The following is a 115,343-nucleotide window of genomic DNA, read 5'->3' as shown; positions in this document are numbered from 1 at the left end:
CCTTATCTTTCACTTTATATGAACAAGACCGAGTGCATCTTTGAAAATTTGAACTTTTAGCGGTTGGGTTTGAACCTGTAGAATGCGTTTACTGGGATTGATGCTTGGATGAGAATTACAATAAATTAACTGCAGGAAATCCATCAATTCTACTTGCGCATCTGCGGGAACCTTTGCCATAAAGCCTGCCTTTGCAAGCTCCAATTCTGCGTTCATGGACATTGAACATCTCTCCTTTTTCGTTAAATTGCTACTTGCCTTTTGCTTGAATTTACAGCCTAAAATAAAACAAAAGATACCGAGTGGTATCTTTTGTTTTATGGCCACAGCATATTCATTACTGCAATGCGGAATTGTTGAAACCTTTGACGATGAGCCATATCGCTAATGTCATTTCATATGCGGCTACTGGAACCGCTAATATGGCTCCCCAAGCTGAAAGTTGCGTTATTGTTCCGAACATTTCTAACAAGGCTGCGATAAAAATGAGTGTTGCACCGCTTAGACCCATGTAGGAAATAAAGCGGGGAACGAGTCTGGATTTGTAGAGTAAATAACTGCACATCATCGTATTGATGCCTAACATGAAATTCGGCCCGAGTAAAAAGGTCCAATCATGAATGGCTATGAGAAGTGTACCTGAAGGTTCGAAAAAAGATTTATCAGGAGTGGCTAACGCCACGAATTCTTGACTCAAGGTCAAAAGTGATAATACGCTGATTATTCCAATCGTAATAATGACCGCCTCGAGAAACCTGAAGCAAACGTACCCAAGGGCCATACTTTCATTTTGCTTTCTTAATAGCGGAAAAAGTGTAATCGCAGTGCCAATCGCTGAAACAACGAGCATCAACTCGAAAATCGCTCCTAGGATTACCTGATTAGCATGTTCAGCACCAGAAGTCAGGTAATTAGGATCATTTAGAACTGGATTGTACAGGATAAGTCCTACGATTGACGTAACCGCTGCAAGTATAAATAGAATGCCCACAATGGTTGCTCTCTTCTTATTGGAATTCATTTGTTGAGCTCCTTTTTAGGTATTAGACATACGTCTTCTTCATCCAATCTGTGATGCCAAGTCCCTCTGATTCATATAACTCCTCGAAATCGGCAACTCTAAGAATTGAACCGTTCTTGATCGCTATAAAGCTATCTAGCAGTGATTCAATTTCTGAGATTTCATGGCTCGTCATAATGAGCGTTTGAGATTCCAAGTCAACATAAGAAATCATCCCTTTTACAATCGAATCTCGTACCATCGGGTCAAGACCTGATAAGGGCTCATCCAACAAAAGGTACGGCACTTCTCTCGCCAAAGTAAGTATGATTTTTAACCTTCCACGATTTCCTTTCGAAAGATTTTTAATTTTCATCTGAGGTTCCAGCTGCATGAATGTCATGATTTCTTCGGCTTTTGCCATGTTAAAATCCTTATATTGTGATGCCTGGAAATCCATCGCTTCTCTGATTGTGAATATCGAATAATATGAACCCATCTCCGATAAATAAGAAACGACTGTGCTTGTTTTTCGGTTGGCCCTCTCTCCGTTTACGATTACCTTCCCAACCGAGGGAAGCGCTAATCCGGAAATAAGCTTCAATAGTGTTGACTTTCCACTTCCGTTCTCACCAACAATACCTACGATTCTACCAATTGGCAGTGCAAGTGAAATGTTATGGAGGACGGATTGCTTGTTATATGTTTTGGAAACATTCGTCAACTGAATCATTTTACTCATCTCCTTTGTCCAATCTAGTTAAGTGCTCCTGTAGCCCTGAAATTATTTCATTTGAGCTAAATCCCATTTCCTGCATGACCTGGATAAATGATAGGATCTGTTCATTTTTCAAACTTTCACGCTGTTGGTCCAAACGATCCTCGCGTTCTGTCACGAACGTACCTTGGCCTCTTCTCGTATCCAGAATTCCCTCACGCTCCAATTCACTGTACGTACGCTGAATGGTGTTTGGATTCACACTGTACTTGAGTCCCATATCACGCACGGAAGGCAGTTTCTCACCTGCTTTCAATTCGTTACTAACAATTTGTCGTTTGATACGATCTGCTAGTTGTAGATAAATTGGTTTTGAAGCATTAAATTCTTCCATAGCTACACCTCAACTTTATTGTCAAACATCCACGCGCTCAGTATGAACAATCCAATGATAATCAAGAAGGTATACAGGTATTCTCCTGCATATGTTTTTATGGGATCTATTGAAAATGTAGGAAAAGAATAGCTGATGCGTCCCCATTGTGTAGCTAAACTATATGGTTTAGTGGATTCGATTAGGGCATTCATCCAATTAGGTATAATAACTGCCCCAATTATAACGATCCAGCTCCATCGCCCGATTTTTAATTTAAGGAATTGAAAAAGGGTCCAAAGCAATATTACCCATACGCCGACGATGATCGATATCAATACGATATGAAGAAATATGAGTAAACCTGATATCTTAGTATCTGACCAATAGGCTTCAATTAAGTCGAATTTGGGAAGGATAAGCAGTCCAGACATGAAGTATAACATTAAGAGTGATATAACCAACATGAACAGCGCATTCACAATTTTACTTAACAATAATGCCGAAGCAGGCCGAGGATTATGGAGCCAGAGATGAAGCTGTTGAGACTCTGCTTTCAAACTGATCCATACCATTATCGGTATATAAACAATATGAAAAACTACAGCAGCTACTAAAGGTAAAAAAATGAGCAAGGTATCTTCTGCTAGTTCCCCCAAATAGAATGTCAACATCACAATGAATAAATTAATAACAAGTCCTACGAAAAATACGGTTCTTGTTAATTTGAAATCTTTTACAAATAAAGCCATCCATGACTTCATCCACATATCTCCTCCTTAGGGATATACAACCATTTATAAATTGTATTAATGTTATAGTACACTAATTCAGCAGAACATGTAAATAGACAATATAAATTTAATTTTTCGTTTATATTCTGTTTAAAAATGTCAGTTACAATTCCCTTATACTTAGTTATTTAGGAGGAATTACAGTGGCTCATGGACACAGAAATGAAATAGAACGGAACCATGGTGATTGGGCTGTTGAAGCGCGCGGACTGGTCAAATCTTTTGGCGAAAATCGCGCGGTGGACGGCATCAATTTGAACGTGAAAGCGGGGACGATATACGGCGTGCTAGGTCCAAATGGCGCAGGCAAGACCACTACGATCAATATGTTGGCGACCTTACTTAGGCCGGATGCAGGATCAGCGAAAATCTTCGGGCACGATGTGGTGAAGGAATCGCAAATCGTTCGTCAATTAATCGGAGTTACAGGTCAATACGCATCCGTCGATGAGTCGCTCAGTGCGACTGAGAACTTGATGATCTTCTCGCGGTTGCTCGGACTAGGACGTAAAGAGGCGCGCCAAAAGACATCAGACTTGCTTGAGGAATTTGGTCTGACGGAAGCCGCAAAGCGCCCTTTGAAAAACTTCTCTGGCGGTATGCGTCGCCGGTTAGATCTAGCGGCAAGCCTGATCGCACAGCCCCCACTCATCTTTCTGGATGAACCGACGACTGGGTTAGACCCGCGAACGCGTGCACAGATGTGGGACACAATACGTCGGTTGGTGAACACAGGGTCTACCATATTGTTAACAACACAATATCTCGAAGAGGCAGATCAATTGGCAGACCGTGTTGCGGTCATCGATCGTGGGCGAGTCGTTGCTGAAGGTACCGTTGATGAATTGAAAGCGTCGGTCGGTACATCGTCATTGCAACTCATTGTCCAAGATCCACAGGACATCGGGCAAGCCTCTCGTATCGTTACACAAGTGCTCAAGGTTCAATCTGCCGTATCAGGTGGAAAGATTACGGCTCCGATGGCGAATGCCGACCGTGTCACCGACCTGCTTATCTCCCTACGCGAGGCGGGTATTCACTTGGCAGAGATGAGCGTGCAGAAACCGACCTTAGACGAGGTATTTCTAACCATAACAGGTCAAGGTATTAAGGTTCAGGCGCCATCGACATCCGATTCATCGAACAACGTACAGGAGGCACGAGTATGAGTACATCCATTAAACCAGTTGCCGATCGCCAACTGAGAAATCGCACTAGTTTCCGTCAGTCGGTTCGCAACTCACTGACCATGGCCTATCGGGGATTGCTGAAAATTCGCCGAACACCTGAACAGTTGTTCGATGTTACACTTCAACCCATCATTTTCACCCTGATGTTTACTTATATATTTGGCGGAGCTATCTCTGGTGATGTGGTGAGTTATTTGCCTGTCATTATTCCCGGCATCCTCGTTCAGACCGTGATAACTACCTCTATTGTCACAGGAGTGCAACTGCGAGAGGACATGGATAAAGGTGTGTTCGACCGATTTAAGTCACTGCCTATCGCACGAATAGCGCCATTGGCTGGAGCTTTGTTGGCTGATACCATAAGGTATACCATTGCTACAGTGCTTACTTTTACTATGGGCTTTATCATGGGCTATCGACCTGAGGGTGGCTTGGATCACGTCGCCATCGCTGCACTGCTTGTTATTTTCTGCTCATGGGCAATCAGCTGGATCTTTGCCTTCTTCGGCGTAATCGCCCGCACAGCTTCAAGCGTACAAGGGATATCCATGATTGTATTGTTCCCGCTAACGTTTCTTTCCAATGCGTTCGTGCCGGTTGATACGATGCCAAATTGGCTCCAGTGGTTTGTTAAAATCAATCCGATCTCCCACCTCGTGTCTGCCGTCCGAGAACTTGCCAATCATGGAACTGTAGGCTGGGATCTCACCATCTCGCTGATCGGTGCTATTATCATCGTTGCGATCTTTGCTCCAATCACGGTCATTGCCTATATGCGCCGGACGTAACAGATCGCTTTATCAATTCAAACAAGCCGCTTAATTAGGCGGCTTGTTGCATGTCTATGTACGTGCTCTATTATTTTACCCGAATGATCACTTTCCCCTTATGCTGTCCTTCTCCAAAATATCGTAGAGCTTCAGCAACCTCGCTGAGCGGATAATGGCTATCAATTACAGGTGCTAGTTTACCTGACGTTATAAGTTCAACCAAATAAGTCTGATCATTTGCATGAGGTTTGTGTATGAGGATCCCCATGTTTTTATTTCCTGTCAGCGATATCAAGGGTCCTAAGATCATGACTTGGAATATCCGTAACATGGAGCCTCCCACCATGACATATTGCCCATTTGGCTGTAACGCACGCTTGCATGCCATCATTGGTCGCGTTCCAACCATATCAAGAATCAAGTCATAACGTTGACCATTGGTCGTGAAATCAACTTGGGTATAGTCGATGACCTCATTAGCACCAAGTGATCGCAGCATATCCAATTTCTCCGTGCTGTCCACGGCAGTCACTTCTGCCCCATATAACTTGGCAAGCTGTATCGCAAATGTACCCACGCCGCCACCTGCACCATTAATTAATACCTGTTGTCTTTCACGAATCCGTCCTTTATCGCGTAATCCTTGCAAGGCGAGAACTGCTGCTTGTGGTACTGCCGCCGCTTCCTCAAAGGTTATCCTTGGTGGTTTGAGTGATAATGCCTTTTCATTCGCACATACAGATTCCGCAAATCCGCCCCACCCACAGCCAGAAATGTCACCGAAAACCTCATCACCAGGCTGAAAATGCTTTACGTCCCTGCCAACCGCTTCAACGCGCCCAGCAATATCTGCTCCGAGTATGTTGTATTTAGGTTTAAACAAGCCCCCGAGGCGCACCAAGAAAGGTATACCTCTAAGAAGATCCCAGTCCCATGAATTTATGGATGCCGCATGAATGTTAATCAATACTTCATCATTTTTGGGGATGGGTTTTGCTAATTCGTTGACTTTAAGAACGTCAGGAGTTCCATATTTGTTGTAAGTGATGGCTTTGATGAAACTTCCTCCTCAACATTTATTGGTATAAGGTATTTACTTCAAGCCACTAAACCTTCTTTTTCAGCATGACTGATTCAACTTGCCCATCTTTGGAAGTCGCATTGACATACAATTGATAATCACCTGCTTGGTAAAATAACGTCCAAAAACCATCAACGCCATCGATTTGGCTGGTTGGGTTTCCAAGAGCTTTTTTGATTTCGGCCAGTGTGTAGGGCACCGAATCTCCAAGAACTCGAATGGCCTCAACAAGGTGATTATTCGGTCCAAAATACATGTGGTAATTATACCAACGTTGAAATTGCACCTGCCTAGAACCGATTTCATGAGGTTGCCCCCATTTCGCAATGACTTCCTCTTGAGTGGCACCAATGCCAAATTCAATTCCTCGCACTTTTCCCATTGAAGCGAGTTCCATAAATTTGCCGTCAAGTACAATCTTATTTTTCAAATGAGCGATCGAACTTTCATCACCTGGCACAGGCTCTTTTCCATCAATCAGTGGGAAATTGGAATAGGTATTCTGAAAAATAACTCCTCTGATCGTAGGAACCTGTATTTCCAGCAACAAATAATCATTCAATCTTGTCTTCTCGCTATTCGCGGCATATTGATACGACTGATATGAAATATATACCTCTCCAGCAGATAAAATTACATCTTCTAACTCCACCGAATCAGAAAACGACGAGGACGACTTCATCATCACATAGGTTCGATCACCGAACACTCGGTATTCCTTTTTCCAATCGGGAAGCTTTAATAAGGCTTCAGCCCATTCCTTCACTTCAACGGGTGCTTGAGCTAGAGATACGTTTCTATAGATTTCAGAAATTTGATTGCCTTGCGGCATATAGTTCAGAAAACCACTTACAAGCCATATCCCATCATGCGAATAATCTTTTCTCATATAGACCATGTAAGCCTGTTGATCACTGGTTGTGATGAGCAAGGAGCGAGGATTTACCGGTTTTCCGATCGTTTGAAATGTAGCGATTTCCTTGTTTAGACGTGATTTAGCAAAATGTTTTAGAACATGGCTATAATCCTTATTTTCAGGATTGGCCTGCATTTCCTTCAGTTGATCTTCCGTGTATTCGAACCCTTCATTACTATCGTGAACCCGTGACAACATTCGAAGTAATGTATCCCTATCCTTCAAATTCAAGCTTTGCTCCTCAATATTGAGAGTAGCTTTGTTTTCCTGGTTGAAGGTCGGACTTGGCACCATGGTCGAGTTTACCTCTGACTGTGTTTGGTGACTCGTCATTGAGTAACCCCCACCGACTCCTACAAGCAACGCACAAATCATCATGATGACATATTTGATCGGCATACGGTTTCCCTCCTTTATTCCATTAACTCTATCCATATCCATTAGACGTGGAAGCGGTTGGAATGTTCTGTGAGAATCCGTATTTTTGGGAAAAATTTCTAAATTAGGTTGCGCTGTTTCCCGCAGATTGCTGCCGCTTCTGAATGGCATGCATGCCCATGACCACTGCTATAAGTTCGTAACTATCCAATTCCTCAGAATGATTGTTCAATAGAAAAGCACCTGCGGAAAACCAGCCACTCACTTGTTCGAACCGGGCAACAAGAGCACCGGATTCATCCGAAATCTCATATTCTTTAGAAAATACTGGAGAAATGATCTCGTAGCTCCCTCTGCCATCGGTTTCATACGTGAATTTCTTAGTAAAAAAAGCTAATCTGCTTCTCAAAACACCGAACTCTTCACCGTCCACGCCAGCTACTACCCATTTACCTGAGAAAAAAGGAAAGCTTCCTTTGTACAACAACTGGCCATTCGCTCCATACACATCGAGTGCAGAGCCAAACGTACTTCTCAAATCAATTTGACCAACATTTTCACCCTGTTCGTTCAGAATCTCCGTTTCACCGGCACTAAAGAAACGATCCCGAAAGTATAAATTCATTATACTTGCCTCCTCTTGTATGATTACGAAAGTGAAGTTAAAAGAGCCATGAGGTGTCCATATGTCAAAAAAATAAATGGTTATTTTATCCAAATGAATTTAGATGCCTACTCGAATATACTATGCTTTGCATGGCGTATATACAAACTTTTATTTGGCGATCAGTTTGCTGAATTTCGAAGAAATCGCTGTGAGCCACCTGTACCAAAGAGAGATTTCTTTTTGGTATTTTAATGCAAAAAAACAAGGCTATCTCTTAGGTCTATTTAGACCTATTGAGACAGCCTCATCAAAGCAAAGCATAGTGCATTACCAATTCATTTCAATGCGAATGATATCTTCCTTCTCAAGTTCAACCCCTAATAGAACTTCCATTAATTCTAAATCGCTGATTGCCTTGATACCATGTTTGGACCCTGCTGGAATTTGCAAAACATCGCCCGCCTCAAGCCTGTACTGTTTATCATCCATTACAATCTCCGCGCTGCCCGACAAAATAGTCAAGCTTTCTTGCCGATTGAGGTGCTGGTGATAACTCGTATAGTGTCCCTGAGAGAGCTTCAATTTCTTGAGCATGCCATCTATCCCATTAGTATCCCTCCAATAATGTATGATTTGGTAGGATCCCCATTTCTTCTCGACATACATTGGAACCTGAGACGCTCCTGAAAGCCTTTCCTTGATTAGATTGGCTTTCTCCTTGTTTGCAATTAGAATACCGTCAGGGCTAGCTGCAACGATAATTTCTGGAACGCCAATCACCTCAATCGGATAAGGAAGTTCGTTAATCAGATGGGTATTCACAGAATCGTCCGATATTCGACCTGAACCGATTACTTTTTCCTCAAAATGAGAAGTGAGCGCCTCCCAGCTTCCTAGATCTTTCCATAATCCTGCGTACGTCATTACAACAGCAAGACTTGTGAGCTCAACTACTTCTCGATCAAAACTTTCATTTGGTAGTTGTTCGTATTTTGCTAACCATGCCTCCACTTGGGTTGGATGCCCCTTGTCCGTCAAATACGTCAGCATGAACCTTAAGGGGAATGCGAATATACCGCAGTTCCACAACGCGTGTTGTGCAATTAATTGATTAGCTGCTTGCTCACTAGGCTTCTCAATGAAATGGCGAATGAATGCAAAATCGTTATTCTCCTCGGGAAGAACAGGAACGATATAGCCGAATTGATCAGAGGGCATCGTAGGTTTGGTGCCGAGGAGAGCAAGATCCGCGTTAGAACGTGAAAGGACCTCCGGAAAGCGATGAAGTAACTGGAAGAATGCGGAATCCACATAAGTGTCCACAGGAAGAATACAAATTGTTTCATTCGGATCCACTTGCAGCTTATCATGCAGATAACTGACAGCCAAAGCGACTGCTGCAAATGTTCCTCTTTTATAAGGTTCACCTAGGATTGGGATGTGCTCGCCGACATAGTTACGCGTGATCTCTATTTGGCTGTGATGCGTAACGATTGAAGTGGAATGAAGCAACCCCACCTCATCTAATTGTCTGCAGATCCGCCCAATCATGGATTCACTAATCCCGTCATCGGATTTCAAAAGTTTAAGAAACACTTTGGAGCGAATCTCGTTGGAAATGGGCCATAGCCTTTTCCCCGATCCCCCGCATAATAGTACGATATGCAAGCCCAATACTCCTTCCCTGGGGAACATCACCCTACAACCTTATTTCTTAGATCGAATTGTTTGTTCAACCGCATGCTTCATTAACGCTCCTGCCCGTCCCCAGGTTAAATGAGCAATATCCTTCCTGCCTTGGCTTCCTTTTCGTTTGCAAAGCTCGGGATTTTCGTACGCTTTCCTCATGATCCTTCTCAAACTAAGCAGATCTGGTTCCGCCCACAGTTGTCCCTTCTCTGCAAACAGATAGCTGAATGATCTCGAAATGGCATGTTGACTGTTCATGCTAACTGCAGGATTCTTCAATTGATAAGGGATAAGAAACGAGTTATTGTGCGTTAGGAAATCCATTTGCCCGCCCCAAGCTGTTGTGATGACCGGAATACCGCTCGCTAACGCTTCTAAAAAAGGGAGTCCAACTCCCTCGCCACGCGTGGGTAGGACGAAGGCATCACCAAGTGTATATAGACCTTTCAATTGGCGTTCACTGAGTCGGCGGCCGATCACGACAACGGGGGCGGTATCTTTGTGAATGCCTAATCTCTTTTTGTATTGCGCTATTTTTTGATGAATCCAACGCTCATTCTCATAGGGCGCATATCCGTTCGTTTTGATCACAAGAATGACGTTATCTTGGGAGGAAAATTCTTCCCAATAGGCTCTTAGTAAACCTTCTGGGTTTTTGCGGTGTTGGAAGCCGAACACGGACACGAAAGTAAACTTGCCTGCTGCACGCGGCAAAAACAACTTCTTATTGTTCGGATGATATGCTTTGGTGCTAACCCCATGAGGAACGATATAAATGGGCACTTTTACACCGCTATTCTGTAGAGCCCGCTTATTATGTTTTGTGGGTACACAAATTCCATCAAATTTGTTCATATGGGAAAGCCATTTATGGGGCGTTTTACTTGTTTCCCAAACGGTATTCAATATAATGCGATGATGCAGACTTCGTTCGATCTTCCATTTAATATGAGTAGGAACATGGTGATAAATAAGAACCTTTTTACCTTTCGCAAGATTAAACCTTTTACTTGAATCGCCTAATCTCACTGCGACGCCGGTACGCGCTAGGGAACCTGCATACGCTCGACTCGCACGGCCAAGACCGCTTGCTTTATGAACAGGTCCCTTCCAGACCACAACATAGGGCTTCATTTGGACACCAACTTGATGGACTTCACATATCCCTTTCGTTTGTGTAGAGAAATGGACCGATATGACTTTGCCAAGGAGATCAGCCTTGAAGGTGACAACTGGGATTTGCTCAAGTGTAAGCTCTTATTCAACGCAGGCTTCAAGATCATTTTGTTAGCCGCGGATGCATAAAGGAAATTGCCATACGTTTCAAATTCGGAAAAAGCAAACTGCTTGGATCTATTCATACTTTTCATTATCGCAGAGTACCAGCTTCTGTTATGTTTGGTTTCAATCGCTTGTTTCAACTGCTTTACTTTTGATTTCTCAAACAGCATGTAATGGGTAACGAAAGACAAACGAGCTGAGCGACTTCTTCCCATCAATTTTCGATAGGTTTTGAAATATTCGCCTTGACTCCAGTCCCGACAGTAAAACACCGTCTTGTTGCCCACTTTGAAGACATGAGGTCGAATGAGTACGGTATCCGCATCAATGACCATATAGTACTTGGACGAGCACAACGTATCACCGTTCAGCTTGAGTAACTGCTGATAGAGCCATCCGGTCCGATCCCATGTTTTGGATTGATAGTGGATGTCCTTCTTCGTGATTGGCAGAACGGTATCTTCATGAACGAATCGACATCCCTTTCTGGAACAAAGATCAAGAATTCGTTGTTTCCAAGGAGCAACAATAATGATTTCGCCTATGGGGTGTTTCACATGTTTCCTTACTGCGTCAATAACAAGGGGGAGAGTACCTAGATCTTTCTCAATAGCTGGAATTAGCACATCAATTTGGGGTGTCTTGCTAAGCTGCTCTTTAATTTGCATGAACATTCGCTCATCTCCATTATTCAAACGTATGGATTATCATATGTCGGAAGAAGGAAATGGAATGGGTTTCAAGGGGGTGAAAAGCACAGAATAGTAAAAGTCAGGATTATGATTTTTTAATTTCACATGAGTATGAAAAATAGCCGCCAAGGATTAATCCCTGACAGCTAATCATATAAGTATTTCTTATTCCAAAAGCCCGCCTAACTCGGAAGCTTTAAGCTCTGCATTCGTTTTAGTACCAGGCGCTAAGCCAAGTCTTTGTGTCATTTGCTGACTAATGTTGCCAAGCCGTTGCGTGTGCTCTGTTGCCGATTGAATGATGGTCCGATTTGACTGTTCAAATAGATCCAACGCCGCAAACAGATCCGTCATCCCCCGTTCAATGGATTCCATTTGTAACCATGGCTTGCCGAGTAATTCGTTCGTCTTCTGAGTCGTTTCTTTCAGCAAACGCGAGTTGTCCTCAAACATTTTATTAAGCGTCGAGTTCGCCGAATTAACAGCTTCTATCGTTTGTACTTGATCTTCAATGGCCATGGAGATCATCGCGGATACAGTAAGTAGATTCTGCGTTTTATCGATCGTCGCATCAACCGCATCAATAAGTTTATCATTGTTGTCGTTGATAATGTCTGTCCCCGCAATTGCTTGTTGGTAGAGAATGACCATTTCCTGAAATGACTGAATACGCGTTACCACTTTCCGGAGACCTCGCTCCAGATGGGTTTTACGGTTTTCATTTTCGGGCTTGGCAATTTCAATTTCAAAAAGCTGCTTCAAGTTCTCCCCCATAGCAATACGCATTTGAAGATTGTAGACAGACTCTATCGAATTTCTCTTCAACGTTTTCATATAAGCCATGTTTTCTTCCAGTGTTTCCTTCCCATTTCGGAGGGACTGCACAATGGCATTCACGTTGGTCTTCACAGACTGATACTTATACATATAATTTTTCAAAGGCGTCTTTTTCATCATCTTTTCAAAAAAGCCAAGCTGCTTGCTCTTACTCAACGAATCAATTTCGCCGCGAAGCTTCAAAATGTTATTTTGCACCTCTGAGCGTTTACCCGACATCAATTCATTTACTGGACGCTCCAGCATTGCTAAAGATTGTCCGGCCTGTTCCATTGTTTTGGACCCCATACGCCCGATCGAATCCATTAAGGTTTCTAATTCCATCGTATCCGTGGTAGCTACTTTCTCGAGCAGTTGTTTCGCTTCCTGTTCGACTTTCTGCAAATCTGTAGACTTCAATTGCACCAATTGGGTTGTCAATTTCCGTTCCTCCTTTAGTCTGTTGAACGATAACGCTGTTGGATCAGTTCCATACGTGTCTGCAATTCGATTAAATCTTTTTGTTCAATGGTTTCTACATAATCGGACAGTTTAGAGTTGATATCCCGAATCCCTGTAAGAAGAAGCCGACGATTTAGTCGTTTCGCTTCCCCACCTAATTTTAGAAATGGGTTAATTGCGCCATTCAGGTCCTTAAAAATTAATCGTTGTATGTTATGATTCATGTTTGCATCATTCAATTCTTTCAGTTGCGGAATTAATCGGCCAACCCTTGAAAGTAAGCTCAGCGTCTTTTCAACAATTTCATCATCTAACGTGTTTTTCTGTCCCTCAGAGATCATTGTCTCTTCAATTACATGGATATATTCAGAAATAGGCTCCCAGAAAGGATCACTTTCAGCTTTTCGTTCAATTTCCATTTCAGAATTGGAACTCCCTCTAGGAGGTAAATTGGGGGCAGACTCACTAATAGGACTTGTAATGCTTGTCCCTTTCAAGGCACTTGAAGATCGACTTAGTAGAAGAATACTTCCTATCGATAACGTAGTTGGTACTAATAAATTAATTGACTCTGGTAAAAATCCAGCCGTTATGAGACTTACGACATATCCTGCAATTGAGATGCCTGCAGCGACTTTGAATTGCTTTTGCATGATATATTCACACCCCTGTTCCATCTTATTACCATTAAAATCATATATCTGACATCGATTGATGTCAATTTATAACAGAAAAACGATGAAATATGGAGTGAAGCGTCGTACCCTGTCAAAGATGTCCCCAGGATGCAGTAAGTCATGCGATAACCTGTATATTTTCGCAAAAGTCTGCAACCATCTGCAAAAATGAAATAACGTTTCAACACATGACTCCTTTCCTACTCAGTGTTCGATGACGACTTTCGTAACCATCTTCTCTGGTCCAATCTCATAACCAGCAAACCATATTTTGACATGGTTCCCGACTTTGATATCGGAGAAGTCTGCCTCTTGGCCATCCATCCACACCTGCGTGACTTGGATCAGCTTATGTTTTACCCCATCGATCTCAAGGGTACGCACAACGTTCACGCCTTCGCCCGTTTGGTCTAATCCGGTTACTGTCCCATTGATATCACCAAGGCCGTTGTCTTCAGCTAATATGTCTAGTCGCAGCCCTGTTGTTTGACCAGGGTAACTGGTTAACATCAACCCTGCACTCCACACTTTGACGGAAGAGCCAATTACGATATCCTTCGTTTGGAGTTTCTTCCCCTTAAACGTGATGGACGCATCGTCTGCCATGGCATACCACGCCGCATCCGGCATTTTCTTCTCTTTATCTAAAAATCTTTCCTTTGAGACGACCAGGAACCTTCCCTTATCGTCGATTGCTGTGATTATCCCAGTTACGCCTGATTGTTCATCAATCGTAAATACCGTTATGTTCAGCGGAAACTCACCTCCAAGCGCCATATAGATCGCTTGTTTAAGCATAGATTCCTCATCGCCTGACAGTGACTTCGCAGGATCATCGGTTCGACGGACTTCAAGAAAACCTTCTTTTTCATTACTAGAGGAGGACTGGAATATGACATGATGGCTTTTAAAAATAGCGCCTAATGTGGAAAGCTTATTCACATATCGCTCTAGATCCTTTTTAGGTACAGATTTAATCTGCCCTGATGTCCCAAGCTGATTAAACCCTTCATTTTTATCATCCGGAATTAGCACTCCACAAGCTGCAATCAATGAAGTAAAAATAAACGTACAAACGAGCATACGAAACAAATGCATCGTGTTCTTCATGGACTTTGCCTTCCTCTCGTTACCACGAATATGATCTTCGAAATTAGTTGTATGAATTAGACGGCCACTATCTTTGAAAAGTTTCTGTTTCTTCTAAACTGCTTTTAGAACAAAAGGCTGCACGCGGCAGCCTTCTGTATTGTTGCAATTGACTATCTCCGTAACTCAAGATCAAGTACTACTCATTTAACTGGCGCATCGCACCTAAGACCAGATTATATCCATCAGGGTCTTGTATGTAGGCATTTTTAAATTCCCATTTTCCATGCACACCAGTAAAAGGCTCAATTGCAATAATGCCATCCTTACTTCGCACTTCTTCAACTAATATGTCCAGGTCACTCCAAATCACATGAATAAAAGAATCCCAACCATAATCAAGACCTTCCCAATCTCACTTGAATTGTCTGCCCGAATCTTGCTCTTTGTACTTTAGAAACCTCCGAAACTTGCTCATTCATTATTATTAGTCTCCTTTCGATTTCAGTGATGTACAACTGGTAAAGCAACTTATTTATACAAGCATTAACCGGCTAGGACTAGAAAAGATAAGTAAAGTATAAAATAGATTGGAAATTTTTTCTATATAACTATTTGGTTATATAATGGATGATCTGATTAAATTAACCTGCCCCTTTTTATGAGTAACAAGAAAGCCCACCATATCCTTGGCGGGCTTTCCATAATTGAATGTATTAGTACCTATCAACCTAAGACCCTTGAATAACGCTGCGAATGAAAGCGACTTCCTCCGCATTCAATGGGTTTCCAGCTCCTTGTGCATTGGACTCCACCTGTTTATCATTCTTGAATCCCGGAATCACGCAAGCGTTCGGAGATTGCGCAAGTGCGAATTGAATCGCCACTCGTACCAAATCTTGAACTTCCATGCCGAAACGTTTTTTGATTGGTACAAGTCGTTGGCGGATTTCCAGCAGGCGCTCCTTGGTAAATCCTGAATTGGAAGCACGAACATCGCCTTCACCAAACTTCGGCGGATGCTCTGGATCGAATTTATCGAGCAGCAAGCCCTGCGCAAGCGGCCCAAATAGCACGATGCCTAGATTCTGCTCATCTGCCCATTCAAACAAATTGGTATCCGGTTGATCAAACTGATTGCCGAATGCATTATAGTGGAATTGCAAAACATCTGGACGTGTAACTGGACAGACTCGTTTAAAGTCACCGTAGCTATAGCCAGATTGTCCGATGACACGCACTTTGCCTTCCTTCTGTAATTGACGCATCATTTCGGCCGCTTCCTCCAAATAAAGATCATTTGGACCGAAATTCGTGTTATGAAAATAATGAAGATCCAAATAATCGGTGCCCAAATTCATTAAAGATTGCTCCAATTGATGACGGATATGAATCGGTTGCATGGCATTAGGAGCTGTCCCTCGGAACCAACCGACTTTGGAGGCGATGACGACTTTATCTCGCGGAACTTCTTTCAGAAACCGTCCGATTACGCGCTCTGAATGGCCGTCTCCATAGACATCCGCTGTATCGAAATGATTGATACCCAGCTCAAATGCGCGTTTCAACCCTGAAATAGAAGCATTGTCGTCATTTCCTGACCAGCCCACTGCCTCACCGTCTCGCCATGAAGGCCCACCAATCGCCCAGCAGCCTAAACTTACTTCACTTACCTCAAGACCTGAACGACCAAGTACACGATATTTCACAGTATCTACTCCCTCTGGGTTCAATTCATACTTTCAAATGAAATATAACCAAAAATCATACTACTTGGAAGTACGCACTTTATTTTTACCTACTTCCCTTTAAGTAACTACATTGTAATAAATAACTCGTTTTTCATAACCATAACAGCTTGCCCTGTTACTTTTTGCATCAGTACATCATCTAGTGGTTCAGAAGTTAATCATACTGCAGCTGGGTTACCATTGAAGACTTTATCCGTAAAAGCATCAACCACATTGATTTTCAAAGCCAACATATTCCCCTCTTATGTAGGACTATTTATTTGTTCGAGTGTTCTGCTGGTGAAAAAAAGACCAAGGTAGTGAGATCTTCCGTTATATCATAGAATCGATGTTCTTTGTTTGCTTCAACGAACAGGAGATCCCCTTTACTTATTTCAATATTTGTATCTCCATTTTGAAACGAAGCTTTTCCTTCAATTATCAAATAAATCTCATCTTCTGTATGTGGCTTTTGATGGTCCTGTTCATCTTTATTTAGTTTATAGAGTCCCACACTCATTGAAGAAGCCTTGAAAAATTCATAATATGGTATGTTTTCAAATTCCTTTAATTGGTTTAGATAATTATGTAAATCATTCAACTTAAAATTCAAAAGATATCCCCCTCTCTTACTATTATTTCATGTTAGTATCCATAATTTTTTTATTTAATGATGCTATAAAATGAGATACAATCAAAGGTGCAAATTGGGTTTAATTGAACTTTCCCGCCATTCTGTTAAAAAAGGTATTCCTATTTCCATTTATTACACATATAAATCATGCACTTTTGGGGCTGATATATGTTTTAATTAAATAGTTATCTTAATTCGGGATGAAAAGGAGCGAAACAAAGTGGAAATTAAATCGTTTTTATTACCCAAGGACAAAGTATCTTACTTGACGACTACCGCTTCTATGCGAGAAGCGATAGACCGGCTGGAAGCCTGCCATTATACAGCGATTCCGATTATCGATGAGGATGGGAAGTACGTCGGCACCTTATCCGAAGGAGATTTGTTATGGAAACTGAAGTACACTCCCGACCTTACATTCGTTAACATGGACGAGATTTCTGTAACTGGTATCAAAAAACGGATTTTTAACGAATGCGTCGCTATCGATGCGCACATGGAAGATATGCTAGCGCTCGCTGCCGACCAGAACTTCGTTCCTGTTGTTGATAATGAACGCGTCTTCCTCGGCATCATTCGACGCAAGGACATTATTGCATATTATACGAGAAATATTACGGATTAAACGGTAATGCGCATTCAAGCGGGTTAGGAATAGGGCTCAGTTGCCCCATTCCTTCCGCTTTTCTTACTTTATAAGCTCCCAATAAATTCATCGTTCCTACTTCTTTTACCAACCCTCATGAAAGAATGCACGCGAAAAGTTTGCAGGAAACTAATTTTTGCCAAAATTCAACATGCCCCCTTAAATCCGCGAACTTACATGAATACTATACAGACGTGTATGCCACCTCCAAGCCAAACTGTACTACAATCAAAGGAGGAAATGAATTTATGTTCAAACAGTTCGATAAACTATATGGGATTGACCTAGGTACATCAAACACAGTTATTTTCGAAAAGGGAAAAGGTATTGTGCTAAACGAACCATCCGTTGTCGCATTTAATCAAAATACGGGTGAGTTACTGGCCGCAGGTTCTGAAGCGCAAGCGATGATTGGCCGAGCCCCTGCCCATGTGGATATCACGTACCCCTTAATAAATGGTGTTATCGCTAATTTTGACAAGACAAGCATCATGTTGAAATATTTTATTAAAAAAATCCAAGGTAGAACCTCTTTTCTACGAAGTTCGCAGATCTACATCACGGTGCCTTGCGGTATTACGAATGTACAAAAGCGGGCGATTGAAGAAACAATCGTCCACAAGGGGGCCAAAAAAGCGATAGTCGTCGAGGAACCTATAGCGGCAGCACTCGGTGCGGGACTCATGCTCGACGAACCTATCGGTCACCTAGTACTCGATATCGGTGGAGGGACTTGCCAAGTAGCCGTTTTGTCGCTTGGAGGCATTGTCGCCAGTCATACGATCAATCGGGCAGGGTTGTCGATTGATCGTGACATTATGGATTATGTTAAACGACAATATAACATGGAAATCGGGGAACGAACCGCCGAAGACATTAAAAAACAAATTGGGACTGCCAGCGCTTTAACGGATGAACGTACGCTTAATATCCGGGGACGCGATTTGGTTAATGGATTGCCGCGATCGATACAGCTGGTCTCGAGTGAAATTTACACAGTGGTCAATGATTTCTTAGGAACATTGATCGAAGCTATTCGGGCAACCTTAGAACTTTGTCCCCCCGAGCTTGCAGGCGACGTAATGGAACAAGGGATCTTGTTGTGCGGAGGCGGCGCGTTATTGGAAGGGATCGATGAACGGATCCGCACCGAGACTGGGGTTGCCGTACATATCGCGGAACATCCGCTTGAATGTACCGCACTGGGTACGGGCATGATGCTAGGTGTCTATAGATCTAAGAGCAGGCCCATGACACAGGAGGATAAGATGCAAGAAGAAACAGCTGTTAGAACTTAAAAAAGCACAATAACAAAAAAAACATATTCCTCTCACTCCAAAGCTCTTATAATTAATAAGCATCAACCTTATTTATCTAAACAGTCCAGATTTTTTCTTCGTTCATGGGAATGAATGGATTAGTATTTTGGTGATTATACTGAAGTGACGAGGAGTGTTTTGTACTATGTATGAACAAAAAACGAAAGCAACGGACAGCAGTGTCCTTGCGTTTATTGAAAATGTCGAAAGTCTTAAGAAACGTGAAGATGCCTATACATTGTTAGATATTTTTACGGAAACGAGTGGTTATGAAGCGAAAATGTGGGGACCGAGTATTATTGGTTTTGGCTCCTATCATTATAAATATGATTCTGGTCACGAGGGTGATGCACCGCTAGTTGGTTTTTCACCTCGCAAAGCCAAAATCAGCCTGTATTTTGCGACAGGTGACTCAACACGTGATGAGTTATTGAAGGACTTTGGCACCCATACAGCAGGTAAAGGGTGTGTATACATCAATAAAGTAGCAGCTATCGATGTTGATGTATTAAAAGCATTAATCACGCAATCTGTCACATTGCTGAAGGATCGTTATCCAACTAAGGAAAACTGAAAACCAGCAAGCATCCCGGATGCTTGCTGGTTTCTTTTTCGAATATGCATGCTTCTACTTTGCTTGAATGTAACCTTCTGCTTTCAACAATTCAGCAATCAATACAGCTCCACCCGCTGCGCCGCGTAATGTATTATGCGATAAACCTACGAATTTGTAATCAAATAGTGAATCCTCGCGCAATCTCCCCACCGAAACGCCCATACCGCGCTCAATGTCACGATCAAGATTGGTTTGCGGTCTGTTCTCTTCTTCAAAATAAGTGATGAACTGTTTTGGTGCGCTAGGCAGACCAAGCTCCTGCGGACGTCCTTTGAAATTCAACCAGCGCTGAAGAATCTCTTCTTTTGATGGTTTGTTCTCAAATGATGCGAATACCGTAGCCAAATGTCCGTCCGTTACGGGAACGCGAATACACTGTGTTGCAATGACAGGTGAACTCGCTTTAATAATTTGATCATTTACAATGCTACCCCAGATGCGGAGTGGCTCCTGCTCGCTTTTTTCTTCCTCGCCGCCAATATATGGAATCACATTATCTAACATTTCAGGCCAATCGGTAAAGTTTTTGCCTGCGCCGGAAATCGCTTGATACGTCGATGCAATTACTTTTGTTGGTTTGTAATCTAACAATGCATGAAGTGCAGGCACATAGCTTTGGATTGAACAGTTAGGCTTAACTGCAATAAATCCGGTCGACGTGCCAAGACGTTTTCTCTGTGCTGCAATGACATCAATATGCCCTGGATTCACTTCAGGAATAACCATCGGAATGTCAGGCGTCCAGCGGTGAGCGGAGTTATTAGAAATGACAGGTGTGCCCGTTTTTGCGTAGGCTTCCTCCAACGCTTTAATTTCTTCTTTTTTCATATCTACCGCACAGAAAATAAAATCAACCCCAGAGGCAACTTCCTCCACTTGCGAAGCATCCTGAACGATGATATTTTTCACGGACTCAGGCATTGGGCCAGCCAATTTCCATCTGCCTTGCACAGCTTCTTCATATGTTTTACCTGCAGAACTGCTGCTTGCCGCGATAGCTGTTACCTTAAACCAAGGATGCTGATCCAGTAAATCAACAAAACGCTGGCCAACCATGCCAGTTCCTCCAACAATACCAACTTTCAATTTCTCAGCCATTTAAAATTCAAATCCTTTCAACATAGTATGATTAATGGAAACTCCTACATATAATTCTGACAGTCCGATATGGTGTAACTTTTGTTTCACATGCGTGTAATAAATAAAAAAATCCCACCCCCAAGACATCAGTCAGTCTTAGGGACGAGATCTATATTCTCGTGGTACCACCCAGTTTCGCTACTATGTCGCCATAGTACAGCCTCTTCAAGTACGGCATTTCTTCGAAATGCGTATACTTTAGCTCTGTAACAGGAGCTCCTGTCACTCCATCCCCTACTCAATTAGGTTCCGAAGTGCTGCTCTGAGGCTTTTTTCAATAAACAACTCTTTACTCCTTTTCAGCTGACGGAGCTCTCTGTGAAAGATTTCATTTATTTACTCTTCTCTTCAACGCATTTGTTATTGCGATTATATTATCAAATAACTGCGGGAACGTAAACAATAATTTTTGAAAATTTGTTAATTGGGCTTGTTTGACCTTCCTCTTTACTCAATTGGCATGAAAATATTAGTTAATGGGTTGGTTGTGGCCATTTTACGAGCCGTCTGAATCCATGAATTCATAGCACTACCAAATTACCCTTCCTCGACATCGGCAACTAACTCACTTGCAACCTCCAGCATCTTGGGAATGACAGCTTCATGTGTGCCCGAAACGTAAATATCCCCCTGGTAATGCCTGAAAGGGATCTGGAAATCACCATAACTCCACATGAAAAAATCACCCTCAATAGACATGCTGGTAGCGCCTGTCACTGTAAATACGGACGTGTAGGTAAAATCAGGTTTCGCCCTAAAATATTGTTTGCACTCTTCCAAAGAAATGGTTTGTGCCGATGGATCGTTTTGTTGATAGGCCCTCGTAATGCGATAACGTTGACTCATTGAACTTCCTCCATATTAAATGTTTTGTATGCCTTCAAATTTGACAGAAAACGACATAAATCGGGGTGCAACCTTCGAATAGTCTTATGATAGGCCAAATGACGAAGAATGCCAACGAGATAAATGGAGCGTGGATGACTAATGGGTAAATGGAAATCAGGTACAGTTGGTTTCGTATGCGGCGCCTTGTTTTTCTCAGGGCTTTCCTACGCGGCGAACGATCCGGTCGGTATCGACGTGTATTTTCGTAAGTTGCAGTACTATTTCGATGGGGAAAAAAAGCAGCCACCCCAAGATCTACAAGGGTTTATTTACAAGGATACTACGTATGTGCCGCTTCGTTTTCTGACAGAATCATTAGGAAAACCGGTAGGTTGGGATAATGCGACAAGCTCTATTTTTGTAGGAGACAAGCCCCAACAGATGCCAGTTCCATCCGAAGAGGAAGAGAATGTAACACCTGCATCGTCAGCTTTGCAAGTTTTTCCAAAGGATAATCCTTGGAATACCGACATTTCTAACTTTCCAGTTCACCAGAACTCGCAACAGTTTATCGAGGCTATTGGCTTTAATACCAGCCTACATGCTGATTTCGGTACCGAGTGGCAAGGAGCCCCCATAGGGATTCCTTACGCGATCGTAAGCGGCAACCAACCGAAAGTAAACGTAACGTTTACAGACTACGGCGATGAAAGTGATCCAGGCCCCTATCCGATACCAGAGAATGCACCGATTGAAGGCGGTCCGGATAGTGATGGTGATCGTCATGTGATCGTTGTCGATAAAGACAATCACATGCTGTACGAATTGTACAACGCACACGCTACCTCTGAAGGCTGGAAAGCTTCAAATGGCGCCAAGTGGGATTTGAATTCAAATGCGTTGAGGACCAAATATTGGACATCCGCTGACGCAGCCGGCTTACCTATCTTCCCTGGACTGGTCCGTTTCGAAGAAGCGAGATCAGGTGAAATCAACCACGCGCTGCGTTTCACCGTACGAAAGACACAACGTGGATTCGTAGCTCCAGCTACTCATTTTGCCTCGAATAGTACGGATCCGAATCTTCCACCGATGGGACTTCGGCTGCGGCTGCGTGACGATTTTGACATATCCAGTTACTCTGCCACCAATCAAGCGATCCTTCGTGCGATGAAAAAATACGGCATGATCGTCGCAGACAACGGCAGTGATCTCTACGTGAGCGGAGCGCCGGATCCGAAATGGGACGACGATGATTTACATAAACTTGGTAAACTGAAAGGCAGCGATTTCGAAGTCGTGGATACCGGTCCGATTGAAAAATAACGGAGCTATGTCAGAAAGCTTTTTAACTGCTCTATGCTTTTATTAGCTCTCAGATTGAGTGACTTTTTGTCCTTCAAGTTGGAGGATTTCAAATCATGTCCTGGATCTAAAATCAACGGATTTAATATAACATCATCGAGAATTCGCTTTGTCGTTTGCAAGGTTTCGTACAGTACTTCTTTTGGAATGACTCCCTTTACACAGGTAAGAATAGTAATAATCGATTCGGCATACATGAGTTTAACCAAACTATCTGCGCTCTTAATATGCTTTGAAGCGAAACTCACGACATTCGTTAACACACGAACATCTTTAAAGTCTCTGGCTATGGGGGCCAAACTGTTAAGTGCTTCCCAATCTAGAATGGAAAGTTCACTGGTATAGCGATCTATCATTTCTTGAACCCATTGCATTTCAGTATCCTTAGCCACCTCATAGGTCTTATATTCATTGTAAGCCCCTTCTCGATGCATCAGAAGCGTGCTGCCTCGATACAGGGTAAATAGTTCCTTCGCTCTTTGTTGTTCAGACTCCATACATGAACCGCCCCGACATTTCATTGCAAATTTTGTGAAGATCTCAAATTATAGTACCATATTCGAGATCTTCACAGCCATTCGGATAGTTTGCTGTGGCAAACTGTCCTTTTACCATTCTATACAACATGAACGCACCATAGCCAAGCATGCCGCCAAACGTATTGAGAATAAGATCATCCACATCAAAGCTTCCCATCGTAAGCTGCACTTCATAGAATCAAGGTCATAATGACGCCATCCATATTATTTCCTGTCAAGTAATAGGAACGATTTGCTGGCACTTGAATCGTCTTCGTTTGCGAAATTGAATAATAAAAAATCTCGTACTTCTTCCCATTAACACTAGTCGAAATAGTCTTCTGTTGCTTCAAGTAATCTAAATATTGCTCCAACGTTAAATTCTTCTGCTGCATAATCACACTATGCGGTAAACCCACATAGCGAAAATGCCAGGGTTCGTACTGGATGCCCGTGATGGACGTTTTGTCCTTGGGGTAGCGTAAAACAAACCCGTAGTTGGACGCGTTCTTGATTAACCAACTACCTTCTGGTGCTTGACTTATCTCACCTTGTGTAGAGCCAATATCTAGGGCTAAACCTAGGTTATGTTCACTGTGACCAGCCGGTAATGCATAATCTGAACCCATTTCTTTATAAAGCTGACTTTGCTCTTTACTGTCTCGGTATCCACTGTTAATCATAAAATGTCGAACTCCAGCTTTTTCAGCGGCCCCGATCATCACTGTAAATGGTTGTACCACACTTTGAGATAAGCGAATTGTATTATCCAGTAGCCCAAATCCTTTTACCAATTCTTTATGTTGAAAAAGATTGACCACATCCGATTGGCTTCCTCCTTGATGAACCGGATAGTCCTTATTAATTAAGACAAGATTTCCTTAGTAAATCTGATCTTTGGTCACATTTATCGCCAAACTCTTTCCTGGGGAAGTCACCTCATAAGCTATATCGTCTTCTTTCCCTACATCATTTTGAACGACATCTGAATGCTGCTGAATAGCCTCATAGCCAAGCAGCGTTAGTATGACAAGCCAAAAAAACCACTTCTTCATCCTCTGTTTCCTCCTAACCCTTACTTGCATTTAGGATAAAGAAAACTTTTAAAAAAAGAAGTGGGACAAATATAATATTTTTCTTAAATTTTTTTCAGATCGGTAATCTAACTTCGAAAAGTGTACGGATCACATTACTTTGCACGGTAATCGTTCCCTTGTGTTGCTCCACAATATTCTTCGCGATGAATAAGCCAAGTCCTGTACTCCCGCCTTGATGCGTTCGAGCTTGGTCACCCGTATAAAACATTTCAAAGAGATGAGGCTCCTGTATGAAAACAACTTGTTGTTCTTTTGTTTACAATTCATTCCTATTATAACCGATTCAGAAAAAAACAGCTCTGCCTGGACGAAGTAAAAAAAAGCTGCAAGTGGCAGCTTTTTCGGGAAAATTCTTAAGCCTAACAGAGTCTTACATTATTTGCGGCTACATTATTTTTAAAAAGGAGTATAAGATAGACTGGCGCTAAACGAGAGTTGGGTAATATCAGCTGCTGAGGGATTAGACGCTACATTCGTCCTTATACGAATACCAATACGATCACCCGCAACCACACCTAATGATCCGAGATTTATATTGGTTGCTGTATAGAAAGTACTGGCAGTAACCGTATTACCAGGACCTCCAAAAGTAAGTGAGCTAGTCAGCGGAGTTGTCACGTAAAGTGAAGCAAGATGACTAATCCCATTATTAGGAGATGATGGTGCTTTGAAAACTGTAAAATCATATACAAGAGGTGTCACATTTATAAAAGCCACTGAAGCAACCAATAAATCTGCGCTTATTTGTAAATTTTGAACGGTTCCCGCAAAGGGAATAGGGAATGCAAAACCACCTGCTTCTGGTGGCATAGTTGATTCTCCAGAACCATTAATAACTTCAACCGTGCGATTACCAAAACCCATTAAAATTGGAGCAGCTGATACGACTGTAGCACCACTGAGGATGATACCCGTTGAAAATGGAATTAATCCTCCAGCACCCGCTGGTCCTGTAGCTCCGGTTACTCCCGTAGCTCCCGTTGATCCTGTTGCACCCGCTGATCCGGTTAATCCGGTTGGCCCTGCTGCACCTGCTGTCCCCGTTGCACCCGCTGGACCTGTTGGTCCGGTTGGTCCTGCCGCACCTGCTGTCCCCGTTGCACCCGCTGGACCTGTTGGTCCGGTTGGTCCTGCCGCACCTGCTGTCCCCGTTGCTCCCGCTGGACCTGTTGGTCCGGTTGCTCCCTCTGGTCCTGTTGGTCCCGGTGGACCACCCGCTGGTCCGGTTGCTCCCGTTGATCCCGTAACTCCTGTAGCTCCTGTTGCTCCTTCTCCCGTAGCTCCTGTTGCACCCGCTGATCCTGTTGGTCCGGTTGGCCCTGCTGCACCCACTGTCCCCGTTGCACCCGCTGGACCTGTTGGTCCGGTTGCTCCTGCCGTACCTGCTGTCCCCGTTGCTCCCTCTGGTCCTGTTGGTCCAGGTGGACCACCCGCTGGTCCTGTTGCTCCTGTTGGTCCTGCCGCACCCGCTGTTCCCGTTGCTCCCGTTGATCCTGTAGCTCCTGCACCTGTAGCTCCTGTTGCACCCGCTGCACCCGCTGTTCCTGCAGGTCCCATAGGTCCCATAGGTCCTACTGGTCCTGCTGTTCCTGTTGTTCCTCTTGGTCCCATAGGTCCCATAGGTCCTTCTGGTCCCTGTTGTCCCTCTGCCCCTTGGTGACCTCGCGGACCTTCTGGCCCTTCTGGCCCTTGGTGACCTCGCGGTCCTTCTGCTCCTTCAGGCCCTTTGTGACCTCGCGGTCCTTCTGGCCCTTCTTTCCCTTTATGACCTCTCGGTCCCTCTGGTCCCGTTGCTCCCGTAGCTCCTGCTGGTCCAGTTGCTCCTACAGCTCCAGTTGCTCCTACAGCTCCAGTTGGTCCTGATGGTCCGGTTGCTCCCGCTGCACCTGCAGGCCCCGGTGTCCCCGCAGGGCCTTGAGGCCCTCTTGGTCCTTCTGGTCCTGGAGGTCCTGGGGGACAATTACTTTTCCCCATACTATTCTCATCTCCCTATTTTCAAACGTATTTCATCATATTAAAAGCCTAAATAGATAGACACAGTAAATGCCTAACAATTTAATAAAAGTGGAAAATAAAGCTAAAAATTGAACAAAACTTAGTTCTATTATGTGATTGTCCCATACCAAAATGACCGCGCTAGCATTATTTATTAAGATGGATTGATGGCCAGGGAGTGATAAAAATGGACAAGCGCCCTTTAATAGGTATTATGGTAACTAATAGGAATAGTAGAAAAAGAATTTTGGATATTTGTCAACGTTATCAAAATCAAAACCTGAGTCTTTACACTTTCACTCCAGCAGATATACGTTGGAAAAAACAACGTATTATTGGACTTAGCCTGAAAAACGGCAAATGGATACAACGATTGTTCCCTTTCCCTCGTGTCGTCTATAATCGTTGTTTCAACAAAGAAGCAATTACCATTCAACACCTGGAGAAAATAATAGGAAAGCATAAGTGTTTCAATACTATTAATCATTTTAATAAATGGGATCTCTACAACCAACTACAACAATCAAATCTTTCGCAAATTGTACCCGACTCATTCCAATATAATGAAGTTAAAATATCAGAACTATTAGACAAACATAAACTTCTCTTTATTAAGCCTATTTATGGATCTAAAGGGGCGTCTGTCTATCGAATTGAACGTATGGATAATGAAGATATTCACATTTCCTTGCACAGCTTAGCTCCAAGAGTTATTTGCAGGGAAAATGAAAACATTCAGGAAAAGTTAGATGAACTTCTCGGACTTAAGGAATACTTTGTCCAGCAAGGAATTCGTATGCGTCAACTCGATCGTCAATATTTTGATATCCGGGTCCTTGTTCAAAAGGGTCTTCTTGGTGAATGGATGATTTCCACTATCACTTGTAGAGTGGCATACGAGGGTTACTTTAACACGAGTATGTGTGAACACGTTTATGATGTAGCAGAAATTCTCCCGCGACTATTTTCGCCTGAAAAAACGAACGAAATCCTACAATCTCTGAATGATGTAAGTGTTATGGCCGCACATGAAGCAGAAACTCTTATGGGTTCATTGGGAGAACTGAGTGTGGATTTTGTATTAGACGAAGAAAGTAAGCTATGGATTATTGAGTTAAATGGAAAGCCCCAAAAAACGATATACAAGGATCTTAAGGGTTTTAAACATAAAAATCTGATTTATCGTAGACCCATGGAGTATGCTTATTATCTTTCTCAATCATAAAAAAACCGATCGCATCGAATTAAGCTCGACGAGATCGGTTTCATTAAGTTAAACATATTCCGAGACTAACGGACTCACTTGTACCGCGCATACCTTGAAGCCAGGCATTTTGCAGGTTGGATCGAGCGCGTCATTCGTCAACTTGTTGACGTTCTGCGTATCGCTCCAATGCATAGGCACAAACACTGTGTCTTCGCGGATAGCTGTACTGAAACGGCTACGCACATAGATTTCGCCGCGTATGGACGTCAGCTTCACGAGAGTGCCTTCTTCGATGTGGTATTTTTTCGCTGTGTTCGGATGGATCTCCACGAAGGATTCCACATCCCGAGCGGCTAACGAAGGACTTTTTCGGGTTTGCACACCTGTTAAATATTGCGTGAGTACTCGACCCGTGGTTAGATATAGCGGGTAATCCGCACTGACCTGTTCTTTGGGCAAATGATTCTGCACGGCAGTCAGCAGCGCCCTTCCCTCTGGAAGTGGAAATGAGGCTTCGAATAAGCGTTTAGCACCTGGATGCTCTTCCTCTGGACAAGGCCAGTAGACGCCTTCTTCTTTCCGCAAACGATCATAGGTAATGCCATAGTAGTCTGCCGTTCCTCCACGACTAGCTAGGCGGAGCTCGTTGAAGATATCTTCGACATCTGTAAATGGAAAGAATTGACCTCTACCCAGCTTCTCAGCTAGCTCACAAAGAACCTGCCAATCATGCTTGGCTTCACCAGGCGCAGGACGACCTGCTTCTCTTAGAAGGACACGTCCTTCGAGGTTTGTCAACGTTCCCGCGTTCTCCAGATACGCGGAAACCGGCAAAATCAGATCAGCTAGCTGCGCCGTTTCAGAGATCAAGAAGTCTGCAACGACGAGGAAATCAAGCTTTTTCAACCCTTCTTCAACGAAGTTGGCATTCGGGTTCGACACGAGTGGATTTGAGCCCATGACGAATAGCGCACGTATCTCCTGTTCGTGAACCTTCTCCATCATTTCGTAGGCAGAAACACCCTTGCCAGGCAGCTCATTAGGATCGATTCCCCATACATTCGCGATGTAGGCACGATCCTCCGGATTTTCAATGAGGCGATAGCCTGGAAGTTGGTCCGCTTTTTGACCATGTTCTCTTCCACCCTGTCCGTTCCCTTGCCCTGTAACAGCGCCGTAACCGCAGCCAGGCTTACCGATTTTACCAGTCAGCAGCACAAGATTTAGGAAATTCCGAACCGCCATATGTCCATCTGTCTGCTGTTCAACCCCTCTTGCGGTGAACACCATACCTGTAGCCGCTTCGCCATAGCTTAGTGCTGCTTGACGAATCAACTGGGCTGGCACGCCTGTTAATTCAGCAATCTCACTCATTTCGAGTGAATCTAGATGTACCTTCAATTCAGCAAATCCCGTAGTCCGTTCCGCTACGAAAGCTACATCGATCAATCCATCCTCAAGCAGAACCTTGAGCATGCCATTTGCCAAAGTCGCATCCATCCCGGGCTTTACTCGTAAATGAATATCCGCGATACGTGTTGTGCCGGTTTCCCGCGGATCGATGGCAATGATGAAGGCACCCTTCTCTTTTGCTCTTGTAAAATAAGGCATGAGCGTCGGTTGGCACTCTGCTATATTCGTTCCCGCCAGTACGATACAGTCGGCTAATTCAATGTCCGATAATTGGTTCGTTAACCCACGATCGATCCCAAATACTTTGACACCCGCTGATGCCGCCGCCGACATACAAAATCTTCCGTTATAATCAATATACTTCGTTTGTAGCGCTACACGAGCGAATTTACCTAGTAAATAGGCAGATTCATTCGTTAGCGAACCGCCCCCATACAGACCCACCGTGTGGTTGCCATATTCCTCACGGAGTGCGTTAAACTTACTTGTGATAAGTTCATACGCATCTTCCCATGAAATACGTTCAAACTGACCATTCCTTTTCACCATCGGATGAAGAAGACGTTCACCGGTAAGCACATGCTGGTAAGCGTTCATCCCCTTGATACAGAGGCGCCCTTCTGAAGCCAAATTTGGTTTTGGAACAATGGAATATACGGACCGTCCGTCAGTATTACTCTTATCTTCGATCACCTGCATTTTGCACTGCACACTACAGAAAGGGCATTGCGTATCTATCACATGTAAAGAACCAGTAACTGCTTGTTCTTGCTCAACGAATGGACTCATAAGCTCACCTTGCCAATGCAGCTGTAGGCTGCGGATTTACTTGCTGCTGTTCCGTAAACATCATTTCTACGTTCATTCTTGCAATTAGCTCCGTACGTAACACGAGATCAAATAGTCCTTCTCGAAGCAGTGTAATACCTTTGCGTTCAACCCATTGCCCCGTTGTTTCTCCATAATTCGCTTCTTCCCGATACCATTGCAAGAATGCAGTAGATAGCTCTAGGGCCGTCTCTTCTATTGGCTCCATACAAAGTAACTCGGCTTGACGAAGCTTCGTTCCGCCACTGCCTCCTACATAGATTTCCCAACCACCCGGAACACCTACAAGACCTAGATCTTTAGTAAGCGTACCTGCACGGTGCAACGGACTTGCGGAAACAGCAACACTTACTTGTGCTGGCATTTGCAGCCTTTCCAATCGACGCTCGAGAATTACGCCCAAACCAATCGAATCTTTAAGAGCACTTCGATCGTAACTAATGCCTGAGCACGTGGAAACTGATTGTATTATTCTACCATAGCTTGGTGCAGTCGATACTGACTGTCCGATCTCAGCACCGATAGAGTTAACTTGCCCTGCTTCAATGCCGAGCAGATCCAGATGCGCCCCGCCTGTTAGCTTCACTAAAGGAATGTGATACTTATCTATCACATCTGCAAGAAGTCTTAATTGTTCGGCGCTTGTGACGCCACCGTACATGCGCGGCGTGATGGCGTATGTGCCATCGGCGAGCATGCTCGCTGCTGAATCTGCCCCAGCAGATTCAGCACGAACTGTGTCGGCCATTGCACCTAGCGTCTGGCCGATGTAATACTGCAAGGCCGGACGGCACACTGCGCAGCCGTCCGCCTTGTTCCAACCCAGCGCGCTCATCGCTTCGTGCGCCGTCTCAAATCTTGCTCCGCGCACAGCGTCGCGCAGCTCGTCATGGCTGTGCGTCGTACAGCCGCACACGGTTTCCTTCGGCGCTGCCGGCGCATCCTTGCTCTGCAAGGCTAGTTGCAGCATCGCCGAGACGAGCGGCTTGCAGCCACCGCAAGTGCTTGATGCCCGCGTGCAGGCGCGAACATCCTCAACGGTTGCGCATCCGTTGTCACGGACCGCATCGAGGATGCCACCCTTCGTTACACCGTTGCAGGAGCACACGGTCGCTGTAAGAGGTAGCGAAGCCGCATAAGCTTCATCTGCTCCGCCTCCGGCTGCCGCTACTTCCTCCAATACGGATACATCCGCCTGTTGTTTAATATAGCCGAGCAGCTTGTTGCCCTCACTGCTATCGCCGAAAAGGACGGCACCTACGATTTTGTTATCACGCACAGCGATCTTCTTATAGGTGTTTTTGATGCCATCTATCACTTTAAGTGAAGTCGTAATCTCGGAATCACGAATTTCTCCAGCAGAGAATACTTCTACGCCCGATACTTTTAATTGTGAGTACAGAATCGACCCTTCGTAACCTTCGGTCTCCATCCCGCATATTTTCTTCGCCAGTACTTTGCCTTGCTCATACAAGGGAGCAACAAGACCATATACCATATTGCGATGCTCGGCACATTCCCCGACCGCATAAACCCCTGGCACATTCGTTTCCATGTAATCATTGACCATGATCGCACGATTCGTCTCAATACCGCTGTCTGCCGCAAGCTTAATGTTCGGGCGTACACCGACCGCAATGACGATCAGATCTGCCTCTACTTTGCTTCCATCTTTAAATAGAAGTCCTTCAACTCGTTTTTTACCGATTATTTTCTCGGTCTGCTTCTCAAGCAGAAATTTCATCCCTTGCTTCTCCAACTCTTTACGCAGCATGCCTGCTGAGGTCGGACTCAGTTGGCGCTCCATCAAATAGTTGAATATATGAACGACATGGACTTCCATCCCCAGATTAAGCAAGCCGCGAGCCGCCTCTAATCCGAGTAGGCCGCCGCCGATGACAACAGCTTTCTTATATGATTTGGAAGCCTCCACCATTTTATTGCAATCATTAATATCGCGGAATGCCGTCACACCCGGTTTATCTGCACCTGGCAAGGGAAGCATGAACGGCAATGAACCTGTGGCAAGAATCAATTGATCGTAGTCAACGGTCCGCCCCTTTTCGCTCACTACTTTGCGTTTAGCGGTATCAATGCTAATCACGGAGTCCCCGGCATAAAGCGTAATCCCTTTATCTTGATACCACTGCCAATCATTAATGGTAATATCATTCACCGTTGTACTGCCCTGAAGCACCTTCGATAACATGATGCGATTATAATTGGGATGCGGCTCACTGCCGAATATTGTGATTTCGAAACGATCTGGCGCAAGTGCTAGAATTTCTTCTACACAGCGAACGCCGGCCATACCGTTACCTATTAAGACAAGTTTCTGTTTACCCATAACTCATTGACCTCCACATTCCCATGCTGAAGTTCCGTTGTTCGTATTCGTAATTTCCTCGATGGTTTATGCCATTGTGCTTTGTTTGTTCATCACCATACGTCTGGTTGCAAGATTCATCCAAAGACAAGCGCAGGCGAATACCATAAGCAAGACGAAGCCCAACGTATAAGCACCTGACAAATCTTTCACAATCCCTAATACGATAGGCGGGAAAAAGCCGCCTAAACCGCCTGCTGCACCTACAATTCCTGTGACTGCTCCCGTATTCCCGGACGAAACTTCTGGAACCATTTTGAATACTGCTCCGTTCCCTACGCCAAGCAAGGCTGCAGCCACCAGAATACACACACTAAAGGATGTGAATTGGTGCAACGACGCCGACAATGCAATCGAAGTGATAATCATGCCTGTGAATACTACCACGAGTACACGGCGTGAACCTATGCGATCGGCCATATAGCCGCCTAACGGACGAATGAGCGTAGCAATGACAACAAATCCTGCCGTTTTCAGTCCTGCATCTGTAGCCGTCAAATGAAATAAATCCTTGAGAAATGTCGGCATGTATGCGCCAAATGCAACGAAACCACCGAAAGTTAGAAAATAAAAAAATGATAAATACCACGTTGATTGATCCTTTAACACAACCATTGATTGTTTGAAGGTCTTTCTTTGGGCTGGAGAAGGTAAATCCTTGGTTCCGATCCAAAAGATGGCTGTCACAATCACGATCATGATCGCCAGGCTCCAGAACACCCACTGGAAACCGTAATGATTAAATACGAAAGGCAATGAAAAGTTCGCAGCCGCACCGCCTAAGTTACCAAGTCCAGCTAATCCAAGTACAAGACCCTGCCTCTCAGGTGGAAACCATCTCGATACATAAGTAAGGGAAATGGCGAAAGTCGTTCCCGCCATCCCAATAAATAGAGCGCAAAGCAGCAGCATCCAATACGTATGCACGTATCCGGCGAGCAGCAACGGAATCGTTAGAAACAGCATTGTAATTGCAAACACGCGTTTACCGCCGAAGCGATCTGTATAAATTCCCATCGGGATTCGCAGAATCGAACCCAGCAGAACTGGCGTTGCGATTAGCAGACTTTTTTGAATGGTGCTTAACTGAAACAATTCCTGGATTTGACCAGCAATCGGTGAAAAAACGCTCCAGATCACGAAGCATGCCATCATGGCTAATGTAGATAATCCTAAAGCAAGTCCTGATCCATTATGTCGCATGATTCGGTACTCCCCCTTACTAAGATGCCAGGATACTTTCTTCTGAAATATGCAAATACATCTCTCCGCTCGCATCCTCTATCTCTACCTCGAATTTCGCAACGCATCCATCATCTGGCGCTTGAACGAGTCCGTTGTGCAGATCTATTTTCCAATCATGCAGGGGACAAAATACATGATGATCACACACAATGCCTTCAGAAAGCTTACCCGCTTTGTGCGGGCAGCGATTTTCAATGGCTTTGATGACTCCGTCTGATAGCTTGAACACGGCAATTTCTAAGTCGCCAATGCGTACAACACGCGATCTTTTTACAGCAATTTCTGAAATATGGCCAATGTGTACCCGTTTCATATGCATCATCCCTTCTATTTCAAAATCGACGCCGCGGATTGTTCTTCCATGGGTGTAAATGTTTGGCGTAGCGCCTTTTCTTCAATGATCTCTTTCCATGGATCTTTCATTAGAGATAATGCTTTATTAATGCGGTCATTAAAGGCAGCGCGATCTTCGCTTGACGCCAATGTAGTTTTAATAGTGTCTAGCCCTACGCGTTCCAACCACTCCGATGTGCGCTCATTGTACTTCCCGGTTTCCCGATAGTATTGCAGGTAAGCGCCAGACCATTCAAGCACTTCCTCTTCCGTTTTTACTTTGCATAAAAGATCAGTTCCACGCAGCTTCGTTCCTCCGTTACCACCAACATGGAGTTCCCAGCCGCCATCAATGGCGACAACGCCGAAATCTTTGATTGTCGCTTCCGCACAATTACGCGGGCAACCCGAGACAGCCATTTTAACTTTTGCCGGTGTATATAGGCGCTCGAATTTCTTCTCAAGCTGAATGCCCATACCAATGGCATCTTGCGTGCCAAAGCGGCAGAACGTGGAGCCCACGCATGTTTTCACCGTACGAAGCGACTTGCCGTAAGCATAGCCTGAAGGCATATCTAGATCAGCCCACATACCAGGCAGGTCTTCCTTCTTCACACCGAGTAAGTCGATACGCTGACCGCCTGTCACTTTAACGAGCGGCACTTCATATTTCTCTGCGATCTCAGCAATTTTCTTTAAGTCCTTCGGTGTCGTCACGCCGCCGTACATTCTCGGAACGACGGAGTACGTTCCATCCTTCTGGATGTTCGCATGATTGCGCTCGTTCACAAAACGAGATTCTCTTTCGTCCTCATGCTCTTCCGGCCACACCATACCCAGATAGTAATTCAATGCTGGACGACACTTGGAACACCCTTCTGTATTGGACCATTCGAGAACGTTCATAACTTCTTTCGTTGTCGTTAGTTGCATGGTACGAATCGCTTCAACAACTTCATCACGCCCGAGCGTTGTACACCCACAAATACCTTCCTTTACGGTTTTCACACCGTCTGCACCAAGTACGTAAGTGAGCACATCGGCTACAAGCGGCTTACAACCTCCGCAAGAAGCGGATGCTTTGGTACATGCTTTGATATCATTAACGCTGGAGCAGCCTTTTTCTTGAATCGCCTGTACAATGGCGCCTTTAGAAACACCATTACAGCCACATACGATTTCATCTGCGCTCATGCCCGCAACTAAATCAACACCAGACTTCGCCTTGCCTCCTCCTTCACCAAGGAGTACGGTCTTTTCTTTGCCTGTTACATCCTCGCCATTGCGGATCATTGCAAATAGTCTAGAACCATCGCTGATGTCACCGAACAAGACGGCCCCGATAACTTTCCCATCTCGAATGACAACCTTCTTATAGATGCCTTCGAAATCGTCCTGTACACGAACAGCACGAGTACCCGGTTTATCTGCATATTCGCCTGCTGAGAATACATCAACACCTGATACTTTGAGTTTCGTGGATACAACTGAACCCTGATAGCCATCCGTACCAACACCCGCTAGTCTCTTAGCAAGAACAGCACCTTGCTCATATAGCGGAGCAACCAGACCGTATGCAACACCACGATGTTCTGTGCATTCGCCTATCGAGTATATATTCGGGACACTCGTTTCTAGGAAATCATTGACAACAATGCCTCGATTGATTTCAATACCGCTGCTTTTCGCAAGCATAATATTTGGTCTTATCCCAACAGCCATAACAACGAGATCAGCTTCGACTTCCGATCCATCCGTAAAACGAAGTCCTGTTACACGTTTTTTTCCTAGAATGGTTTCACTATTTTTCTTGAGCAGAAACTTCATCCCTTGGTGTTCCAGTTCTTGCTGCAGCAGTAAGGATGCCGTTCTGTCGAGTTGGAGATTCATTAAGTATTCATTAATGTGAACGACGGAAACTTCCATATTCAGGTTCAGCAATCCGCGTGCTGCTTCAAGCCCGAGTAGACCGCCACCGATAACTACCGCTTTTTTGTAATTCTTGGCTGTTTCCATCATCGTCTCGCAATCTTGTATATCACGGAACGCGATCACACCTTCCTTGTCTGCCCCAGGCAGCGGAAGCATGAACGGCAGCGATCCTGTCGCCAGAATCAGTTCATCATAGGATACCGTGATTCCAAGGTCTGTACTGACGAGCTTGCGATCCGTATCAATCTTGTTAACGGTATGACCGGTATGCAAGGTAATGTTGTTATCCGTGTACCAGGACCAATCATTAATAACGATGTCCTTCATATCAGCATCTCCGGCCAAAACTGATGAGAGCAGGATACGATTATAGTTAGGATGCGGTTCTTTCCCAAAGATCGTGATTTCGTATGAGTTTGGAGCAAGTTTTAGCAATTGTTCGAGACAATTAACACCAGCCATGCCATTTCCAACCAAAACTATTTTTTTCTTCATCCAATTTCACGCCCCCACTCGATATTACATAACATCATGCGTCATATAACATCTAAATTGTATGATAATAATCTCATATAAAATTTAATGTAAAATTATCTAACATAATCTAACTTGTAAATAATATACTCTGCATTCTCGTATTTTTCAACAAAAATTTCCCGCAAAATTGTTCAAATACACATATATTTTTTGAAAACACGAACAATTAGTAAATTTAAATGAAAAATATACGTATTTTATGCTTTGATTCCGCTTTCAGTATTTTGATTTTCACAATTTTTCAGCTTATTTTCATTACCATTTCATCTTAATATGTTATGTAACATTACAAATTTTAAGGAAAAGTTGACCTTTTAGAATCAATCCTTACATCATTCATCGTTAGAATTCCAGATTTACTTATTTTCAATGGATAATGCTGTAAAACGAAAACCTTCATTTTCTATGAAGTGATACTAATCTCAATTACGATGTCAGATATATGTGCGATCAGATTAGAAATATTGAATAATCTATCGTTTTCTATAAGAAAAGGTTATTTGTTATCAAAGAAACGTTAGTTTATATTACATATATGGACGTGAACAAGAAAATTTTAGAAGGGTGGCGAACGATCCAATGATTAAGACACGGAGATATTCTACGCTAGATACGGATGATTTATGGAGAATTCATTTATTAGTGATCTCTGAAGCAAAAGTAGAACCTACCCATCAACACTATCATGATATTTTGCATATTCCTGAGCAATATTTAAACGATGGCGGAGAATTTCTAGTTGGAACTGAGTCTGACGGCGTCGTAGTAGCTATGGGCGGTCTTAAACTTCTTGAGAATGATAAAGCAGAAATCAAACGTCTTCGCGTGCATCCAAGCTATCAGAACAAAGGATACGGTCAGCAAATCCTCTCCCAGTTGGAACATAAAGCCAAAGAACTTGGCATCAAACATCTCATTCTAGACACACTCTCTAACCAATATGGCGCTCAAAAGCTTTTTGTGAAAAACGGGTATCAGCAAAAAGGCCCTGCTACTATCGACGGTTTCCATGTGTATCTCTATGAAAAGGCACTTATTTAAGTTATATAGTCATGATAAAGAGGTTGGACCAAAGTCATTTGAGACTCAGGATCCAACCTCTGCGATTCCATCGTGCAGCTGATGGGAACGCAAAAAGGCTCCGCGATCCGTTGGGATGGCGGAGCTTTTTATTTACCTCACTCTGATAGTTTCTAATCTCATAACTCATTTCCCGTATAAATATAAACCCAACGCCCATCCGCACTACTGCCAACCAAGAACTGATCCCCCGGCGGGAGTTTTGCAATTGTTCGTATTTTCATCTCATCGACGTCATAGCTGTTTACGGTTTGTGGTGAAGGTGAGTTCGAATCGGTAGCTTTCAGATACACAAATCGATGAGTTCCTTTCAGCCAAAAGCTTAGATATACATCATCTGGCAAATTTGTCCGCTCATTCCCACGATACATGCCATCATTGTAATAATATCGATATGCGCCATCATCGGTTGCCAAGAAACCATTCCAAGCATTGTCTTCAACTGGTGATTTCCACGCCTCAAACATCCCACTGCTCCAGGTGTAGCGGTATTCCTGTATGTCATGGCTCTCATCATTTAACATATAAGTGTAGACATAGGTACCGTCATCTTGAAATTGAATCGGAATTTTGGTTGAGCTAACTTGATTATCAGGCACTTGACCTATGAGTTTCTTGGGCATGTTCACTGTTCTCTTCGTTTCTAAATTGTAAATGACAAAATCTAAGTCAACTTCCTGCTTGTCTTGGCCGACTGCGAGAAGAAGATTTTTGCGGTCATGGCTAAATGCAGCTCCATGTACGTATCCAACGATGTGAACACTCTCCGCCTTATCGCTAGGAAGAATCACTTCCCCGCTCTTCGGTTGCTCGTAGAAAAACCCCCGCTTATCTGCGACAAAATCGCCTTGCCCCTTATATTGAATCATGAGCGGTACAGAGTACGTCGTCAGTTGATCCAGTCCGATGTTGTAGACAGAAGATATACGTGGCAACATCATGTCGCATTCACAGTAATCAAGAAATTGCATGGCCAGCATGTAGTTGGCATCATACAGGGATTGCAAGTTAAACGGCTCTTTGAACTCACTAACCCTTTCAATTTGTCCATCTGCTAAGGAGATACGCCATAATTGTTTGGGCTTTTGAATTAAGGATCGAAATGTAGGGGCATCTTTTAGTACCTTACCAGAAGTCGTGACCGCTCCGTTTACATCGACTGTATATCCATCTATTGGATACAAGTTGTTCTCGATGCCTTCAACTTTGACGGTAAGGTGTAATATCATCTCATTTGTCCAATTAAATTGTAGGTCTATTTGCTTAGGTGCTGCTCCATTAATCGTAGTTAATTTCCGTATTGTATCTTCAACTGATTGGCGATTCATCCCTTCCGGGAACTCGATTGTGAATGTCTGGGGTGTGTCAGCGACAACGGTTTTGATCGGCGCCTTTAAGAATCCTCTGGGCTCTAAAATAATATTGACAGCTTTGCTACTGTTATCGACTTGCGCTGGCGGTTCAACCGGATTGGAAGATGCTGTAACCGTGACCAATTCAAGCGGTGCATTGCTCTCTACAGCAACTTGCTCTGGTATAACGTTGTCTTCTCTCTCACATCCAATGATGAAAATAAGAAATAAGAGTACACTAATTATCGTTGTACGGATTCTCATAAACAACCACCCCGCTTCCAATGTATTCCATTTCCATTAGACGCAAGGAAGCTCGGAATTGTTGTGTTAAATTAACTCATTTTGGATAATAATTGTATTTTGTTTAAAAAAGACCGCTGAAGGATTCCTTAGTCACTGCTATTAGACCTAATATTCGTGAATTAAGTCCCGTGTTGTATTTTATATAGCAGATGTTCACGGATTTGAAATATTTGCTTTTATCAATTAATTGTCAAACGGTGTAGAATAATGTAATACGATTTTTTTTTACGCAAAGGAGGATATTGTCCTATGTCACAGACATCATCAGTTCAAGAAGTGGCAGCTACGCTTGCTGCTGAACCCAAATCATTAGATGTACTAGATCAATTACTGAAGCCCGAGGTGCAACAATCGCTTTCACTTCTGGTAGATAACCTTCCGAAACTAACAGAAATGGTCACCATGCTAACGAAAGCTTACGATTTCGCGCAAAACGTGGCGACAGACAAAGTTCTCATTAACGATTTTGCTCAAGGTATTGGCGAATTCGTAAAACCCGTACAAGAGAAAGCCAAAAACATCGCATCGGCAGCAATTGAAGCTGGTGAACGGTCTCAGGCTGACGCAGGAGCTACTATCGGTCTTTTCGGTATGTTGAAAATGCTGAAAGACCCTGAAGTGCAGAAAACACTTCGATTTGCTCAAGCATTCTTGAACGTACTCGCTGAACGAAAAAACTAATCCGGACAAGGGATGATAACGATGGCTAAACAAATTCTAATTCTAGGCGGCGGTTACGGTGGTCTTTTGACTGCATTAACAGCACGTAAACATTTGACATCTTCAGAAGCTACCATTACGATCATTAACAAATTCTCAACTCACCAAATCATTACAGAATTGCATAGATTAGCTGGCGGCACGATTAAAGAGCAAGCTGTTGCACTGCCGCTTCAGAAGCTGCTAGGCGACAAGAATGTGAATGTTGTTGTTGATACGATTAAAGAGATTAAGCCGAATGAGAAACAAGTTCTAACTAGCAGCGGCGCTGTACATACTTACGACGCACTTGTTGTTGCACTTGGCAGTGAAACGAACTACTTCGGTATTCCAGGTCTGGAAGCGAATAGCTTCATTCTAAAATCAGCCGCAGATGCCAACCGTATTCGGGAACATGTCGAAGCTCGTTTGGATGCTTATAAAGCTTCTGGCAATAAAGCCGATGCAACGATTGTTGTTGGTGGCGGTGGTTTAACAGGTGTTGAGCTTGTTGGTGAATTTGCCGATAAACTGCCTGAAGTTTGCCGCAGTAAAGGAATTGATTTCAATGACATTTCGATCTACTGTGTTGAAGCTGGCCTTGCTATTTTACCCGTATTCCCACAAGTACTCATTGAGCGTGCCGTAACGAGCCTTGAGAAGCGTGGTGTTACTTTCTTGACAGGCGTCGCCATTACCGAAGCTACGAAAAATTCGGTAGCACTGAAAAATGGACAAATCATCGATGCGGGCACCATTATTTGGACAGGTGGCGTTAAAGGTAATCATGTTGTTGGCAGCTGCGGCATTGCGGAAGATCGAGGCCGCGCTACGGTAACATCGACACTTCAATCCACATCGCACGCTGATATCTTCTTAGCAGGCGATTGCGCAGTCGTTTTCCCTGAAGGCAGTGAAAGACCTTACCCTCCTACGGCTCAGCTTGCTTGGCAAATGGGTGAAACCGTTGGTTACAACTTGTCCGTTCAACTAAAAGGCGGCGTGATGGAGAAATTCGTACCTGTCTTCTCCGGAACACTTGGCAGCCTAGGACGTAAAGACGGTATCGGAACAATCGGTGGGAATAATACTCAGCTCAAAGGCTTACCTGCTACGCTAATGAAAGAAGCGAGCAACGTTCGCTATTTGTCCCATATTCACGGTCTCTTCGCTCTAGCATATTAATCATACAAAAGATGTCCCACAGCCTATTGGCTTGTTGGACATCTTTTTTTCATTACTACGATGAATAATGACCGCCCTTTTCGCGCGGTTTAATAGCGAGTTAGTTTTACTTTTTGAAACATTCGAGCAGATATTTCGTTTTATCATATTCTTTCTGTAACAATTCCTTTATTTCTTTCTCTGACATCCGCGCATATTTATCCCAAATCAGATTCCGACATAGATTATGCGGAAAAGCCAAATCGAGAAACATCAGCTTCTTTTCTTCATCAGAGAGTCTATTCTGGTCAAGATACGAACGCATTACTTTGTGGAAAACTAGATGATTCCATGCTGTGGATTTTTTCAACATCTCATAGAGCAGCCGGTTCATGTCTCTTGAAGGAAAGTCCAATCTGACAAACTCCCAATCAATTATATAAACATCTAAGTATTCATTCAGTAGAACATTTTGTGTATGAAAATCATTGTGACTTAAAACAAGTGTAGGGTGATTGTCTTTCCGTATACGGAAACATGCATTTGTCCTGACGTTTTGTTTCACAAATTTGCCAGTTGAAATATAAAAATCAACATACTCTAAAACAGCTGTTCGCCATGCTTCTTTCATTTGTGAGCTATCGTTTTTCCATTTCTCTAAGAAACGAATCGCTTGTTCGTACTCTTGCTCCCACCTTGCAGCACCATAGAAACAAGGTCCGAAGGATGAATGATATCCTTTTGAAATTGCATGGATTTTGCCAAGCAGTTCGGCCAACCTAACCGCTTTGTCTACGTTGATGACTTGATATGGAACGGCACAAATCCACTGCTTTAAGACGTAAAGAACGCTATTATAGGTAAAATATGGATTATTCTCACGTGTAAGATGAACCGATGGAATCTTAATTCCACGCCTTCTGAGAAAGTCTTCCGCTTCAAGTATAAATTGCAATCGAAGCTCATCGGCATGCATACTTTTCAAAATAAAAATGCCTTGTACGGCAGTCACTTTTACAACAAAAGATCGAGATGTGTTTCGAATGACTTCAACTTGTTGAATCGTCAAACCGTATGTTTTCTCAACGGCTTCTAGAAGTCCTTTAAACATCAGCACCACATCCTGTTAGTAATGCTCTCTTAATATAGTATTTCTAGATAGTTTATGTTTGTTGTCCACAAAAGTTTGGATGTAAGCGGATTAAACTAGACCTATTTGAATCAACACACGATTAGAAAAGCCGGGAAGGCTTGGTTTAACACATCGAAAATATACCAGTTTATGGCATTTGTATGTACTTCATTGAGAAAGACATTGCATTTCTTACAGTCTTGCGAATATACTCAAGTAATATTTCGCATAAAGTGAAATCGCTATTGACTCAACTTATGCGAAGGTGAGGTGGACGCTGATGTTGAAAACGTTAGAATCGGATGCAGATCTATTTACCGCCGCGTTATCTCAAACAACGGTTTCCGTATGGCAATCGGACGCTGATGGTGTTTACACCGAAGTCGATCGTGGCATCATCGAAGAGTTCACTCGAACTTCCGTAAGACTGAGCACGATATCGGATGAAATCGCCTTTTACTTCCGTGATGATGGGACCCTATTTCGTGCTGAGACGTAAATAATTAGAAATTAGTTTGCTTAAAATAGAAAAGACTGCCTCCTAAGCTGCGACGAAGCAACTTTGGAGACAGTCTCTTTTTTTATGTTAAAGCAAAAGTTAGATATAGCTTATTCGTTTCCCTGATCTTGCAGAGGCATAAACATCCATAACCAGATTGAACGCCTTGAAGCCCTCTGGTCCGTTCAGACCATAACTACGTCCTTTCAGGATATGATCATAAAAATCAGCGATTTGCGTGTTGTGACTATTTCCCCAATACGATTTAGCACCCAAATTATTGGCTTCTGGTGAGGTTAGCACCATTTGCACGCCATCAATCAGTTGATACAAGGTATCTCCAGTAAGAACTAACTTCCCTTTTTCGAAGACAAGCTCGATCTCAACTGGTGAATTAACCCCATAGGCATTCGTAGCATAAAAGATTGCCGTTGCTCCGTTTTGATAAGTGAGGTGCGCATGAACGGTATCTTCCACTTCGATAATCCCCTCTAGTGAATCCGTCGACATTGTCCCTTTAATGCTCGTTACTTCACCACCTATCCACTGCAGCAGATCTAGCGTATGGATGGATTGGTTAATGAGGACACCCCCACCTTCCTTTTGCCACTTCCCTTTCCATTCTGTTTGATAATAGGACGCATCTCTACACCATGTTACCATCCCTTTGAGACATAGTAAGTTTCCTAGCTCACCGGAATCCACCGCTTTTTTCATAAGTTGGGATGCGGGATTATATCTATTTTGGAAAATAACGCCAAGCTGTACATTCGGATTTGCTTCAGCAGCACGCAGCATCGCTTGAGCAGCCTCTTTGGTTTCAGCCATTGGCTTTTCTGTAAGCACATGCTTACCAGCATTAAGCGCATCGACTGCCATAGGTGCATGAAGATAATGAGCTGTACAGACATGAACAAGATCAATATCAGGATTCTTCAGCATCTCGAGATATTCCGTGTAATAATTGCATTGATACGTTTCGGCTGTTTGCGCTGCTAATTCGGCGTTAGTATCGACTACGGCCACTAATTTTGCTGAAGGTATCTGTGAAATGGCTTTCAAATGTACGCTGGAAATCGCCCCGCAACCAATAAGTGCAACACCAATCTGTTTCATGGGAAACCCCTTTTCTGCTTAAATGTGATAGTTCGGCTTGAAGATATTTCAAAGGTATCTAATAGGTTCGCTCATCACACATCAAATCCTTTTCCATTTTGCGGCGGAAATTGACTACTTATTGCTATATCATGACTTTTTCGGATTATCTTTAATCAATTTTTCCGCTTCGCTTTCAAGCCAACGTTTTAGATCAGGTGATTTCATGCGTAGACTCTTTTCACCGAGCCGTGAGGTCAAGCAAAGCGTTCACTGTGTCTCCATGGACTTTGAAACAAAAAAAAAGGCGTGCTAGATGCACACCTTCTCTTCTGCTAGATCCATTACTCATCCTTCGGCTTATCTTTCGGATCTTCTTCCAATAAACCCTTGGTTCCCTGTCTGAACTCCTTGATCGTTGTACCAAAAGCACGCCCCAACTGCGGAAGCTTTGTTGGCCCAAATAACAGTAACGCAACAGCCACGATCATGATAAGTCCCGGTATGCCGATACCTGATAACATGCAAATCACCTACCTTTTCATTTTAGGAACGCTTAAAATTTCACCATTAACGCAGTCACATACATAATTAGAATCCCTGCCGTAAGTCCGCCGAAGTTTAACCATGATACCGGTGATAAACCTTTCTTCTCGGATTCTCTCAGAATCATTTTCGAAATCACATAAATGACCTGCAGAATCGCACCCGCACCAATGCCGAAGAAAAGAGCAGCTAACGTATCGTTAAATATGAATCCTCCTGCCCATGTCCCAATAATGGCAGGTCCACCGGCAATCAAAGCTAACTTAACAAATGTCTTCCACGTTGGACGATCTTTCAGTAATGGCGCCGCGATCCCTACACCCTCTGTTATGTTATGAAGGGTAAACCCGATGATCAGGAATGTACCTAGCGCTGCCTCACCAACTGCAAAAGCAGATCCGATCGCAAGCCCTTCACCAAAATTATGAAGTCCAATACCTGTGGCGATTTTATTAGAGACTCGCTTGCCCTCAAAGGCCTGACTGCTCAATTTGCGCTCATTCGACTGATCCACAGCAATCAGGAAGAGACAACTCAACAGTGCGCCGAACCAGACTAAACCTGTTCCTTGGAATACGCCTGGCGCTTCCGCAGCCATTTCAAATCCCTCTTGGAACGTATCAATGACTAAGAAGAACAACAGGCCAACCGTTAAGGCGAGAATGGCATGCATGCCTCTAACTGAGAATCTTCGTAGAAATGGATACCACAGAAGCCCTAGCCCCACCGGAATAACCCCAACATAGAAGCCAATTAAGGCATATTGCCAAAATAGTTTTCCATTCGGTTCAGGAGTTAGGGCTGCCGCTGCGACTTCCCCCGTGAAAATCAATCCATTGGAAGTGATGAATTTCACTTCATGCGGATCTCCTTGAACCCATGGATATGGAATATGGATGGTTGCTTTTTCAAATCTTTTTAGCGTATCACTAGGTGTAAATGTAGCATTCCAAAAGGCGCCATCGACAACAACTTGCGCAATGGTTAATTCCTCTGGCCCTGAGTTTAACACCTTCACTTGGAAACCATCTTCACTGAGTGTAATTTTCTCTACATTCAGGACTTCAATAGGCGCAGCAGGCTCATTCTCGATTCCTGTACCTACTTTCGCAATCGTTGTAATTATGGCTAGTAACAATATGAGAGGAAGAAGGCCCCAAAGTATGGCTTTCATTTTAGATGTAGATGGCTTTATTGGCTTTCCGTTGGTTTGTAAGTTGATACTCATAGCGTATTCCGCCTCCCTTCTTATTCAGCACTGAAGAATCCCATCCAACCCAGCTCTGCAAATTCACTTTGATGTGCATGAAACATATATCGCCCTGGAGAAGGAAAAACAATTTCTAGGATGCCCCGTTCGCCCTGGCACTGCATAATCGTATCTGTAAACGCTGGACGAGCTTCAGGATCCGCCCCCGTTGCATAATAGTTGAAAAAGTTTGCATGGAGATGAAACGAATTAATTAAATCAAACTCCGTCAGATTGCTAAGATAAATACGAACAAGCTCTCCGACTTTGACTTTAATAGGTTCCTGTTGGTAGGCAAAAGCATAGCCATTCACCGTGTAAATTTCATTTTCCCCATCAAGGTCTAGATCGAAACCATTCATCAACATACTGAACTCTTTGGCTGCTGCTCTTGGTTTCTTCGGGTCAATAATGAAATTCCCGTAAAGTCCTTTATGAATATGCCGGGCAAGTGGCGCAACATGACAATGATAGACATGCATACCAGCCGGTTTAGCTTCAAATTCGTAAGTAAATGAACCACCAGAAGGAACAGCTTCTAGACCATCCATATTCGTGGGATGCATACCATGAAAATGAATGGAGTGTGGATGCAGCGTTGCATTGGAGAAGTTAACGCGAAGAACATCCCCTTCGGTACAACGAATAGTAGGTCCAGGAATCGTACCATTGAACGTCCAACCGGGGAATTTAATTCCTTTTGCAATTTCCACGTTGGCTTCAAAGGCTGTGATCTCATATTCCCTTAACGTTCTGCCATCAGGAAGCTTGCTAACTTTACCGTAATCAAATGCTGTGAGCGCTTTTTGTGCGGCTTTAAAGCCTTCCGTCACTTCCGTGCTTGGAACGTACCCATGCTTCATTCCTTCATGTAATTGTTCCTTCATGGCATGATGAATGTCATGTTTATCATGTGCTAATGCAACTGTAGATTTGCCAAATAGCGAAGCAGGATTCAACAAAGCACTCCCTATAACAGCAAAGGCCCCTGTCGTTCCTAATTTCAAAAGATTACGTCTCGATAGTTTTTTATCTGATTTATGAAACATCGATATGCCCTCCTCCATATATATTGCTTGTTTACAATAATTTTTACCTAGGGAAACATTTAAGGCGAAAAATAAGTTTCCAATGGGACAAAAAGTTTACCAAAGGAAACACCGTGTTTTAACTATATGCTGAAAGGCAGAGAAAGTAAACCCATTTGTTAAAATTTCTTGCCAAAGTATCCAACACATGCTAATTACACGCTCTCGTTTGAATGGCTCTCGTAGTTAACATCCTCACGGATTTGCCCGCGTTCCTTACCTCGAGTAATAATATCACGGAAAATCCCTTGCGTTTTCGACAAAACTAGCGTGATTCACCTCTCCATTTTGACAAATATTTTCGCTAAGAGCATTTATAATAGAGTCAGGTTAGTTGTTCAAGCTTTCATACCATTGTGCATACACTTGGGAGGATGATCAACATGGACGAGCAGTTTATTAAAAGATTACATACGCTTAATCGACGCGATTCACTAAGGTCTTTGCTGCTAATCGAAGGCGTTCGACTGACTCTCAGACGAAAAAAGCAAGTAAGCTTGTTCAAAAAGCTGTTTAATCGGAAGAAACAAACCATGACCGCTACAGGTTGGAAATAATATAGTCGACACTAAATAATGCCCTCTCCTCTCAACCAACAACTGAAAGGAAGGGCATTTCTCGCTTCTATGCGTCATTTATAGTAAAATGATGTCTCAGTTACACGAAATAGATACGGGGTGTCAGAATGGCCATTAGCTTCACGAAATCAATTGTCAGTCAGTTAACCAAAGAAATTGCTGACTTAGAGAGTAAAAGTGCGAACGAGAAGAAAAAGAAAGAAAAAGCACAAGCCAAAATTAATCAAATTCAAAGAGATATGAAATTAAGCCAGTCGCATAGTGATCTGAGCAGTAAAATGTCACGTGTGAATAAGCTAAATGAAGAGATGAAAACCAGTGATCGTTTGCAAAAGGATCACGCCAAATCGTTAGTGGCGAAGAAAGCTTCGTTGAAACAGAATCTTGCTAAAGAGTCGAAGTCTGCGGAATTATAATTGCGTATTCGGTTCCTGCAAATGAATAAACACCGCCCTTTGGTAGTAGGAGCGGTGTTTGCCTGATTCAGCTTATGTCATTACATCAATAATTAATGATATTAAATTTCTTGTGGTGCCTGCAACCCGATTAATTTCAAACCATTTTGCAGTGTAATTAGAACACATGTCACCAACGCAAGACGCGCTTGGCGCAAGTGAGCATCTTCCACAAGGATGTAACATTCATGATAGAAGCGATTGAAAGCTTGAGCGAGATCAATGAGATAACGCGATACAATTGAAGGTTCTAACTTTACCATCGCCTGTTCCACGCGTTCTGTAAAAAGGTAGAGCAATTTAACAACCGCTAGGGCTTCTTTATTTTGCAAATAGCTACCGTTTAGTTCCATTAAATGAGTAGGATATGCGTCTGCCTGCTGCGCTTTTCTCAACACGCTGCATGTTCTTGCGTACGTGTACTGGATGTACGGCCCTGTTTCGCCATCAAAGTTAAGTGCTTCGTCCCACGAAAAATCTATGTCTTTGATTCGATTCGCGTTCAAATCATTAAAAATAACAGCCCCAACCCCAACTTGCTCGGCAACTTGTTCTTTATTTACTAAGCCCGGGTTACGTGCTTCAATGAAATCCATGATTTTCTGAATCGCTTGCCCAAGTACATTTTCTAATTTAATCACGTTGCCTTTACGCGTCGACAAGGCTCCTCCTTCAATGCTCACACGACCAAATGCGACATGCTCAAGCCTGGATGCCCATGCATAGCCCATTAATTCAACAACCTTAAACCATTGCTGAAAATGAAGATTTTGTGCATAGTCGGTCACATAAATCAATTTCTCAAACGCATACTTATCCGCTCTGTATAAAGCAGCCGTTAAATCTCGCGTATGATACAGGGAACTGCCATCCTTTTTCAGCATTAAAGCCGGTGCCATGCCGAATGCATCCAAACGTACTAACCAGGCTCCCTCATCTTCTTCCAAGAGATGCTTCTTTTTCAGCTCGTGAATGACGGGATCCATCTTATCGTTGTAGAAGCTTTCACCTTGATAAGCGTCGAATTGGACGCCTAATAGCTTATAAATCTTTTGAAATTCAGTGATACTGATTTCGACGAACCACTGCCATAGAGTAATCGCTTCTTGATCGCCCTTCTCCATTTTCATAAACCACGAACGTGCTTGATCTTCTAGCGAGGGGTCCTTCTCAGCTTCCTCATGGAATTTCACATACAGGTGAAGAAGCTCATCGATAGCGCCACTATGAACAGCCTCCCTACTTCCCCACAAATGGTAGGCCACAATCAGTTTTCCAAACTGCGTACCCCAATCTCCTAAATGATTGATACCCACACAGGTATAACCGAGGAAAGAATGGATCTTATATAACGCATTGCCAATTACTGTGGATCTGAGATGGCCAACATGAAAAGGTTTCGCAATGTTCGGTGAAGAATAGTCGATAACCACCGTTCTTCCCTGCCCCAAATCCTGAGATCCATATTGTTCTCCAGCCAGTAAAATGCGCTTCACAAGCGTTTCAGCAAAGCGAGCCTTTTTGATATATATGTTTAAATAACCCGAAACGGCTTCTGTATAGTCTAGTTCCTCATCTTGGAGTGCTGCTTGCAACTCTTCAGCAATAACTTGAGGTGATTTACGCAGCGCTTTGCTAAGTCGAAAACACGGGAGCGACACGTATCCTTGGTCCGAACTCGTTGGGTATTCCATTAATACGGCGATTTCTTGCGCGTCGAAGCCCGAGAGAATACATGCAATTTTTTTAGCAAAATACAACTTTACATGAATCATGTGTCTCACTCCTTTTATGAAAATACAAAAAGCCCCCGTCTCTATATAAGAGACGAGAGCTATAAATTCCCGCGGTACCACTCTAAGTGTTAAACCTCATGTTTAACCACTCTGCTTCGTAACGGTCGACAGACCGGATTTACCTACTCCATTTCGGCAAACCATTTCCTGGGTCCGCTTCATTCGCAACATCCGTACCGGCTTACACTGACCCGGCTCGCTGTGACTGTCTGCTGGAATTACTGTCCCATTCATCAATATTTCGCTATGAATTTTTCAATATTTTACAAGGGATTTAGTGGAATGTCAAGGGAATATCTTTCGCTTCCTGGCATCGGCTTGCACAAACCTCTCATTGTTGTAATCTCTTCAGTTTTGAGTCGCGCCTTTTTTTATCCACTTCAGAAAAGTCTACAGACCATTATTCAATAAACTCAAGTCGATTACCGAAAGGATCATTTACATAGAAGCGTTTGATACCTTCATCTGTTCGGGCATCATCGTCAATTACTTGAACATTGTGTTGGCGTAAATGCTCTCTCAAATCATCTATACTTTGAACATGAAATGCAGGGTGGGCTTTGGTTGCGGGAATGAAGTCCTTTTGAACACCAATGTGAACCTGATGTGTGCCGCATTGAAACCATACACCACCACGCCGACTCAAGTTTTCAGGTTTTGGGATCTCACTCCATCCTAATAGTTGAGCAAAAAAATGTCTTGCATCTGTTTCACAGCCTTCCGACGCAGCCAGTTGAATGTGATCAATCCCAAGAAAATGAAAAGACATGATTTATCTCCTCCGCCAATGTTTCATTTAATGAAACTTAGTTTCATTACACGAATATTGTAACGGTTATTCCTTGATAAATCCATAAGTTTCTGCATATTTATTCCAATTCCTCTATCGTTTTTTCTTTTTGTCTTATATCACCAATATAATAAGCAAACACTTGCTCAATCGGTTTAAAATACAAATGCCCATCCTCTTCCCACGGCTGGAAATGGAGATCCATGCGCGAATCGTTCCAATTCTCGGGGGTGCCTTTCGTGTTCAATCGTCCCGGAACAACAGGCTCCTCGATGACCTTTGGAAATTCCTGATACCCGAACAACAGATTCTCATGCATCGCAATAATTTCATATTTGTCCCCGTGGAAAGCCCGCTCTTCCTGTAGCTGATAATGATAATAAATGTAACTGCTGATCATCTCAGGCTTCAAATGAGCGACCCTCCCCACCCGCGACACCACCGGTTGCTTTCTCAGCCAGTGTTCATAGCTAGCAGGTTCGTTAAAGTGGAACACATCCATCATTAGAATCCACTTACGTGGCTCTGTTTGACCAGGCCATTCTTTTAAAAAAGGGGTCCCTGCTCCTGCAATCTCATCGGGAGACACCTCTCGCTCCATGCATTCATAATAGAGGAATAGATTATTTCTCCAAATGAAAGCTGCAGCGGTCATAAGCTCTCCCTTTTCCACCAGGTTACGTGCTTGTTCACCTATCTTTAAAGCTTCAATTCCAGCGGATTCTTGTCCTTGCTGCCATTCAGCCCTATACATCAATCGTTTTATCATAGTTTTCTAGCCTCATCTTTTCATCACATAATATTTGCTGCATTTTCCTCGAAACTATTCCAACTGTAAGGACATTGACTCTAATCCTCGGAACAAAATATTTCTACGCCAATTTGGCTTGTCGTTTACCCTATTGAATCGTGGAAAGCGTTCCAATAGGACCGAAAGTGCTATCTCCCCTTCCATACGTGCAAGCGGTGCACCTAGACAGAAATGGGGACCTGATGCGAATGCCAAGTGGCGGTTCGGGTTGCGCCCGATATCAAATCCGTTCGGATTCTCGAACTGGCGGGGATCACGATTGGCTGCACCTAGCAATACGCTTACGGTCTGTCCTTGCCGGATGGTCTGACCTTCAATTTCGTAATCGATAGATGCAATACGAGTTGTCGTCCGTACAGGGCTTTCAAATCGTAACACTTCTTCCATAGCGGAAGGTATCATGTCTGGCATTTCTAGCAAACGGTTATGCTGATCTGGATGGTTTAGAAGTAAGTGTACACTATTCCCGATCATGTTTACGGTCGTTTCATGACCTGCAACGAGCAACAACACGCAGGTTGCTACAAGTTCATGCTCAGTTAATGCATCTCCTTGCTCTTGAGCCGTTATAAGCTCACTAATCAAGTCTTCACACGGTTTGGACTTTCGCTTACTAATCAAGCGTCGGAAATATTCGGATATGTCTTCTGCTGCCTTTCTAGCTTGTTGGGCAAATTCTGCTGGTTGATCGCCACCCTCTAGCACCCTCGCAAACGTATGGGACCACTCTTTGAATAACTCACGATCCTCTGGAGGCACACCGAGAAGCTCAGCAATCACAATTACTGGCAAAGGAAAAGCAAACGACGCGATTAAATCAGGCTGTGGATCTTCGGCCATTCGATCGGCAAGATACTCCGCGATAGCTCGTATTTTCGATTTCAGCCGTTCCATCGTTCGTGGCGAAAAGGCATGACTAACGAGGCCTCTCAATCTTGTATGACTTGGCGCATCGCGAAACAGCATCCAGTTATCTAGAAGATCATTTACCGGCTTCCATTCTTTAGGGGCTGGAGGCAATTCTTGTTGTTTGTGCTTCGGAATCGCATTTTTGTACTCACGAACGAACGCCGGATCCTTCAATATTCGACTGACATCATCGTACTGGGAAACGACCCAAAACCTAGGCTCATCTAAATAACATATTGGCTCTTCCTCGAGCAAATAAGAATAAAATAAAGAAGGATCACTGTGCAATCGATCAAAGTACGTTCTAAACCATGCAGAAATATCAGTTTTCTCGAAGGTTAGCTGTTTCTTTTGCAATTCGATCTCACTCCTTATAATAGAAGATCAATTAATTCGTAAAACCTTCCTTCATTTTCAAAGCATCATACATATCCTCGATCATCTCCGTAGCATCGTTGATGTCCAATTCCAATGAATTATTGCTAATCATCACGCCAATGCCAACGCAATATATAGTTAACTTTTCAAACATTTTCTGGAGTTTCCTTGCATCCATCTCTTTAAATCGTTCATCTAGCTCCAAAAAAGCCTCAAACATTTCCTTGTTAAGCTGGTCTTTGTCATATTTGTTATGATCTGAGAGGTAAACTGTTCTAAATAGCTGCTTCTCGTTCTGGGCAAATAACAAGCAACCGATTGCCAAATTCATGGCTGGCTCGTTGTTATCATTCTCATATTGCTTCATGCTGGAAAGCGCATAGTTAACGGCCATTTTATAGACATCGTCTTTTACGGCTTCCATATTCCCATATACGCTATAAATGGGCTGCGTCGAGCAGGTTAGCTTGAGTGCGATGCTCCTTGTTGTTAGAGCTTCAAAGCCTTCCTTCCTTATAATTTCAAACGCGGCGTCTAAAACCATTTCCTTGCTTATCTCTGCTTTTGGGGGCATCTCATCTTCTCCATAAAATAAATATAACATACGTTATATAACGTATGTTATAAGGAATATATTGGATTGTCAATCCTAATTTTTAGATTGCAGTGCCCCATTATTGCGAATGATATTCAAATAGAGCTCTGCAAAACGAGCGATGAAAAAAAGCCTATCGTAAAAAAGGGTAAAATCACCCTTTATTACGGTAGGCTTTCTCATGATACGCAGTAATGTACTCGAATAATTGTTTTCCATCTTCTTGATCGAATTCTCCAAAGCTCAAGAACATAGCCCGATACGTTTCGGGAACCCAAATATAGGTATGCACGTAATCGGTTAAACGAAACCCAGCTTTTTCCCAGAATCGAATTCTCTCCGCATTTTCCTCAGTAGATTCAGCCTCTACCTCAATGACGATACACTCACAACCTTCACTTTTTGCCCAATTACGAATATCTTGCATACACTGCAGACCTATCCCCTTGCCACGCTGATCCCGGCCAACTGCGATATAGTCGATAATGAGAACTTTCGCCTTCTGATTCATCGCGGTGAGTGCCATGGCTATAACTTCCGAACCATTACCCCACGTATGCAGCATGCAGATTCCTCTTTCGAACATGCTGTGAATGAGAGCGCGATGTTTTCTGCCATGTTCTGGAAAAGCCTCATTATATACGTTCGCTGCTTGAAGCCATATGGCTTCGTCCCATTTAGTGGTTATTTGATGTTTCATCAGCAAATCGTTTCAACAGTTGGATCGTATTAAAGTGCATACCCTCGTGATAAAGCGTAAAATTCAAGAACTCACCTATTGTGCTCAGCAATAAACCACTTCCAGTTGTAAAAGGTCGTTTCACTTGCTCGCTCAAACGATTTTGTAAAACGTGCTGAATACGCTTGGGTTGTTCTGCCAGCATCTCAAGTAATACCTCGAGTTTTGGGGTCTCCTCCTGCCAGTCGGCTGGTTTGGTCCCTTTTGCAAATAAACGATCAAAGCTCTCAGGTAATTGCATAGGCTCACCTGAAAAATAAAAAGCAAATCTCTCTTGAACCACATAAATATGACCCAAATTCCATCTCATATTGTTGTTAAACCCTTTTGGGGTAACATCTAGTTTAGTTTCCGATAATTCCTTAACAGCATTAATAGTGAGTTGACGAATAAATTCAGTTTGTTTGAACACGATTTGATCCATATGATCCCTCTTTCCGTTAATAAAGTTACGCCTTAATTTGCTCCAAAATCTGCGGATCTTTGATCTTGGTATCTTGAGCTAGCATCACGATCTTAGACAAGATCTCTGCGGTTTTGGGATCCTCATCGAGGAATGGCAAGAAAATGCGCCCCCTATGTTGCGAATGTACTGGTATGATATAGAGCGCTCCCGTTGCTTGCTTATATACACTGCCGCTGCCTAGATGTACGCCATATTCCCCTAAATCTCCAGTAATATGGGCGAAGTTCCCTTCCAGCCTGACGTTGCTAATTTTCATCAATCGAAGTGATTCCTTGACTATCGCTCTTCTGAATTCAATCGTCGTTAAGCTGGCTTCCGGATCCACGCCGCCTGCGTGTGCCACACTGACTACTAAGTCAACATCTCGCATGATCTCTGAGAAAATCACTTTAGGGATTAGACTAATATCCAGTCCCTCGTACGTATTACGGTCGAAGAAAGCAACACTTTCAAGCGTGGGTGACTCAACCTCCGATGGAGAGAACCAATCCGCTAGTGCGTAAATTTTGGCGATAATGTTCTCTTTATAATAGACCTTCTGGAGGCCTTCTTCGTAGTTAACGGTCCACATGCGTCCTTTTAGAAGTGCAGCTGCTTTCTTCGGCTGAATTTGGTGTCCGGCATACCGTTTGGATAGGGTACCGCTCGCTAATTCGTCTTCATTCGGCACGTATAATTCTCTAAATATTTGTTTGAAAGGTTGCTTCAGCCCGCGATCAAATACGAGCTTCTGATACTGGCTCCAACACCCATTTTCGTAGAAATGAACGGGATGGGCAATGATATATTCTTCTTCAGCGCTTAAGGAATATCCTTCACCGTTGGCATCAATCAACCCCCCATTGTGCCAGAAACCGAGTTGATCTCCAGATTTGAAAACAAGTGCATTAATCAGTGGGGCTACCACTGGATTGGTTGTCAGATTGTTAAGTTCACTTTTGGTAAAAGTGACGCCTAGCTCCATGGAACGTTCCAACTCAGCTTTTGCTCGCTTGTATTGATCCCTGAGCTCCGACACTTTTTCTTTTAGCGATAGAATGAGCTCGGATTTGTTGTATTTAGTCGGAACAGCTTTCAATGCTTTTCCTTGCTTGGTCACCTCAAGCTCCGCTTTGCCATCTTCGTTGATCGCAATCTTCACCATCATGTCATCAAGCGCTGTCGCTTCGAGATCTTTCCTTATTTCATTCATTTTCTTCGCTTCCATGTCCCATTTCAACCTGGTTACGTCTTTATAGCCTGCATTTCTTGCTAAGTTATCCAAGGCGATATCGGCTGTTTTGGACTCACTTACACGTCGTTGTGCGCCAAATTGCTTGCTTTCTTTGATAAAACGTTGGATGAATTCATATCTGCCAAGAACGTCCATATCCTGATCTTGACCAATCGGAACTAGACTATAACACAGCAGATGATCCTTATTTCGCTTCGTTTCCACAGAAGTTCTCATCTCTTCCAAGCTCAACTTCCCAAGTACCGCATCAGCAAACAACTGTGATCTTCTGTGATTAGATCCTGCGGAGATATACTTTGCACAACTGTACAAGATATCAAAGCGCTCTTCTCCGACTTGCTGATAGGCTTCCTTAAACCAATTGATATCGAAAGCCCCATCATTGAAATCAGCCGGTGAGATTGGTGAATAATGTGCAACAATCGTCTCCTTTTCAGCAGAGAAGCTTTCATTGATTTGAGCATGGAAATACCAAGCAGCCCCTCGTAAACCGTCCCATTCCAAATGCTTAGCGATGAGTTCAATCCATTGTGGTGCATACATGGCTGCTTCTAATAATCTTTTAACAGAAATATGTTTGTTGGACAGCGCTTCTCTTAAGAACGATACATCTTCACTCTCTTTGGGGTGGCACACGCGCAACAAATGGCTTAGTGATTCCTTCTTCGTACCATTGCCATAATAGTAACCGCGAACAAAGGTATCTTGATCTAACCTGGATAAAATATCAAGAAAAGATGTCACGCCTTGATAATAATTAATGCCATTAACTAAATGACTGACCTCTGTTGGCAATTCCCCCCGATTGAGCTCAATCTCGATAATTCTTGCAATTGTCTTCTCTTTAAATGGTTGGATAGCAGGATATTCTTTAACAAAATCCACGCGTGGATTGGTCATCGTATGGATATGCCTTTGACTTCTTTTTCGAGTCAGAAGTTCTTTATACATCTCATCATCGGTAATGAAGTTCAAGTTATAAGCTCTAACAAAGTCTGATAACTCGGGGTGGAACTCTTCATATTGGGTTAGTAGATCCAAATTCATGTTCATGGCGAAATATTCGGTAAAAGCTCGATCATCATAGATACAAGCCTTTATCCACCACAACCATGGTGATGATAATAGTGAATAACCTGCCGTTTTCTCATCGCGTTCAACGCTCTGCAAGGATGAAATGATCTTATTTAAAATTGGACTCATGAGTTTAAACCGTTCTTCCTTCGCACTGTCCTTATAATAGGCCATCACGAGCTGGTGAACTTGTTGTTTATACTTCATTATTTGTAGAAATGCCTGGACTTCCTTTACTTTGTCCATTGGGTAGAGTCCGGATAGGACGTTTGTTCCCCAGCCTTCAAGCGATTTGTACCGATGCATTTCCCACTGTTCCATTTTGTTTGTATAATATTTATTTAGGGCATCTGACGACAGATAAAAAGCTAATTGAACAAGGTCGGAGGTTGCTACACCGCTCTCTTCCAAGTACCCCTTCCACACTTCAGCCAAGGGATAAGCATCAATAATTGAAGTCTCCTCTTGCGTATCATGGCCTACTAATCGATCCAATCTGGTTCCTATTAAATAGGCTTCCTTGTAACCCGCGTATCTTTCGGCTATGTACTCGTATTCGCGATGTTCGTGGACCAGATCTGAAAGCCCTTGAAGAAAGCTTGTTACTTTATCCGTCGACAGTGTAAAGGACTCTCGTACTTGAAAATCCTCATACGCTGGAACTCCCTTGAGCATCACTGGTTTTTGGCTATCGAATAAGCCGAAACCGTTGGCTAAACCGTATGGCTCTTGTTGTTGTAATCGGTCAATAAGAACGCGTTCCTTATCCGTAGGCAATTGAATCATCGACAAATGAGGTTGAAGTGACTCATAACGCGACCGGTGTTCGGGATCCTCCTTTAGTTCACACAACATTTCTAGCGCTCCAAGACGCTGGAGTTCAACTTTACTTGTGAGAAGAGTTTCGACGGTTGGAAGCAAGGCTTCATTCGTTAATCTAAGCAGGATTGTAATTGCAATCTGCCTTAATGCGCCTGTTTTTAATTTCAGCAAGCCAGAAATCGATTCGATTTCAGATGAAGTAAGCTCCATCTTCATAATCTGCTTAAGTGCAATTTCACGATTCGATATACTTTTATCCGACAAGGCTTCAAAAATAAATTCACGCTGCGTCTTATCGTTAAAGTCTTTAGCGAAGTGTGTAATCAGAGTACCTCTGAAATCCGGGCTCACGTTATCTTTAAGAGCAATCAATTCAGCAATAAAATTAGGATCAAAATCATATGCCGTAACATACAACATTTTGTGTGCGATGGTGTCTGTTGAACAGCTAATCGTCATCCAGTCAAATACTTTGGATGTTGCCGACCACTCCTTACTAGGTAGATGCAGGAGCATTCCTTGAAAGAATTGAAAATGCCGCTTACGCGCTAGCTTATCTTCCAACTCGCTAACTTTCTCGAAACGAACCTTATATTCCCTGGGTTGTTCGATTAACTGCTGGTAATAGGTGTACGAACATTGATACCCGTAGTTTGCAATCAAGAGTGACTGTAACTCAGGATCATTTGCTCCCAAGTACGGTGCGGAAAGCTTGAATTTCAATTCATTATTTTGACTTTGGGATACTAAGTACTGGGCAACAATTTGCTGATAGAGGTTTCCGCCATCCATGATCATCTGGAGTTTACTTTGTAAATCTTCCTCTTCGATTACTGCTGTTGCCCATAAACTCATATACAGCTTCTGGACGTCATTGTCTTGTGACCATTCTGATCTCGTATTCTCATCCGTAAAACAGGTGTAGGCGTAACCCATACATTGTTTGAGCACTCGCGTGTTCGCTGCTTCTAATTGTAGTCCTGTCCAAACATCCAATGCACGAACAATGGAACTATATCGTATGAAATCATTCTCAATGATGATGTTTAATAGATAAAGTGTGCACGCTAACGTCCCCTCATCCATGACCTCAACGATACTTTGGCGTAACCCTTCTTGCAGACGAGCAGCAATAAGCAATTGTCCAAGCATTTTGTAGGCTTCTGGATGATGGCTTAAAACCATACCTTTCAGCATATGGCGATTAAGGAGCGCCGTGTTATTATCTCCGTATACAACATTTTGAAGAGCCTGCAAAATCTCTTCGTTCTGTTGATCCAATTCATAAGCAAGAATATGGCTGATAATCGCGCTATTCTCAAGCTGATTGGAGGAAGAAAGATACGATAAAATTGAAAAATCTGATCTCAAATCCATTAATTCAAAAAACTTACGAATCACACTTTCAACATGGGCTAAACGATTCGTTGTCCGGTACGGTCTTCTGTAGTAGCCAATACTATAAGGATATTCAGTGCAATGATGAATGATGTAAGCCAGAATCTTGGTTGAATAGCTCCCCCCCATGATACACGTTGCAATCGTCATTAAAGGATCAAATAACCTGGAATCGTCTCTGGCTGCCAACTCGATTAGCAGGTTTCTAACCTCTTCCATGTTATACCGTCTTGCGTACACCGTTTTGGATAAGTTTTCCCAAATCAGAAGCGCTAATTGTCTCTCACTTCCAACTAAGTGTCCCATTTTCATTTGAAAATCATCGTTATTTTCTGCAGGCAACTGAACCGTCATGAACTTCCTCCATTCACCACATTCTACCGGCTAACATTGTAAATCTAATGAATACGACCTCATCCTCATCTTTAACAATCACGAGTTGGTCCAAATCTACGACTTCTTCCTCATTCAAAAACACTTTAAATAATCCATCTTCGAACGCCAATAAAGCTGTATGGACAGCTTTTTCCTCGCTAACGTTGTTGTCGTTATAGGTCGTGCCAAAACCTACTTTGCCAACAGCGCCTTGAATTTTGATCGCGTTTTCAGAGAGATACTGAACCAACGGTACGCCAATTTCCTTACTCTTCAAAAGATCTACATGACTGAGAACGACCTGCGTTATTAGGTCTCTTAGCGTAAGCGGGGTTTCAGCAAGCGGATAACTCCTTTTCGTGAGGTAATCCTTCCTCTTTCCCAGACTTTTAACCGTCAAATAAATGTTCATAGCTGCTACCTCAAATGAGTATGATTTCTAAAGACTTCAAATGCAATTTCAATTAGATTCTACCATAATTTAGGCGGAAATAGGTAAAAAACAACTGATCTAGGATCAGTTGCTTTACACATGGACCTATAGGAACGTTCTTTTCATAAATGCCAAACTTGCCGCAAACTCCGTCTCTGGATCATGAACGGTGCACTCCGCGGAAATCCTTCCTTCGTAGCCGGAAACCTTCAATGCAGCGACAAATTGATCATACGGGTACTGCCCTGTCCCAGGAGACAACCGTCCAGTATCAGCGATATGAATATGCTGTAACCATTCTTTGTTTTCGATAAGCGTCTGAATCTGATCCAGCTCTTCATCCATATGATAGAAATCCGCTAGAACCCGAATAGAGGGATGATTCACCTGTTTGGCAAACATAACCGCTTCAGAAACGGTGTTCACGATGTTGGATTCCTTTTGATTCAAAGGCTCAATGGCCAAAGTCACTCCAGTACCCTGGAACGCATCACCCATCAGAGAAAGAAGCTGAAGAAGCTGCTCCTCTGCACGATTTCGTTCCCAGCCATCTGGTATATGACGTGCTTTCCCACTACCGAGAACGACTGTTGCGGCACCAATCTTATGTAAGGCATTTGCAGCTTTGTGGACGTAACGTCGAATTCGTTCTTCATCTGCTTCAGGACCAATAACCCTTAAATCCCCAGGAAAAAAGATGCTGAACACCTGCACCGGGAGAGGACTATTCATGTATAGTGGAAGCTTAGCGGAATAATCCGCTTCGTCCTCTAAATTTAATGAAACGAGCGCGCATTCGATATAGTCAAAGCCCAGTCGTTGAAGTCTTTCCGCCTCCTGAATTCCACTGCACCATCCAAAAGTGTTCATGAACATTCCTCCCTTACTAACTGTTCTACTTTTCTAATATAACAAAATTACCCAATGAATAGGATCGTGAATTTATCCAATGGCTTGTCTAATTTGTATAAATCGTTGAATTTAACTAAAAAGAAGAGCTGCCATTTACGGCAGCCCTTCTTACATTCAACAAACTCAATTATGTATACAATTTATTGTGCATTCGGATCCGCTTGTGAAATGCCCGCTCCGCAAAGCCCATTCTACACATCGAATAATTGAAACTTGTCTGTTGAATTTTATCGCATAAATCCCACAAATTATCTAGGAGTCGTACTTCCACATTTCGTTTGATGAGCTCACCGAATAAATCAGTAATTTCAAATTGATTGAAGGGAACTTGAGATTTCCCGCTCACATAATACCCCGCACTAGGATCTTGAGGATAAAAATCAGAAGCATCAAACTCATACACATATAACGTTGTATTCTTCATAATTTCAAACCATTTATGCTCAATAGCCACGACATGATGCATGGAATTCGAAGAAATAAACTTATTCCGATCTTCCTCTGCGGTTGCTTCGTTACAATGATACGTCACTCTCGGGCAATTCCGCGGCGTTAGGAAATTGGGCAAGCATCTCTCGTTGATCGCCCAAACTAACGCTTTCTCTGGGTCCAAATCTTTTCTTGTGGGGATTCTAGGGTTGAAAATGGGAATGTCCTTTTCTTCGCTTACGTGAAATAACTTCACTTTTGCTCCCCCTTAAAATATCAACTAAGCTAACTTCTCCGCCGCATCAACCGTATGTTTGAGCAAAGTCGCTATTGTGACAGGGCCAACACCTGCTGGAACAGGCGTAATCGCTGATGCTTTCTCCTGACAAGACTCATAATCAACATCCCCAATGTTTCCTTCATTGTACCCAGCATCCACAACGATGGCACCTGGTTTAATCCATTCACCTTTCACAAATTTCGGTTTACCAACAGCTGCTACTACAATGTCACCTAACCGTACCATTTCTTCTAAATTCGTAGTCTTCGAATGACAAATGGTAACAGTTGCATTCCGATTTAATAACATGATGGAAACCGGCTTTCCAAGGATTGGGCTTCTTCCTATCACTACAGCATGTTTCCCTTCAATTGAAATCCTATAAGAGTCCAGTATGGAAATAATCGCCGCCGGCGTACAGGAAGGAAAATCAGCTAAGCCGAAAGCATTTTGAGCAAATCCCAGCGTAGTTACGCCATCTACATCTTTTTCAATACGAATGGCTTCGAATGCTGCTCTTTCATCAATATGATCAGGCACAGGGTGTTGTAGCAAAATCCCATGTACACTGGAGTCAGCATTCAATTTATTTATCTCGGCAACCAATTCATCCGTCGATGTATGTTTAGGAAGCTCAACACGAATTGATCGGATACCCAATCGCTTACACTGGTTCCCTTTCATCCTCACATAAGTAGCTGATGAAGGATCATCACCAACTAGAATAGTCGCTAAGCAAGGGATAATTCCTTTTTGGGATATTTGAAAAATTCTACCCAGCAATGCCTCTTTCATGTCGCTTGCAACTCGATTACCATCCAAGATTAATGTTTCCGCAGACATATCCCATCATCCCTCTCAAGTTAGGAGTAAACATAAAGAGGTAAGGGGATTTCCCCTTACCTCTGCCCAGGCGTACGGCCGTTATCCATGTGCTTCCTCATGGTTCCTCATGCTCCGCCAGTCACACACAGTGTATTCATATTTGTATCATAGCAACGTATTCCATAATTTTCAATATATTTTAATGAGCAACTCTACAAATTTGCCGGAGACATAAAGAACGAATGCCATACATTTGTCATGAAAACATCCAGCACAACGAAGTAACACATCTCCAATCCAACATTGCGTTCGGTGAGCCCTTTTCTCCACAGTCTGGTGAACAAATATGAAATCAATGCGAAAATAATGAGTAGAATCAAGTTAACCCATACCGATTGTAGAATTTCTGGCATTACCTGAAGCGCGATAGCCTTACGGAAATCTCCGATGAATAGCGCCTTTACGATGAGATACATCGCAAGCGATATACCGAAGTGCCTTCTTGCGTGCTCGTCATAATGATACTGCCAGAAAACACTGATGACAACTAAATAAAGGCCTGGCAATACGATCCATTTTAGACTTATCAGTGAAGTGAGTAATCCGATCCCCCAAAACAGCGGCAGATTCCCTGCAGCTTTTTGCAAATCATTTGCACTAATTTTATTCACTCGTTCTAAATAGGGGAGCTGATCTGTTGCGTAGTAAACACGGAACGATTCAGCGTTCATGGCATCCAGCCAGATGGCTAAGGAACTACTGTTGTTCGAGACAAAGTTCGGATATGAAGCGAAACCACCGAATTGAGTAATCCTAGTAGAGTCCATCATTTTCCCATCCTTAAAGCCAATCTTGTAAACCTCTTGACTGGTTTGTCGCCGATTTTTCTCATAAACGGATGACACCACAAGTGTTACGTCACCAGATGATGCTTTCGTAAACGTAGGATGTAAAATAGTATCGGAATCCATTCCCTTCAAGACAGGAATATTAAGCATTTCTTCTTGTACCTTGTCTGGTTGATTTGAAACAAACGTAAACATGTGCAAGTTACTTTTACCCGATTTGCGTGAGCTGGTGGTATATACGGATATTAACGATGAATCCTGTACACTGAGCGCCATATCATCCAAACTACTTGATACAAAATCCAAGTCTTTTAGCTTGCTCTGCACAAGCGGCTTCCATGTGGCAGTCGCTAGCTGCGCGTAGTGAAAGGATTCATTGCCTTCCTTACTGACTGCATAAACAAGGGAAAGGTTGCCTGTTGCATCACTTACAGCTTTTAACTGCTTCAAGTTAGCTATTTCAAGTTTGGACCAATTTAGCTTCTCAGTAGGAAGAAAGGTTCCTATGAAGAGTGAAGATTCATTGTAGGCGAGCAGCACGTTCTCCCCTTGGGATCCAATGACTGTTTGAACATCCGTGATGTCATTTTCATTCAGCACATTCTTTGGAGACCATGAACCATTCTTCCACTCACTGGCGTATAGCTTATTGCCTTCTCCGATCCAGATGACATGGTCCTTATCTATCAACCGATAAGAATGGAATGATTCCGTTACCGGTAAAGGACGTGTTTCAGAGGTATATTGCCCTTCACTATAAATCGTAACATAGGCAAATGTTTGTCCAGAACGATAAACAAAACTGCTATCACCAACCATGTGAACAGGTTCCCCATAAGTTGCTAACTGAGGTAATTCTGTTGCACGGCCGAAAGGTTCTGGGTATGGCTTCACCGTTTCATTAGCCAACATGCATGTTTGAATCAAACCAATAACTATTAAAATTAGTACAAATGGCACATACGTTGCTAACTTCCATCTTGCTCGTTTCACTTTATAAATAACCTCCAAAGCTTGCTTTCTGCCTCATGAAAAAATAAGATCATGTTCCTTACGTTAATTTTCCATCGTTCAATAAACGTTCAACCCAATGATAACATTAATTCAATTGTTCATCACGAATACATTCAGATCGATGCTCAAACATGATTTTAACATGATCGTTCTCTTCGGAAATTATCTTAAGATAATCTTCGATTGGTGCCCAGCCGTCACGCGGATCAAGCTCTGGTAAAACAGGATGACGATTATTAGTGATAACCTCTTTTACTTGTACATTACTCAGATGAATCGAATAGGCGAATTGTGCGAAATCCCTCTTACATTTGGACTCATCTCAACACCCATATTGACCTATCATGAAACGGATTCATCAATGACAGCTCCTGATTATTCTTCAATTTCAAAAATAGAATCTACAATGATCGGCAGGTTGTCACGAACGGAAACTGCCCCGAAGACGGATCTAGCATGCATCCCCTTTTCACCGAAAACATCCAACATGACATCCGAACATCCATTCAACACCTTGTGATGCTCCTCAAACTCAGGAATTGCGTTAACAAAACCTTGCAGCTTAACAACTCTTTTGACATGATCCAAAGATCCTAGGGCAGACTGTAGGACAGCAAGAATCTCTATACCAGCTTGTCTAGCGAATTGATATCCTTCTTCAGTTGAGTAATCTTTTCCTAATTTCCCTTTGGGACTGCCCGAAGGACCTTTTACTGGATCACTAGCCTGTGGGAGAACGATCCCTAGTCTTTCTAATCTTTGTGCAATGGTTTGTTCTATCATGTTTAGTCCCCCTAGAATTATAAATATTAATAAATTATTGGATCGATACATTCACAGCCCAGAAGTCAAACTTTTTATTTGATATTCGCCATCTGTCTCTTGAATCGTAACATGAAGTTCACAGTTTCTGATCCAACCATCCTCGGTCCGTTCACCGCCGCCTGTCAAAATGAACTCCATGGAAGCTGGTAATGTGTCGTAGGTCACAATAAAGTAGGTATCCTTCTCGTTTTTAATCATTTGCATATCATCATGAATATTGAAATTCAAGATTCTCCTGTCTAGGGATACCGATGATATCTCTTCTTTTTCCAAGTTCTCAGCAAATAGCTTCTTTACGGTCGGCATTAATTCGTCTGCTTGCTGAAGGCTCACTACATCATTCGAACTTTTAATAATAACTGTAGTGCAACCTCCCGCACAAGTAACACACACGAGTAAAGCTAGAGTTTTCAACCACTTCATAGCATCGCCTCATCGAATGAATTAGTGTGTAGGTTATATACAACAATTCCAGGTCTTTTCTCGACCCAGATTTTAACAATTCATTATTTAAGACGATGTTAACATAGATAAGTTGCAAAGTATTTCAATTATTTACAAGAATTCATGGCCTTCTGTAAAATCACGGGCCCCAACTTCCCCGTTGTCGTATTTGAAAGTCGGACCTCCATAGTACTATTCGATAAATCAGCTGTTATATCGTCAATCCTCCCCGCCCAACTCGGACCGCCTTCCTCAGGGGTTGGATACAATTTGAAGCGCCAACTAATCTCGTTAGGAATAAAAGTAAAGCCTTCATATCCATCATAGTCTCCCCATGTAGATGGCTCAGGCAAGTGATTCGCATGCATACTTATACTCGTACGAGGAAAGCTTGGCGTTAACTTTACTTTGTAGACGAGGGCTGCTCCTTTGGCATTTGCATTGGTCGTATGTACAGGTTCAAGAATAGCACTACACGGCATTGAAACGTCGGCTTTGCCTTGCTCTGGACGTAGAAGGACGCTCCCCAACATCACAATAACCACAATTATTTGCTTCATATGAATCCCTCCAAAAATGCATTGTGGTTATTTTTCCCAAATACCAGATTCCTATGATGTATGGTTAAAAAGCCACCTCGCGGCGGCTAAACAAAGTAAACCAGCATCTATCTTTGGATAACTTGTTCACGTCTTGGTCCAACCGAAACCGTTGAAATCTTCACGCCGATGGTGGATTCCACAAAATCGATGTAGGTCTTAGCCGCTTCTTGCTCCTCAAAACACGTATTTTCTTGGAAACCCTGATCTTACCTGATTGAATATGGTAAATTCAAGCGAACAGGTACATCTTCCGGGAAATTTGTGAGCATCAAATGGAACTCATACGTATTTAGTTTAAAACATAAATGTCCTTCTTCGTTCCACGCATGAGGTAAGCCTTTCGTATCTAACATGGATTTAACCTGATCCATGTACGTATTCCGACTTACCCCAAAAGTGACTTTCATGGAGGGTTGCAAAGCTGTCATGGCAATAGGAATCCACTTACGCTTCTTCGAAGGAATCACGGCGTGCGCGGTTCCTCCGATCGCAAAACAAAAGTTATCCGACACTTTATCCAGTTTGAAATTGAAGAGATCAACCAACCATTCTCTAAATCCAACAACATGATCCACAGGAAAACCGATTTCTCGCAGATATAAGATTCTCAGATCACCACTCGGCGTTAGGATACCTTCTTTAACATAAGGATGAGCAATCATTTCCAATAAATTCCCATCTCCGTCACGGAAGTACACATTCTTCCCAGTTGCGAAGTGGTCAATGAGACGGCCGTCCGGCCATTTTAATAAGGTAACGCCTGCTTTTTGAAGCTCGCTCACGACATCATCAAATTCAGAATATGGAACTTCAAATGCAAAATGCGCTGGGCGCAAAGCTTCTTCCGTTTCGCAAAATGACAAGGTACAGTATTCCGTCAGCTGGAAGCTAATCTGATTCTCGGTTTCAGAAATAAGTGGGAAGCGTAACTGATCCTGATAAAATTGTTTCACGCCTTGCATGGATAATGTAGGTAATTGTAAATGAGCAAAATGCGTAATCATAGGTTAGCCACACCTTTCTGAAGTTTCTAACATGTCATTAGACTTAGTATACATTTTTGTTTAGAAAGTTCCCATCCTCATTTATTAAAATAAATTTATATCCAAATGACACTCCCCGAATATTCCGATGTTACGCTTAAGTTAAATTGGAACTTCAGGAGGGATTCCTATGCGTCTCGCGTTGTTTACCGACACTTTTGTTCCTCAAATGAACGGTGTAGCACTCACGCTTGGGCGGTTAACGGATTATTTGCATCGACGTAGCGTCGAGCATCTCGTTTTTTCACCCAAAAGCACATCCGATACCCATTATTCCGATCCTATTCGTCCCATTACCAGCATCCCGTTTTTTCTATATCCCGAGTGCCGTCTAGCCTTACCCAACCTCGCTTCGATCCGTACGGAGCTCGATCGCTTTCGGCCAGATTTGCTCCATCTGGCGACCCCTTTTAATCTTGGCTTATGTGGCCTTCACTACGCTCGCAAGCATCGCATTCCACATGTGGCCTCCTATCATACTCACTTTGATCGTTATCTGGCTTATTATCGGATGAAACCTGCTGTGCCACTATATTGGAGCTATATGAAATGGTTTCATCAATCCTGCGATGCTACCTTTGCCCCATCGCGCGATACCATTCAAACTCTACAAGAACAAGGATTGGATCGCATGATGCTCTGGTCGCGAGGTGTAGATTGTTCCTTATATACACCGGAAAAGAAAAGTAACCATGTTCGTGAACGTTACGGCATTACTGCCCCTTACCTTTTCCTATACGTTGGCCGAATTGCCCCTGAAAAAGATATAGATACCCTAACCGCTATCATGAAATTATTGCCTGATTCCGTGAAAGTTCGTGTTCACTGGCTTATCGTAGGTGACGGACCGCAGCATCATGAACTGCGCGAGCAAGCACCTGATAATGTGACGTTTGCAGGCTATAAACAGGGCGAAGAGCTTGCCCAGATTTATGCTTCCGCTGACCTCTTCGTATTTCCTTCCAGTACCGAGACGTTTGGAAATGTCGTTCAAGAGGCTATGGCATCCGGACTCCCGGTTATTGCTGCCAATAGCGGCGGCGTGCGAGAAATGGTGCTGCCCGGAGAAACTGGCATTTTATGTACACCCCGCCAACCTCAATCGTTTATTCGCGAAATTTGCACGTTGGTGGATGACGTAAATCGAATGGCAAGCTTCCGTATAGAAGCCAGAAATTTTGCGCTCGGGCGTTCGTGGGACGCCATTTTTGATCAATTGCTTCATGATTATGAGCAAATTATTGATTTTCGCCGCATCGGGAAGAAATCTGGATTCTACTCGGCTTAAAGGAGGATTACGCATGCGATTAACGATCATCGGAACTGGGTATGTCGGTTTAGTAGCTGCTGCTTGCTTTGCAAAGTTGGGTCACATGGTTACAGCTGTCGATCGTGAACAAATCATACGAGACTTACAAATAAATAAATTGAGCGTTTGGGAGCCAGGACTGGATGAATTGGTTTTCGCATACAGAAGTGAAGGGAAATTACTTTTTGAAACAGACATCATAAGAGCATCAGCGGGAGCTGACGCTCTTTTGATTGCCGTTGGAACCCCAACACACATGGATGGTCATACGGATTTGAGCCAAGTTGAACATGTCCTAGCTCAATTCAAGGCGGCTGAAGTCTGTCCACCACTTGTGATTGTGAAAAGTACCGTTCCCGTGGGCACCTGTGATGAGATTGAAGCCAGTCTACTCGACGCGGGAATACGAACAGAAGTTGCTTTTAACCCCGAATTCTTAAGACAAGGGAGTGCCATTACCGATTTTATGTTTCCCGATCGCATAGTCTTTGGTTGCCGTTCGCATCAGGCAGAGTCAGCGCTTCGTCAATTGTACAATGGGATCAATGCCCCTATTCAAGTTTGTGATCGGCGCAGTGCGGAGCTTATTAAATACGCTTCCAATGCTTTCCTTGCGATGAAAATTTCATTTGCAAATATGATGTCTGATGTATGTGAAGGGTATGACGCGGATATTCGGGAGGTTATGAAAGGCGTGGGTTCGGATCGACGCATCGGGTCTCACTTTTTACAAGCAGGTGTGGGGTATGGCGGATCTTGCTTTTCAAAAGATTTACAATCACTACTGACTTCTGGTAGAGCCATCGGTCGCTCACTTCCTTTACTTGAAGCCACAGCTCAAATCAATGAAGAACGAATACCGCAGATGATGGATAAGCTTATTTCGCTATGGGGCAACCAGCGTGGTAAGCGATTAGCCGTGCTTGGCATTTCATTCAAACCGAATACGAATGATCTACGGGATGCGCCCTTTCTCTCATTAGTACAGTTATGTCAACTCTATGGCATTGAAGTTCAAGCGTATGATCCTGTGATTCAGCATGTTGCGCTGGATGGTGTTTTTCTGACGACTTCCGCATACGAAGCATCTGCTTCTGCTGATGCGATCATCATTATGACAGAATGGCCGCAGTTTGCTGAACTGAATTGGGTTTACCTAGTTCAGCAAATGCGCCTGCCTATCCTACTGGACGGTCGAAATGTATTATCCGATGATGTGATCTCAGAGTTAATGGGTGTGCAAGGTGTTACCTACGTACCAATGGGGCGAGTTGTGGAATATGCTATGGAACAGAATAACAGTTCTATTCCTCTCCCCGTTCCTCATTACCATTCATGGTTTAACCAAATCGTTAGCACAAGCGCTAGCACCACATATTCGGGTAAACTGTGTCGCTCCAGGAGCAGTCTCGACCCGATGGTGGATTGGAAGAGAAGATCAGATGCAGAAACTAGCTCCAAACCTGCTGCTACGACAAATCTCAACCCCTGAAGACATCGCACAAATGATATGCGCAGCCCTGGAACAAGAGTCCATGACCGGACAAATCATCACCGTTGATAGTGGACAGACGATGTAAATCTTTTGATATTTGATAGGGTTAGCGAACTGAAAAGTAGTCGAAATAAAAACAACGCTCTTCGTCATTAAGACGGAGAACGTTGTTTGGTGTATATGTAATCAACTGGAAATTGAAGCAAACTGATCAATCTGTTTCTTGACTTCTACCCAATTCGACGCTCGATACACACATTCGTTTGTAATGCTCACATTGTAGGGCTGTTCATACAGAATGACGGGTTTTTGAGCAGCAGCGAACTCATCGGCATAATGTGGACCATCATCAATAAGTATATCTATCCCTAAACGAATGCACTCATGCAGCTTATTTTCAACTAAGGAAATTTGATGATACGGAATCTTATGCTTTTCAAGCCAATCTATGGTGACGTTTTGAAAATATAAGGGTCTTGCCGTAATAATCGTGATCTGATTTTGCTTATACAATTGTTGTAATATCTCTACAGCCATGGGAAATGGGACCGAATTCCAATGAATATCATGTCCATAACTTTGATAGACTTCATCTCGTTTTGCTACATCCCATCCATAAAGCTTATACAAATAAAAATCGTTGACATCCTTATGTGATAGTTCCAACCCCGATACTTGATTATAATAATGTAAATAAGATGAAGTAGCATCAAGTACCGTGTTGTCTAAATCAATACCAATATGCATTCCGTAACATCTCCAATGTTTTTATTTAATCGTTTACGTGCTGTGCTGACCGGATTTCAAGCAATATTTTCCGAGCTACTTCTTCTGGCTCAGTCAGATTTCCCACTTCTTATTGATATGTAAAATAGGTCGATAACTCGAAATCAGTTTCCCGTGCTGTTTGTTGCATGCCCGTATTCATCATTCCTGGATCTATTGAAAGCACCCGAACAGGATTCATTTCCTTCGCTTGCTCAAGATCCACACATTGTGTAAACATATTCAGTGCGGCTTTCGTTGAGCAATACATGCTCATACTACTTGCGGGGTATTGCCCCGAACCAGAAGAGATGTTCACAATTGTTCGTTTGGCCTTCCATTCCTTTGTTTCTTTAATAAAACAAGATGTAAGAATAATTGGCGCTGTCAGATTTAGTTGAATTGACGTAACAATGTCGTCTTGCGTACATGCTTGAATGTTTTTAATTGGAGAGACCGTAGCCGCATTGTTAATTAGGGTAAATGTTTCAACCTTTGACGAATCTATTGATTCCATAATCTCTTGAAAGATCACCTGTATGGAATCCACCTGTGCGAGATCTGCTGAAATGAAATGATATAGATAACCTGAATCATCTACAGTCTGTTGAATATCCTTATACTTCGTCCGCGATAAACAAAAGACTTGATTATCCTCTGACAACAGCTCACGTAATAATTCTGCCCCAAGCCCACTAGAGGCTCCCGTAATGATGTAGACATGCTTGCTCATTCAAGGCACCTCCCGATTCATTTCGAATAGCTACAACCTATTCAATTTTCTCAATCGCCATTTTACAAATCAAAGCACACTTCTTAGACAACGTTTCCGTATTCGTATCCCAATTGTCCCACGTATCGCTGACCAAACTATCACTGATGAAGCCCAGCCAAATCGACTTTACGCCACAAATTTCAGCAGCAGCATATAAGGCAGAAGTCTCCAAATTAACAATCTGAGCTCCTCTTGCTTGATAGCTGCGTATAAGGTCTTTTGTTTCCCTATAGAGCGCATCCACATTGGCAACAAGGACTTCTTTCATGGGCATCTCACATACGGCACTGACCTCCTGGATGATGTGCAGCAGATCCTGATCACAGTGCACTTCTTCCCTATCGGGCAAATAAGTTCGACTTGTTCCATCCGTTAAGTAAGATTGGGTCCCCACGATAAGTTCACCTTTATGCACACCCCGATCAATCGAGCCTGCCGCTCCATACCCAATGATGTAGGCTACGCCTATGTGAGACAATTCTTCCACAAGAATAGCAGCTTGTGGACCTCCCCAGCTTAACCTTGTAATGATGCCTATCTTCTTACCATCCATTTCAGCCTCAAAAACTTGCTTATGCGTCTCATTGGCATCTATCCCGTAAAAAACCTTGTAACCATAAACAGGCTTGGCATCCAAGGTTTGGACCATAATTTCACAGCCTAGAAAATCCCTAAAACACAAAATAACTACTTGCCAATCTGGCTTCGGCCCCTTCTGAAATCTGTTGACCATTACAGCCCCAGGGGTTAAATACCTGTTCTGTATTTCAGACACCGCGTACACCTCCCTCCGATTTGACAACTTCTTAGCTAACCAATTCGTTGAGGTAGGATCATTTCCTTTTTTATCCAAATGAAAAAGACCACCACGAGCACCCGCGGCAGCCTTGTTAGATACTAATTTTAAAAACCGTAATCTCCGGAGAACAAGCCACTCGAATCGGAATTCGCGAGGTTCCTAATCCACGATTGATATACAAATGTCTTCGCCTATCTAATCGTCTGAGCCCGACATGATAGTTCTTATATGCACCAATCGTGTGTCCGAGCAGCCTAACTTGGCCTCCATGAGTATGTCCTGCGAGCAGTAAGTCATACGGCAGTTGGTTATGCAGATCTGATTTAATCAGACCCGGGGAATGCGCAAGCAGAATGACATAATCATATTTGTGAATTTCATCCAACCTAACAGTCAGACGTTCATAACCACTAATCGAGTTATCAAAACCATAGATCAACCACTGTTTCTCACCCATCACGATCGGGTATTCACAATTGGATAAGACTACCATATTCGACGCCTGAATAGTCCTTATAAGTGCATCATATTCTTGCTCCGAATACGTCTGTATTTGGGATTCCACTATTCCTTTACGCTCATGATTACCCGGCACAAAAAATTGATGAGGGCAAACTATTTTACGAATTTCCTCTAGAACCTTATTCAGTTGAGTCTTGCTTGTGGCCAAGTCACCCGTGATCATCACAAGATCAGGTTTGACGTTATTCACCAATTTACTCAGAGAACCATTGATGAAACGGGTTTGCCCATGCAGATCCGATATCTGAACAACGGTGAAACTCTTCTTAACTGGATCGCCGAGGTGAATATGTTCATATTTGACCCATAAGGTACTATAAGCAAGAAATAGTGCTCCGAGCACGAGTATTGCTAGTACAATGGTTATCACCATATCACGATAACAACCTCCCCCTCAATGATTCGCTTACACGTTTCAACGCTAGAATATACAAACAAATGTAGAGCAAAACTGCTAATGTGCAGGCTTTTATGCCGGATAACCAACTGGACTTTGCATACATGCAAATATACATCTTTTTCACATCATTATCCAATTTCATGGAGGAATCGTAATAAGTAAATAAAAAAACCGCGCTAAGCGCGGTTCACATAATAAGCGATTATTTGTTTTCGTCTTCGTCTAGTTTCCCTTGCAATAATTGCTGTAACCGCGCCACATTATCGTTCCAGAACTTCCCATAGAAAGCTACCCAATCTTGGATTTCCTTCAGCGGAGCAGGCTGAAGTCGATAACGTGTTTCTCGGCCAACTTTACGATCGGATACAAGACCAGCCTCTCTCAGGATCATCAAATGCTTAGAAACCGCCGTTCGCCCCATTTCGAAATGAAGCGTGATCTCGTGGAGAGGCAATTCCTCTACTTCGGCTAAAAGTTGAAGGAGCTTGCGCCGAGTTGGATCGGCTACAGCATCATAGACATCTCGTATTGGTGGACTCTTCTCGTTCAAAATAACCTCTCCCGACTCTTCATACTTAAATGGGACACCTAATGGAGTCTTATCATTATGCGTTGCAACGAGGTACCGTGTCAAGTTCCCCCAAAAGGCAAAAGCCAGTTGCAACAGCAACTGGCCCTCTTTTAAGATTTGATAAACACCGTCTTAATATCTGTGTAAAACTCAATGGCCGACTGCCCTTGCTCCCTTGAGCCTGAGCTGGATAATTTCATGCCGCCAAACGGTGCTTGCAGCTCCACCCCCGCACTCTCGGCATTAACTCGCACAAGGCCTGCATCGATATCATGCATGAAGGTAAGCATTTTGGAGAAATCACGTGTGAAAATCGATGCACTGAGGCCAAATTTCACATCATTCGCAATTCGAATGGCTTCCTCGAAAGAATCCACCTTTATTAAGGCAAGAACAGGTCCGAAAATCTCTTCCTGCGCGATGGTCATCGCGCTTGTAATATGTTCAAACACCGTTGGCTCAATGAAAAACCCTGCATCCAAGCCCTGCCCTTGCGCTTTACCACCGCCGCAAAGCAAGGTGCCGCCCTCTTCAATTCCTTTGGCAATGTAGGATAACACAGTATGATATTGTTTTTCGCTTGCACATGGACCCATCCATGTTGAAGCATCCATACCCGGACCTACGCGGATCTCCTTAATTCTCTGGAGAAGCTTATCTTTAAACACATCGTAAATTTCGCTTTGCACGATAACTCGACTCGTTGCTGTGCATTTCTGCCCGGTTGAACGTAAACCACCGCTAACTGTTGCCTCCACGGCGAGGTCGATATCCGCATCTTTGACCACGATAATCGGGTTTTTACCGCCCATTTCTAGCTGAAACTTAGCCCCTTTGGCGAGTGCGCTCTGACCAACACCTTTTCCAATGCGATCCGAACCCGTAAAGGTAATTCCGTGAATGTCCGGATGATCGGCAATCGCTTGACCAATCACGTCTCCTTGGCCTGTCACCATATTGACGACACCAGCAGGAATGCCCGCCTCATGGAAACATTCCATAACAAGTGCAGCGGTTACAGCGGTTTCCTGAGCAGGCTTAAACACGATGGTATTGCCGAAGATTAAAGCAGGTGCTATTTTCCAAATTGGAATCGCAACAGGGAAATTCCATGGCGTAATCACACCCACTACACCAAGTGGCACGCGAGTCGTAAACATTAAAGCAGCGCTATCCGTGGACGGAATTACGTCACCTGTCTTGCGCATGCCTTCGCCTGCATAATAGCGCAAAATAGCGATGCCCCGCGCGGTTTCACCTTTGGCCTCAGGGAAAGTTTTTCCCATTTCACGCGTCATCATTTTCGCAACTTCATCCAATCGACGCTCAAGCTTGTCTGCCACCTTGTACAAATATTCACCTCGCGCCGAGCCAGACAATTTGCGCCAGCCGAGCTTCGACTCTTTTGCAGCGATGACAGCATCATTTAAATCCTGTATGGATGTTTTTTGTACATATCCTACGACTTCATGTCGATTAGCTGGGTTGATACTCTCCTCTACCTCGCCGCTGGATGCCGCAAGCCATTGACCATTGATATAGTTCAGATAGGTTTTTATTTCCGTCATGTTAGTCTCTCCCGCCTCTAAACTCAGTTAATGCCGCCAATAGCGCTTTTACATAACCAATGGCATAGGCCCAGCCGACCCAATTCATTTTGGATTCTGCACTTTTAAAAGGTGCGCGATCCATTTCTAGCGAGGTAATGTGGTCTGGATTAATACAACCGTTATAACCGACCTTATGAAGCTCCAGTAAAATTTTCGCCATATTCATGTGACCATCGTCCAGCATCGCCTCTTCAAATGCACCTGCCGTCGCCAGACTTCCCCGCACATTGCGGAAATGGACTAGAAAGATTTTATCCTTACGGCCATACTGATAAATTTCATCCAGAACAAGCGGCGTTCCGCCAGCTTCACCACGTGTTCCTACACAATAGACAAGACCAACGTTTCTGCTAGGGTAACTATCAATCACTCGATTCAAACCGAGTCCACCGAACGGCGTGTTAGGGTAAGGTGTGTCGGAAGGATGCACAGCCAATTTCATATCGTACTCTTCTGCAAGCGGAACCAGTTTACCGAAGACATGATCGAAGCGCTTCCACCAAGCATTTAGTTGTTCCACAGTGGGAGGTTGTTTGTCCGGATTTGGCTTCAAGGACTCGCCGCGTACTAGCGCGCCTCCCCGATGCACCGCAGTGTATTCCTCCGCCATATAAGGAAACACATCTCCTGCAAAACGCTGACGTACGAGCGAAATCCCAGCCTCACCAAAGGTTTTGATTGCGTTACTGACGTTGTCCAATTGAATCTCTGAACCAGGCTCATCCAGCATAAAGCTAGCTGACATATCGGGCAGCGTTACTCGATTTATTTCCATCCCATGCGAGCGAACTCTGCGTTTTAACTGTAGCAGTTTATCTAAGTCAGGATATCCTTGTTCACGAACACCTGGAAATGAACCTCCCTGTGTGAAATCAATACAATCAACCCCAAGTTGGCACATTTGTCTTAAATCGCTATCGGATAGTTCACATGTGGGAACTTGAATGGATACCTTCATCATGATATTTTCCTCCTAACCGTTATTGGCTATCGCGACAAGGTCTAAACTCCGCTTAATAATTGACTCCAAACGCGTAAAATGCTCACGTTCCACTTGAACAAGCGGAGTTCGAACCTGCAGACCTACTGGCAACCCGACAATGTTCATGCCTGCTTTAATGAGTGAAACCGCATACCCTTTACGCATTTGACGAATACGATGGATTGGTAAAATAACTTCTTGATAAATGGAAGTAACCATCGCCTGATCTCCAGCAAGTAAGCTCCTATAAAAAGTTCTCGACACCTGTGGGATGTAATTGGAAATAGCGGATGAATACGAAAGATAACCCAGGGCCGAGTAAGCCGGCATCGTTAATTCAGCTAAAGGCATGCCGTTCATCCATTGTAACCTTGAACCGAGAGATTGTACGAATTCAATATTTAGCTCAAAATTGCCCAAGCCATCTTTGAATCCAATGACATTAGGCAGACAACTCAGCTTTTCAAGCGTGCTCAATGTGAAAATCGCGTTATCACGTTGATAGATAATAACCGGTAATGCTGTACTCTGCGCAAGTGTCCGATAATACTGATACAACCCCTCCTGCTCAGGAATGATCAGGTATGGCGGAAGCAGCAATAAGCCGTCGGCTCCAAGCTTTTCTGCTAACTGGGCACGATCTAATGCTGCTCTCACATTGCCTCCTGCACCTGCAAAAACAGGTACTTGGCCTGCGACAGTTGCTACGGCTACGGAAACTAATTGCTCATATTCCTTGCTATCTAAGGATTGGTATTCTCCTGAACCTGCACAAACGAATACAGAATCCAAACCATTTTCCACTAGAAATCGGACGTTTGCTTCGAATGCATTCACATCCATCTGCTCCTGCTCATCAAATGGTGTCACCGGAAAACCCATAATTCCTGCAAGTGAAATGTTCAAATCTTTCCCCATGGTTATTGGCCCCTTTTCGTTTTCTTCCATACCCATGAAAGTAATTATAGATAACGTAAGGCATCACCGTCTTTATAAAAACATGCCGCTTTTTTTCAAAAAATCCGTGATATAATGATCTTCAGTCTACTTGAAGGGAGCCCCCCATGCGTGCTGAATCCATCCATTTATACGCGAAGTAACCTGTATCTCAACCAAAACCTGGTTCAGTTACAAGGTGCCTCTGCCTCCATCTTTGTCCACTATTGGGGTGCAAAACCGCAGCATAAAGGAAATCGTCCCCATACACATTCTTTTTTTGAAATATGCTATGTCGTTGAAGGCGCAGGGCATTACTTTCACGACGGGGTCACCTATCCGCTTCGGCCAGGCACACTCTACTGCTCGAAGCCTGAAAGCCGCCACTCCATTCAAAGCGATGCAGGCATGCTGCTCTTATTTTTCGCGCTTGAGCCGATCGCGTCGGAGTCCAGTGAAGCCTTTATGGCGGATTTCAAGCAGCTTTGCGCTTATCCGCACCTATTCATCCCGAACGCTGAACAGACAGGACCTTATCTCATCTGGCAAGCGTTGCTCATTCAATCTTCGGAGACAGGAGATCGGTATAAGGAGACGGTCCAGCAGTTGGCCTATACACTAGTCTTGAGCTGTATTGCCTTATTTCTGCAGCATTGTCGCTCTGGGGAAGCATCTTCCTCTACAACTGATCTGGAGCTTCAGGGCACTCTCAAGAAGGTCAAAGCTTATATACAAGAGCATCTTTCTCATAAAATGGCGCTTTCGGATGTGGCACAGAGTCTTCACTTATCGGAACGGCAGCTATCACGCCTGATCGCTGATGAATTGGGGCAATCCTTCCCTTCCATTGTCAAAACGGAAAGGATCAAGCGAGCCGCCTACTTACTAGGCTACACGGATGTCCCGTTGAAACAAATCGCCGAGGATACCGGATTTGAAAGCATTCACTACTTTACCCAGGTTTTCACCAGGGAAATGGGAACGCCTCCTAGCCATTTCCGCAAAAATTGCTTGAACGCTGAAACCGTCGACGCGTGGATTCACAAGTATTTAGCACAAGTTGCGACTAGGTATCAGAAGAATAGGATTGCGCAGAAAAGTGAGGGAATAAGTGTAGATTAAGACTAGTTACTGCGGGAGTTAGGGGGCTGGGGCTGAGGCTGTAATTGGTGCTGGTGGTAGTGCTGGGACTTACGCTGCAATGTCTAGTGAGAACTTGTTAAATATGTGCGTATGGTGCCTTGTCCGACACGAGATTCAAACGGATCCCATGCTCAAGATAGGCCTTCAGTCCACATAAAACAAGCGTAAATCCTTCTGTTGAATCTAGCGCATGCTTTACCATTTCATCACCATTCCCTGTGAAACCCGTGTTCGTGATCGTAACAAATGTTTCGTTATCTGCTAATGAGTTAAAAGTCCACTCTACCAAGGTGCCCCAATCGATGAGAATCCGCTTGTTTAACTCGATTTCTTTGACCTCAACTTTGACTGTTGCACCGTACATTTCCCAAACCCATTGCACTCGTTGGCCAACTTCTAATTTTCCACTGCCTTGGGTAAACCAAAATTTCGCCGTGATCTCTGGATCGATAAATGCTTCAAATACTTCGTGCACGGGTTTTCTAATCATCATTTCTACCTTAACAATGGGATGAATGATCTCATTAGTCATTATGATTTCTCCATTCTAATTGCCTAATTTCCTACAATCATAACATAGGAAGTGGTTCAACCCAAACAAAAGCAGTACTCCCAGATCAACCGCTGAGATCACTGCTTTTTTGCTTACAAGTCAACTTATTTTTCAGGCAAAATGATGACCACAGGATGAACAGAACTTGGTATCCGCAACAACAACTTTGCCGCATACGCATTCCTTTTCATTCCTAACTTCAGTTATCTTTTGTTCAATTTCGCTGATTTCTTGATTGATTTGCGAGATACCTTGACAGAAATCGGACACATTCGCTTCGACCTGTGTATAATCTCCAGTCAGATACGATGTGTAGACAGACTCCCCGATCAGTTTATAAATCTTTTCAATTTCTCTTTCTTTCGATGAAATTTGGGTTTTAAATCTTGTAATCTCTACAGTTTGTTGCGCTTTTTTTGCCGCTTCTGATGCGCCTTGTTTGACTTTATCAAAAAAAGACATACCCTTTCCACTCCCCGGCCCTGATTAGAATCACTTCATATCGAATCATATGCGGGTATGTCGTAAAGTAATACCGTTCAGGCAACAGTTGGACATGCAATATGAGAAAAAATCCAATGGATCATTGTTCAAGTTGTATGCACGAAAAACTTTTTTTTCAATGGATTGTCGTTGATCTTCCCTTCACTCCTCCAAGAATGAGTAGGACTATGGGAAGTATCATACCAAAAATAAGGGCGTAATAGGGCCACACTTGTAAGGCAGTAATCACAACTGTATAGTTTGGAAAAATATCTTTTGCACTCGTAAGCCCAATTAATGACAACGGAATGATCAAAGATTTTGCATTTTTCAACTGAAAAATTCCAGCCAGCCCTTGTGAGACCACATGCAAAAGTAAGGATAATCGAAAAAAGATGGTGATATACCACAGCACTGCAAATAACTGTTCAAAGCGTTCATAGAGATCGGCGTAGTTCACCGTCCGCAAGACAAAATAGCTTGGATATGTTAAATTGGCTGTTACACCCTCGCTAAGTGTTCCGATCACTAATAATGTAATGCTAAAAAAGGTTATACCGCTCATCAGAGCACTTTGGATTAGGATACTTTTCCATTTTGAACGATCCTGAAGATGAGGAGCGAAAAACAAAAAAAGCACACCTTCTAAATAGGGGAACGCTAGAAGAAGTAGAGCACCGTGCATAACAGGCTTAAACCCAAATTCTAGAAGAGGAAGTATATTACTTATTTTAAACACAGGCAGTAAGCCCGAATAGCCCAATAAGATAAGTAACAAATAGGCAAAAAACAACAATTCTGCTACTCGACCGGCAATTGTTACACCAGCTCTAACTACACAAACTACCGCGATTAGCATCAATACATAGATCGCCTCATGTGGTGTTTCAGGGATAATCGATGTCGTTAGAAATGCGCCCAAATCATTCAATACGAGAATAAAAGTAAGAAATGGAAAAAACATCAAGAAGAGGAATAGTGTGATTTTGGCAGGATATTTTCCGATTAAGAACGTTAAATGCTCTATTACGGTTTTACCTTTCATTTGAGCTGCTAACTTGATATATACAGGGCTGAAAGAAAGAAAAGCACCAATTGCAACAAGAACTGCAATCCATGAATCTTGTTTGGACACGCCAGCCAAAGCAGCTGGTAGAATTAATAAGGCGCTTCCTAATAGATAAAGAGTGAACCACATAGTTGCTTGCCTGCTCGAAATGAGCTGATTGGTCATCCTGATCACCTTTCCTCATGAGAGAATTCCTGCAACATAATTACTAATCGGACGAAATACCGTCTCAATGGCAGACATGGGACTTGGAACGTTCACATGTCGTATATGTAAAATACTCAATAGCACACCCAACAAAAGAAAGCCTCCGCTAACAACCAGATCACGTACCAGCTTTTGCTTCTTTAAACTTCTACTCTCGATAAGGAAGGCAATTACCGCGATAATGATGCAAAAAACTTGTAGCAACCGCATTCACTCCTTATGTTGATCTGGTTTATTATCAATGGGACTGATGATTTTGCCGAATTTGCGAAGCTTGTAATTCATCGTAATCTCAAAAGGCAGGTCGCTAAATATGTGATTCCATTCCTCTTCCTTTTGATGCCAATAAGTTGGATACCTCCTATGGAATAATTCACCAAAGCCATAAATATCTACACCATAATTGCTTTGAACGTTACGAATACCATTCGCGATGACTTGCTTCAATTGTTTACTCGCATTCGATTGCATAGCAAGAAAAGTAGCTTCATCCGTCATATCTATCTCACATTGCACTTCGGCAACATTAGCTTCAATATCTACATGCAGATTTACGAATGGCTTGTCAGCTTTCATCGTAGAATCTGCTTTCACCTTGGCCTGCTTAACCTCTATATTAAATACCCCCTTCGAATGAGGACAGCTAACATGAGCAACCGTATTGGTAACATGATTGGAAATAAAGCTAAATGACCTGCTATCCGCCTCATTGAGCCATCCAATTAAACGATCATCTCGAAATATGCCTATACCTTTAAATTTGAAATTGGAGAATGCTTTTGGTTGCTTAATGTTTTCTGCATACAACCCTTTCTCGACATCGCCTTCTAAGGTAAGCCCCGTCAATACAGGTTCAATCCCTTTTTTCGTTAAATTTTCCATGATCGTTTTCACACTGACAGCAGTTGTTGGCGCCCAAACCTTTTCGGAAACTCGCAGCGATTTATATAAATCTATAGCAGGCAATACTTCCATCGGTGTAACAAAAGATATGATATCTTTGGCGCTGTTTCCTCTGGCTACAGCCAAATTAAAGTCGGGCCTAACTTCGTGATCGCGAAATAGAAAATCCAATGGTTCCTTAATACCTGATCGAGCAACATCTTCATCAAATAGCAGTAAAAGCAAATGAGAAAGATACAATTTCCGTGAAGATTGTGTTGTTATTTTCCGCAAAGCCTCAAACACGGTTGAAGCTTTTTCAGAATAAATACGAGTTGGAGAACGTTCTGCCAAGCGATTTCTTGACATTTGAGAGGGATCCACCACTTGAACGGTCGCTATGTATTGATCTTCCTTATGATCAATCCCCATAGCAAGTACGACTGCTAGTTCATTTAACTCTCTCCGGTTCCAACACCCTGACAACAAGAGCAAGACCAATATGGCTGCTATACATCGCAAAAAAGTCTTATTTCTCCATAGTTTCACGGTGGCATTCTCCGTTTCGTTTAAGGTTAGTTCTTGTTCCGAAAAGGTAAACGAAAAATACTATCACTTTGCTCCTTCTTGTTGAATGGTGCAAGAGGACTCATATAGGGAACACCAAAAGATTGCAAATTGCATAAATGAATCAATAAGAGAATGACTCCTATAGTCAAGCCATAGATACCGAAACTAGCAGCAAGCATCATAAAACCAAAACGAACGATTCGGATTGGAATCGACATACTATAGGAAGGAATTACAAAACTCGAAATCGCCGTTATGGCAACGACAATGACCATAACCGCAGATACTATGGTGGCTTCTACAGCGGCCTGCCCGATGACGATCGTTCCAACAATTGAAACCGCTTGTCCAACCGTGCGGGGCATTCTAATTCCAGCTTCACGCAATATTTCAAATGTAATTTCCATTAAGATAGCCTCAAAGAAAGCGGGGAATGGAACCCCTTCTCGTTGCGCGGCTAGACTCAACAATAGCTGTGAAGGCAGCATGTCCTGATGAAATGTCGTCAGCATTATATAAATGGAAGGGGCCAGCATACAGATCGATAAAGCAAAATAACGTAATAATCGAATAAGATTACTAAAAACGTAAGATTGGTACTTATCCTCGACAGATTTGATAAAATCAACGAACAAGGCTGGGGCCAAAAGAACGAATGGTGTACCATCAATGAAGATGGCAATTTTGCCTTCCAGAATGCCCGAAGCGATAATATCTGGTCGATCTGTATTGTAAATAACCGGGAAAAGTGTGAGTTGTTTCTTTTCTAATAAAATTTCTTCTAAATACTCTCCCTCCAAGACGTTCTCCAATTTGGCATTCGATAAACGCATCTGTAATGTTTGAAGGAGATTCGGATTGTGCAAACCATCAACATACATAAAAGCAATATCCGTTTTCGTTAAACCTCCGACTTTCGTAGCTGTTACTCGAACCCTCGTGTCCTTCACTCTTCTTCGAACTAAGGTCGTATTGGTTCGCAGCGTTTCAGTGAATGAATCCTGAGGACCTCTGACAACAGATTGTGTCTTCGAGTCCGAAATACTGCGTTCTTCCCAACCTTGTAAAGGCACAGCAATACTTTCCACAGCCCCCTCCATGACTAGGAGTACGGCACCTGAAAGCAGCAAATCTAATGCCTCCACAATAGATCTCGTACTAAGTACTTCTGAGGCGTTAAGTACATTCATTTTGATTGATTGGATCGTAATCTCATTCTCCATATTCGGCGTTTGAGCATGTAAACACTGAATAATACTCTCCTGAAGTGCTTGTTTATCGACCATGCCATCCAAGTAAAAAAGTGCTATCTGCACATCACCTGCAAGCGACAAGTAACGTGTAACAAAGTCCGAGCTATCGCCCATTACGGTCTGTAAATAATGGATATTTTCGGACAATTGGGCTGAAAAGTTCATCATCTGTTGCTCCGTTTGCATGCGCGATTCCACCTCATAGTAAGTATTTCCAAAAAATGAAAAATAATTTATGAACCAAAAAAACGCGCGATTCGCGCGAGTTTTCAAGAGGGCTTTTAGTTATCTAGGCTAATTCAAATCCTGCGCCTTATGCGGTTTACTATAATGACTTACCCCGCCAGAGCCTACGAGTACTTTGCCTCCCTTATTGAAAATTATCAACTTTCTTAACCCACTGGTAAGTAAAACGATAATCTTTGCGTTGTTTTTAGTTGCTGTATACACGACGTAACCACTACGCGACACACTCGCCTTCCAGTTATTATCGAATTCCGAACGTGCAACGCGATTCGAATAGACCTGATTTTCCAATCTTGCAGCTTGCGCTTTTTTCATCATGCTTTCTCACCCTCTCTCTTTCTAGTTTCCCTACTATTTTATTCATTTGTTTTAAATTGGTATGGATACCTTTCAAGTAAAGCAGAAAAAAATCCGCTCAAAGTTAATTAACTTTAAGCGGATTTGATTAGCCTGCCCCCTTCCCCTCGCGAAATTCTGAGGGTGTGCGATTCGTGATCGTTTTGAATACTCGGTTGAAATGCCTAATATTCGTAAAACCCGTAGAATCGGAGATCGCTTGGATCTTCTCATCAGAATAGAGCAGAAGCGATTTGGCCTTCTCAATCCGCTTCTCTGTTAGGAAATCGATGAAGGACTGACCTTGCTTGCTTTTGAACAAGCTGCTTAGATAGGATGGGCTGAGGTAGACGATTTCGGCCACCATATTTAAGGTGATGGATTCTGCATAATGCTCCTCAACGTAACGAACCACGATTTCGACAGGGCTAGTAACAACCTTTTTCTTACGATTCGCGATGCAGACCGTTAGATCACCAAGCAGTTTCTGACAGCGTTCCGTCAATTCTTTGCTCGAGGAATACGAGTAAATCTCTACCAAAACCTGCTTCACATCCGTATCCTGCAACCATTGCTTTACGACAGCCAAATTCACAGCTAATTCATAAAAATGCAGGATCATTTTGCAAATTTGTTGATGAATGATTTCAGGATCCTTCCACTGCTGACAGAGCTTCGTCACGTAATGACTAGCTTGCTGCTGAACATTCGCCAAATTACCTTCTTGGACGAATTGATTCAAGGAATGCCAATCGGCGGCGTGCCAATCGTACTTTTCCATTTTCATTTCTGACACGATTTCATTCGACAACAGCCGGTCACCGCCAATAACCAATCGGTATAACAACGCTAATCCAGCTTCTTTATATGATTTGGAAATGGATTCCAAGTCCTTTGCTGGACTGCCTAACCCAAACGTGAGGGTAAAATTAGAGTGTACGCGTACGTCCTTACGAATCTGATTGGTTAGCTTTTCTATATCCGAATAGATCGAATCTAGGCCTTCATGGTTAATCAATGCGATAACTTCCGTGTCATGGTGCACAAACACATAACCTATATAGTGGACGTCAAGACTCTCTTGAATAAATTGCTGAATGTAGACGGAAAACAAGGATGGATTCAACTGATAATAACGCTCATCCGTCACGGAGTCCCGATCCAACTTCGCCATTAAGCAGGAAATATAAGTATGCGGGAATTGAATCCCTACGTTTTCTAACAGTTCCGCCTCCCCATGGTGTATATGTCCTGTCAGTAGACCTGCAAGTACATGCTGCCGCAACTGGTTCTGAACCTGTTGATCCATCCCACTCGCTTTAACGGCTTGTTTCTCCGATAGGAACTCTTCCTGCAGTTTATCGAGCAAGGCATATAATTCTTCCCGCTGAAAAGGTTTCATCAAGTAGTCTTTGGCACCCAAACGCAAGGATTCACGCGCATATTGAAAATCGTTATACCCGCTCATCACCACACATGAGATATGCGGAAATCGCTCTTTCACAATATATTGCAGCTGAATACCGTCAATTCTTGGCATTTTGATATCGGTAATAATGAGATTTGGCTGCAGTTCTTCGATTTTCTCTAAGGCTTCCGCACCATCCGCTGCCTCATCGATCACAAACCAATCACTGTTCTTATCAGCGATCATCAGTCGTATTCCTTTACGAAAAATATGCTCATCATCTACGATCAAGATACTAGGCATCCCTCTTCCTCCCTTCGAGTGCAGGTTCGATGAGTGGTAATGTCAATGAAATGGTCGTACCTTCCTTCAGGTTGCTCTCAATTGTAACGCCATACTGATTTCCATAACGCAAGGCGATTCTGCGATGTACATTCATCAATCCTGTTCCACCTGTTCCTTCTTCCGTTGAGGTTGCTTGGAATTTGCGATCAATTAAGTTCTGTAATTGCAAAGGACTCATCCCAGCGCCGTCATCTTGAATCTGGATCAGCATATGGTCGTCTTGCTTCTTACCAAGCAATCTAATGGTACCGTAGCCATTCCCTTTATCAATGCCGTGAACGATACTGTTCTCTACAATTGGTTGCAAAATAAATCGAATGACCGAATAGCTTAATAAATCAGGCTCGATATGAATATGAAACTTAATTTTATCCTCAAAACGAATCTGTTGAATCGCCAAGTAGCCCGTGACATGCTCTATCTCCATATGTAGAGGCACTTGGTTTTGATGACTGTTAATACTATAACGCAGGAGTTTGCTGAGATGATTGGTCATTTTCACAACTTCTTTGTTGCCTTGAATTTCAGCATACATGGAGATGGAACCTAAAGTATTATACAGAAAATGCGGGTTAATTTGACTCTGCAGAGCTGAAATCTGTGCATTCTTCTCCCTAATTTCCGATTCAAATAATCGATACCCGAGATCACTGAGCTTCGATACCATGATATTAAAAGATTGACTCAATTGACCAATCTCATCACGGCTGTGAATGGGAATGGAAACAGCTAAGTCACCTAGAACAACCTTCTTCATCAAATTCCGCAATTCACTGATCGGATTCGTGATCCGTAGCGCAAGCAAAGTGAAGATAATAATCGCTAGAATTAAGCACACTGCCCCAATACCAATAATATAATTCCTTACATAAATCGTGTCCTGAAGCAAAATAGCAAGTGGAACCATCTCGATCATGGTCCAGCCCGTTAAAGGTGACGTATAGTAAGATACCAGCTCTGAATCCTTGTTTTGCTTATAGAGGACCGTCCCTGATCCTTTGAACTGTTTGATTTGATCCGCAGCCGGACCGCCAATCATACTTTTATAAATCATCGAGCCTTCATTATCAACAATCATGATGTTCTTCTTATCATTCGAAATAGCTTCCATTTTATTGCGTATGATATTCTTATCTACATCGAGTACGATGTAAGCAAGAACAGCGCCTGTTTCCACACTACGTATTTTTCTGGCAAATGAATACACTTGGTTAGTTGTACCCAGACCCGTTTTGTTAAATGTTCCTAGGTAAACCACCTTGCCAGTCTGTGAAACCTTATTGTACCAGGCCTCGCTCCGCACATCCCGCAGCGAATAATTCGCTTGCTCTTCTGACATCGCGGTATAGGTATTCCCGCCTCTAGTGCGGTATAACGTCAACCCGGAAATGTCTACCCGCCCATTGGCGAATACTCGTTTCGTGAAATCCTCAATCGTGACGCGATCATTAAAAGAAAGACTCTCACTTGTCTCCTCGCCAACCTCCAGAAATTTCATGATTTGTGGAGATTGATAAGGTAATAATGTCAACAAATTGAGCTCATTCAAGTACGTATCAATATTGGCCGTTAATTCCTTCACCACGTCCATCTGATATTTCCCCGTATTCTTCTGAATCGAGGCTGAATAGCTTGTAAAGGTTAAATAACTGGCTATGCCCAGCGGCACTGCAATGAATATGGCACTCATCACGATTAGCTTCATGGCGATTGGCAAATCTTTGATCCCTTGCAGCCTATTTCGCAGGCGTATTTTGCTGGATTTGAAGATTGGTATTAATGATCTTTTGCGCATTATGCAGCACCTCTTGTGGCGTGATTTGTCCCGCCATCATCTTCTCAAACTCACGCACAAGCTCATCGTTGATCGTTCCTTGCCGCGGTTGATTCGGGAAATACTTCACATCATCGGCCGCGCTGGCATAATCTGGACGGTATTTCATCTTTTGAAACTCTTGCGATTCAACCGCTTTCTTCACCGCCGGTATATGACCTGCCTTAGCCCAGCTAGCCCCATGCGCGGCAACCCAATTCGCAAATTTAAGCGCAGCAATCTGCTTTTGTTTATCTGGCTTCTCGTGGTAAGGCAGCGAAAAGGTATGGGAATCTCCCCACGCAGCCGGATGATCGTAAATTTGGGGAATTTTAGTAACACCGAAATGTAGATCTGCTGCTTTCTCGAACGTCCCGGTCCCCCATACACCCGAAATTAATGTCGCTGCAGTTCCTTTCGCGAAGCTTTGAACCTGATCATTAATATTAGGTAGAATGAGTTTCTTGGTGTATAGCGAATTTACGAATTCCAATGATTGCAAAGCCGAAGGATTGTTAATTGCAGCTGCTTTGCCATCGTCTGTGTAGAATCTACCCCCATCTTGATTCATTTGATTATAGAAGGAGAACCATAACCAATACGAATCAATTCGCACGTTAGGCTCCGCCAATGGCGTTATGTTCGGCGGAACACTGGCACGAATTTTCTCCAGAAATGTAAGGAAGCCTGCCTCTCCACTGGCCATAATCGGTTTTTCTTTCTCATCCATAAGGCCTGCGAGCTTCAACCAATCCTTGTTGTAATACATAACCTCCAGATGCGTATCCAGCGGAATGCCCAGATGCTTGTTCTCAGCCACCGTGCTTTGTAGAATCGTCGAGTTAAAATCATCCCAATGGACGCCTGCTTCGATCGCAAGCGTATTCAAATCTGTCAAAAATCCCGCTGGCGCATACTGCGAATACTTCGCAGAGTGAACAATCGCGATATCGGGTGCCTCTTCCGTCACAATCGCGGTCGACAATTTGGTATAATAATCACCCGAATTATTGTTGATTTGTTCTATTTTCACATGATCTTGATTCTCATTATTATATTGCTGGATCAGCTCGGCCATAAATTGCCCATCGCCACCGCTAAATGGTGTCCAAAAGGTGATTCGCAGCTTACTCGGCGCTGGCTCATCAGATATGGAGTTAGACTGTGAATCACAGCCTACCACACATACGCTCAACATGAGAAGAAAACAAGTAGCTTTCGTTGCTTTCCAACCTGTTCGTTTCCCTTCGCTCACTTGAATCCCCTCCATGCCTTCAACTATGCCTTCATTATACAAACTCGATTACATCAAGCCAATGACCTATTTCCTTTAGTCATGGACATATTTTTGGATTTGTAGACAAAAAAGAAGCTGTAACGCCCAAAACAGGCGTTACAGCTTCAAATCAACGCTCTTTCACTCACAGCGATACAGTTTCAGCTTCTTTTACTCTCCACTAGGCACGTTAATCGGCACGCCTTCTGCAATCGGTTTACCTAAATTCGGCGTACCATCCTTATTCCATTGGAATGGCTGCATGCGCACATTTCGATTCCAGCCTGCACCCTGTGTTTTCGCGGCATGATACACGATCCAGTCCTCTTTGCCATCTACCGACTTCGCAAATGAATTATGACCTGGTCCAAATACTAGATCAGTTTTGGAAAATATTGCCTTTTCGCCTTTCTTCCATGAAGCCGGATTGAGGACATCACTACCCATTTGTGTGCTGAGTATCCCTAAGCAATAATCATCGGTCCAACTTCCGCTTGCCGAATAAATCACAAATATGTTCTCCTCATGCAGCAAGACCTGCGGCCCTTCATTGATCGTCGGCGTTCCGTTTAACTCCCAATCATAGGTGGGACTTGAAATTTCGACCGGCTTGCCACTAATCGTATACGGATTGCTCATCGGCGCAATGTAGAGATGCTGACTTACATTCACCGCACCTTCCCAGCCTGACCAAATGAAATAGAGCGATCCGTCCTTCTTCTGCAGTGTCGTCCCATCAATCGCCCAGCGACCCGCAGTATCCATCATGCCCTTGTCGACATAGTCACCAAGTGGATCATCCGTTACGGATTCGAGTACGAACATACGATGATTCTCATTCTGGCCGTCATCGGCGGCATAGTAGATGTACCATTTTCCAGCTATAAAATGTAATTCGGGTGCCCAAATGTTAGACGTATTTGGTCCTGAAGCAGGCGGGAACCAGACGTCTTTGTACTCAGCCTCTGCAAGTCTGGTTAACGTCTTTGATTTCCATATACGAATGGAATTTCCCGTTGTATGCGTATAGTAGTAAGTCCCATCTATGGATGTGACCCAAGGATCTGCCCCATTATCCATAATCGGATTGGTAAATGTCTTCGCTTCCTTCGTCGGTGTAACAACAATGTCGGTATCCTTCACGTTTGTCTCTTTAACTCCTTTCGTACACCCTGCCAGCAGCATGATGCTCAGTACGATAATGCCAAATTTATGCATGGAGTAGCTTCACCTCTACCTGGTTACTTCATCTTTCAACTTTTACTGTTTAACTCCTGTTGCTGTAATGGATTGAATGAATTGTCGCTGACCAATTAAGAATACGATCAGGGTCGGTATCGTAGATAACGTCGCCAGTGCCATTAATTTCCCATAGGATTGTGTGAAGCTTCCTGTTGCCATAACCGCCACGCCTGCCGTCAGAGTTCGCATTTCGAGGTCTGTGACTGTAAAGAATGGCCACACATAATCATTGAAAACACTCATAAACGTGAAAATCGCAAGTGTAGTTACAATAGAAACCGACGATGGCATTAAGACGGACATGAAAACCTGCCATTTATTCGCCCCGTCGATCCGAGCTGCTTCTATAATTTCATTTGGAAACAACTGGAAAAATTGAATTAACATAAATACACCAAGAGCCCCACCCGAGTAAGGCAAAATCAACACATAATACGTATTGATCAAATTGAAAGTACTGAAATTCAAGTATTGAGGAAGGAAAGAAATAATACCTGGCACCATCATCGATCCAATGAACAGGGCAAACAATGTTCTTTTGAAAGGAATATCCAATTTGGCTAACGCATAGGCTGCCATCGAATCCACCAGAATAACCAGGAGTGTCGCAGCGAATCCAACGAAAAAGGAGTTAAACATCCAACGGAAAATCGGAACCTCCACATCGCCACCAACAAAAATGGTATGGAAATTATCCCACGTAAATTCTTGTGGAAATAAATGAAATACCGGCGCCATGACTTCTACATCGGTCTTAAACGAATTGGAAAACATCCATACCATCGGAAGTATGAAAATAATACCTAGTTTGGAAGCAAGCAGCACATAAAAGATTTTCATTAATTTCAACGTCCTCTACTCCTTCCTGTTCGTGACTTTGAATTGAATTACAGACACGATCATGATCGTTAAGCCCATGAGAATCGCCATCGCTGACGCTGATCCAATTTCTCTAGCCGTGTATGCGGTTTGCAAAATCCCCATCATCAACACCTTCGTCTCATCACCTGCATTACTCATAAGATTAGGCTGAGCGAAGACATTGTAAGAGGCAATTGTGGATGTAATCAAAACGAAAATAAGTACGGGTCTTATGAACGGCAGTGTAATCCCCTTCAGTCTGTCCCAACCGTTCGCGCCGTCAATTTTCGCTGCTTCATAAAGATCCTCAGGTACACCATTCAGAGCATTCACGAAGATAATCATGTTGAACCCGATAGTCCACCATAGCGTAGCGATGACAAGAGCAAACCATACGAATGGTTTATCTAGCAGCCAAGGAATCGGATCGAATTCATGAATCCCTACTTTTGCAAGGAGTAAATTGATGAAGCCGCCAGTTACGTCAAACATTCGCTTCCAAATAACCGCCATTACGGTTGCTGAAACCGCATAGGGGATGAAATAGATCGAACGGAAGAAGGAACGCATTCTCGTTGGAAGTGCATTCAATAATAAGGCAAAGCCGAGGCCTACGATGATTAAAAAAGGAACCGAGAACACGACAAATTTCAATGTCGCTTTCATCCCGATGAAGAACAGGTCATTTTCCTGCGTTCCGTTCGTAAAAATCTTTTTGTAATTATCAATGCCCACGAAAGGATGTACAGGATCCAGCAAATTGTATTGCTTCAAGCTAATGATGAACCCATAGATGATGGGGATCAGGGTAAAGGCTAAGAAGGCGATGAGATATGGTAATATGAATAAGCTTGAAGTCAGCTTTGATTTCCAATGTGATGGGGTAGTAGTAGGCAACAGATTCCCTCCTCTTCTTTATAAGAGAAGACGGGTACAAGATACCCGCCTCTCCCATATACGCTATGGTTACTTCTTCATGGCTGCTGTTGATTTCGCTGCTGCGTCATCGAGAGCCGCTTTTGGATCTTTTTTACCTTGAAGTGCATTGGCAAGCTCGCTCCAAATACTGTCGGAAATTGGACCCCAATTCAATACTTTTGGTGCAAATTTTACATACTCAAACTCTTTTGCTACTTCGGTTTGTTGTTGCGTCATCGCTTGGAAAGCTGCGCTGTCACGAACTACTTTGGATGCAACCGCTTGACCGGATTCTGCCCAATCAATGGAATTGGCATTGACGAACTTCAAGAAATCACCCACACCGGCAAGAATAGCAGCATCTGTCGTTGCTTTCGGAATGACGAAGTTATGGGAACCGCCGAATACTGCTTGCTTCACTGTACCTAGTTGTGGAACTGGCGCTACGCCATAATTAATTTTCGCTTTGTCGAAAGCATCTTTCGCCCAAGGACCATTGAAGTGCATCGCACTTTTCCCTTGTTGGAACAAGTTGAAATCGCCATCAGCCGCAACAGTTGGAGGTGACACCTTCATCGTCGTTAGGCTTCTCATAAAGGTAACTGCTTCAACACCTGCTGGTGAGTTATAAGCGATGTTGCCTTTATCATCTAAGAAATCTCCGCCGTTTTGGAACAAAATCGTTGGGAACAAGAAGTTCTGAATCCAGAATGTTGGCATCGCCGCCCCCCAAATACCTTTGGAGGCATCTGTTAGCTTTTGCGCAGCATCAACGAATTGTTGACGGTTCGTAGGTGGATCTGTGATACCAGCAGCCTTGAACAAGTCTTTGTTGTAATACATAACCAACGGGTGAATATCGAGAGGAATGCTGTACCAGTTGTTATCCTTCGTTGAATATTCCACCGTTGCAGGCGGGAAATTACTCTTCTCTACGCCTACTGCTTTGGCAATGGCATCAACAGGCTGCAGCAAATCCTTCGCAATGTACGTAGGCGTTTGATCAAGATGCATGATCGCGACATCAGGAACACCTTTCTTGGTAGCAATCGCTGTATCAAGGAGTTTATAGTAGTCACCATTTGGTTGAATCGTCATTTTGACTGTATATTTATCTTGGGATTTATTATAGTTATCCACGATTTTCTTCATAAATGGACCATCGTTACCAGAAAACGGGTTCCAGAAGTTAACGGTTACTTTCTCGCCGCTTTTCGCTGGTTCAGGAACTTTCGTTGCAGCAGCAGCTTGTGAAGCTGCCGGAGAAGCCACAGCCGGTGACGTTTCTGCCGTTTTCGCAGAGGAACAACCCGCTAAAACCAAAGCCATCGACAAACCTGCTGCACCCATCATTTGTAAGCTCTTCATTTTTCCCATGTTCGTTAACTCCCTTCAATTTTAAACACACAAAGATTACTTGCTTATCCAGCTGCGTTTGTGTCAAAATTGTAGTGAGTTGTGAATTTCGTAGAAATTCATTCTCACTACCCAGAGCGATTCTAAGGATTTCCCACGCCAATGGACCTTAGATTGCTCTTTCCTTTTGATTTCGTTTCTTTTTCTTTTTCTTTTTCTTTTTCTCAATCCCCGTATTACTGTTCATTTGGTTATTACACTTGCCCATTCGAATGCAGCGTCACCCTTTCACTCGTTGTGTTAACCACAATTTAACTATACGTTTTTCCAGAAATCGTTACCATGACGATATTCATGAACCATTGGACATATTTTCAGGAAAGTCACGTTAGCCATACATGCAGCGCAAGCGCCGCACCACAGATGATGAAAATGGGGCGGAAAATCTGTCAATACTGCTACTATGGCTGGGAGAGGAAGGTCGATGAACTATGGTGCCATAGAGCCCATCCGTTAGTCTGACTCCAACGACCACGGTGCATCACAGATTGTCGCTCCCTTTTGGGAAGCACTCATGGGAGATTAATCCTACTCTGGTTGCTGCACCAGCCTCATTTTTATTTTCAGCCTTGATTGACCTTGGGTACTTTAATCACATAACTCTTCTCAGGCATAGCCTTTTTTAAAAAATCATTCGGCTAGGTCTAATTTGTTATTGTCTTTTTGTGATTTTTTAGCGGATTTAATTTTCATGGGAGTTTATGAAGTGTAATGAAAAACAGCGGTAGCCTTGGACGAGGAATTATCGTCTTGGACTATCGCTGTTTTAATAAGGTGAATAATTAAATGAAATCTTGGAAAAGTTAACATTGCCTAAAAAACCACATATTGGAGGTGTATCTATGTCTGACCAACAATCCGAACAGCAAAATGCAGTAACAGCGGCACACAATGCCGTAGCTGATGCATTAAGCGAATTGAATCAAGCACAATCGGTTAGTAATCATCGACGACAGTCTATACAGAATGCGCAAGAACAACTTGACCAAGCCCATGCACAATTAGCAGAAGCGAGGACGGCACAATCTGGTAGTACTGATGAAGATAGCCTCACATAAATAAGGGCTAGACTCAGATTCATGATTACATGCAAAAAGCCTCAAGAACTGAGGCTTTTCTTATTTCCATATGCACTTGGCCATAGCTTATTATAAGGTGGAACTATCGTCTTATATTCAAATCCTTCCGAGTTTTTTCGAATAGCCAAACTTCGCTATTATCGGCATTACCCCTGGATTCTGAAATTTGCCTACTACTAGCGTATCCCAATACCTTTCCCCTGATTGTTGCGACAGACAAAGCACCATAGATTTGACTATCAATACTTCTCCACCATGTATCACCCATAACAAATAGATGACCTTCAGGCACTTTAACCTTATCCATATTCATATTGAAATATTCTCTCATGGTTTTCTGACATAACTCAATACATTCAGCTGATCCAGGTATATTGACTGTCTTAAAATATTCATCTTCCTTGAGTCCCCAACTGAGAGCCTTACCATAGAAGGTATCTAACCTTTTATCATTCACATAAACTTGACCTTTTATTATTTCAATTCCTTCGCCAGGTAGAGCTATAACCCTTGCAATATTAAACTCAGGCGGATTTAACTGTGGATGTTTGTTCTTATCAAATGTAGGAGTTTTATAATAAATGACATCACCGCGATTAATTTCATTCTTATTAAAATAAGTCGGGTCAACAGCAATCTTCCCTTTGTCATTGGAATTGTATTCTAAACTCCTACTTTGATAATACTCATTAAACCGGGAATTCCACCAATAAATTTGCAACAAATTCCTGGACTTTCGCAACTTTGACTATCACATGCGACAGAGTGATTGATCAAATGCTGAAAGAAGTGTGACCGTTCGGTATTAACGGCTGCAGCGATTGGGCCGGCAAAAATTTACATGTAGTTATACGTCCATTCGTAGGCAGAGATGGTTGAATATACTAACTTGGATTACAGTAATGGCAAAGTTAAAAGTATGTGATTCTTGATCGCTTCAACCATACCACGAAGGAGGTCCTCTATGAAAAAAGTTCTCCAGCAGGTAGCTAGAAAGGCCGCCAAAACGACCCGGAAACAAAAGCTTCGTAAGAGAAGTCGCAGGAAAAAAGGGATCAAAATGAAACGAACGTGGAGAACAATAAAAATCCGCAAGCGTCCACTGCGAAAATTAAAAAGACTTATGCGAAGAAGCAAAATTTTACGATCGCGAAGACGCAAATCTATACGATCCACTCTTCCGGCGAAGCAACCGCTTCCTCCTTCTGTAGACGTTCCTTTAGCTTATGCACCGGTGGATGTTCCGCACGCTTCGTTATTAGAGACGAAGCCAAAGCTTTCGGTCATCGTGCCGATATTGAATGAGGAACTGTTTCTTCCGCTGTTTCTAGAAAGTGTCGCTTCCTACGCTGATGAAATTCTTATCGTAGATGGAGGAAGCACTGACGCCAGTGTAAACATAATCAATGAGTGGAAAAACCGTGCGAATATTCGGCTGTTCCATATTCAGCAGACGGGCTTGCCCTACTCCGATGATTGGAACGAGTCCGTCGTAAGGAATTTCATGGTCGACCAAGCTGTAGGTGATTGGATTATGGCGATCGATGCGGATGAGATGATGGATGACAGCTTCCGTGACGCCTTGCCTCGACTAATGCTCCAGAAAGAAGCGGATGCTATCTCATTTCCGTTCGTGCAATTCTGGATGAATCCCCAAACAGTAAGAATAAGTGCACCGAACGACGAACACTGGTCCGTCTTTAGAACTCTCATGTGGCGCAATCATATTGGTATACGGTACGACGATGCCAAAAATCACTGCAAAATGCAGCTGTTCGGACGTTACATGTGGGAAATTCCCAATATGATTGAGCCGATTTCAGCCTTCCATTACCACTATGCTTTCGGTTCCCGGGTAAAAGCAAACGATAACCGTCGCCGTGATGTCGATAAATACCTAGGGAAACTGATGGATCCTATTGAATATGACATTTTGACGAAGCCTTTTACTGAGAAACATCCAGCTGTTATGGATCGCTATTTTGCTGAAAAGGTAGGATGAACGGAGTTTTAACGGTTTGGAGTCCAATAGCCCTCATGAACGATAAAAAAAGTGACTGAAAGTCGAAACTTTCAGTCACTTTTTTTCATTTCTACTTTTATCCGGCGCTATAAAGCTAACTGTATACACGCCAAGGCTTTTGATCTGGAGAAGTACGTTTCCACGTACTGTTTACATTGTTCGGCCTTGTGCGCTAATAGACTGTTATTGTGGTATAACCGGATGATTTCTTCGGCGAATGCTTGAGGCGTGTTCTTAGGTTCAATAATTTGCGTAATATTCTGCAACCCTTCGATCCCCGTACCGGTAGTAACTAACGGCGACTGATGGCGCATTGCTTCCACTGTTTTGCCTTTCACGCCTGCACCGTAGCGAAGAGGAATGACGGCAATTTTAGTGCTTCCATACAGCTCTTTAAGCTCATGGTCTGATACAAATCCTTTGACAATAATCCGATCCGATTGTAATCCTAATACCTCCGGTGGAGGATTGGAACCGGCGATGAACAGTTGAACATCAGGAATGGATTGCTGCACAATAGGCAGGATATCGCGACAAAACCACAAAATACCGTCGGTGTTAGGACTATGGCCGAAGCCGCCAACAAAGAGCAGACCGCTGCATTCATGCCATGCCTTTGTTTTCGGTATCGTTTGGTCAAAGTAATAGGCCGGAACCAATACGGTATTTTTATTTGGAAAATTCCCGTCGATAATTCGTTTTTCCGAGTCACTGCAGGTCAGGACAGTATCCGCTTTGGTGAACAAGTCGAACTCCAGCCTTCTGATGTACTCTGAAGCTTGAAGCAGCTCGCGGTTATTCTCCAATCCGAACCGCTTCAGCTCACGGACATAATGCAAGTCATGGCCATAGTACAGAATTTTAGCGCGGGTATAGGCTTTGATTAGATCAATATATTGATGTGAAATGTTAGGACGGTTCAACAGGACATAATCAATGTAATCTTTGTGCTTAACAATCCAGTGCTCGTAATACCTGCGGTCCTGCGTTCCGTAAAGGATCTCGATGCCGAGCTGTTCGAGTTCAGAGCCATAGGGTTCCAGTTTGGTGAAGTTGTCTGGTATAAACTTTACATTAAAGCCCATGTCCACAAGTAGATTTAGATACATAAACGTCGTTCGGCTGCCCGCATCTTTGTCGAAACTTGGAACACCGTAGTCAATGACCAAAATGGTTTTTTTATTCCTTGAACGTTCCCTTGCCCAAAAGAGGTGTCCACCATCGGCAAGATGATCCCGCTCAAGTACTCCCGCCCATTTTTCTCTGAATTTCTGTTGGTTAATCGCCTGATATTTCTTAGTTCCTGCGTTGAGGTCTGTGCCGTGGGATATTCCCTCGTAGTGCACGACAACGGATTTGGGTTGGTAGATGACCTTGTACCCGTGTTGTCTTGCTTTGAATGCAATGTCCACATCCTCTGAGTAAGCAGGTGCGAAATGTCTGTCAAAACCGCCTATTCCCTTCCATAAGTCTTTACGAATCATTAGCGATGCCCCAGAGATATAATCCACTTCCTTGACATAGTTGTACTCATGTTTGTCCGGGCTATCTAATCGACCGTAATTCCATGCTAACCCGTTATTAAAGACGATACCGCCGGCTTCCTGTAGTCTTCCGTCCGGATATATCAACTTAGAGCCTATGATTCCGATGGTTGGGTCTTTCTCGGGTAAAGACAGCAGATGCGCCAACCAACCGGGAGTCACTTTGGTATCGTTATTTAAAAATAATACATACTTTCCTTTGGCGATCTCTGCCCCAAGATTGCAGTTATGCAGAAATCCCCTCCTCACCTTATTGCGGATGACAGTAACTTGGTCGACGAAATGTCCGATACGGGCTGTTAAGTCGTTTGAAGTATCGTCCACCACGATGATCTCGTAAGGGATTTCATGGGTGTTCTCAACGATGGACACCAAACATGGATAGGTATACTCCCATTTGTTGTACACCGGAATAACAATGCTGACCAATGGGTGATCAGATTTCGTTACCAACAGCTTATTAACGAGTGGTAATCCTTTACGGATTCGGCGACGCTGCAAGCGCCGGATCCGGTTGCGTTTATTAAGCTTCATAACTGACCGTTGTTTCCGTTTCTTCCAACGGGCACGAACGGTTTTTCCACGTTTGAGCAATAGTCGCCGGCCTGCAGCTGTTTGTTTGAGCCTACGCAGCTTACGAACACGCACAGATCCGACTGTCTTTATCTTCTTTCTCCTAGCCTTTAGCTTCACCGAAACCCCTCCCGGGCGTAATTCATTATCACATAGCTATACTATTCCTTCTGCAAAGGGTATGAATGGGACAAACGTTTATTTTCAAAAAGCAAGGGGGATGGAAAATATTTCGCTCTGCACCATCCGTCCATACAAGTTGTCTTCCACGCACATATGCTGAATTGGTTATAACAATATTGGACAAAAAATGAACGGAGGACGCACATGATCATTAGATCTAAAGCCCCTTTAAGATTGGGACTAGCCGGAGGAGGAACGGATGTGTCGCCTTACTGCGACTTATTCGGAGGATGCGTACTGAATGCGACGATCGATTTGTACGCCTATTGTACGATTGAGGCCATTGAAGACGGTAACCTTACTTTTGTCGCTGCAGATCTCAATGAAGAGTTCCATACGGCCACTTGTCCGGAGCTGCAATTGGATGGCTGTCTAAGCTTGCATAAAGGCGTGTATAACCGGATTGTCAGGCAGTTTATGCAAGACAAACCGCTCTCTTTTCGGATGACCACCTATTCTGACGCTCCCGCAGGATCCGGTCTCGGTTCATCATCCACGATGGTGGTCGCCATGCTGAAAGCTTTCGTAGAATGGCTTAATCTGCCGCTCGGGGAATATGAAATTGCTCAACTTGCTTATGAAATCGAGCGTATCGATGTCGGTTTCAACGGTGGAAGGCAAGATCAATATGCAGCCACTTTCGGCGGATTCAACTTTATTGAGTTTTACGAAAACAATCGGGTTATTGTGAACCCGCTTCGGGTGAAAAACTGGATTATAAGTGAATTGGAAAGTTCTATGATTTTATATTACACGGGAGCATCTAGGGAATCTGCCCGGATCATTGACGAACAAGTCCGCAATACGCTGGGAAAAAAACAGTCGGCCCTGAAAGCGACCCATGTATTGAAAGCGGAGGCTTATGCCATAAAGGAATGTATCTTAAAGGGAGAAATCCAAAAGTTTGCCGAGCACTTGGGGAAATCATGGAATGCCAAAAAAAAGATGGCAGCCTCTATAACGAACGACCGGATTGACTTCATATACGATACGGCGATAAATGCCGGTGCATTAGCAGGCAAGGTATCCGGAGCTGGAGGAGGCGGATTTATGATGTTCATCGTGGATCCCGTCAAACGCATACAGGTGGTTCATCGATTGAACGAATTAGGAGGCAAAGTGTTTCAAGTCCATTTTACAAAGAACGGAACGCAAGGATGGAGGGTATAAGTTTGAAGGAGTATATTAACAGCGAAATTCTACGGGCGATGGAAATTAAACGGGCGATTGCTAAGGATAAAGCTATACTGGGTTTAATAGAGCAAGCAGCTGGAAAAATGATCGAGGTTTACCGGATGGGAAATAAAATCATGATCGGCGGCAATGGAGGAAGTGCGGCAGATGCTCAGCATATTGCCGGCGAATTCGTCAGCCGTTTTTATTTCGATCGTCCCGGTCTGCCTTGCATCGCGCTGACGACGGATACCTCTGTGCTTACCGCAATCGGAAACGATTATGGATATGAACAGTTGTTTGCACGGCAAATTCAAGCTAATGGCCGAACTGGAGACTTATTTATTGGCATTTCCACATCCGGTAACTCTCCCAATGTGATAAGAGGTTTAGAAATGTGCCGTACCATGGGGATCACGACAATTGGTTTAACTGGTGAAACGGGAGGCAGTATGGCTGCCCTATGCGATATCTGCATTCGTATACCATCCCAGGAAACCCCGAGAATTCAAGAAGCGCATATTATGATTGGCCATATTTTGTGCGCGATTGTAGAAGAATCCATATTTGGCAAGGGATTTTAACCATATGGAAGCAGTCATTTTAGCAGGCGGACTCGGGACTCGTTTGCGGGAGGTTATATGGGATGTACCGAAACCGATGGCTCCCGTAGGAGACAAACCGTTTCTTCGTTACATTCTTGAACGGTTGGAGATGCAAGGGGTTCGCAGGGTGGTACTCGCGGTAGGATACAAACATGAAACCATACGCTCCTATTTCGGCCATCGCTGCGGAGAAATAAGAATCGCCTATTCGGTGGAAGAAGAACCGCTAGGAACTGGAGGGGCTCTAAAGAAGGCGATGAATCTGATTTCCAGCGATCAGGTGCTGTTAGTAAATGGAGACACGTTGTTCCACGTCGATATCCCGCAGCTGGTACAGGTTCATCAAGACCGCGCTGCCGACTTGACGCTTTCGCTTAAACCGATGAGGCGGTTTGACCGATATGGTACCGTTATCGTAAGTTCGGACTGTAGGGTGTTGAGCTTTCAGGAGAAACGGATGTGCGAATCCGGCTTGATTAATGGTGGTGTATACGTTGCTCGTACCGATTTATGGGATCCATTCGAGCTGTCTGCCAAATTTTCGTTTGAGCAATTTCTAGAAAATCCTGGAGTTCAGAAGCTTAACATGTATGGCTTCCCGAGTGAGGGTTATTTTATCGATATCGGTATTCCGGAAGACTATGAGCGTGCGAAGTCCGAGCTGGGCACCGGAGGTGGGGACGGATGAGACCAAAGGCGCTTTTGCTCGACAGGGATGGTGTAATTAACCTTGACAAATCGTATGTTTATAAAGTGGAGGATTTCGAGTTTACCAAGGGTATCTTCGAGAACCTTTTACGTTTTCAGCAAGCGGGGTTTTTACTCATCATCGTGACCAACCAAGCGGGTATTGGGCGGGGATATTACACAGAGGACGACTTTTGGGCGTTAACGGCATGGATGGCGGGTCAATTCGAGGCACACGGTATCCGGATAGCCAAAGTATATTTTTGTCCCTATCACCCGGTACACGGCATCGGTGAATACAAACAAGACGCATTCTGCCGAAAGCCGAATCCGGGTATGATTTTGCAAGCAATGCAGGAGTTCCAGCTGGATCTAGCCTCATCGGTGATCATAGGTGATAAAGAGAGTGACATCGAAGCAGGTTTGCGGGCGGGAATCGGGACCTCGATCTTAATCCGCGACTGTGATGGGAGTTCTACTACAGCGGCTACGTTTACTGTAAGGCATGTAGGAGAGGCGGCTGAGCATTTTTTCGAAAAATGTAAATAAGATAAAAATATTGTTATGGCCGGGCTTTTTAGCCCGTTTCTTTCGTCTAATGAACTCTAGCATATCGAAGATGTATCTCCTAAGCAAAAGGGCTACCAATACGGCAGCCGCTTTATCGTATAACTATTTATTTATGTCTTATTTAAGAATTACTTTTTTTCCAAAACCGCAAAGTAATTTCCTTCATCATCGGCAAAATTGAATACTCGTCCAGTAGGCATAGTTACAAGCTCACCGAGTGTGATTTTTTTATCCGCGAAGTCTTTATATAAGCCATCGAGATCATCCGAGAAAAACAATAACGAAGGTGTACTCAGATTTAATTCCGGTTGCATTTTTGCAATAAATTGCTTGTCGTGGAGCACAATACTCGTTTGCGATCCGTCCGTTGGGGCAATTTCAAGCCATCTCATGAACTCATTTTTCTCCTCAGAAACTAAGCTAAACCCTAATTTTTCTGTCCAAAATTTCAATGACGCATCTTGATCATTCACATATAACATAACTTGACCTAGTTTAGTAATCATTTGTTAATCTCCATTTCATTTAATATGGTGACATTTCATTATACAAAATATTACAATTCAGTTCAACTATCCTGTCCTTTTGATAGCAGTTAGTTCCCTCTAATCTGCACTTGTGCAAATGTATAGAAGGCCAAAGCATCCTCGCCACTAGTGAACCCCGCTTGCGCCATTTTATCACTGCCGCCACCTTTGCCATTGAAGTTGCTCAAATGGGTTTTGAAGAATGCGCCGCATGCTTGACCGTGGCTGCCATTGTGTGCAAAAACTACTTTGTGCTCCGAAGTAGATACAAACAAAATCGGAAGATCTGTCTTCGAAGCTATCTTAGTAGCTAGGCTTTGCATATCTTTTAGTGTTTTATTCTCAAATTGCTGTGCAACGACACCCTTACTTGCCTCCAATAGCTCACGTGATTCGTACTCGTCAAGTTTCTCCTTAAGCTCAGCAAGCTCAGTCTGCACTTGTTTATGCTCAAGCTCCCACTTCTCGATACGGTCTATGATTTCATCTTTACCCGTATTAAATTTGCCAGACAACGCCCCAAGAATTCGGATATTATCAGTAAATTCAGTTAGTGCCCGGAAACCACATGTAAAATAAATACGCGTATTCCCTTTCTGTTTCTCCGTTTTCAGCAATTTGATCATCCCGATTTCGCCAGTTGACGAAACATGCGTACCTCCGCAAGCGTTATACTCCACGCCTTTAATTTCAACGATCCGGATGTTCGTCGTCACCTTCGGCTGTTTGACAAGTGGTAGCTGCGCCAACTCCTCTGGCGTAACGAAATAGCTGCTGATCAAGCGGTTCTGATAAATCTGACGGTTCACTTCCATCTCAATAGCCGTCAACTTGCTAGTATCAAGATCAAGCGTCTTCACATCGATCGTGCAATACTCCGTCCCGAGATGAAAGCTCACCGTATTGGCCTCATAAAGGTCTCTGCACACTGCCGAGAGCAGATGCTGTCCACTGTGCTGCTGCATATGGTCGAATCGAGTTTGCCAATCAATTTGGCACGATACTTGCGTTCCTTCTGGCAATCGCTCGAGCTTATGCAAGACTTCGTCTTCCTCCAGAAGAACGTCCATAACGGGAATCCCATTGATTTCACCGATATCACAAGGCTGTCCGCCACCATGCGGATAAAATGCTGTCTTCTCTAAGAGGACATAGGTGCCGTCTTCTCGTTCGATGGTTTGACTGATGGTTGTTTGCCATTCTTTCAAATAGGCAGAATCATAATATAGTTTTTGCGTCATGATGTTCGGTTTCCTCTCCGTGGAACAATCGTTCCATAACGATATAATCTTTGCCGCCTTTAGTAAAGTTCTTTGGGAATTACTTTAATATTCATGTAATCAGCTCCGAGATTGTTTCCTAAATCTATTTTAAGGATAAATCTTCTCCCCATTTTCAAGCATCAAAATAAATTCCTTAATACGCTTAACACGGGTTTCTTGCTTCTTCGCCGTATGTATCCGGAACGTAATAGCATATTGGTTTTGCCGATCCAGCGTATCATAGAAAGCCTTCGCCTCGCTATTTCTCTCCAATTCCAAGGCAAAATCCTCCGGAATGGTAGCATTACTTTGTGGTTCATAGGCTTTCTCCCATTGACCGTTCTTCTTGGCAGCCTCAATCGCTTTCAATCCAGAAGGCTTCATTCTCCCCTGAGCAATCAGCAACTCAGCCTTGTCTTTGTTCACTTTGGACCAAATGCTTTTGACACCACGAGGCGTAAAACGTTGTAGCCATGACTGCTCGTCCGCCTTTTCTTTTTGACTATCGATCCAACCATAACACAAAGCGCTTTCGAGCGCCTGATCATAGGAAACGGAAGTTATCCGAGCGCCTTTCTTCGCAATTTGTAATCGAATACCTGGTGAAGAGCTATGGTTAAGGGCTAGCCACTTTTCAAAAGCAATCTGATCCTCAAAAAGAAGCTGCGGCAATTCGTTTTTATTCGTCAAATGATTCGCCTCCTAGATGTCGTATAGACAATTGGTATATCATTAATCTATTAAAATCTCTCGAAGCTCTTCCCAATGCGTCGTAAGCCACACCATTTCCTCCAAAAATCGCTTGGGCACTGCGGTATCTTGCAGGACTTCCGTTCGAAGCCACCAGGTGGATTCGATGAGATATAACATTTTGACACTGCGTAAAATAAGTCCTTTCGACACTTCCATATGTTCACGATATCCCGCTAGAAACGCTTGGACGGCATCCAGCCGAATCCCCTTTAACTCAAAAGCACCGGATAGAATGGCTCGCGCCACATCGATTTCTGGATACGCTACCGCCATGCGGTCAAAATCTACAATGCCCGCCACACCGTGCTCATTCAGCACAACATTATCAGCCCATAAATCCCAATGCGTCCACCCTATTGGACTTTCATCAAATATTCCAAAATCTAGCGATTGAACGTGCTTTATTGCTTGTTCGAGCAGCTCGATTAAGTCATTACTCTGTTCTTGTTTAGCTTGTTCCAAATTTCCATGTAAATCTGTCAAACAGTCCGCTTGATCTGGCATCCATGAACATAGATCAAGTTCCACATCTCGGAGTAGCTGATGCATACGCCCCGTAGTCTTACCGAAATCATGCATATGAGCGATACTCATGTTCCCAGCTGCTGCTAAACTCCCCTGAACCCAATCCATCACTGCAAATAGGTATCCGCTCGTTGTTTCTTGAATAAACTGCCCGTCCAATGAAAAGACCCTCGGACAAGCTACACCTGTCTCATGTAAGCGCTGTTGCAAAAAGAGTGTCTTTTCAATTTTAGCCCGTCTCTCAGGCACATGCAGTTTATATCGATTGGGATGATAATATTTAACGAATATGGGTCCTGAGTCAATCAAGAATCGCCATTTTACATTTAACCATCCCTTGTCTATAACGCGTGTATCAACAACTCTCATCCCAAACTTCAATTGCACGCTTGTGATAATTTCATCCAGCACCTGCTCGATACTGACCCTATTCACGATGTCCACCTCGGCTTCTAACCTACCTCTTTTTCCTCACAAAAGCCCCGAACAAATAAACACTAAGAAAAAAACTCTATACGCTTTCATTATACCTTCAACTCGCTCTCATCGCCTAGGAAACCCAAGTATTCAAATGCCATTGGTAACTAATCGTAAAACTATCTATTCTAGCGTGCCACTTTTGTCATTCAATCACCATGCTTTATTTTACAAATAGTACCAACAAAAAAGCAACCAAAGCTTTACGCTTCAGTTGCTCTTTGCCACTTATTTACTTTCCAGAAGCCATAAAATACTCGTCACACCACGCGGGTAATACTTGCTTCCTGTGATCTCACCTGAAATGATTTGATCACTCCAGCTCCAGATGGATAAGGTTGGGTGCGTCAACCAGGCTACATGCGCTGCATCGGCTGCTGATCCGTTCTCATCCCAAGCCAAACCAAGAATTTCACGTGCTACGAATTGGCATAAATAAATTTTGCTTAGCCACGAGTTATTACTTGTGGAGGAAAGCTTCCAGCCGCCATCCGCGAATAGGCAGGTGCCTTCTACAAGTACGACATCCAGATGCTTTTTCAATGCTTCGATATAAAAGCCGTAACGACCATTCACATCAAGCGCTGACTTGTTACCTGTGAAGAAAGGAAATACCAAGCCTTCGATGGCTGGAATGATTTTGGAATCATTGCCTTCACCAACAACGGCTGGAATGTAACCATCTTCGGTTACGTATGACGTTACGGTTTGTGCGCATTTCAAAGCCTGCTCACTCGCAATAAGAGCCAGATCTTCTCTGCCATTTTGAGCAAAAATGCTTTCCATAGCCACGTATGCCGCCCAACATTTGCCTGCCATATAAATATTGTTACGCGATTGTCCAAGTGAGACGTCTAAGCTGTCGTAGGTAGTGATTTCTGCTCCACCCATGGTGCGCGTACTATCTAGTGACATAACCCCATTGCGCAGCTCTGGATTCGGATGATCGCGATTGATCATGCTCGTTAAACATTTGTCAAAAATCCTTAGATTCGCTTGCAGCCACGCTTGATCGTCTGTATGTGCCGCATACGTCGCTCCGCATAATGTCCAATTCACCAACTGCTCATGCGTCATGTGCGAGAAGCAGTCGTCCAAACCGTAAAGCTCATAGGCAGAGTACCCTGGACGAGAAAGGGTATTCGCTACCCCCATATCATGTGTAAAGGAGATTCCGCCAGGATATTCAGTAGGGTCACCGTGGAAGCAGACTTTATCTTCATAACTATAACGCTTTACGAACATATCCAACTCATTACGAACTGTCCATGGATTCAAAGCCAGCTCATAAAATAATTGATCAACCGTCAAATCGAACGTGTTCATCATGCGATATTCGCCCTCATTGACGATCCAGAATGGCTCATCGTCCATATCCAGAAGCTGTGTGTTTCCATAGTAGCTGCGAATGGCATGCGAAAGCATAAACTTCTGATCCGCCGACACGCGAGAAGTTTCGATGTTTGCGTCCGAGCTTTGAGCAAGCGCAGCAAGCTTATCGAAATTCCCCAATGCGTAACCAGCAACCGCTTCAATATTTGGGAATAAACGTGCGTAGGTATAGGATGCATCACGACCCGCGGTAACGATGCCTGAACGATGGAAACAAATTGCGAAGTGATACGTTCGCTTCTCACCAGCAGGCGTATCTGCGAACAAGGCACCAACCGTACCGAGGCCGAAAGTCAAGTTTTGGGCAATTTTCATCTGCAAAATATCTTCGATACTGAAATACAACCCTGAACGCACTTCTGGATCTTGAGAAACTATTGCCGTAATCCGACCTTGTCCAACACCCGCGGCGCCTTCCATCGTATCATCCAACCTGCGCATGGCACTGTACGGATCTGTACCTTGATACCCGAAGAATACTCTTCTAGATGAAGTGCCTTTGGTATTATCAACGGTAATCTTAGCAAGAACGGCTGGGACGAGAGCTAAACGAAGCTCCTCTTCACTTGCTGTTGTTGGATCAGGAACGGACTGTGCCGGAGAAATGAGACTAAATTCCAAATCGCCAGCTTTCCACGTATCTGTGCTGACTTTGAAATCTCTACGAATCTCGTCCTGTGCAAAAGGAAACAATACTTTCTTTTTATTCGGCTTCGGATCTGGATTTTCGATATCATAGCGAAGGCTCTCGTCTTCACTAACCTGCTCGAAGAAAGGCAATGCATCATAAATGCCGCCTTGGATGGATTCTAGTCCAATATATATATTTTGCTTTGGAGGTCGCGCTTGTTCTAGGTCGAAGCCTCCGCTTTTGCCTGGAAAACCTAGTGTAAAGCTTGCAAATGCGCCAACTGGCGAATGGTGTGCATTGAAAAATTGGTTCTTCATATCAGGATGCCCCTCTCAGTCATTTGCCCTTATTATACAATGACCAAAATACTGAACCCATGGGCAATACGATCTTTCATTTGGACAAAAGAAACATTTGATTTCCACCCCTTTTCAATGAGATAGTTAACATAGCGAACGGCTTACTACCTTTTCAAAGGAGCTCACATATATGAAAGACTTTCAACAAGAATCATTACCCGCTGGTCTCGAAAATGTCGTTCATGGCGGCATGCTGCCCGATGTGCAGGCTTCATTTCGGATTTTTGCTGCACATCTTCGCAAAGTTAACGCGCAATGGTCTTTTCCAGAACATCATCATCCCATGTTTGAGCTGAATCTCGTCGTAGAAGGCTCACAGCGGATGCGTGTTAGAGAGAATCATTTTGTACAAAAGCAAGGTGATTTGGTTTGGATACTTCCGAATGAGTTGCATGCAAGCTTGGGCGCTGTCGATGGGAGCATGATGGAGTACGTGTGTGTACATTTGGAGGTAACCGATCCTTGGTTTCGTCAGCAATTAAATCAAATTGGCCTAACGCTTCACCCCTCTGGCAGCAAAATGGAGAGATTGCTCCGCCCTATTCTTATGGATCTTGCGCAAATGGCTAGCGAAAATGCCCCTAGTGGTCTGAGTTTAAAGCTGCAATCGTTGCATGCTTCTTTTCGCATTTTCACCGCGTTGAGCGAGGTATTATTAGATGAAGCCGAGGCTTCTAATCGGCACACAGAAGATTCAGGCCTAGCCCCTCAGCTAGCAGCGCTTATTGAGCATCAAGCTTCAACAACGAACAAAGGGCAGGATCCTTTCCGGATTACAGGGATTGCGAAGCAACTCGGCTACAGTCCTGCGCACTGTAATCGCGTTTTTCACAAAGCTTACGGGGTCTCGCCACGTCATTATTTAAGTACAATCAAACTCCGCCAAGCTAAACTCATGCTGATGGACCCTACGCTTTCGATCGAGCATATCGCGGAACAGCTTGGTTACAAGGATTTGTCTCAATTTAGCAAACAATTCAAACGATGGACCAATTTATCCCCCACTGCTTACAGGCATCTGTCTTGGTGAGGATATTTATTTTCTTTGCCTCTTCTGTGATAAGTGATACCGAATAGCTTCCCTTAACCCCGTCAAGCTTGATGAGACCATAAAATCTTCAATCTCATATGTTCCTTTTTAACGAACCAATACTGTAAGGGAAACAGGGGACGCTATTTGCGGCTAAACGTGCGATATTGGCCTCGAAAGGGAACGTCAGTACTCTATTTAACCGAAAATCGCCAAAAAATACGAAAATCGAGCAAATAGCGCATCATAGTTCCGCTTAACGCCAAAAATAGCCGATTTCAACGAGATAGCGCACCTAGGTTCCCTTTCGACTTTTTGTGGGACCCATACCCTGACCAATGTTAAATGGCCGTCCACCAGTAGAAGAATCTACTTGTGAGACAGCCACTTATGCGCAATTGGATTCACCATTTTCCACGAAGCAATTTCTCGTTCGAATTCACAACCCCATTTGCGCCTGCGGGCGCCTATTCTACAGGCGATCAATTCTAGAAACCAAATCGTCTAATGTTCCATTTATTTTATGGACCTCAGGTAACTGATAAAATGTACTCGTTGTTTCAATATCATTAAAATCTTCATTTGCAGAATATAAACATATAGTCTTCCTAGCCCCTAAAGCAAGTCCCAGCTCGACATGGCTTCCTTTTCCTGCTGGCAGCATGATGATGAATACTTCTGCATTCAAAACAGCTTCTTTCTCCATTTGACCGATCTCCGCGAGCTCCTGAAGGGTAGTATTGCCTGAGTGAACCGTCCAGTCGTATGTTTGAATCATTCTAATTTGCGTATAAATCCTGTTTTCAAACCTTTGCTAAATCCGCTCTTCTCATAAAAACTATGTATCTCTTCACGCTTTGACCCTGTCATGAGCATGACCTTATAACAGGTATGGTCCATAGCAATTTCAATTGCTTTATCCAAAGCCATTCTGGCATATCCATTTTTTCTATATTGTTCATGCGTTACCACATTCTCTATAAGTCCATAAAGTCTTGCATTTCTAGTCAAATTTTTAATAATCGTCAACACGACTGAAGATACAATCACGCCATTTTTCTCTACAACAATAATTTTCATATATTTGTCGTTCATGATCTCATGCCATAAGTCTTCAAGTTTATTATCAAAAATGAGATCAGGATCATGTTCATGTAAGTGCTTGTACAATTTTAAGAGTTCACTTAATTCATCATGGTGAATCAAACGAGCATCAACTTTATTCATATTGGCTCCTCCTTCTATTTAAGTCTTTCAGCAACTATCTTTAATTGTGCATTTCGATAATTCAAAAAACGCAGCATATAGTTTCTCAAGACAACTCTTTCTACGATCCATCCTATCCAACCAAGTGGAGCCTCAAAATATAAAGTATCCTTCATTAAAGTTTTATTTCCTAAATCAATGAATTCATGTTCGTGTCTCATACTTTTGAAAGTACCCTGTATCATCTCATCAACAAACTGATAGGGTCGAACGTAATTCGATATGAGTGAAGAGTGTCTTTGTCTAATGAAGAAGTGCCTCGCCTCAAAAGTAACCGTTTCCCCTCCACTTATCATACCTGTAGTTGTTCCGGCAATCGCTCTTTCCTTTGTGTGAGGCCATACAGTCTGAGTATGTATATCAATATTCCTTGCAAAATCAAAACAAATTTCAATCGTTGCTTCAATTTCAATTTCTGTGGAAACCTTAATCATGGGGTGCACCTCTTGGTTGAACTATTTTATTACGTTGTTGTTATAATTCTAATAGGATTAGGGCCATTTCCAAACTAACAATTTAATAAATAACGTTCCTAATTATGAATTCAATAAATCACAAAAAATCCCTGCTTTGTTTATTTAAACGCAAAAAGCCAGCAACACTAGGTTGCTGGTACTAGATTACGATATTTTCAAAAAAATTAATAACTAATAAACTCCTGAACCCACTCACCGTTATAATAGGCAACGCCAATCTGCGTGAAATTGGGACTTAAAATATTTTGACGGTGACCTGAACTGTTCATCCACGCGGTCATGACGGCTTCAGGCGTTTGTTGACCCTTAGCAATGTTTTCACCCGCGTAGGAATAACTAATTCCATATGAGCGCATCATATCAAATGGAGAACCGTAGGTTGGCGATGTATGATCGAAATAACCGTTATTGTACATATCCTTCGCTTTATCCAAAGCCATTGCTGTAAGTGCGCTGTTGCTGGTTAAAGGTTTCAGTCCAGCTTTTGTTCGTTCTTGGTTAACTAAGCTAACTACTTGGCTTGCAAAAGCTGATTGCGATGGCGCAGTCGTAACCGGTGTTTGGGTAACCGAGTTAGAGCTCGTGCTGCTTGGAATGTTAAGTTTCATGCCCGACCAAATCACGTTCGGATTAGCAACTTGAGGGTTTGCCTTGATAAGCGAAGATAGACTGACGCCATATTTCTTCGAGATCAACCACATGGTATCATTACCTGCTACCGTATAAGTACCCGTCGCAGCAAATGCCGCATTCGTCCCCATAAGGATGCTCAAACCAAGTGCACCAGTAACCATAAGCTTTTTGTAACGTTTCAAAATAAACCTCTCCTTTTTGCGGCCTGCGAGGTTAGCTGTCGGATTCGGATCAAAGAGTAATCACCCGGCCGCGAAAAAGCGGCTTCACCCCAGAGATTGGGTCCCCCGTGCTTCACACGAAGCTTCGGCCTTCTAAGTTGTTTGATCCAATACGGATCTTAAAGATTGTATCATGCGAAATCAGTGAAAACATGACTCAAAATTTTCCAGCTCATTCTTGAAAGCGCAAACAATAAAAGTCAATTTGGTATTGACTACTTAAGCCCTCAATTCTTCGCTATCTGGATAAGAAAAGAAACAATTTCATCAAGCATCGCAACAATACGATCGAGAACGAGTCAACTGGAGAAATACGAACCTGGTTTGATTATGAATTAGCACAAATGGAATGAGAAAGTTGAAGCTCCTATCCCCCATTACCCGGTACCACAAACGTAAAAGATTGCCCAATCTTTGTATCTTTACAACCATCCAGTTTATAAGCAACACCACGCTCCACTTTCTCTGAAATTATACCAGTGCAAACGGTTTTTATAATATTTTTCGCACCAAATTTATCCTCTGAATTATCATAGGTATAAGAGATCTTACCTTTTTTGTAATCCAGCTCATAATAAATCGGATCCCCTTCAATGGTCAGTTGTGCTATCCGAATCTGACTATCTACATGCCCTTCCACGTCCTTCATGAACTGGGTGAACCGGTCTAAATTACTTATTTGTCCATGAATATTGATGACATCTCCTTGTTTTGTAGCTTGGTCAACGCTAAACTTCTCATCTGAGCATGAGCTAAGTAGAATTGCACCAATAAGCAATACGAAACCTTGATTCAACAATCTCATTTCTAATCCCCCTAGTTATTCGGACTCACTTCAATAGCTTTCACAAACCTAGTGCTATCGCGATAATCATCTTTCGGCCAATAATGGATGGAAAATCCAGAGATCGCTATGGTCGCGCTGCCCCGCGAGCCTTGTGGTGAGAATACATTCTCTGCCTCTGGGGAACGAAAAATGATCGCGTCTCCTGTTCTGGTTCCACCAGATTTGATTCTTGGTATCTTCGTCTCGGAATCCGTGTCGAGCGTAAACATGATACCGTCAAAAAATTCACTGCCTTCAGGCACGTTATCATACGTACCACTTATCGTTATTTCTCTCGTATCAAATTCGACAATTGCATAAAACAATTCCCCGTTCTCGTTTGTTTTGCTATCGATGGAAGTAATTTGCCATCCTGCCACGAGATCCCCTACTTTGGCAGTCCTAGGATCAAAATCATTGCTCCTAGCAACGTTGATGTCAGGAGTTGGGCGAAGTGTTTCTATTTTATTCCGAAAACGTTGGATCATGGTCACAGCCTCTGCTCTTGTTAAACGATCTTCGGGCATGAAACCGTTATAATTCATCTCCGTTTTTCCATTCGACACACCTAACTGCATCATATATTCAATCGATTGGTACATGTTGTCATAGCTTTTACCTGCTGCATTGGCAAGTAATAACGTCGCCGTCCCTCTGTTCACATATACAGGCTCTTGGTAGCCTTCTATCGTCTTCTGCGATATTAATGTCCAATTGTTCTTCAATCCATAATTGACATAAGGTGTTGACCAATCACCACCTATACCAGGTGGTTCTACATCTGCTGGCTGAAAAGCACGAACAAGCATCGCGATAAACTCTAATTGCTCAACAGGCCGGTCAGGCCCAAATGTCCCGTCCGGAAATCCTTCCGCCACCTTATTGTCATAGGCCCATTGCACAGCCCCGGCGCCCCAGAAAGAAGCTTTGACATCTCGGAATGGACCGTCTTTGGCTTCTACTGGTAAGACGAAAATCGATATTAAACTAGCAGCGCACGCGAGTGTCATTATGTATTTTTTTCCAACGATCATGTCCATCACTCCAGTTCAACATTTTCCAAGTGTACGACGTAATTTCCATCTACATGTTTGACGCAACTGACACTGGAAATGTTTTATGTAAACTAACATTTATTTGAAATCGTTACTGGTCGTTAGGTTCCATTCTAGAAATCAATGAAAACATGGTATACTAATGCTAGTTCATCAAGTAATTCGCATTACGTTTGCAAGGAGTGGTTAGACAAGTTGGAAAAAGAATTAAGAATTGCATTAGGCACGCACAATCAAGCGAAACGAGCTGCAGTTGTCCGCGCTGCTGGGGTAGAACCGATCTGTCACTCCGTCCCTTCTGGTGTGTCCGATCAGCCTTTAACGGAAGATGAAACCATAATCGGTGCAATCAATCGCGCGAAACATGTACTTGAAGAAGTGCCAGATGCAGACATTGGACTTGGTCTTGAAGGCGGACTTACCTATGATCATGTGCACACGAATCAGTGGTATCTCTTCTCCGTTTGTGCCGCTTGGAATGGTACGCAGATTTATGTCGGCAAAGGACTTTATTTCCCGATACCGAATGACATTGGAGAGAAATTAAAGCAAGGCGGAACCGAGCTGCGTCATATTATTGATGATCTGAGCAGCACTGTCGGGAGTAATCACAAAGAAGGCGCATATGGTTTATTTACCGATGGGCGAATTACACGGAGTGACGTTTTTCGGGATGCGGTCATTGCAGCGCTGACGCCATTTAAGTCGTCTTTTTATAAGTAGAATAATGGCTATGAAATAGACAAAGAGGGCTCCCTGCAGTAGATATTTCAACTGTGGCGTGCCCTCTAATTGGTTTTGAACAAGCGATATCGCTAATTTCCCTCATTCATTATGGTTTTCTGGCCTGCCAAACGTACTTATGCTCTTTGTAACCCAATTCTCCTACCAATCTTCCTTGCGAAGCAATTTCGCTAAATAGTTCTTCTAACTCTTGCTTATGCTCAGCTTTAGTGAAATCCGGACTCCCCGGCCCGTCCGATAAAAAGATAGCGAATTCTTCCCTCGTCGGGAAGTAGGTAACAGCCTGTTGAAACTCTTCGATTACGATGTCTTGGAAGCCATTTCTCACCAACCGCTCTTTAACAGCATCCACATTCACATGGATTCCAAATATCGTACCACCCGATTTCAACACTCTACTATGATTAATAATTGAGGTCGGCCCTCTTCGGTCATAAATCAAATCAAACTGCTCGTCCTCAAAAGGAAGTTCAGCTTTCGTTGTCGTATAAATAAATTCGACGTTCTGGGCTTGGCAGGAACGAAGCAAATCCTGTGCGATTCTCATGAGCTCCTTAGAATTATCAAAACCGATAATTTGGTTCGTGTATGTTGACATTTTCAAAGTAAATTCCCCATGACCACATCCCGCATCCAAAACCGACTGAAATCGGGGAAGCATCCCAATCAGCCTTTCTTCAAAAACATCCTCGGCCGATCTTCCCTCGACCGTATAAACCGCTCTGCTCTTGTATCCGCCATTTCGTCTGGCGATCATTTCGTACCATTCGATTCCCATAGGAAGCCTCCGCAATTATAAGTTTTACATTTGATCTAATGTATCCATAGCAAATATCGCCAGCAAACTCCCTGAACGCTTTGCCACCTGCAATTCTACCTCTTGATCAAGGAGAAAATGTCCATATTCTGCTGCTTTGACACGCACTTTCATGACTTTACCATTTGGTTTTAAACTGTGAATCCGAAATTCTTCCATAACCACGATTTTGCCTATGGTTTTCATACAATCTTTTCTAATGAGATCTAAACAAGCCGGAACAGCAAGGAAGACAAACACCGCAAGTGTCACGTGTACATGATATAAAAGATTGCAGGCCTGTTGTTACCGATATTAATGATGAGTTGCAATGCGTTAATGACAATCATCACGATGATTAGTACCAATTGGATTGTTAAAGATCTTTCATAAATCTTCACACTAAAGTCCCCCTCCTTTACGGCTATCCATATAAATATTTCATTTTCTCAATTTCAGTAAGAGGGATGTGATATTTCTTGTTTAGGTACCTCCCCAAATTCACTCCTTTTGACCGATAACTGGCATCGATTATGTACTGCCCCCCTTTTTTCATATGCACAACATAGTAATCTTCACCGGGTGACTTCCCGATCTTAAGATACACATATCCGAATTTTTTGACCGTAACGGCTTCGATTCTTTTTATTTCTTGGAGTGGAATTTCGCATGTTTGGATCAGAAAGAAGTGTTTCGTTAGCTTTCCGTCTTTAATTTTATAAAAAGATGCCACTAGTACGAATATGAACATAACTACTAGAAGCAGAACTCCAACATGTTGTATAGCGTTTAACTTTTTGAATACACCGAAAGCGTAAAACATACCATATAAAAAGAGCGGTACTATAAAGGAAATTATTCGACTGAAGATCATATGAGCCTACCCCTTTTATTACAAAAAAATTATCACATCCTACATTGTATTCGCCTATGTGGTCACATTACCTTTTTATGTAAGGGAATCCGTTTTGAAGCCAACAAAAATAACCCGATAGAGTTTATATTAACTCTACCAGGTTCTGAATTCACGCCCTGTAAATTCAAAAAAAGCTACGACGGCAAGATTAGCAAACGCACTGTGCGTCCCATAGGTTTTCCAGGCTTTCTAGGTACTTTTCTGGGTCTCGTCTAAATCGTTTACGTTTTACGCTATCTTGTAAG

Annotated in this window: 112 protein-coding genes, 5 pseudogenes, 2 riboswitches and 2 other annotated features; of the genes and pseudogenes, 25 read left to right on the top strand and 92 right to left on the bottom strand. The window is 43.2% G+C overall.

The window, feature by feature from the left end; all coding sequences use genetic code 11:
* Positions 1–9 precede the first annotated feature (9 nt).
* The 5 genes from AC58P7_RS19430 to AC58P7_RS19410 form a co-directional block, all read right to left on the bottom strand.
* The gene (locus tag AC58P7_RS19430) at positions 10–222 is read right to left on the bottom strand and encodes a hypothetical protein (protein WP_497345712.1); all 213 of its coding nucleotides are present in this window, start codon (positions 220–222) and stop codon (positions 10–12) included.
* A 115-nt stretch (positions 223–337) separates the two neighbouring features.
* Complete coding sequence (locus tag AC58P7_RS19425; protein ID WP_497345711.1) at positions 338–1,021, bottom strand: DUF4386 domain-containing protein; 684 nt, start codon at positions 1,019–1,021, stop codon at positions 338–340.
* A 22-nt stretch (positions 1,022–1,043) separates the two neighbouring features.
* A complete protein-coding gene (locus tag AC58P7_RS19420) occupies positions 1,044–1,742 on the bottom strand; it encodes an ATP-binding cassette domain-containing protein (protein WP_497345709.1) in 699 nt (232 codons plus the stop codon).
* A complete protein-coding gene (locus tag AC58P7_RS19415; protein ID WP_497345707.1) occupies positions 1,735–2,112 on the bottom strand; it encodes a GntR family transcriptional regulator in 378 nt (125 codons plus the stop codon). Before AC58P7_RS19415 ends, AC58P7_RS19420 begins: the two co-directional genes overlap by 8 nt.
* Before the next feature lie 2 nt (positions 2,113–2,114).
* Positions 2,115–2,855, bottom strand: coding sequence for a hypothetical protein (locus tag AC58P7_RS19410; protein WP_497345705.1), 741 nt, complete (start codon positions 2,853–2,855; stop codon positions 2,115–2,117).
* Positions 2,856–3,028: 173 nt separating this feature from the next.
* Here AC58P7_RS19410 and AC58P7_RS19405 point away from each other — a divergent pair, with 173 nt between their 5' ends.
* Together AC58P7_RS19405 and AC58P7_RS19400 are read left to right on the top strand one after the other, a co-directional pair.
* A complete protein-coding gene (locus tag AC58P7_RS19405) occupies positions 3,029–4,054 on the top strand; it encodes an ATP-binding cassette domain-containing protein (protein ID WP_497345703.1) in 1,026 nt (341 codons plus the stop codon).
* Positions 4,051–4,863, top strand: a complete 813-nt coding sequence (locus AC58P7_RS19400; RefSeq protein WP_497345701.1) for an ABC transporter permease — start codon at positions 4,051–4,053, stop codon at positions 4,861–4,863. The genes AC58P7_RS19405 and AC58P7_RS19400 overlap by 4 nt, the downstream gene beginning before the upstream one ends.
* Before the next feature lie 70 nt (positions 4,864–4,933).
* Here AC58P7_RS19400 and AC58P7_RS19395 read toward each other — a convergent pair whose 3' ends face one another.
* From AC58P7_RS19395 to AC58P7_RS19340, 12 genes are all read right to left on the bottom strand, one after another.
* Entirely contained in the window at positions 4,934–5,833 is a 900-nt protein-coding gene (locus AC58P7_RS19395; RefSeq protein WP_497345760.1) for an NAD(P)-dependent alcohol dehydrogenase, read from the bottom strand.
* Positions 5,834–5,951: 118 nt separating this feature from the next.
* A complete protein-coding gene (locus AC58P7_RS19390) occupies positions 5,952–7,241 on the bottom strand; it encodes a DUF4309 domain-containing protein (RefSeq protein WP_497345699.1) in 1,290 nt (429 codons plus the stop codon).
* 103 nt (positions 7,242–7,344) lie between these two features.
* Positions 7,345–7,845, bottom strand: coding sequence for an LURP-one-related/scramblase family protein (locus tag AC58P7_RS19385; RefSeq protein WP_497345697.1), 501 nt, complete (start codon positions 7,843–7,845; stop codon positions 7,345–7,347).
* Positions 7,846–8,154: 309 nt separating this feature from the next.
* Positions 8,155–9,495 (bottom strand): sugar phosphate nucleotidyltransferase, encoded by a 1,341-nt coding sequence (locus AC58P7_RS19380; RefSeq protein ID WP_497345695.1) that lies wholly within the window; start codon positions 9,493–9,495, stop codon positions 8,155–8,157.
* A gap of 39 nt (positions 9,496–9,534) precedes the next feature.
* A complete protein-coding gene (locus AC58P7_RS19375) occupies positions 9,535–10,650 on the bottom strand; it encodes a glycosyltransferase family 4 protein (RefSeq protein WP_497345693.1) in 1,116 nt (371 codons plus the stop codon).
* Positions 10,647–11,471, bottom strand: coding sequence for a DUF6492 family protein (locus AC58P7_RS19370; protein ID WP_497345691.1), 825 nt, complete (start codon positions 11,469–11,471; stop codon positions 10,647–10,649). Before AC58P7_RS19370 ends, AC58P7_RS19375 begins: the two co-directional genes overlap by 4 nt.
* A 183-nt stretch (positions 11,472–11,654) precedes the next feature.
* Entirely contained in the window at positions 11,655–12,746 is a 1,092-nt protein-coding gene (locus AC58P7_RS19365) for a toxic anion resistance protein (protein ID WP_497345689.1), read from the bottom strand.
* A 14-nt stretch (positions 12,747–12,760) separates the two neighbouring features.
* A complete protein-coding gene (locus tag AC58P7_RS19360; RefSeq protein ID WP_497345687.1) occupies positions 12,761–13,420 on the bottom strand; it encodes a hypothetical protein in 660 nt (219 codons plus the stop codon).
* Positions 13,421–13,648: 228 nt separating this feature from the next.
* Positions 13,649–14,554: a DUF3221 domain-containing protein gene (locus AC58P7_RS19355; protein WP_497345685.1), complete on the bottom strand. Its 906-nt coding sequence runs from the start codon at positions 14,552–14,554 to the stop codon at positions 13,649–13,651.
* Between the two features lie 178 nt (positions 14,555–14,732).
* Entirely contained in the window at positions 14,733–14,906 is a 174-nt protein-coding gene (locus tag AC58P7_RS19350; protein ID WP_497345683.1) for a VOC family protein, read from the bottom strand.
* Positions 14,907–15,264: 358 nt separating this feature from the next.
* Positions 15,265–16,242, bottom strand: a complete 978-nt coding sequence (locus AC58P7_RS19345; RefSeq protein WP_497345681.1) for an aldo/keto reductase — start codon at positions 16,240–16,242, stop codon at positions 15,265–15,267.
* A gap of 298 nt (positions 16,243–16,540) precedes the next feature.
* Complete coding sequence (locus AC58P7_RS19340; protein WP_497345679.1) at positions 16,541–16,876, bottom strand: cupin domain-containing protein; 336 nt, start codon at positions 16,874–16,876, stop codon at positions 16,541–16,543.
* Between the two features lie 241 nt (positions 16,877–17,117).
* On the opposite strand from AC58P7_RS19340, the gene AC58P7_RS19335 reads away from it, so the two are divergent.
* The 3 genes from AC58P7_RS19335 (at position 17,118) to AC58P7_RS19325 (ending at position 19,436) form a co-directional block, all read left to right on the top strand.
* Complete coding sequence (locus AC58P7_RS19335) at positions 17,118–17,522, top strand: CBS domain-containing protein (RefSeq protein WP_497345677.1); 405 nt, start codon at positions 17,118–17,120, stop codon at positions 17,520–17,522.
* A gap of 269 nt (positions 17,523–17,791) precedes the next feature.
* Positions 17,792–18,841: a rod shape-determining protein gene (locus tag AC58P7_RS19330; RefSeq protein WP_497345675.1), complete on the top strand. Its 1,050-nt coding sequence runs from the start codon at positions 17,792–17,794 to the stop codon at positions 18,839–18,841.
* 166 nt (positions 18,842–19,007) lie between these two features.
* Positions 19,008–19,436: a DUF1801 domain-containing protein gene (locus AC58P7_RS19325; RefSeq protein WP_497345673.1), complete on the top strand. Its 429-nt coding sequence runs from the start codon at positions 19,008–19,010 to the stop codon at positions 19,434–19,436.
* 54 nt (positions 19,437–19,490) lie between these two features.
* Here the strand turns inward: AC58P7_RS19325 and asd are convergent, their stop codons facing one another.
* On the bottom strand, positions 19,491–20,576 hold the full coding sequence (asd, locus tag AC58P7_RS19320; RefSeq protein WP_497345671.1) for an aspartate-semialdehyde dehydrogenase: 1,086 nt from the start codon (positions 20,574–20,576) through the stop codon (positions 19,491–19,493).
* Between the two features lie 137 nt (positions 20,577–20,713).
* Positions 20,714–20,979, bottom strand: a binding site (T-box leader).
* A gap of 176 nt (positions 20,980–21,155) precedes the next feature.
* Complete coding sequence (locus AC58P7_RS19315; RefSeq protein WP_497345670.1) at positions 21,156–21,464, bottom strand: hypothetical protein; 309 nt, start codon at positions 21,462–21,464, stop codon at positions 21,156–21,158.
* 141 nt (positions 21,465–21,605) lie between these two features.
* Here AC58P7_RS19315 and AC58P7_RS19310 point away from each other — a divergent pair, with 141 nt between their 5' ends.
* Positions 21,606–22,772 (top strand): stalk domain-containing protein, encoded by a 1,167-nt coding sequence (locus tag AC58P7_RS19310; protein WP_497345668.1) that lies wholly within the window; start codon positions 21,606–21,608, stop codon positions 22,770–22,772.
* A 5-nt stretch (positions 22,773–22,777) separates the two neighbouring features.
* Here the strand turns inward: AC58P7_RS19310 and AC58P7_RS19305 are convergent, their stop codons facing one another.
* From AC58P7_RS19305 to AC58P7_RS19285, 5 genes and pseudogenes are all read right to left on the bottom strand, one after another.
* Positions 22,778–23,308: a hypothetical protein gene (locus tag AC58P7_RS19305; RefSeq protein ID WP_497345666.1), complete on the bottom strand. Its 531-nt coding sequence runs from the start codon at positions 23,306–23,308 to the stop codon at positions 22,778–22,780.
* A 43-nt stretch (positions 23,309–23,351) separates the two neighbouring features.
* The gene (locus AC58P7_RS19300; RefSeq protein WP_497345664.1) at positions 23,352–23,507 is read right to left on the bottom strand and encodes a hypothetical protein; all 156 of its coding nucleotides are present in this window, start codon (positions 23,505–23,507) and stop codon (positions 23,352–23,354) included.
* Positions 23,508–23,520: 13 nt separating this feature from the next.
* Positions 23,521–24,384: pseudogene (locus tag AC58P7_RS19295) on the bottom strand (M15 family metallopeptidase).
* Between the two features lie 94 nt (positions 24,385–24,478).
* Positions 24,479–24,649: pseudogene (locus AC58P7_RS19290) on the bottom strand (ATP-binding protein); the annotation flags it as partial.
* Positions 24,650–24,822: 173 nt separating this feature from the next.
* The gene (locus AC58P7_RS19285) at positions 24,823–26,400 is read right to left on the bottom strand and encodes a hypothetical protein (protein ID WP_497345662.1); all 1,578 of its coding nucleotides are present in this window, start codon (positions 26,398–26,400) and stop codon (positions 24,823–24,825) included.
* Positions 26,401–26,608: 208 nt separating this feature from the next.
* Between AC58P7_RS19285 and AC58P7_RS19280 the strand changes: the two genes are divergently transcribed.
* A complete protein-coding gene (locus AC58P7_RS19280; RefSeq protein WP_497345660.1) occupies positions 26,609–27,646 on the top strand; it encodes a YheC/YheD family endospore coat-associated protein in 1,038 nt (345 codons plus the stop codon).
* A 48-nt stretch (positions 27,647–27,694) separates the two neighbouring features.
* Here the strand turns inward: AC58P7_RS19280 and nasC are convergent, their stop codons facing one another.
* The 5 genes from nasC to nirB (AC58P7_RS19255) form a co-directional block, all read right to left on the bottom strand.
* Complete coding sequence (gene nasC / locus AC58P7_RS19275) at positions 27,695–29,830, bottom strand: assimilatory nitrate reductase catalytic subunit NasC (protein ID WP_497345658.1); 2,136 nt, start codon at positions 29,828–29,830, stop codon at positions 27,695–27,697.
* Between the two features lie 4 nt (positions 29,831–29,834).
* Positions 29,835–32,216, bottom strand: a complete 2,382-nt coding sequence (gene nirB, locus AC58P7_RS19270) for a nitrite reductase large subunit NirB (protein ID WP_497345656.1) — start codon at positions 32,214–32,216, stop codon at positions 29,835–29,837.
* 66 nt (positions 32,217–32,282) lie between these two features.
* Positions 32,283–33,458 carry an MFS transporter gene (locus tag AC58P7_RS19265; protein WP_497345654.1) on the bottom strand — a complete coding sequence of 392 codons (1,176 nt, stop codon included), beginning with the start codon at positions 33,456–33,458 and terminating at the stop codon, positions 32,283–32,285.
* 19 nt (positions 33,459–33,477) lie between these two features.
* Positions 33,478–33,813 carry a nitrite reductase small subunit NirD gene (nirD, locus tag AC58P7_RS19260; protein WP_497345652.1) on the bottom strand — a complete coding sequence of 112 codons (336 nt, stop codon included), beginning with the start codon at positions 33,811–33,813 and terminating at the stop codon, positions 33,478–33,480.
* 14 nt (positions 33,814–33,827) lie between these two features.
* On the bottom strand, positions 33,828–36,260 hold the full coding sequence (gene nirB / locus AC58P7_RS19255; protein ID WP_497345650.1) for a nitrite reductase large subunit NirB: 2,433 nt from the start codon (positions 36,258–36,260) through the stop codon (positions 33,828–33,830).
* Positions 36,261–36,881: 621 nt separating this feature from the next.
* Between nirB (AC58P7_RS19255) and AC58P7_RS19250 the strand changes: the two genes are divergently transcribed.
* Entirely contained in the window at positions 36,882–37,343 is a 462-nt protein-coding gene (locus AC58P7_RS19250; protein ID WP_497345648.1) for a GNAT family N-acetyltransferase, read from the top strand.
* 158 nt (positions 37,344–37,501) lie between these two features.
* Here the strand turns inward: AC58P7_RS19250 and AC58P7_RS19245 are convergent, their stop codons facing one another.
* Positions 37,502–38,998, bottom strand: coding sequence for a hypothetical protein (locus AC58P7_RS19245; RefSeq protein ID WP_497345646.1), 1,497 nt, complete (start codon positions 38,996–38,998; stop codon positions 37,502–37,504).
* A 291-nt stretch (positions 38,999–39,289) separates the two neighbouring features.
* On the opposite strand from AC58P7_RS19245, the gene AC58P7_RS19240 reads away from it, so the two are divergent.
* Both AC58P7_RS19240 and AC58P7_RS19235 read left to right on the top strand, forming a co-directional pair.
* Complete coding sequence (locus tag AC58P7_RS19240) at positions 39,290–39,721, top strand: helical membrane plugin domain-containing protein (RefSeq protein ID WP_497345644.1); 432 nt, start codon at positions 39,290–39,292, stop codon at positions 39,719–39,721.
* Between the two features lie 21 nt (positions 39,722–39,742).
* Positions 39,743–40,924, top strand: coding sequence for an NAD(P)/FAD-dependent oxidoreductase (locus tag AC58P7_RS19235; protein WP_497345642.1), 1,182 nt, complete (start codon positions 39,743–39,745; stop codon positions 40,922–40,924).
* Between the two features lie 106 nt (positions 40,925–41,030).
* On the opposite strand, the gene AC58P7_RS19230 is transcribed toward AC58P7_RS19235, so the two are convergent.
* On the bottom strand, positions 41,031–42,014 hold the full coding sequence (locus AC58P7_RS19230) for a YutH/CotS family kinase-like spore coat protein (RefSeq protein ID WP_497345640.1): 984 nt from the start codon (positions 42,012–42,014) through the stop codon (positions 41,031–41,033).
* A 301-nt stretch (positions 42,015–42,315) separates the two neighbouring features.
* Between AC58P7_RS19230 and AC58P7_RS19225 the strand changes: the two genes are divergently transcribed.
* Positions 42,316–42,534, top strand: a complete 219-nt coding sequence (locus AC58P7_RS19225) for a hypothetical protein (protein WP_497345638.1) — start codon at positions 42,316–42,318, stop codon at positions 42,532–42,534.
* A 99-nt stretch (positions 42,535–42,633) separates the two neighbouring features.
* On the opposite strand, the gene AC58P7_RS19220 is transcribed toward AC58P7_RS19225, so the two are convergent.
* The 4 genes from AC58P7_RS19220 to AC58P7_RS19205 all read right to left on the bottom strand — a co-directional run bounded on the left by AC58P7_RS19220 (position 42,634) and on the right by AC58P7_RS19205 (position 46,473).
* Positions 42,634–43,650: a Gfo/Idh/MocA family protein gene (locus AC58P7_RS19220; RefSeq protein ID WP_497345636.1), complete on the bottom strand. Its 1,017-nt coding sequence runs from the start codon at positions 43,648–43,650 to the stop codon at positions 42,634–42,636.
* Positions 43,651–43,973: 323 nt separating this feature from the next.
* Complete coding sequence (locus tag AC58P7_RS19215; RefSeq protein ID WP_497345634.1) at positions 43,974–44,153, bottom strand: twin-arginine translocase TatA/TatE family subunit; 180 nt, start codon at positions 44,151–44,153, stop codon at positions 43,974–43,976.
* A gap of 32 nt (positions 44,154–44,185) precedes the next feature.
* Complete coding sequence (locus AC58P7_RS19210) at positions 44,186–45,403, bottom strand: ZIP family metal transporter (RefSeq protein WP_497345632.1); 1,218 nt, start codon at positions 45,401–45,403, stop codon at positions 44,186–44,188.
* 20 nt (positions 45,404–45,423) lie between these two features.
* Positions 45,424–46,473, bottom strand: a complete 1,050-nt coding sequence (locus AC58P7_RS19205) for a multicopper oxidase domain-containing protein (RefSeq protein WP_497345630.1) — start codon at positions 46,471–46,473, stop codon at positions 45,424–45,426.
* A gap of 422 nt (positions 46,474–46,895) precedes the next feature.
* Between AC58P7_RS19205 and AC58P7_RS19200 the strand changes: the two genes are divergently transcribed.
* Together AC58P7_RS19200 and AC58P7_RS19195 are read left to right on the top strand one after the other, a co-directional pair.
* Complete coding sequence (locus AC58P7_RS19200; RefSeq protein ID WP_497345628.1) at positions 46,896–47,069, top strand: hypothetical protein; 174 nt, start codon at positions 46,896–46,898, stop codon at positions 47,067–47,069.
* A gap of 128 nt (positions 47,070–47,197) precedes the next feature.
* A complete protein-coding gene (locus tag AC58P7_RS19195; protein ID WP_497345626.1) occupies positions 47,198–47,506 on the top strand; it encodes a hypothetical protein in 309 nt (102 codons plus the stop codon).
* Between the two features lie 101 nt (positions 47,507–47,607).
* On the opposite strand, the gene argS is transcribed toward AC58P7_RS19195, so the two are convergent.
* From argS to AC58P7_RS19105, 18 genes and pseudogenes are all read right to left on the bottom strand, one after another.
* Entirely contained in the window at positions 47,608–49,317 is a 1,710-nt protein-coding gene (argS, locus tag AC58P7_RS19190) for an arginine--tRNA ligase (protein WP_497345758.1), read from the bottom strand.
* Between the two features lie 48 nt (positions 49,318–49,365).
* Positions 49,366–49,584: a binding site (T-box leader), on the bottom strand.
* 157 nt (positions 49,585–49,741) lie between these two features.
* On the bottom strand, positions 49,742–50,110 hold the full coding sequence (locus AC58P7_RS19185) for a VOC family protein (protein WP_497345624.1): 369 nt from the start codon (positions 50,108–50,110) through the stop codon (positions 49,742–49,744).
* Positions 50,111–50,210: 100 nt separating this feature from the next.
* Complete coding sequence (locus AC58P7_RS19180; protein ID WP_497345622.1) at positions 50,211–50,900, bottom strand: hypothetical protein; 690 nt, start codon at positions 50,898–50,900, stop codon at positions 50,211–50,213.
* Positions 50,901–50,954: 54 nt separating this feature from the next.
* Positions 50,955–52,208, bottom strand: coding sequence for a cytochrome P450 (locus tag AC58P7_RS19175; RefSeq protein WP_497345620.1), 1,254 nt, complete (start codon positions 52,206–52,208; stop codon positions 50,955–50,957).
* 31 nt (positions 52,209–52,239) lie between these two features.
* Positions 52,240–52,803, bottom strand: coding sequence for a TetR/AcrR family transcriptional regulator (locus tag AC58P7_RS19170; RefSeq protein WP_497345618.1), 564 nt, complete (start codon positions 52,801–52,803; stop codon positions 52,240–52,242).
* A 175-nt stretch (positions 52,804–52,978) separates the two neighbouring features.
* Entirely contained in the window at positions 52,979–53,524 is a 546-nt protein-coding gene (locus AC58P7_RS19165) for a GNAT family N-acetyltransferase (protein ID WP_497345616.1), read from the bottom strand.
* The gene (locus AC58P7_RS19160; protein ID WP_497345614.1) at positions 53,502–53,987 is read right to left on the bottom strand and encodes a DinB family protein; all 486 of its coding nucleotides are present in this window, start codon (positions 53,985–53,987) and stop codon (positions 53,502–53,504) included. Before AC58P7_RS19160 ends, AC58P7_RS19165 begins: the two co-directional genes overlap by 23 nt.
* 25 nt (positions 53,988–54,012) lie before the next feature.
* Positions 54,013–58,911 carry a DUF4132 domain-containing protein gene (locus AC58P7_RS19155; RefSeq protein ID WP_497345612.1) on the bottom strand — a complete coding sequence of 1,633 codons (4,899 nt, stop codon included), beginning with the start codon at positions 58,909–58,911 and terminating at the stop codon, positions 54,013–54,015.
* A gap of 13 nt (positions 58,912–58,924) precedes the next feature.
* Positions 58,925–59,344 carry a hypothetical protein gene (locus tag AC58P7_RS19150; RefSeq protein WP_497345610.1) on the bottom strand — a complete coding sequence of 140 codons (420 nt, stop codon included), beginning with the start codon at positions 59,342–59,344 and terminating at the stop codon, positions 58,925–58,927.
* A 126-nt stretch (positions 59,345–59,470) separates the two neighbouring features.
* The gene (locus AC58P7_RS19145) at positions 59,471–60,235 is read right to left on the bottom strand and encodes a sugar phosphate isomerase/epimerase family protein (RefSeq protein ID WP_497345609.1); all 765 of its coding nucleotides are present in this window, start codon (positions 60,233–60,235) and stop codon (positions 59,471–59,473) included.
* A 169-nt stretch (positions 60,236–60,404) separates the two neighbouring features.
* Entirely contained in the window at positions 60,405–60,962 is a 558-nt protein-coding gene (locus tag AC58P7_RS19140) for a DUF6886 family protein (protein WP_497345607.1), read from the bottom strand.
* 24 nt (positions 60,963–60,986) lie between these two features.
* Positions 60,987–61,829, bottom strand: a complete 843-nt coding sequence (locus tag AC58P7_RS19135; protein ID WP_497345605.1) for a bifunctional 5,10-methylenetetrahydrofolate dehydrogenase/5,10-methenyltetrahydrofolate cyclohydrolase — start codon at positions 61,827–61,829, stop codon at positions 60,987–60,989.
* Between the two features lie 57 nt (positions 61,830–61,886).
* Positions 61,887–61,964, bottom strand: a riboswitch (ZMP/ZTP riboswitch).
* A gap of 59 nt (positions 61,965–62,023) precedes the next feature.
* Complete coding sequence (locus AC58P7_RS19130) at positions 62,024–63,652, bottom strand: hypothetical protein (protein ID WP_497345603.1); 1,629 nt, start codon at positions 63,650–63,652, stop codon at positions 62,024–62,026.
* 396 nt (positions 63,653–64,048) lie between these two features.
* On the bottom strand, positions 64,049–64,456 hold the full coding sequence (locus AC58P7_RS19125) for a RidA family protein (RefSeq protein WP_497345601.1): 408 nt from the start codon (positions 64,454–64,456) through the stop codon (positions 64,049–64,051).
* Between the two features lie 51 nt (positions 64,457–64,507).
* Positions 64,508–64,921: a hypothetical protein gene (locus AC58P7_RS19120; RefSeq protein ID WP_497345599.1), complete on the bottom strand. Its 414-nt coding sequence runs from the start codon at positions 64,919–64,921 to the stop codon at positions 64,508–64,510.
* A 128-nt stretch (positions 64,922–65,049) separates the two neighbouring features.
* Complete coding sequence (locus AC58P7_RS19115; RefSeq protein WP_497345597.1) at positions 65,050–65,502, bottom strand: YoqH family protein; 453 nt, start codon at positions 65,500–65,502, stop codon at positions 65,050–65,052.
* A gap of 107 nt (positions 65,503–65,609) precedes the next feature.
* Positions 65,610–65,702 (bottom strand): annotated as a pseudogene (locus tag AC58P7_RS19110) (hypothetical protein); the annotation flags it as partial.
* A gap of 48 nt (positions 65,703–65,750) precedes the next feature.
* A complete protein-coding gene (locus AC58P7_RS19105) occupies positions 65,751–66,548 on the bottom strand; it encodes a VOC family protein (RefSeq protein ID WP_497345595.1) in 798 nt (265 codons plus the stop codon).
* 169 nt (positions 66,549–66,717) lie between these two features.
* Between AC58P7_RS19105 and AC58P7_RS19100 the strand changes: the two genes are divergently transcribed.
* The 3 genes and pseudogenes from AC58P7_RS19100 to AC58P7_RS19090 form a co-directional block, all read left to right on the top strand.
* Entirely contained in the window at positions 66,718–67,875 is a 1,158-nt protein-coding gene (locus AC58P7_RS19100; RefSeq protein WP_497345593.1) for a glycosyltransferase family 4 protein, read from the top strand.
* A pseudogene (locus tag AC58P7_RS19095) lies at positions 67,811–69,094 on the top strand (UDP-glucose dehydrogenase family protein); the annotation flags it as partial. The gene AC58P7_RS19100 and the pseudogene AC58P7_RS19095, both read left to right, overlap by 65 nt.
* A gap of 133 nt (positions 69,095–69,227) precedes the next feature.
* Positions 69,228–69,476, top strand: a pseudogene (locus tag AC58P7_RS19090) (SDR family oxidoreductase); the annotation flags it as partial.
* A gap of 101 nt (positions 69,477–69,577) precedes the next feature.
* On the opposite strand, the gene AC58P7_RS19085 reads toward AC58P7_RS19090, so the two are convergent.
* The 8 genes from AC58P7_RS19085 to kdgD all read right to left on the bottom strand — a co-directional run bounded on the left by AC58P7_RS19085 (position 69,578) and on the right by kdgD (position 76,733).
* Positions 69,578–70,138, bottom strand: coding sequence for a 5' nucleotidase, NT5C type (locus tag AC58P7_RS19085; protein ID WP_497345591.1), 561 nt, complete (start codon positions 70,136–70,138; stop codon positions 69,578–69,580).
* A gap of 109 nt (positions 70,139–70,247) precedes the next feature.
* Entirely contained in the window at positions 70,248–70,889 is a 642-nt protein-coding gene (locus AC58P7_RS19080) for an SDR family NAD(P)-dependent oxidoreductase (protein ID WP_497345589.1), read from the bottom strand.
* A 37-nt stretch (positions 70,890–70,926) separates the two neighbouring features.
* Entirely contained in the window at positions 70,927–71,706 is a 780-nt protein-coding gene (locus tag AC58P7_RS19075; RefSeq protein WP_497345587.1) for a phosphorylase family protein, read from the bottom strand.
* Positions 71,707–71,821: 115 nt separating this feature from the next.
* Positions 71,822–72,625 (bottom strand): metallophosphoesterase, encoded by an 804-nt coding sequence (locus AC58P7_RS19070; RefSeq protein ID WP_497345585.1) that lies wholly within the window; start codon positions 72,623–72,625, stop codon positions 71,822–71,824.
* A 229-nt stretch (positions 72,626–72,854) separates the two neighbouring features.
* Positions 72,855–73,202 (bottom strand): ArsR/SmtB family transcription factor, encoded by a 348-nt coding sequence (locus AC58P7_RS19065; RefSeq protein ID WP_497345756.1) that lies wholly within the window; start codon positions 73,200–73,202, stop codon positions 72,855–72,857.
* A gap of 131 nt (positions 73,203–73,333) precedes the next feature.
* Positions 73,334–74,791 carry an alpha-ketoglutaric semialdehyde dehydrogenase GucD gene (gene gucD / locus AC58P7_RS19060; protein WP_497345584.1) on the bottom strand — a complete coding sequence of 486 codons (1,458 nt, stop codon included), beginning with the start codon at positions 74,789–74,791 and terminating at the stop codon, positions 73,334–73,336.
* 1 nt (position 74,792) lies between these two features.
* A complete protein-coding gene (locus AC58P7_RS19055; protein WP_497345582.1) occupies positions 74,793–75,794 on the bottom strand; it encodes a mannonate dehydratase in 1,002 nt (333 codons plus the stop codon).
* Between the two features lie 12 nt (positions 75,795–75,806).
* Positions 75,807–76,733, bottom strand: coding sequence for a 5-dehydro-4-deoxyglucarate dehydratase (gene kdgD, locus AC58P7_RS19050; protein ID WP_497345580.1), 927 nt, complete (start codon positions 76,731–76,733; stop codon positions 75,807–75,809).
* Positions 76,734–76,883: 150 nt separating this feature from the next.
* On the opposite strand from kdgD, the gene AC58P7_RS19045 reads away from it, so the two are divergent.
* Positions 76,884–77,873, top strand: coding sequence for a helix-turn-helix domain-containing protein (locus AC58P7_RS19045; protein WP_497345578.1), 990 nt, complete (start codon positions 76,884–76,886; stop codon positions 77,871–77,873).
* A 97-nt stretch (positions 77,874–77,970) separates the two neighbouring features.
* On the opposite strand, the gene AC58P7_RS19040 is transcribed toward AC58P7_RS19045, so the two are convergent.
* From AC58P7_RS19040 to AC58P7_RS18975, 14 genes are all read right to left on the bottom strand, one after another.
* Positions 77,971–78,426, bottom strand: coding sequence for an SRPBCC family protein (locus AC58P7_RS19040; protein ID WP_497345576.1), 456 nt, complete (start codon positions 78,424–78,426; stop codon positions 77,971–77,973).
* Between the two features lie 132 nt (positions 78,427–78,558).
* Positions 78,559–78,909, bottom strand: coding sequence for a zinc ribbon domain-containing protein (locus AC58P7_RS19035; protein WP_497345574.1), 351 nt, complete (start codon positions 78,907–78,909; stop codon positions 78,559–78,561).
* A gap of 157 nt (positions 78,910–79,066) precedes the next feature.
* Positions 79,067–80,164 (bottom strand): GerAB/ArcD/ProY family transporter, encoded by a 1,098-nt coding sequence (locus tag AC58P7_RS19030; protein WP_497345572.1) that lies wholly within the window; start codon positions 80,162–80,164, stop codon positions 79,067–79,069.
* Positions 80,165–80,179: 15 nt separating this feature from the next.
* Positions 80,180–80,410, bottom strand: coding sequence for a hypothetical protein (locus AC58P7_RS19025; RefSeq protein WP_497345570.1), 231 nt, complete (start codon positions 80,408–80,410; stop codon positions 80,180–80,182).
* A 6-nt stretch (positions 80,411–80,416) separates the two neighbouring features.
* Complete coding sequence (locus tag AC58P7_RS19020; protein WP_497345568.1) at positions 80,417–81,637, bottom strand: Ger(x)C family spore germination protein; 1,221 nt, start codon at positions 81,635–81,637, stop codon at positions 80,417–80,419.
* 26 nt (positions 81,638–81,663) lie between these two features.
* Entirely contained in the window at positions 81,664–83,097 is a 1,434-nt protein-coding gene (locus tag AC58P7_RS19015) for a spore germination protein (RefSeq protein ID WP_497345566.1), read from the bottom strand.
* 108 nt (positions 83,098–83,205) lie between these two features.
* Positions 83,206–83,475 (bottom strand): hypothetical protein, encoded by a 270-nt coding sequence (locus AC58P7_RS19010; RefSeq protein WP_497345564.1) that lies wholly within the window; start codon positions 83,473–83,475, stop codon positions 83,206–83,208.
* Positions 83,476–83,602: 127 nt separating this feature from the next.
* Positions 83,603–85,204, bottom strand: coding sequence for a response regulator (locus tag AC58P7_RS19005; RefSeq protein WP_497345562.1), 1,602 nt, complete (start codon positions 85,202–85,204; stop codon positions 83,603–83,605).
* Positions 85,197–87,041 (bottom strand): cache domain-containing sensor histidine kinase, encoded by a 1,845-nt coding sequence (locus tag AC58P7_RS19000; protein WP_497345560.1) that lies wholly within the window; start codon positions 87,039–87,041, stop codon positions 85,197–85,199. The genes AC58P7_RS19005 and AC58P7_RS19000 overlap by 8 nt, the downstream gene beginning before the upstream one ends.
* Positions 86,983–88,314, bottom strand: a complete 1,332-nt coding sequence (locus tag AC58P7_RS18995; protein ID WP_497345558.1) for an ABC transporter substrate-binding protein — start codon at positions 88,312–88,314, stop codon at positions 86,983–86,985. The genes AC58P7_RS19000 and AC58P7_RS18995 overlap by 59 nt, the downstream gene beginning before the upstream one ends.
* 192 nt (positions 88,315–88,506) lie before the next feature.
* Positions 88,507–89,553: a glycoside hydrolase family 43 protein gene (locus AC58P7_RS18990; protein ID WP_497345556.1), complete on the bottom strand. Its 1,047-nt coding sequence runs from the start codon at positions 89,551–89,553 to the stop codon at positions 88,507–88,509.
* 42 nt (positions 89,554–89,595) lie between these two features.
* Entirely contained in the window at positions 89,596–90,417 is an 822-nt protein-coding gene (locus AC58P7_RS18985; protein ID WP_497345754.1) for a carbohydrate ABC transporter permease, read from the bottom strand.
* A 15-nt stretch (positions 90,418–90,432) separates the two neighbouring features.
* Positions 90,433–91,335 (bottom strand): carbohydrate ABC transporter permease, encoded by a 903-nt coding sequence (locus tag AC58P7_RS18980; RefSeq protein WP_497345554.1) that lies wholly within the window; start codon positions 91,333–91,335, stop codon positions 90,433–90,435.
* 69 nt (positions 91,336–91,404) lie between these two features.
* Positions 91,405–92,733, bottom strand: coding sequence for an ABC transporter substrate-binding protein (locus tag AC58P7_RS18975; protein WP_497345552.1), 1,329 nt, complete (start codon positions 92,731–92,733; stop codon positions 91,405–91,407).
* 881 nt (positions 92,734–93,614) lie between these two features.
* Here AC58P7_RS18975 and AC58P7_RS18970 point away from each other — a divergent pair.
* Entirely contained in the window at positions 93,615–93,830 is a 216-nt protein-coding gene (locus AC58P7_RS18970; protein WP_497345550.1) for a hypothetical protein, read from the top strand.
* A 103-nt stretch (positions 93,831–93,933) separates the two neighbouring features.
* Here AC58P7_RS18970 and lepB read toward each other — a convergent pair whose 3' ends face one another.
* Entirely contained in the window at positions 93,934–94,572 is a 639-nt protein-coding gene (lepB, locus tag AC58P7_RS18965) for a signal peptidase I (protein WP_497345548.1), read from the bottom strand.
* A 243-nt stretch (positions 94,573–94,815) separates the two neighbouring features.
* Here lepB and AC58P7_RS18960 point away from each other — a divergent pair, with 243 nt between their 5' ends.
* Positions 94,816–95,853: a glycosyltransferase gene (locus AC58P7_RS18960; RefSeq protein WP_497345546.1), complete on the top strand. Its 1,038-nt coding sequence runs from the start codon at positions 94,816–94,818 to the stop codon at positions 95,851–95,853.
* A 107-nt stretch (positions 95,854–95,960) separates the two neighbouring features.
* Here the strand turns inward: AC58P7_RS18960 and AC58P7_RS18955 are convergent, their stop codons facing one another.
* Entirely contained in the window at positions 95,961–98,111 is a 2,151-nt protein-coding gene (locus AC58P7_RS18955) for a glycosyltransferase (protein ID WP_497345544.1), read from the bottom strand.
* 207 nt (positions 98,112–98,318) lie between these two features.
* On the opposite strand from AC58P7_RS18955, the gene AC58P7_RS18950 reads away from it, so the two are divergent.
* From AC58P7_RS18950 to AC58P7_RS18935, 4 genes are read left to right on the top strand one after another with little or no spacing between them, the layout of a single operon-like run.
* Positions 98,319–99,344: a GHMP family kinase ATP-binding protein gene (locus tag AC58P7_RS18950; protein ID WP_497345542.1), complete on the top strand. Its 1,026-nt coding sequence runs from the start codon at positions 98,319–98,321 to the stop codon at positions 99,342–99,344.
* Positions 99,345–99,346: 2 nt separating this feature from the next.
* Complete coding sequence (locus tag AC58P7_RS18945) at positions 99,347–99,931, top strand: D-sedoheptulose-7-phosphate isomerase (RefSeq protein ID WP_497345540.1); 585 nt, start codon at positions 99,347–99,349, stop codon at positions 99,929–99,931.
* A gap of 4 nt (positions 99,932–99,935) precedes the next feature.
* Entirely contained in the window at positions 99,936–100,640 is a 705-nt protein-coding gene (locus AC58P7_RS18940; protein WP_497345538.1) for a nucleotidyltransferase family protein, read from the top strand.
* A complete protein-coding gene (locus AC58P7_RS18935; protein WP_497345536.1) occupies positions 100,637–101,188 on the top strand; it encodes a D-glycero-alpha-D-manno-heptose-1,7-bisphosphate 7-phosphatase in 552 nt (183 codons plus the stop codon). Before AC58P7_RS18940 ends, AC58P7_RS18935 begins: the two co-directional genes overlap by 4 nt.
* Positions 101,189–101,337: 149 nt before the next feature.
* On the opposite strand, the gene AC58P7_RS18930 is transcribed toward AC58P7_RS18935, so the two are convergent.
* From AC58P7_RS18930 to AC58P7_RS18910, 5 genes are all read right to left on the bottom strand, one after another.
* Positions 101,338–101,715: a VOC family protein gene (locus AC58P7_RS18930; RefSeq protein WP_497345534.1), complete on the bottom strand. Its 378-nt coding sequence runs from the start codon at positions 101,713–101,715 to the stop codon at positions 101,338–101,340.
* An 89-nt stretch (positions 101,716–101,804) separates the two neighbouring features.
* Positions 101,805–102,977 (bottom strand): alanyl-tRNA editing protein, encoded by a 1,173-nt coding sequence (locus AC58P7_RS18925; protein ID WP_497345532.1) that lies wholly within the window; start codon positions 102,975–102,977, stop codon positions 101,805–101,807.
* A 129-nt stretch (positions 102,978–103,106) separates the two neighbouring features.
* Entirely contained in the window at positions 103,107–103,688 is a 582-nt protein-coding gene (locus AC58P7_RS18920; protein ID WP_497345531.1) for a YdeI/OmpD-associated family protein, read from the bottom strand.
* 42 nt (positions 103,689–103,730) lie between these two features.
* A complete protein-coding gene (locus tag AC58P7_RS18915; RefSeq protein ID WP_497345529.1) occupies positions 103,731–104,711 on the bottom strand; it encodes a phosphotransferase enzyme family protein in 981 nt (326 codons plus the stop codon).
* 270 nt (positions 104,712–104,981) lie between these two features.
* The gene (locus tag AC58P7_RS18910; RefSeq protein ID WP_497345527.1) at positions 104,982–107,093 is read right to left on the bottom strand and encodes a glycoside hydrolase family 52 protein; all 2,112 of its coding nucleotides are present in this window, start codon (positions 107,091–107,093) and stop codon (positions 104,982–104,984) included.
* Positions 107,094–107,265: 172 nt separating this feature from the next.
* Here AC58P7_RS18910 and AC58P7_RS18905 point away from each other — a divergent pair, with 172 nt between their 5' ends.
* The gene (locus tag AC58P7_RS18905) at positions 107,266–108,165 is read left to right on the top strand and encodes a helix-turn-helix transcriptional regulator (RefSeq protein ID WP_497345525.1); all 900 of its coding nucleotides are present in this window, start codon (positions 107,266–107,268) and stop codon (positions 108,163–108,165) included.
* 472 nt (positions 108,166–108,637) lie between these two features.
* Here the strand turns inward: AC58P7_RS18905 and AC58P7_RS18900 are convergent, their stop codons facing one another.
* From AC58P7_RS18900 to AC58P7_RS18875, 6 genes are all read right to left on the bottom strand, one after another.
* Complete coding sequence (locus AC58P7_RS18900; protein ID WP_497345523.1) at positions 108,638–108,871, bottom strand: hypothetical protein; 234 nt, start codon at positions 108,869–108,871, stop codon at positions 108,638–108,640.
* Positions 108,872–108,939: 68 nt separating this feature from the next.
* On the bottom strand, positions 108,940–109,392 hold the full coding sequence (locus tag AC58P7_RS18895; RefSeq protein WP_497345521.1) for a GNAT family N-acetyltransferase: 453 nt from the start codon (positions 109,390–109,392) through the stop codon (positions 108,940–108,942).
* A gap of 14 nt (positions 109,393–109,406) precedes the next feature.
* Positions 109,407–109,865 carry an SRPBCC family protein gene (locus tag AC58P7_RS18890; RefSeq protein ID WP_497345519.1) on the bottom strand — a complete coding sequence of 153 codons (459 nt, stop codon included), beginning with the start codon at positions 109,863–109,865 and terminating at the stop codon, positions 109,407–109,409.
* A 206-nt stretch (positions 109,866–110,071) separates the two neighbouring features.
* Positions 110,072–110,722, bottom strand: coding sequence for a SafA/ExsA family spore coat assembly protein (gene safA, locus AC58P7_RS18885; protein ID WP_497345517.1), 651 nt, complete (start codon positions 110,720–110,722; stop codon positions 110,072–110,074).
* Positions 110,723–110,727: 5 nt separating this feature from the next.
* A riboswitch (cyclic di-AMP (ydaO/yuaA leader) is annotated at positions 110,728–110,862 on the bottom strand.
* A gap of 266 nt (positions 110,863–111,128) precedes the next feature.
* On the bottom strand, positions 111,129–111,566 hold the full coding sequence (locus AC58P7_RS18880) for a DUF4362 domain-containing protein (protein WP_497345515.1): 438 nt from the start codon (positions 111,564–111,566) through the stop codon (positions 111,129–111,131).
* An 11-nt stretch (positions 111,567–111,577) separates the two neighbouring features.
* Entirely contained in the window at positions 111,578–112,621 is a 1,044-nt protein-coding gene (locus AC58P7_RS18875; protein ID WP_497345513.1) for an S-layer homology domain-containing protein, read from the bottom strand.
* Positions 112,622–112,837: 216 nt separating this feature from the next.
* Between AC58P7_RS18875 and AC58P7_RS18870 the strand changes: the two genes are divergently transcribed.
* Positions 112,838–113,365: an inosine/xanthosine triphosphatase gene (locus AC58P7_RS18870; RefSeq protein ID WP_497345512.1), complete on the top strand. Its 528-nt coding sequence runs from the start codon at positions 112,838–112,840 to the stop codon at positions 113,363–113,365.
* A 109-nt stretch (positions 113,366–113,474) separates the two neighbouring features.
* On the opposite strand, the gene AC58P7_RS18865 is transcribed toward AC58P7_RS18870, so the two are convergent.
* From AC58P7_RS18865 to AC58P7_RS18850, 4 genes are read right to left on the bottom strand one after another with little or no spacing between them, the layout of a single operon-like run.
* Positions 113,475–114,164, bottom strand: a complete 690-nt coding sequence (locus AC58P7_RS18865) for a class I SAM-dependent methyltransferase (RefSeq protein ID WP_497345510.1) — start codon at positions 114,162–114,164, stop codon at positions 113,475–113,477.
* A gap of 24 nt (positions 114,165–114,188) precedes the next feature.
* Positions 114,189–114,455 (bottom strand): hypothetical protein, encoded by a 267-nt coding sequence (locus AC58P7_RS18860; protein WP_497345509.1) that lies wholly within the window; start codon positions 114,453–114,455, stop codon positions 114,189–114,191.
* A complete protein-coding gene (locus AC58P7_RS18855; RefSeq protein ID WP_497345507.1) occupies positions 114,452–114,583 on the bottom strand; it encodes a hypothetical protein in 132 nt (43 codons plus the stop codon). The genes AC58P7_RS18860 and AC58P7_RS18855 overlap by 4 nt, the downstream gene beginning before the upstream one ends.
* A gap of 23 nt (positions 114,584–114,606) precedes the next feature.
* A complete protein-coding gene (locus tag AC58P7_RS18850) occupies positions 114,607–115,056 on the bottom strand; it encodes a hypothetical protein (RefSeq protein WP_497345505.1) in 450 nt (149 codons plus the stop codon).
* Positions 115,057–115,343: the final 287 nt, after the last annotated feature.

Source organism: Paenibacillus sp. J22FR5, from assembly GCF_059691975.1.
This window is presented reverse-complemented; position numbering and strand designations above follow the sequence as displayed.

What these genes read in the sequence shown, in the direction of transcription:
- AC58P7_RS19430 (WP_497345712.1), bottom strand. Translation starts at nt 222, where the DNA reads ATGTCCATGAACGCAGAATTGGAGCTTGCAAAGGCAGGCTTTATGGCA.
- AC58P7_RS19425 (WP_497345711.1), bottom strand. Translation starts at nt 1,021, where the DNA reads ATGAATTCCAATAAGAAGAGAGCAACCATTGTGGGCATTCTATTTATA.
- AC58P7_RS19420 (WP_497345709.1), bottom strand. Translation starts at nt 1,742, where the DNA reads ATGAGTAAAATGATTCAGTTGACGAATGTTTCCAAAACATATAACAAG.
- AC58P7_RS19415 (WP_497345707.1), bottom strand. Translation starts at nt 2,112, where the DNA reads ATGGAAGAATTTAATGCTTCAAAACCAATTTATCTACAACTAGCAGAT.
- AC58P7_RS19410 (WP_497345705.1), bottom strand. Translation starts at nt 2,855, where the DNA reads ATGAAGTCATGGATGGCTTTATTTGTAAAAGATTTCAAATTAACAAGA.
- AC58P7_RS19400 (WP_497345701.1), top strand. Translation starts at nt 4,051, where the DNA reads ATGAGTACATCCATTAAACCAGTTGCCGATCGCCAACTGAGAAATCGC.
- AC58P7_RS19390 (WP_497345699.1), bottom strand. Translation starts at nt 7,241, where the DNA reads ATGCCGATCAAATATGTCATCATGATGATTTGTGCGTTGCTTGTAGGA.
- AC58P7_RS19385 (WP_497345697.1), bottom strand. Translation starts at nt 7,845, where the DNA reads ATGAATTTATACTTTCGGGATCGTTTCTTTAGTGCCGGTGAAACGGAG.
- AC58P7_RS19375 (WP_497345693.1), bottom strand. Translation starts at nt 10,650, where the DNA reads ATGAAGCCCTATGTTGTGGTCTGGAAGGGACCTGTTCATAAAGCAAGC.
- AC58P7_RS19370 (WP_497345691.1), bottom strand. Translation starts at nt 11,471, where the DNA reads ATGTTCATGCAAATTAAAGAGCAGCTTAGCAAGACACCCCAAATTGAT.
- AC58P7_RS19360 (WP_497345687.1), bottom strand. Translation starts at nt 13,420, where the DNA reads ATGCAAAAGCAATTCAAAGTCGCTGCAGGCATCTCAATTGCAGGATAT.
- AC58P7_RS19355 (WP_497345685.1), bottom strand. Translation starts at nt 14,554, where the DNA reads ATGAAGAACACGATGCATTTGTTTCGTATGCTCGTTTGTACGTTTATT.
- AC58P7_RS19330 (WP_497345675.1), top strand. Translation starts at nt 17,792, where the DNA reads ATGTTCAAACAGTTCGATAAACTATATGGGATTGACCTAGGTACATCA.
- AC58P7_RS19325 (WP_497345673.1), top strand. Translation starts at nt 19,008, where the DNA reads ATGTATGAACAAAAAACGAAAGCAACGGACAGCAGTGTCCTTGCGTTT.
- asd (WP_497345671.1), bottom strand. Translation starts at nt 20,576, where the DNA reads ATGGCTGAGAAATTGAAAGTTGGTATTGTTGGAGGAACTGGCATGGTT.
- AC58P7_RS19315 (WP_497345670.1), bottom strand. Translation starts at nt 21,464, where the DNA reads ATGAGTCAACGTTATCGCATTACGAGGGCCTATCAACAAAACGATCCA.
- AC58P7_RS19310 (WP_497345668.1), top strand. Translation starts at nt 21,606, where the DNA reads ATGGGTAAATGGAAATCAGGTACAGTTGGTTTCGTATGCGGCGCCTTG.
- AC58P7_RS19305 (WP_497345666.1), bottom strand. Translation starts at nt 23,308, where the DNA reads ATGGAGTCTGAACAACAAAGAGCGAAGGAACTATTTACCCTGTATCGA.
- AC58P7_RS19300 (WP_497345664.1), bottom strand. Translation starts at nt 23,507, where the DNA reads ATGGGAAGCTTTGATGTGGATGATCTTATTCTCAATACGTTTGGCGGC.
- AC58P7_RS19285 (WP_497345662.1), bottom strand. Translation starts at nt 26,400, where the DNA reads ATGGGGAAAAGTAATTGTCCCCCAGGACCTCCAGGACCAGAAGGACCA.
- AC58P7_RS19280 (WP_497345660.1), top strand. Translation starts at nt 26,609, where the DNA reads ATGGACAAGCGCCCTTTAATAGGTATTATGGTAACTAATAGGAATAGT.
- nasC (WP_497345658.1), bottom strand. Translation starts at nt 29,830, where the DNA reads ATGAGTCCATTCGTTGAGCAAGAACAAGCAGTTACTGGTTCTTTACAT.
- nirB (WP_497345656.1), bottom strand. Translation starts at nt 32,216, where the DNA reads ATGGGTAAACAGAAACTTGTCTTAATAGGTAACGGTATGGCCGGCGTT.
- AC58P7_RS19265 (WP_497345654.1), bottom strand. Translation starts at nt 33,458, where the DNA reads ATGCGACATAATGGATCAGGACTTGCTTTAGGATTATCTACATTAGCC.
- nirD (WP_497345652.1), bottom strand. Translation starts at nt 33,813, where the DNA reads ATGAAACGGGTACACATTGGCCATATTTCAGAAATTGCTGTAAAAAGA.
- nirB (WP_497345650.1), bottom strand. Translation starts at nt 36,260, where the DNA reads ATGAAGAAAAAAATAGTTTTGGTTGGAAATGGCATGGCTGGTGTTAAT.
- AC58P7_RS19250 (WP_497345648.1), top strand. Translation starts at nt 36,882, where the DNA reads ATGATTAAGACACGGAGATATTCTACGCTAGATACGGATGATTTATGG.
- AC58P7_RS19245 (WP_497345646.1), bottom strand. Translation starts at nt 38,998, where the DNA reads ATGAGAATCCGTACAACGATAATTAGTGTACTCTTATTTCTTATTTTC.
- AC58P7_RS19240 (WP_497345644.1), top strand. Translation starts at nt 39,290, where the DNA reads ATGTCACAGACATCATCAGTTCAAGAAGTGGCAGCTACGCTTGCTGCT.
- AC58P7_RS19235 (WP_497345642.1), top strand. Translation starts at nt 39,743, where the DNA reads ATGGCTAAACAAATTCTAATTCTAGGCGGCGGTTACGGTGGTCTTTTG.
- AC58P7_RS19230 (WP_497345640.1), bottom strand. Translation starts at nt 42,014, where the DNA reads ATGTTTAAAGGACTTCTAGAAGCCGTTGAGAAAACATACGGTTTGACG.
- AC58P7_RS19225 (WP_497345638.1), top strand. Translation starts at nt 42,316, where the DNA reads ATGTTGAAAACGTTAGAATCGGATGCAGATCTATTTACCGCCGCGTTA.
- AC58P7_RS19220 (WP_497345636.1), bottom strand. Translation starts at nt 43,650, where the DNA reads ATGAAACAGATTGGTGTTGCACTTATTGGTTGCGGGGCGATTTCCAGC.
- AC58P7_RS19215 (WP_497345634.1), bottom strand. Translation starts at nt 44,153, where the DNA reads ATGTTATCAGGTATCGGCATACCGGGACTTATCATGATCGTGGCTGTT.
- AC58P7_RS19210 (WP_497345632.1), bottom strand. Translation starts at nt 45,403, where the DNA reads ATGAGTATCAACTTACAAACCAACGGAAAGCCAATAAAGCCATCTACA.
- AC58P7_RS19205 (WP_497345630.1), bottom strand. Translation starts at nt 46,473, where the DNA reads ATGTTTCATAAATCAGATAAAAAACTATCGAGACGTAATCTTTTGAAA.
- AC58P7_RS19200 (WP_497345628.1), top strand. Translation starts at nt 46,896, where the DNA reads ATGGACGAGCAGTTTATTAAAAGATTACATACGCTTAATCGACGCGAT.
- AC58P7_RS19195 (WP_497345626.1), top strand. Translation starts at nt 47,198, where the DNA reads ATGGCCATTAGCTTCACGAAATCAATTGTCAGTCAGTTAACCAAAGAA.
- AC58P7_RS19185 (WP_497345624.1), bottom strand. Translation starts at nt 50,110, where the DNA reads ATGTCTTTTCATTTTCTTGGGATTGATCACATTCAACTGGCTGCGTCG.
- AC58P7_RS19180 (WP_497345622.1), bottom strand. Translation starts at nt 50,900, where the DNA reads ATGATAAAACGATTGATGTATAGGGCTGAATGGCAGCAAGGACAAGAA.
- AC58P7_RS19170 (WP_497345618.1), bottom strand. Translation starts at nt 52,803, where the DNA reads ATGCCCCCAAAAGCAGAGATAAGCAAGGAAATGGTTTTAGACGCCGCG.
- AC58P7_RS19165 (WP_497345616.1), bottom strand. Translation starts at nt 53,524, where the DNA reads ATGAAACATCAAATAACCACTAAATGGGACGAAGCCATATGGCTTCAA.
- AC58P7_RS19160 (WP_497345614.1), bottom strand. Translation starts at nt 53,987, where the DNA reads ATGGATCAAATCGTGTTCAAACAAACTGAATTTATTCGTCAACTCACT.
- AC58P7_RS19155 (WP_497345612.1), bottom strand. Translation starts at nt 58,911, where the DNA reads ATGACGGTTCAGTTGCCTGCAGAAAATAACGATGATTTTCAAATGAAA.
- AC58P7_RS19150 (WP_497345610.1), bottom strand. Translation starts at nt 59,344, where the DNA reads ATGAACATTTATTTGACGGTTAAAAGTCTGGGAAAGAGGAAGGATTAC.
- AC58P7_RS19145 (WP_497345609.1), bottom strand. Translation starts at nt 60,235, where the DNA reads ATGAACACTTTTGGATGGTGCAGTGGAATTCAGGAGGCGGAAAGACTT.
- AC58P7_RS19135 (WP_497345605.1), bottom strand. Translation starts at nt 61,829, where the DNA reads ATGTCTGCGGAAACATTAATCTTGGATGGTAATCGAGTTGCAAGCGAC.
- AC58P7_RS19125 (WP_497345601.1), bottom strand. Translation starts at nt 64,456, where the DNA reads ATGATAGAACAAACCATTGCACAAAGATTAGAAAGACTAGGGATCGTT.
- AC58P7_RS19120 (WP_497345599.1), bottom strand. Translation starts at nt 64,921, where the DNA reads ATGAAGTGGTTGAAAACTCTAGCTTTACTCGTGTGTGTTACTTGTGCG.
- AC58P7_RS19115 (WP_497345597.1), bottom strand. Translation starts at nt 65,502, where the DNA reads ATGAAGCAAATAATTGTGGTTATTGTGATGTTGGGGAGCGTCCTTCTA.
- AC58P7_RS19105 (WP_497345595.1), bottom strand. Translation starts at nt 66,548, where the DNA reads ATGATTACGCATTTTGCTCATTTACAATTACCTACATTATCCATGCAA.
- AC58P7_RS19100 (WP_497345593.1), top strand. Translation starts at nt 66,718, where the DNA reads ATGCGTCTCGCGTTGTTTACCGACACTTTTGTTCCTCAAATGAACGGT.
- AC58P7_RS19085 (WP_497345591.1), bottom strand. Translation starts at nt 70,138, where the DNA reads ATGCATATTGGTATTGATTTAGACAACACGGTACTTGATGCTACTTCA.
- AC58P7_RS19080 (WP_497345589.1), bottom strand. Translation starts at nt 70,889, where the DNA reads ATGAGCAAGCATGTCTACATCATTACGGGAGCCTCTAGTGGGCTTGGG.
- AC58P7_RS19070 (WP_497345585.1), bottom strand. Translation starts at nt 72,625, where the DNA reads ATGGTGATAACCATTGTACTAGCAATACTCGTGCTCGGAGCACTATTT.
- gucD (WP_497345584.1), bottom strand. Translation starts at nt 74,791, where the DNA reads ATGACGGAAATAAAAACCTATCTGAACTATATCAATGGTCAATGGCTT.
- AC58P7_RS19055 (WP_497345582.1), bottom strand. Translation starts at nt 75,794, where the DNA reads ATGATGAAGGTATCCATTCAAGTTCCCACATGTGAACTATCCGATAGC.
- kdgD (WP_497345580.1), bottom strand. Translation starts at nt 76,733, where the DNA reads ATGGGGAAAGATTTGAACATTTCACTTGCAGGAATTATGGGTTTTCCG.
- AC58P7_RS19040 (WP_497345576.1), bottom strand. Translation starts at nt 78,426, where the DNA reads ATGACTAATGAGATCATTCATCCCATTGTTAAGGTAGAAATGATGATT.
- AC58P7_RS19035 (WP_497345574.1), bottom strand. Translation starts at nt 78,909, where the DNA reads ATGTCTTTTTTTGATAAAGTCAAACAAGGCGCATCAGAAGCGGCAAAA.
- AC58P7_RS19030 (WP_497345572.1), bottom strand. Translation starts at nt 80,164, where the DNA reads ATGACCAATCAGCTCATTTCGAGCAGGCAAGCAACTATGTGGTTCACT.
- AC58P7_RS19015 (WP_497345566.1), bottom strand. Translation starts at nt 83,097, where the DNA reads ATGCAAACGGAGCAACAGATGATGAACTTTTCAGCCCAATTGTCCGAA.
- AC58P7_RS19010 (WP_497345564.1), bottom strand. Translation starts at nt 83,475, where the DNA reads ATGATGAAAAAAGCGCAAGCTGCAAGATTGGAAAATCAGGTCTATTCG.
- AC58P7_RS19005 (WP_497345562.1), bottom strand. Translation starts at nt 85,204, where the DNA reads ATGCCTAGTATCTTGATCGTAGATGATGAGCATATTTTTCGTAAAGGA.
- AC58P7_RS19000 (WP_497345560.1), bottom strand. Translation starts at nt 87,041, where the DNA reads ATGCGCAAAAGATCATTAATACCAATCTTCAAATCCAGCAAAATACGC.
- AC58P7_RS18990 (WP_497345556.1), bottom strand. Translation starts at nt 89,553, where the DNA reads ATGCATAAATTTGGCATTATCGTACTGAGCATCATGCTGCTGGCAGGG.
- AC58P7_RS18985 (WP_497345754.1), bottom strand. Translation starts at nt 90,417, where the DNA reads ATGAAAATCTTTTATGTGCTGCTTGCTTCCAAACTAGGTATTATTTTC.
- AC58P7_RS18975 (WP_497345552.1), bottom strand. Translation starts at nt 92,733, where the DNA reads ATGGGAAAAATGAAGAGCTTACAAATGATGGGTGCAGCAGGTTTGTCG.
- AC58P7_RS18970 (WP_497345550.1), top strand. Translation starts at nt 93,615, where the DNA reads ATGTCTGACCAACAATCCGAACAGCAAAATGCAGTAACAGCGGCACAC.
- AC58P7_RS18960 (WP_497345546.1), top strand. Translation starts at nt 94,816, where the DNA reads ATGAAAAAAGTTCTCCAGCAGGTAGCTAGAAAGGCCGCCAAAACGACC.
- AC58P7_RS18950 (WP_497345542.1), top strand. Translation starts at nt 98,319, where the DNA reads ATGATCATTAGATCTAAAGCCCCTTTAAGATTGGGACTAGCCGGAGGA.
- AC58P7_RS18940 (WP_497345538.1), top strand. Translation starts at nt 99,936, where the DNA reads ATGGAAGCAGTCATTTTAGCAGGCGGACTCGGGACTCGTTTGCGGGAG.
- AC58P7_RS18935 (WP_497345536.1), top strand. Translation starts at nt 100,637, where the DNA reads ATGAGACCAAAGGCGCTTTTGCTCGACAGGGATGGTGTAATTAACCTT.
- AC58P7_RS18930 (WP_497345534.1), bottom strand. Translation starts at nt 101,715, where the DNA reads ATGATTACTAAACTAGGTCAAGTTATGTTATATGTGAATGATCAAGAT.
- AC58P7_RS18925 (WP_497345532.1), bottom strand. Translation starts at nt 102,977, where the DNA reads ATGACGCAAAAACTATATTATGATTCTGCCTATTTGAAAGAATGGCAA.
- AC58P7_RS18910 (WP_497345527.1), bottom strand. Translation starts at nt 107,093, where the DNA reads ATGAAGAACCAATTTTTCAATGCACACCATTCGCCAGTTGGCGCATTT.
- AC58P7_RS18905 (WP_497345525.1), top strand. Translation starts at nt 107,266, where the DNA reads ATGAAAGACTTTCAACAAGAATCATTACCCGCTGGTCTCGAAAATGTC.
- AC58P7_RS18900 (WP_497345523.1), bottom strand. Translation starts at nt 108,871, where the DNA reads ATGGAGAAAGAAGCTGTTTTGAATGCAGAAGTATTCATCATCATGCTG.
- AC58P7_RS18895 (WP_497345521.1), bottom strand. Translation starts at nt 109,392, where the DNA reads ATGAATAAAGTTGATGCTCGTTTGATTCACCATGATGAATTAAGTGAA.
- AC58P7_RS18890 (WP_497345519.1), bottom strand. Translation starts at nt 109,865, where the DNA reads ATGATTAAGGTTTCCACAGAAATTGAAATTGAAGCAACGATTGAAATT.
- AC58P7_RS18880 (WP_497345515.1), bottom strand. Translation starts at nt 111,566, where the DNA reads ATGAGATTGTTGAATCAAGGTTTCGTATTGCTTATTGGTGCAATTCTA.
- AC58P7_RS18875 (WP_497345513.1), bottom strand. Translation starts at nt 112,621, where the DNA reads ATGATCGTTGGAAAAAAATACATAATGACACTCGCGTGCGCTGCTAGT.
- AC58P7_RS18865 (WP_497345510.1), bottom strand. Translation starts at nt 114,164, where the DNA reads ATGGGAATCGAATGGTACGAAATGATCGCCAGACGAAATGGCGGATAC.
- AC58P7_RS18850 (WP_497345505.1), bottom strand. Translation starts at nt 115,056, where the DNA reads ATGATCTTCAGTCGAATAATTTCCTTTATAGTACCGCTCTTTTTATAT.